The organism is Asaccharospora irregularis DSM 2635, from assembly GCF_900129815.1.
Lineage (GTDB): Bacteria > Bacillota > Clostridia > Peptostreptococcales > Peptostreptococcaceae > Asaccharospora > Asaccharospora irregularis.
Genome location: NZ_FQWX01000006.1, coordinates 1 through 101,658, shown reverse-complemented (window position 1 = coordinate 101,658; position 101,658 = coordinate 1). Strand labels below are relative to the sequence as shown.

Here is a 101,658-nt window from a genome sequence, read left to right as displayed (position 1 = left end):
GCCCATTCTAAAGAATATTTTCTTCCACATTTACTACAAAACTTACTCTTACATGAAAATCCATGTATATATTCCTCATGGCATTCTAAGCATTTATGTTTTATATACCCATACTGTATATTTCCACAATTTAAGGCTTTTTGAACTGTATTCGTTATATGCTCACGCATTTCTTTTCTGACTCTGGGTAGTTTTGATATTTTGAACTCCTCAAAGTGGTTTTTTAAAATTACATTTATAATTTTGTTACTTTCATATTTTCTACAATTATTCATATCACTATTATACACAAGTTTTCCACAGGTTTGAATACAATATAATTTCCTTGTAATTAAAAAAGACTCCTAAACTTAGGAGCCTTTCTCACAACTTTTAATCTTATATATTAATTTTATTATAATACTCTTCTTGCATTTACAAATCTACTAGAGTAGTAACTACTATTTAAATTAGATATTATAACTTTACCAGAACCTGATGAGGCATTTATTACTTCACCATTTCCCATATATATTCCAGCATGAGTAACTACTCCATTGTTGCTTCCATCTGTATCGAAAAATACTAAATCTCCCTTTTGAAGTTCTGATTTACTTACATATTTTCCAAATTTACTTTGTTCTCTAGATACTCTTGGTATACTAACTCCAGCTACTTGTTTGTATACATATTGAGTAAATCCTGAACAATCGAAGCTATTTGGACCTTCTGCACCCCATACATATGGTTTTCCTAATAATTTTTTTGCAAAATCTATAACTCTATCAGATGCTACTCCACCTGTCTCAGCACCTGGAGTATTTGTAGATCCTTTATCACCTATGTAATTGCTAGACATATATCCCACTTTTCCATTATGGCTTATTTTTGACCATCCACCAGATTTTGATATATATCCTACCTCTGTTCCTCTTGTTAAAGTTGCTATTTTTGCATAACTAGTCCCCGGACCTGTTCTAAAATTTACAGATCCTCCTGTTACCATTTTTGTAGATTTTACTGTATTATCTGTATTTGTATTATCTGTATTTGTATTTCCTGTAGGTGGTGTTCCTGCAGTCTTATTTCCTAAATACTTACTAGACATATATCCTACTTTTCCATTGTAGCTTATTTTTGACCATCCACCAGACTCTGATATGCATACTACTTCTGTTCCTTTTAGTAAAGTTGCTATCTTAGAATAACTTGTTCCTGGACCCTTTCTAAAGTTTACACAATTTCCTGTTACTATTTTCTTAGATGTAACTGTAACATCTGTACCTGAATTATCTGTAGATGGTGTACCTGTAGTATTATTTCCTAAATACTGACTAGACATATATCCTATTTTTCCATTGTAGCTTATTTTTGACCATCCACCAGACTCTGATATGTATCCTACTTCTGTTCCTTTTGATAAAGTCGCTATTTTAGAATAACTAGTTCCTGGACCCTTTCTAAAGTTTACAGAACTTCCTGTTACCACCTTCTTAGATGATACTGTAGATCCATTATTTGACTCAGAACCTTGGGATTTTGATACATAATCTCCATGTACATATCCTGTTTTCCCGTTATATTTTATCTGAACCCAAGAACCACTCGTGCTTATGTACTCTACCTTGTCTCCTTTATAGAACTTGCCTATAGATGAATTTCCTGTACTTGGGCCTGTTCTAAAATTCACACCATTTCCTGTTATAGTTCTATATTCTACACTTGCTATCTGTATATTATTTTCATTTGCATACGCAATATTTGCCATCATTGGTAATGCTACTGACGTAGCTAATACACTAACCACCATTTTTTCCTTATTAAAGTTCATAATTTCTCGCTATAGCCAAACTTAACTATAACTTCATCAACTCCTCTCCCTATAGTGAATAAATTTACATAGATTTCTAATAATTATTTTATATTAACATTATTACAAATTTGTAACTTTTTGTCTATAGAAAAAGTTTTTTACCTTTTTTTACCATGTATTAAAATCCAGTAGACCCAAATCCATCTTCTCCTCTATCTGTTTCATTTAAGTTATCAACCTCTACAATATCAATGTCATATATAGGTTTTACTACCATTTGAGCAATTTTCATATGTTTTGTCACTAAAAAATCTTCCTTAGAATGATTTATCAAAATTACACCTATTTCTCCTCTATAACCCTCGTCTATTGTTCCTGGCGTATTTAAAACAGTGATAGAATGTTTTAATGCCATACCGCTTCTAGGTCTAACTTGAGCTTCTGTCATACTTGGAAGTTGTATAGATATACCTGTCTTTATTAACCTAGATTCACCAGATGGAATTAGAACCTTTTCTATTGAATATAAATCCATACCAGCATCACCTTTATGTGCAAAGTTTGGAATTATCGCCTCTTCATTTAATTTTTTTACTTTTAATGTATACAATGTCTTTTTCTCCTCTCAAATTTAGTATGCGTATTAAGTATACCCATTCTAAAAATACCTAATAATATAAAAGTCTTCGTCTATATATATTAAGACAACTTGCAGTCTTCTATTTTTATATTATAATATATTTATTGGTATTTGAAAGGAGATATAGCATGAAACTTTTACTAGCAGAAAAGCCATCTGTCGCAAAAACCATAGCTTCTTTCTTAGGTGCGAAAACCCGAAAGGATGGATATTTCGAGGGAAACGGCTATATAGTAACATATGCTGTAGGTCATTTAGTCGGGCTATATGATATGAAAGATTACGATAAGGAAAAATATTCTGGTTCTTGGAAAATAGATAATTTCCCTTTTATACCTACAGATAAATTTAAATTTAAGGTTGATAGCTCTAAAACCAAACAATTTAATATAGTAAAAAATCTTTTACATAGAGATGATATAGAATACATAATAAACGCTACTGATAACGATAGAGAGGGAGAGCTTATTTCCTTTCTTATCTTCTTGTTGGCAAAAAACAAAAAACCCGTAAAAAGAATATTAGTCAATGAATGGACCCCCGAAGATATAACTCGTGGGATGAACAATCTAAAGGACGATGAGCAAATGAGAAACCTGCAAGCAGCAGGATATACAAGGCTGATTACCGATTGGTTGATTGGAATTAACTTTACATCTGTTGCTACACTAAAGTATGGAAACGGAAAATTACTTAATATCGGCCGTGTAATACTTCCAACAGTAAAACTCGTATACGATAGAGATATGGAAATTTTAAATTTCGTCCCTAAGACCTATTATGAGGTAGAAGGGCATTTTGAGTGTGCAAACGGAAAGTATAAAGGAAAATTGGTAAGTGGTAAGGAAAGTAAATTCGATACTATTGAGGAAGTAAACAGTATAATAGAAAAAATAACTTCTGATATAGCAATAGTTTCTGATAAAAAGGTCACTGCCAGTAAAGAATATGCACCAAAACTTTTTAGTTTGACATCGCTTCAGGGTTATATAACATCTAAGCATTCAAATTTCACTTCAGACAAAGTTTTAAGTGTATGTCAATCACTTTATGAAGGAAAAGGAAAAGGTGGATATATAACATATCCAAGAACTGATTCTATTTATTTAGAAGAAAGTTTGACAACTAAGGTATCTCAAGCCCTAGAAAAGTTAAAAAAAGGACTTCCTTATGAAGATAAGGTCAAATTTTCAAAAACCAAAAGGGTATTTGACTCATCCAAAGTAGATAGCCATAGTGCAATAATACCTACATATATAATTCCTACTAATCTCTCTAAGGATGAGGAAATAGTTTATACAGCCATTAAAGATAGATTTATAGCTAATTTCATGCCTCCAGCAGAGTATGAAAACACTGAGATAAAAACTACTGTGGACTCTAGTATATTTATTACAAAAGGAAAAGCTCTTAAATCAAAAGGCTACCTAGAAGTTTATAACAAAGAAGAAAAAGATGACTTACTTCCTATTATAAGCAAAGGAGAAAATGTAAAGGTTTTAGATATTACACCTCTTACTAAGCAAACTACTCCTCCTAAGCCATATACAGAAGACACCCTACTTAAAGCAATGAAAAACTGCGGTAAGAATGTGTCTGATGATGATACCACTGTTTTATCTGGATATTCTATCGGAACATCTGCTACCCGCGCTGATGTTTTAAAAAAGATTTCTCAAGTAGGATATGTTGGTAAAAAGGGTAAATCATACTTTATAACAGATTTAGGCAAAAATTTGGTCGAGATATTCCCAGTAAAAGACCTATTTGACGTCGATTATACAGGTAAACTTGAAAAAAGTTTATATGATATTCAAAAAGGCAGCTATACCAGAAAGGAATACCTAACTAATATAATGAGTTTTATATACCAAAACGTAAACCTTATAAAACATGATAGACCTAGAAATATCAGTACAGAAAACTACACATATAACCCTAAGACCAAGAAGTTTACAAAAGAATCTCAAAAAAGTAATTCCAAAACTTCTAAATCTAAAAATTCAAAGGATAGTTCTGCTAAGAGTAATTCAAGCAGTGACTCTAAGAATCAGTCTCTAGGAGAGTGCCCTATCTGCCAAAATGATGTCATGGAATTTGACAAGGGATTTGCATGTACTAATCATAGGGAATGTAAATTTGTTATTTTAAAAAATGATAAGTACCTAGCTTACTATAAGAAAAAAGCTACTAAGACAATGGTTAAAAACATACTTAAAAAAGGTGAAGCTAAGGTTAAGTCTTTGACTTCAAAACAAGGAAATAAATTCGATGCTATTCTTAGATACTCCAAAAAAGATAATGGTTATTGGGGTTGGGATATGAAAATCGATAAATAAACTAAATTTTATACTAATAAAGTATCCTACGAAAACTTATACAATTTTCATGGGATACTTTTTTAATCTAAATTATCAATTAGAAAAACAATGTCTAGTTTTATTAGCTATATGAACAAGTGCTAGCATAACTGGAACCTCTACAAGTACTCCAACCACCGTAGCTAAAGCCGCCCCAGAATTAAGACCAAATAAACTAATAGCAACTGCAACCGCTAGTTCAAAAAAGTTACTAGCCCCTATCATGGCTCCTGGAGCTGCTATATTATGAGGCAACTTCCAAATCTTAGCCCAAATATATGCCAAAAAGAATATAAAGAATGTTTGTATCGTAAGTGGTACAGCTATCAATGCTATATGTGTAGGATTATCTATTATCTTTTGTCCTTGGAAAGAAAACAATATTATTAATGTTAATAAAAGACCAATTACCGTTATCCCATTAAACTTTGCTAAAAATACATTTTCAAAATAGTTTAATCCCTTTTTCTTTATTATCATAGTTCTTGAAAAATATCCTGCAACAAAAGGTATTATAACAAACAGCACTACAGATAATACTAATGTATCCATTGGAACTCTGACATCTGTAACACCTAATAATAGTGCAACTATGGGTACAAATCCAATTAAAAGAATCAAATCATTTACTGCTACCTGAACTAATGTATAAGCAGCATTCCCCTTTGTTAAGTGACTCCAAACAAATACCATTGCTGTGCATGGTGCAGCCCCCAAAAGCACAGCTCCTGCCAAATACTCTTTGGCTAATCCCTCTGGTATAAAACTTCTAAATCCTACTACTAAAAACAAGTATGATATTGCATACATTGTAAAGGGCTTTATTAACCAATTAGTCACACAAGTAACAACTAAACCTTTCTTTTGCTTTGTAGCATTTTTTATTGCGGTAAAGTCTATTTTAAGCATCATAGGATAAATCATCAACCATATAAGTATAGCAACAGGTATAGAAACTTGAGCATAAGTAAACTGATCTAAGGTCTCAGGTATTTGAGGTAAATAAACACCTATTAATACACCTATTAGTATACAAAGTGCTACCCAAACCGTTAGGTATTTTTCAAATACACCAAGTCCTCCTGTTTTTTTTGACTCATTTTTTTTAAACATAATAGTTCCTCCTTGTATAAATAAAATCATATTGAAATTATCTTGGGCTACCCTCTCTTATAAGTCTCGCAAAATCATTTGGTAAAATTTCATTTTCTTCTATTTCTTTGGCTATTTTCTCAAAGTCATAAGGCACTTCAACTATCTCAACTTCAATACATTGGCAAACTTTTTCTACTTCGCCTTTATTTTTTATATCTATAATCACGTAATTTGCATTGGGGTTGTTAGTTTTTGGCTTACCAACACTACCTGCATTTATAAGAAGTTTTTCTCCATAATACCTTGAATATGGTATATGAGTATGGCCACAAATCAAAATATCTTCCTCTAAATCAAGCATCACTTCTTCAGCTTCCTCGGAATTCTCCTTTAAATACTCATTTATAAGCCTTGTACTTCCGTGTACTAATCTTATTTTCTTGTTGCTGAAATTTAAAATCAATTCCTTCGGTAAATCTGCTAGATATTTTTTGTTCTTCTCAGTAGTGTTAATAGCTGTAAATTGCATAGAAAGTCCTGCATTTGATGCATCCTTAGGGTCTGGATAATCACAACCACATACTATTCTCTTGTTTCCTATTGCATCATCATAATTTCCCATTATAGTTAGTATTTTATTTTTTCTTATAGTGTCTATAACTTCATTAGGTCTAGTCCCATAACCCACCAAGTCTCCTGTGCATGCAATTAAATCAATATTTCTATTTTCTATATCATTTAAAACTGCATTCAGTGCATATATATTGCTATGTATATCTGATATCACCGCTATTCTCATCTTTCTCTCCTTCTATTTATAAAATTATTTATTTTTTATAGAATCTACTGTATTAGATTCTGCTATAATAGTACAGTTCATCCCTCTATTTTTAAAATCTTTTAAGTTCCGGTAATCATACACTAAGTTTTCTATTTTCAGTAATTCATTCGATATTATTTCATTTATAAATGGATAGCTATTAACAATTTCCCAGTTCATTTTATAATAAACGTACTTAGCTTCTTTATAGTAATCAACTAACTTGGCATTCATCAGCTTATTTAAATGTCTAGATGCATTAGATTGTGTAATTCCTAAAATCGCTTCAATCTCACATACGCACAGCTCACCATGGCTAAGTATATTCACAATTCTTATTCTAGTATCATCACCCAGCGCCTTAAGTACTTGTATTAAATCCAAAGTATCTCCTCCTTTTCATATAATCATATTCATTTATAATCATATGATACTCCATAGGTATACTTTTTGTAAACCATTATCCGAAAAACAAATCAATTTTTTTTGATTATACATATTGAGTGTTATAATAAAACTAAATATACTACATTTTAATCTTGGTTATTTGATATAATATAAAATAATGGAGGTATTAAAATGAATGACATCGATTTAATTTTTAAAGCATTGTCTGATCCTATAAGATTAGCAATCCTAAAAAAACTCTACTCTGCTGAAAGTGTATGTGTATGTAAGCTAGTTGAAATGTTTGATATATCTCAATCTAAACTATCTTATCACTTGAAATTACTACTTTCAGCAAACCTAATTAACAAAACCTCTGAGGGTAAGTGGAATTACTACTCAGTTAACAAAGATGTAGTACATAAAGTCCTAACTTATGAAATAATTCAAGAATTATTTTTATAAATAGTTCACAAATCAAATTTTTTTGATATAATAAAAAGTAGAGGTATACTCAATATAAACTACTTAATATTGAGTATGCATCTATATATTTTTAATTTTAATATCAATTTTTTTTGATATATAAAAGGAGGTCTTTATGAGTATATTTGATTTTTTTACAAAACAAATTTTGGGTATGAAATGGTTATCTGATTTAATTACATCTTTCGTTGAAAACATGCTAAATCTAGATGTAAACTCTAGAATTGGTGGTAGTCTACAGTTTTTCATATATGATACCTTAAAAATATTTTTACTTTTAACTGTTCTTATATTTTTTATATCATATATACAAAGCTATTTCCCACCCGAAAGAGCTAAGAAAATATTGACTAAGTTTAAAGGTTTATCTGGCGCTACAATCTCGGCACTTTTGGGTACTGTTACTCCATTTTGCTCTTGTTCCAGCATTCCAATATTTATAGGCTTTAGTAATGCAGGTTTACCTTTAGGCGTTACCTTCTCTTTCCTTATTTCCTCACCGATGGTAGACATAGCTTCATTGTTATTACTTGCTTCTTTCTTTGGAATGAATATATCTATTCTTTATGTAATTTTAGGACTTATAATAGCTATTGTAGGTGGAACTATAATAAGCAAATTAAATATGGAGGACCAAATAAGAATTTATAATGAAAAAACAAGGGATCTCTACGGTGAGTCAGAAGATTTCAATCAAAAACAGAGATTGAATTATGCTTTTACTGACGCAAAGCTTATAATAAAAAACGTTTATAAGTATGTATTGATTGGTGTTTTTATAGGTTCATTAATACACAACTGGATACCACAAGATATTATACTTTCTATATTAGGTCACAAAAATCCATTTTCAGTGCTTATAGCTGCTATAATTGGTATTCCAATGTACGCTGACATATTTGGTACTATCCCAATTGCCGAAGCTCTATTTATGGCAGGTGTTCCTATAGGTACAATCCTTGCATTTATGATGGGTGTTACTGCATTGTCTCTTCCTTCTATTATAATGTTGAGTAAAGTTGTAAAACCTAAATTATTGGTTATCTTTGTGTCTATTGTAACTGTAGGTATCATTATAACTGGATATTTTTTCAATGCAGTAAGTTTTTTACTGTAGAGTAATTCACTTATTATAAATCATAAAAAATCTATAGATTGGCATAACAGTTTCCTTTGCCTACTATAGATTTTTTCTATTTGATTAGAGTTATTTTACATGTTATAAGTAAATATAACAGATATTTGTTTTTTTCGCTAATAAATAAAGCTTAAAGGGGGAAATTTGTGGAAAGAAGTAGAAAAATCGTACTTATATCTCATTGTTTATTGAATGTAAATGCCAAAGTCGAAGGACTTGCAACTGTTCCAGCCGCATCTATAGATCTAATAACTGGACTAATGAAAATGGGGGTTGGAATTGTCCAACTACCTTGCGTAGAACAAGATATGTGCGGTATACGCCGCTGGGGACAAGTTGAGGAACAGCTAAACCACCCTAATTTTAGAAAACGTTGTCACGAACTACTAACACCAATTATAAATCAAATAAAAGACTTTCTCGATAACGGCTACAAAATATGTGGCATAATTGGCATCGATGGAAGCCCATCTTGTGGTGTAAATATAACTTGTAGTGGCGATTGGTATGGTGAAATAGGAGAAGCCTACAATGTCCTAGAAAAAGCAAAAACAGTTCGTGAAAAAAAATCTCCAGGAGTGATGATTCAGGTCTTAAAAGAAATGTTAGTTGAAGAAAAAATAAATGTCGAGTTTTTTGCTGTAAATGAAGCAGCTCAAGATGAAAACGTGAAAAATATTTTACATGAATTAAAAATATTATCTAATTAGAAAACAGGGGGAAAAATGAAAAAGAGAAGACTTTTATACTTATTAATAGCAGTATTAGGAACTATGTTTTTATTTGGATGTAGCAAAGAAGAAGCAAAAAAAGAGGATTCAACTAAAGAGGAAAAATCTACTATAGCAGAATTAGAAGATGGTGAACTTAAAATAGGTCTATGCCCTGAGTATCCACCATTTGAATCTCTAACTGACTCAGGAGATATGGAAGGATTTGATATAAGCCTTGCAAAAGCAATTGGAGAAGAACTTGGTGTTAAGGTTACTTTTGTAAATACTCCTTGGGAAGGATTAGTTCCAGGTCTTAATAACGGAGATTTTGATATGATTATGTCTGCAATGTCTCCAGAAGAAGCTACTTCTGCAACAGATGCAGTTAACCTAAGTGATGCTTATTATGAATTAGGTGATGCTATTGCAATTAAAAAGGGTGATACTTCTATAAAATCTCAAAAAGATTTAGCTGATAAAATAGTTGGAGTTCAAGCGGCATGTACAGCAGAAGAAGCTGCTAAAGGTCTTGATTCTAAAGGAATAAAAGTTAAAGAATTAAAATCATATAATCGTAATGCGGAAGCTTTCGCAGAACTTGAAAACGGAAGAATTCAAGCAGTTGTAGTGTCTTTCCCATATGCAGTAACTCAATCTAAAGAAGGCGGAAATTTCGATGTAGTAAATGATCCTCTGCAAAAGGCAGACTTAGTTGCAGTTATGAAAAAAGGTTCTGATGACTTCACTGCTAAATTTAATGATGCATTAAAATCTGTTAAAGATAGCGGCAAGTATGCTGATATAGAAAAAGAATGGTTATCAGTAAAATAATAGGTTAGGAATAATAATATAATGACTAATTTAGATTTCTCAGTACTAAAGCCCTATATGCACCTATTCTCAAGTGCAATAGGCATAACAATAAAGGTTGGGATATGTGCGTTTATCCTAGCCACACTTATATCAATTATTGTGGGCTCTCTAAGGACTCGTAAACTGCCTAAACTAGTAAGTATTTTACTTTCGGCATATGTAGAGTTTTTTAGAGGTACACCATTATTAGTTCAAGTATTCCTTGTATACTATGGATTGCCTTCTTTTGGTATTCGTATAGAACCTATACCCGCTGCTATATTTACCATGGGGCTAAACAGTGGTTCATACTTATCTGAAAATGTTAGAGCTTCAATACTTTCTATAGACAAAGGACAGTATGAAGCTTCATCTATCTTGGGGTATACAGGAATTCAAACTACAGTTCACATTGTTTTACCTCAAGCTTTGAGAATAGCAGTGCCCTCTTTTATGAATGGTTTTTCATCAATAATAAAAGAAACTTCTTTGATTTCTGTTTTACCAGTAATAGAACTTACAAAACTAGGAAATCAAATATACGCAAAAACTTACCACCCTTTTGAAATTTATATAACGTTGGCAGTAGTTTACTTTGTAATGACGTATTCGGTAACATTCTTAGCTAAATGGCTAGAAAGGAGACTATCTATATGGCTGAACTAATCAAAGTAAATAACATATCAAAGTCATTTGGTGATAATACTGTTTTGAAAAATTTAGATTTAACTATCTTAAAGGGTGAAGTTATTGCTATTATAGGATCTAGCGGTTCAGGAAAAAGTACGCTAGTACGCTGTATGGCTGGCCTAGAAAATACTGAAAATGGAGAGATTTTATTGAAAGATAAAATCATACAAAATGTTAAGAGTACAAATGGTTTAATAGGTATGGTATTTCAAAATTTTAACCTTTTTCCACATTATACGGTACTTGAAAATTTAACAAAACCATGTCAAACAGTAAAAAAAATGAATTCAAAAGACGCAAAAGAAAAGGCAATGAATTTATTAAAAAAGGTCCATCTACAAGATAAATTCAATCAATATCCTTCTACTTTATCAGGAGGGCAAAAACAAAGGGTTGCTATAGCTAGGGCCCTATCAATGGATCCTGAAATAATTATATTTGATGAGCCTACTTCATCCCTTGATCCTGAACTAGCACATGAGGTTTTTGAAACTATTAGTACCCTAGCGCATGAAGGACAGACAATGGTAATAGTAACTCATCAGATAAATGCAATACGCCATTTTGCAACTAGGGTATTATTTTTAAATAAAGGCCAGATTGAGGAAGAAGGAACTCCTAAATATATTTTTGAAGAATGTACTAATCCAAAACTTAAAAAGTTTTTACAAATTGTTGATTATGTAGATTTAGATTAAAAATACTAAAAAGGCTGTCTTTAATAACTAAGACAGCTTTTTTGATACAACATATTAAAATATTTATTATATTGCCAGAAAGGAAAACCTATGAAAGATAAATATTCGTCAGCAGAAAGAATATCAAGACTTTTTAGCGACCAAAGTATTGATAGAATACCATTTATGCCTGGGTTATCTATGTTTAGTGGTATTTTTTCAAAACTTAAACCTCAAGAGTTTTTTCTAGATGAAAAGAAAATGTATGAATCTCAAAAATTAACAAATCAGCTATTCTCAAGTGATTCTGAACCATCTTTTGATTTGCCTGGATGGATGGGTATGGACTTAGGAGTTTCTGTATCCCTCAGCTAAAATATGCCATCACTAACCTTGATGAAGCAGAAAAATTCACCTTAACTGATTACAAAGAAGGGCTTGGATTTCAAAAACGCAAAAAATTTATTGATATATCTATGTCATATGGAGTTTATGGAAATGGAATTGCTATGGTGACAGGTTCTATTTTAGAAGTACTCAGTATGATATTAGACCCCATTTTATTATTGAAATGGATGAAAAAAGAACCTGCAATGATTCACAGATTAGAAGAATTAATTTTTAAATATCTGCTACAAATAATAGATGATGATATAGAAACATATGGTATAGAAAATTGCTCATCATTTGCATTTTTCCCATTTGAATCCAATAAAATAATATCTCTAGATTTATTCAAGGAATTTAGTTATCCCTATACAGTTAGAATGCATGAAGAATTAAAAAAACGTGGAGTTGAAAATTTTAGTATACATTTATGTGGAAGGCATACAGATGATTTAGAATATTTTAAAGAATTAAATCTGCCTCCTCGTTCATGTATAACAGTAGATGAACAAACAGACATAGTAAGGGTCTCTAAAATTTTTGGAGATGATTATATAATAGGCGGTAATGTTTCATCTACAACTTTACTGACTGGAAACTTCCAAGATGTCTATAATACTTCCAGAGATGTAATTGAAAAGATGAAATACCACAAAGGTGGATATATATTAATGCCTTCTTGTGATATGCCCCCTAGTACTCCTCCTCTAAATGTATATGCTATGTTTTCTGCCATACAAGATTTTGGATACTATGAGTAAAATTAAAAACTATTGTTTATACATACAGTATTGTATATAATTTTCTTATATATATTGATATTATCTGTATATAACAAATAACCGGAGGTGTTTCACTTGCGTAAACTTCTTCTCAACGATCTAAAAGAAATATTAAAGCAAAACCCAAACCGTGACCTTCTTGACTTAACCGAAGTATCACTAGAAGATATGGACTTATCAGGATGGAATCTAAGAAACATAGACTTTTCTTGGTCAACTTTCAAGAATATAAAATTTGATAGTGCAGATATGAGTGGTAGTAGTGTTAATAGTGCACTATTTGAAAATTGTTCTTTACATAATACAATTCTTAAAAATGCAGATTTGTATGCAGCCAACCTACGTTATTGTGACCTGTCAAATGCCAATATTGAAGGCGCTAATATGAACTATGCAAACTTGGAATACGCTAATTTAGACAAAATTATTTATAATGACGATACCAAATTTTTTAAATTACGCTGCCCTGAAAAAGGAGCCTTTATTGCCTGGAAAAAATGTGTAGACTTTAGAATGGTCCAACTCCTAATTCCAGAAGATGCTAAGCGTACATCTGCAACCCTTCATACATGTAGATGTAATAAGGCCAAAGTCCTTTCAATAAAAAGTATTGACTATAAAGAATCATATGACTGGGCAAGATCTTTCGTAGATGAAAACTTTATATATAGAGTTGGCGAAATGATGGAGGTAAAGGATTTCAATGAGGACAGGTGGATGGATTCTACCACAGGTATCCATTTTTTTATGACTCGTGAAGAAGCCATAGAATACTAAACAAACAATAAACGGGACCTTAAATTAGCCCCGTTTATTGTTATTAGTTCAACTATTTTATATTTTTTAGGTATATATCAGCCCCTCCTCTATCTTCATCTCTTTTGTTTACTTTAACTTTAAACTTATCATTCTTTTTTGGAAAAATAGTTGCAACATTATCTTTATAGTAGGATTTATCTAAGTCTATAGTCAAATTCGAGCTTTCTTCATGCCCATATGAATAACATACTACTTTTTTATCTTTCATAAATAAAATTTGTTGCCACTTATTTCGTTCATCCGCATTTATTTTTCTCCATTTATAGCCAACTACTTTATACAGATCTTCTTTAGATGCACCAGGTTCAAATACGTATGCTTTGTCCCAATCAAAAGGTGTCACCTCAGATAAAGTAATCTCTTTTTTCTCAGAATATAGTATATTTACAGGTAACTCCCAACCTCTTTCCTCATCCATTTTTTTGCCGAATTTAGTTAGTTCACTTGATTTGTCTGCTATACTCCACTTCTCCCCATCTTTTTCTAATTGGAAATTTATTTTAGAAATACATTCGCCGTGTTTTCCTGGTTGGGTAACTATTACAGTTTGTCCTGATTTGCTTTTATAATCATGTTGTGAGATTTGTTTATGAGTGTGTCCTGCTACTATAGCATCTATTCCATCAACTTCTTTTGCTATTTCTTGAATTCTATTTCCTGGATTTTTAGGTTTTTTAGGTTTTTCTCCTGAATGGATTGTTGCTACTATTATATCTGCCTTGTCTTCTTTCATCTGTTTTACCCATTTTTTAGCATCTGTTACTAAATCATTCATATATAGCTGTCCATCATATCCATACATATCTTTTAATTCTCTAGATTTTGCTTTTACAAGTCCTACATTCTCTACATAGTCATATTTCTCTCCGACTTCTTTTATAGTTAGCCCTAATATTCCAAGCTTTACAGTTCCTTCTGGTGTTTTTATATCTTTTATTATATAAGGCTTTGTGTAATTTTCTCCATTTTTTTTATATGTATTTGCAGATAGCACATCTATCCCTTGCTTTTCAAAATCAGATATCATATAGTCTAAGGATTTTTTATCATTGCATATAAACTCGTGATTTCCTAGTACAACTGCATCATAACCTACCTCATTTTTCATTTCCTTTGCAATAGGTGCTTCTACATACTCATTAGTGTTATTTTCATAGTTTTCTCTCATCTTATCAAAGTAATTTATCATTTCTAATGATGCCTCTGATTCTGTATCAAAGAAATCTCCTGCATCTACTATGGTTATGTTTTTATCCTTTTTAGATTCCTCTTCTACATAAGAAGATATTTCATATGGTATTGAACCATGTAAATCTGTAGTGGCTATTACATTTACTTCTGCTGTTTTAGTTGAACTACACCCAGATATCAGTGATACTAAAAGCGAAAGCGTAGCCATTGTTGTTATTTTTTTGATTTTCATAAATTCCCCTTTTTCTTTTGATATAAATTATTTTTAATTTGTTAACTCATTTTAAATATATACTAGATTTGAGATGTATTTTTATTAACGAATCCAGTATATACTCAATATGTTTGGAATAACATTAGCAAATGATAGTATTAAAATTAATATCCCTATTAAAATAACTAGGATACTTATTAAATTTACTTTAGAGTAAGAACGTTTTGAAAAAACATATTTACCAACAAAAAAAGCAATTATCCCATAAATAAAATATAGCGTTAAAACTGCATACATACTCAAGGAACCTAGATTATCCCCAGGATTTTCTCCTCCAAGTTCTATAATTGCAGACATATTACCAGATGCCAAATTCATTGCGTTTATAAATAAAACGATGGCTCCAAATGCCATTAGTACTATCCCAATTAATTTAGAATATTTAGCACTACTTTTATTTCTATTAAATTCATTCTTGGCCATAGAAACCCTCCTTTTATATTAGTATAATACTATATTTTAAAATTATATATATATATCCAATTTTTGTATATTTTTTGTTAATTTATACATCTCATTTCTAGTACTTATATATAGTAACAACTAATCACAAAAAATGTGACACATAAAAAGATGCCACTAATATGGCATCTTTTTATAAACAAGTATTACATTATATGTAGAAAATTTCTATTAATAAATGAATCTCATCCCATGAATATTTTATCTAAAAAAACAGATAATTATCTAGAAATTCGGCTTTATTATATAATCTTCTGGTTTTATATTATCTACAACCTCTTCTTTCCAGTTTTCTGGTTCTATATCTTCTACTGAAACTGATACGTGACATGGTTGACATCCGAATTCTTCAACTGTCAAATCTTGTATCTTCTTCGCAAATTCCTCTTTTACCTTATCTGTTCTACCTGGATACATTTTTACTGAAATATGTGGCATATTTTTATCCCCCTTTTTATAATAACTCCTAATATTATTCACTTTTAAGTATATACCCTTATTGCTAGTTGAGTCAATAAATCATATAATAAAGCAATCCATATCAAGATAAGTGCCTACTTGTATTGCCTAAATCATCCCACTTATCTCCAACTCCTTCTTGTTTTGCTCTTACATATACGGCTCTTGCTGTCATCAAATCAAGCAGTCCCATATTAATACTCTCATAAACTATAATTTCATCGTCATTTTCACGCCCAGCTATCTTACCTAATAGTACACTGCCTATCTCTCCTGATATATTAGGCCCTAAATTGAGCCTAGATTTTCTAGGAATAGTTTCTTTTGAGTTAAAATAAATCTTTGACACTTTATCATAAGTAATTGACTCACTTTTATCTATATATCCAGTATGAATTATGGTAGATCCTTTTTTAACTTTATTTATATTAAATCTCCATTTTTGTGGTGAATCCTCAATAACAATAACATCTGCGTCTTTTAAACTTTCATCTACTGTATATACCCGTGTAACTTTAACAGAATATGGCTTTAACCTTTTTTTCATTATATTTTCTAGCTTCTTAGCTTTTCCTAAATCTAAATCATAAATTCTAATTTCCTCTAAATTACATACCTCTATCATAGCTTCTAACTGAAATATACTTTGTTCGTTAGCTCCAACCAAAGCCCCCTTTTTGGAATTTTTTCTTGCCAGTATATCTAAGGCCGCTCCCGTAGATGCACCCATGTATAATTGATGTCAAATACTTACCGTCTAGAATTGCTATTATAAGACCTGTTCTTCCATCAATGAGTAATAACTGAGGTGGATCTGTTGATAATTTAAATGATGAACATTCTAGTCCATCTAAATAATAAGGCATAAAAGAAAAAGTCCCATTACCGCTCTCTGATTGAATAGATGCTCTAACTAAATCATTGCTCTTTCCTTCAGAGAGTATTTTAAAAGTTTCTTTATTAGTACAAATTGCATCTTTCATAGTAAACACCTTTTTAATATCTTTATCTGATAGTATTAACATGTTTACCCTCCTTATAATTTAATATACAATAAACTCTAAATCTGATGCTTATTTTTGTATCTATAATATAGTATTTAGTTAAAAATTATGAAAGTCCTCTTAACATAAAATTCTTTTTATGTAAAAACTTTATTATATAAAATCATATTCTAGTTTAACCTTCAAACTTAGTAAAGTATTAATTTTTTGTAAATAAAAGTTACTTTCAATTAGACTAGAATATGAAAATAAGTAAGCATATAGACGTTTTTCATAATATGCTTACTTATTTGTCTAACGTTTTTTATTTTTCCCTAATTCATAATAATTTGTATCATAATTCTGACCATAATTTAATTCTAAGTCAGGCAATCCTGCCTCTTTAAATTTTGTTTCAATTCGCCTTTTATCCCCATCTCTCTCTAGCGGGTTAATCGTTCTTAATAAACCATCAATCGTATTCTCTAACTTATCATACGATATTGAAACTGCCATTTCACTACGTTCCCACTGATTTAAATATCTAGTCCCAGCACACATCATTGTTGTATTAATTTCACCACTTATAAATGGATATACTGTAGCTTCTGCACAAATTGCTTGTAGTCCCCCCATCTTATAATTAGAGTAAGTACCATTGTAATAATTGTAACCATGTACCAACCTCATAACATTATAGGGAACTGTAACTAAAATTACTACATGAGGGTCTTTTTCCATTTTTTCTACTGGACCTAATTCAATTCCATACGGCTTTTCTGGACAGATAGAGATATTATCGCATACCTTTTTTGATGCATTTCTGTCATGAAACATTCCAAACCCCATATAATCCTCTCCAGACTTATAAGTCTCAGAAACTTCTGTCATACCTAGAACTCTAGCAGCTGCAAAACATCCTATATTCTCTGGTTTTGCTTTAATGTTATTTCCTTTAGATGCTGATTTTACCATCATACAGTACGGTAAATGATGTAAAATTGGTTGTACCTGACAACTTTCAAAGTCATCTTTTGAATAAATAAAACGAACTCCAACCATATTTCTATCTAGTTCCAAAGCACTCTTTAATTTTAACATCAACTCTTCCCTTAACTCTTTCCCCATAATATCCTCCTCTTTCTAGAAATCTAGCTTTATCCAACATATTATATCAGGATAATTCTACCTCCATCATACTGTTTCGTCAAATTCATTATCTCTATATGAGTATAGTTTTTATCTATTAAGTCTTATCTAGATATTTATAAAATTAATAAAAAAATCCCCGAGAATACCTATGTGATGATCTCGGGGATTTTAAATATGGCTAAATATTTATTTATTATTTATTTCTTATAGCTGCTTGAGCTGCTGCAAGTCTTGCAATTGGCACTCTAAATGGTGAACAAGATACGTAGTTAAGTCCTGTTTTGTAGCAGAACTCTACTGAAGATGGTTCTCCACCGTGTTCTCCACAGATTCCTAATTTAAGGTCTGATTTAACTCCTCTACCTAACTCAGCTGCCATTTTAACTAATTTACCTACTCCGTTTTGGTCTAACACTTGGAATGGATCTTTTTCTAATAACTCTTTGTCTACATATTCTCCTAAGAATTTACCTGCATCATCTCTTGAGTATCCGAATGACATTTGAGTTAAGTCGTTAGTTCCGAAACTGAAGAAGTCAGCAACTTCTGCTATTTCATCAGCTGTTAAGCAAGCACGAGGTATTTCTATCATTGTTCCTACTGTGTAATCAAATCTCACACCTTCAGCTTCTATTGTAGCATCTACAGTTTCTTCTATTAATTTTCTTAAAACTTTTAATTCGTTTACTTCACCTACTAATGGAACCATTATTTCAGGAGATACTTCTACTCCTTCTCTAATAGCTTCTATAGCACCTTGAGCTAATGCTTTTGCTTGCATTACACATATTTCTGGATAAGTTATTGCAAGTCTACATCCTCTATGTCCAAGCATTGGGTTTACTTCTTCTAAGTCAACTATTCTCTTGTTAACTTCTTCTACACTGATTCCTAAGTTTTTAGCAAGATCTGCTATAGCCTCACTATCACTTGGTAAGAATTCATGTAGTGGTGGATCTAGCAATCTTACGTTAACTGGTTTTCCAGCCATAACTTTAAATATTTCTCTAAAGTCTTCTCTTTGCATTGGTAATATTTTTTCAAGAGCTTTTTCTCTTTGCTCTACTGTTTTAGATAATATCATTTGTCTAACTGCTGGTATTCTATCTTCATCAAAGAACATATGCTCAGTTCTACATAATCCTATACCTTCAGCACCGAATTTTATAGCAGTAGCTGCATCTCTAGGAGTATCTGCATTTGTTCTAACTAGCATAGTTCTATATTTATCTACCCATACCATTAATTTTTCAAAGTTTCCTGTTAATTCAACTTCTGTTTTCTTAACTTCTCCTAAGTAAACACATCCTGTAGATCCATCTAAAGAAATGTATTCTCCTTCTTTTATTACTATATCATCAACTCTTATTTCTTTATTAGCTTCATCAACTTTTATTTCTCCACATCCTGCAACACAGCATGTACCCATACCTCTTGCTACAACCGCTGCATGTGATGTCATTCCTCCTCTTGCTGTAAGTATTCCTTCAGCACGTACCATACCTTCTATATCTTCTGGAGATGTTTCTAGTCTAACAAGTATAACTTTCTCATCTCTATTAGCAGCTTCTACTATATCATCTGCATTAAAGTACACTCTACCACTACTAGCACCTGGTGATGCTGGTAATCCTTTTGCTATTACCTTAGCTTCTTTTAGAGCAGTTGGTTCAAAGTTTGGATGAAGAAGTTGGTCTAATTGATTTGGTTCAATTCTCATTATAGCTTCTTCTTCTGTTATTATTCCAGACTCAACTAAGTCAACTGCAACATTTATAGCTGCTTTTGCAGTTCTCTTACCATTTCTAGTTTGTAGTATATATAATCTTTCATTTTCTATAGTAAACTCTATATCTTGCATATCTTTGTAGTGAGCTTCAAGTGTAGAAGTTATGTTTACAAATTGTTCATATGCTTCTGGCATTACTTCTTTAAGAGTAGATATATCTTGTGGAGTTCTTATACCTGCAACAACGTCTTCACCTTGTGCATTCATTAAGTACTCTCCGAATAATTTATTTTCACCTGTAGATGGGTTTCTAGTGAAAGCAACCCCTGTACCACTAGTTTCTCCCATGTTACCAAATACCATTGATTGTATATTAACTGCTGTACCTAAATTGTGAGGTATATCATGTAATCTACGGTATACTTGTGCACGTGGGTTATTCCAAGATTTAAATACCGCTTCTATTGCAAGCATTAATTGTGTTTTTGGATCTTCTGGGAAGTCACTTCTAACTTCTTTTTTGTATATTGCTTTAAATTCTTCTACTATTTGTTTTAAATCATCTGTAGTAAGGTCTGTATCAACAGAATATCCTTTTTCTTCTTTTATTCTATCTAATACACCTTCGAATTTGTACTTAGGTACTCCCATAGCAACATCAGAGAACATTTGTATAAATCTTCTGTAACTATCATAAGCAAATCTTTCGTTTTGTGTTCCTTCTGCAAGTGCCTTTACACTAGTATCATTAAGTCCTAAGTTAAGTATTGTATCCATCATTCCTGGCATAGAGAATACTGCACCAGAACGAACTGATATTAAAAGTGGGTTTTGGCTACATCCTAAAGTTTTTCCTAGGTTTTCTTCTAGCCCTTTTAATTGTTCTTCTATTTCTGCTACTATTTCTGGTCTTATTTTTTCACTATTATCATAGTAGTCATTACACGCATCAGTTGTAATAGTAAATCCTGGAGGCACTGGTAGACCTATCTTAGTCATTTCTGCTAAGTTTGCTCCTTTTCCTCCTAGTAAAGATTTCATTTCTTTACATCCTTCACTAAAACTATAAACATATTTAGAATTCATTATTAATCCCCCATTAATTTTATAATTTTTTATTTTAATTTTAATAATTGACTTTATTATTTATCATTTTCTCGGTATATATTTATACCATTTTCTTTTATTATGTCCATAATTATGCCGGCAGTTTCTTCTATTGCCTTGCTAGATACATCTATTACTGGACAACCTAGTCTTTTCATTATACTTTCTGAGTAGTCTAACTCTTGAAGTATTCTCTCTAAATTTGCATAATTAGCACTGCTAGATAGCCCCAATGCTTTTAGCCTTTCCTGTCTTATCATATTTAGTTTTTCAGGAGTATTTGTAAGCCCTATTATTTTCTTGCTATTTATCTCAAATACTTCCTTTGGGATAGGTATTTCTGGAACTAATGGCACATTTGCTACTTTTATATTTTTATTTGCAAGATACATACTAAGAGGTGTTTTTGAAGTTCTAGATATACCAACTAGTATAATATCTGATTTTAGTATACCTCTAGGGTCTTTACCATCATCGTATTTTACTGCAAACTCTATAGCTTCAACTCTCTTAAAGTATGATTCATCTAATTTTCTTATAATACCAGGTTCTCTCTTAGGTCTCTTTCCTGTCTTTATACCTATCTCTCTGAAAAATGGAGTCATTAGATCTATTTTACTTATATTTTCTTTTTCACAGTACTCCCTTGTCATCTCTGATAGTTCTTCATCAACTAGGGTATATACAACTATAGCATCTTCATTTTTTCCACTTTCTAATATCTCAGCTAAAAACTTTTTATCTACAACATAGGGAAATCTTCTTATTTCATAATTGTCTCCCATCCCAAACTGTGACATAGCAGCTTTTGTAACTTGTTGAGCAGTCTCTCCTACTGAATCTGATATTACATATATAATCAGGTTTTCCATTATATATTCCTCCTTAATTGTCCATTATTTCCAAGAATAACTTTGTTATATTGGTCTTAGACAATCTTCCAACTACTTTTGTTCTTGTCTTATCTTTTCCATCATATTCAATCACTGGCACGGAGTCAATTTCATGTTCTATTATTTTCTTCGCTGCTAATAATACACTATCGTCTCTATTTAAAGTTACTACATTTGGTGTTCTAGTCATTATCATTCCTATAGGTATCTTGTTTATGTCTGCCCCTCCTACAGTTGCTTTTAGAAGGTCCTTCCTAGAAACTACACCACATAGGTTTTCTTCATCATCTATAATAACTATGCTACCTACATCTGATAGGAACATAGTAACTATTACATCATATGTACTAGTATCCTTCTTTACAAGTATCGGCATACTCATTATGTCCTCAACTTTTTTATCTTTGACTTTATTTCCAACCAAATTAATTTCATTTATACCTGAATAAAAATATCCAACTTTTGGCCTTGCGTCCAGTATTCCGGTCATCGTTAGTATAGCAAGATCTGACCTTAATGTAGCACGTGTTACATTTAGACTGGCAGCAATATTTTCACTAGTTATAGGTTCATTTGCTTTAACTATATCAATTATCTTTAATTGCCTTTTATTAAGTTGAATAATAATCACCTTCTTTCATTATGCTATACTTTTAACTTGTCTGTATCTTATATAGTATATTATATAACCATATGTACTATTCTGTAAATATATTTTTATTCGAATATGATGTGTTTTTGTATATTTTTTTATAATTTAAATGTATTTATTATGTATTAATGCGGGATATGTGTTTAATAATGTAGATAATTTGCATGTCATATATAATATTATAATGCATAATCATGTATTTTTACACATAAAAATCCACCTCTCGTTAAAGTGAGGTGGATTTTTATTATTTTACTATTTAACTAGGTTTTTAATTTTATCTAATACACTAGATGATATTCCCCCGCCAATTTCAAATAATTTTAATGTCTTCTTTTTATTTAGTGCTTCTTCTTGAGATTTGTTTAAAGTTTTAGTAGCAAGTATTATAGGTATATCTTTTTTTGCAGCCAAAGGTCCTACGCTTAGAGCATCCACTAATTGATCTGATTTTGCCACTGCAACACCGTTTAAATCTGTATTCTTATAAAATTTTTCCATAACTCTAGCATTTGTTTCTTGTCTGTCTTTTCCAGATATTCTATTTTTTGATACATCATTAGGGATTATATCGTTTATTTTACTTATAGAACTATCTGATATTTTATTTTTACCACCTATAAAATAACTATCCTTTATAGCTTTATCCTTTATAAATTCAAGTGTATTTTTATCTGGACCTTCCTTAGGTGTAAGCAGTATAGGTGCCCTTTCCTTACCTGCTACAGGAGATATTGACAGTGAATCCGACTCACCATCACCAGATCCTATATATACTTTAGAAACATCATTAGTTTTATCTAATTCTTTTGCTATATTTAAAGATGTTTCATATCTATTAGAACCAGCTATTCTTTTTACTTCTATATTAGAATTTATATTTTTTATATCTTTGACTACAGATTCTGATATAGAAGATTGACCACCTATAACTATTACCTGAGATGAATTTAATCTTTTTATTTCATTGATTGTATCATTTGCTAAACTATTATTTTTAGTTAGTAATATAGGTGCATCTTTAGAGGATGCTAGAGGTGTAGCTGTAAGGCCATCCACTAAATTTTTATCTTCTCCACTAACTATAAACACAGTATCAGATTTATTCCAGCCTTCTTTTGATATTTCTACAGCTGTTTTGTATCTATCATCCCCTGCTAATTTTGACGGTATTATTTGTGGTGTAGTTGAAGGTATAGTTGGAGGTGTGATTGAAGGTGTTGATGTTCCTAAATCAGAATCCACTACTCTATCCCCTATATAAGCTACATTATTGTCCGGTGTTTTATCTGTTAATACTCCATCTAGTACTTGTGCAAATGTATTGCCTACAACTTGTCCTAAAGTGTTCTCACCTGAAACTTTTTTGTCAAATAGCTTATTCATACTATCCTCATTTACTAAAGTTCCAACTAACCCCAGTTCTTTCTTGTTTTTAACTAATATTTTTACCAAAGAATCTTGAATCATCGGTGTTGTTTGTAATTCTGATTTTAATATTTTCATTGAATCAGAATAGTTTTCATCACCTGCGTATACTTCAATTAAACAGTTTTCTATTATATCCATAAGCTTATAATTTTTAGCTATTGATGTTTCTACTTCTACAGTTTTTAGATCTTCAGAAACTGCTTTTATATAGTTTATTAACTGACTCTTTTTTAATAGTGGTGGTTTACCATCCTCACCCGGTATTATTACTGGGTCATCTATAGATTTAACATCTATACTACTTAGTAGTTCCGGATTTTTATTTATTTCTTCATCTAGCTTATCTTTATTTTCATCTATAACTTGTGTAATATACTCTTTTACTACTTCCTTTATTTTTTCTTCATCCCCATTAGGAGTTGAGGATGATTTATTATCTATCATTCCAATTAATAAATCGGAAGCCAAAGATGAAACCATACCACCTACACCAGATCTCATAGCATCCTCACTATACTTTTTGAAATCTTCTACACCTTTTATTGATTCTACTCTCTCGCTCTTTATATGTATTTTACCTAAGTCATTATCTATTTGAACAAACCTTATTGGAGATGGATAACTAACTGAAGAACCAGTCATTATATCCATAATTGTATTACCTGCTTCAGTTTTTTTGATTGCTACATCTTGTGCATGAAAATGCCCTGTAAACACATATTTCATGCCTGCATCAGCTAGAGTCGTCGATACTTTTTCATAATTCTCTACTAAATAAGGTGCAAACATCTTCCCTTGTCCATTAAAATGTTCTACTATTCCATGATGGCTCATTCCTATTACAGTATCTCCTGCTTTGTTAGCTTCTTTTATTTGATCAAGAATCCACTTTAACCTTGTATCTTCTTGTAATTTTCCTGCTGTACTTTGATCACTTTTATTGTCCCCATATATTCCAGTATCCATAGCTATCAATCTATATCCCGGCTTTAACCTAGCTACATATGATGTAGAATTAGGGTCATTTGCTATTAAATTTTGATCATCAAATCCATATTTTGCATATAGCTTTTCAAACTCACTAGCCTTTATTCCATCTAATTTTTCTACCCTATCAGTTCTATTTGGGTCATTTTCATCCCCCTCTACAGCTATGAATTTTTCTGCATCCGGGGCATTTATATCGTGGTTTCCATTTATAACAAAAACTTCTTTGCCTGCTTTTTCTAATTTTTCTATTTCTCTTGCCAATATTTCATGAGCTTTTACCTCTGAGTCCTTAGTTAAATCCCCTGGTATAAGCACAATCTCTGCATCTGACTTTAATATCCTATTTATACTTGAATCAAGTATTCTCTCACTTTCTTTAAGCATTTTTCTATCTGAACTCACATACTTTAGATAGTTTGGTCCTTCATTTCCTACATATTCCTCTGGAAATATGTGTGTATCTGATATTATAGCTATTTTTAATCCCTTGTTTTTTTCAAAAGTAACACCTGAAACTGATGATTCTTGTTCTGCAAAACTTACAAAAGGTGATACTACTGGAGCTACTCCGGTTGCAATTGTAGTTGTTAGCATACCCCTACTTACTAATCTTCTAGTTTTTTTAGATACTTTTATCATTTAGAATTTCCCCCAATAACTATTTATTTCGTATAAGTTAATAATACAACTTATTTTATATATAATAATTAGAGGTGCGTTAATTATTGGTAATATTTAGGTTAACTTATTTTATCTTTGTTATTGAAATTTCAGATCCTAATATTTTAAAAAGTAATACTATATTAAAAAATCCACCTATCATTAAATGATAAAGTGGACCTTTTAATATAGTAATTCAAAGTATGTTAACTCTTAAGAATATCTAAGTTAACTTATTTTCTACATTAAATTTTTTTATTATGTATCCCCAATATACAGCCATCAATAAAATTCCTATCAAAAATATAAAACTTCCTATTTGAGTTAAAGTAATCAAATAATTTTTTATAATTGCAGCTATAGCTTCTGCTAGATAATCTATATCTATTGCGATATGCTTATAAAAGTTAGATAAATATCCGCTTATACCAATTAACATAACAGTAAGACCACTCGCCATAAACGAATATCCGATCCAAACAACTCTTCTTATCTTTCTTCTTTTCCATATTAAACACATACTAGCTGATAATAGTAATATTATTGCTATTAGTGATACTATTACTTTGTTGCTATTCAATATATATGATAAGCTAGCTAACTTTGTCATATAACTAGACTTAGATAATTCGTTTAAATTTACAACCTCTAAATCACTTTTGATTATATTTAGAGCAGTACCTTTGATTTCATTGACATGCCCCATAAACTCAGCATTTTTAGAAAGGTTATTTTCTTTTATAAACTTGTCCATTTTCTCATCAATTCTTTTAGTATAGACTTCCATGTCAAGTTTTGTAATCTGTGATTCTTCTTTTCTCATATAACTGACAGTATAGTAAATATAATCATTTACAGTATCCCTTACCTCATCTTCAGTAATAACACCACTTAATGTATCAGTAGGAATATTGTTAGTAAGCATTAGATACTTTATATTTTCATTTATATTATCATAAATTTTATTATACGTGTTTTCTCTTTCTAGTACCTTTGTATAAGTACTCTCACTTAGAACCGTGTTTTTAAAAAATACAACTGAACAAGTTGCAATAATACTAAACATTATTAAAAGGCTTATAAAAAATGCCAATATACTTTTATATTTTCTCATATATTTATCCCTCATTTACTTGTTACTTAGCACTTACAAACTCGCCAGTAACAACAAATCTCTTTGGTGCACTTCCAATATAATTGAAAGGATAACAAGTATACAACGTAAGTTTTTCATGGTCAGTAGGCTCCATAACTGTACTATCATCTGGAGCAGTAACCTTTATATCACTAACCCTATACTCGTATTTTCCCCACTCTGTATCTACAAAAATACTATCGCCCTTTTTGATGTTTTTTAAATCTTTTAGAGCTGTATCTCTGTGCCCATCTAATATACAATTTCCACCCTCACCAGGTAGAGTGCTTCCCGCGTAGTGACCTATCCCTTTTCTAAGTTCGTCATCTCCGTCTCCATGAACTACATCTTTTTCTAGGTTTATAGATGGTATTTTTATACTTGCAAATACACTTCCTATATCAGGTCTACTCACTTCTTTGTTGTTTATATAAAAATTTACATCGTCAACGTCCTTGTTAGGCTTTGCAAAAATAGCTGTACTCAAAGAATAAGATTCAAACAGCAAATTCCATCCTGCACTCATAAAAATAAGTGCTCCCGTAATAGCTAAGCAAATAGGGATTACAAAAGTAACCCCTATCTTTTTTAGTAGACGGGTATTGGTATATTTTTCATTATGTAAAAATTTTTTTTCACCCATACTAATCTCCTATTTAAAACAAGTTTTTCTAAGCAGTTCTTCTCTTAGAAACAACAAATATTCCTCCTGCAAAAGCTATCAACATAACCCCAGCAAGCATCGTATTTCCGTATTCAGTTGCAGTTTTAGTCATAGTTCCACCTACTGGAGTGAATTCTCCTTTGTTAGAGCTATTAGAAAACTCAACCATTTCTTGTAATGCTGCTACTACAGATCCCAAATCAAAATTAGCTGCACCATCAGCAGTAGACATTTTTAATACAGTTCCGCCATTAGCATCAGTTGCTACTAAAGTAGTTCTGCCTTGGTTGTCTTTACCAAACTTTACAGTTAAACCTAAAGCATTTCCGCCTTCTCTAGCTAAAGACATAACCTCGCTTTTTTGATCAGAAGATAAACTACTTAAGTCTTTAGTATTTCCTATTATAGCTTTTGCTTGATCTAATTTAGATTTTGCAGTATTATATTGAGACTGAGATATTTTAGTCTTTTGTAAATACTCTGAAACAGTCCCTACATATGAACTTGGTACTCCTGCTGATAATAGTGACTTACTTAAGTCATCTGCTGGATTAGCAAAACAAGTTGATCCCATAGCTAATACTAGCATTGTAGTTAGCACCATTGTTTTTAATGTTTTTTTCATTGCTTCCCCCCCTTTTCTTAGGTTATTTTTATAAATTCAAATTCTATTTTGTTATTCGACTAATATTACAATATCTTTAGGATATTCTATACATTTATGTATGCTCCCCCCTAGAATTAGCCTTTAAAATTTATAATTGCCTTTCATCATTTAATATAATCTTATAATATCTAATTTTCTATTTTTACTTTATAATATCACTTTCATTTTTAAAAAAATCAACGTTTTTCCTTATTTTTTCTATTTCCCAATCCCACCATTTTAGTTCCTGCAATTTTTTAATTTCCTCATCAGAAAACCTATATTTGATATGTTTGGCAGGCACACCACCTACAATTTCATATGGCTTTACATCTTTTGTTACAACTGCACCAGCACCTATAACAGCACCATCACCAATTGTTACGCCCTCTAGTATTACTGCATTTAAACTAATTAATACATCATTGCCTATAGTGACCTTTGGACGAGGAGGTACTGGTTCTCCCCACCTGAGAACTGGGTGAGTAGTCCTAATTTTATAATTGTGTTCAAATGGACAAATATAAACTCCAGAAGAAATAGAACAAAACTTTCCTATCGTACAATTCTCTACATATGATCCACTATTTACATAGCTATAGTCCCCAATTGTGACATCTTCGGCAACTGTAGTCATTTTCGATATCAAAACCCCAACTCCATAATTAGCTTTTGTGCTAGCATGAATACTTTGAATCTTCGTTAAATGATGTTTATTATATCGCCAAATTATTGATCTTTTTATACAATATTTTAAGATATTCATAGTATTTTAGTCTGTCCTTTCATTTATAATCATAATAACTAAACAAATAGGGATTACAAACGTAATCCCTATCTTTCTTGGTATACGAGTATTGGTATATTTTTCACTATGTAGAATTTTTTTCACCAATACTAATTTCTTATTTAAAACAGTTTTTCTAAGCAGTTCTTCTCTTAGAAACAACAAATATTCCTCCTGCAAAAGCCACTAACATAGCCCCAGCAAGCATCATATTTCCGTATTCAGTTGCAGTTTTAGTCATAGTTCCACCTACTGGAGTGAATTCTCCTTTGTTAGAGCTATTAGAAAACTCAACCATTTCTTGTAATGCTGCTACTACAGATCCCAAATCAAAATTAGCTGCACCATCAGCAGTAGACATTTTTAATACAGTTCCGCCATTAGCATCAGTTGCTACTAAAGTAGTTCTGCCTTGGTTGTCTTTACCAAACTTTACAGTTAAACCTAAAGCATTCCCGCCTTCTCTAGCTAAAGACATAACCTCGCTTTTTTGATCAGAAGATAAACTACTTAAGTCTTTAGTATTTCCTATTATAGCTTTTGCTTGATCTAATTTAGATTTTGCAGTATTGTATTGAGACTCAGATATTTTAGTCTTTTGTAAATACTCTGAAACAGTCCCTACATATGAACTTGGTACACCTGCTGATAATAGTGACTTACTTAAGTCATCTGATGGATTAGCAAAACAAGTTGCTCCCATAGCTAATACTAACATTGTAGTTAGTATCATAGTTTTTAATGTTTTTCTCATTAATTTCCCCCCTTTTCTTAAGTTATTTTTGTAAATTTATTTGAATCCCAACTCTAAAAATTTATAAAAGAGTCGGGGAAATTCAAATCCAAATTAATTATTCGGATAATATTACGATATCTTTATGAGATTCTGTATATTTATACCCACCTATTTAGAGGTTATCCTACTTTTAAACATATCTATAATAGTACTAACTTCTTCTATATTGAATTTTATAATTAAAGCTATATAAACTATAGCTCCAATTGCAATAGAACTAAATAGTGCTAACGCTTCTTTTATAAATCCTAATCCTAAAAGACCTACTAGGAATTTATAGAAAATAAATGTAATAACTCCCATAAAAATTGATGCAACTAATGACTTAATAATTGTTTTTGTTATGTAATCTTGTCCAAAATACCCTATCTTTTTCTTTAGACTAATAAATAAAAGTACTATACATACAATAGCTGATATACTGGTAGCTATTGCAAGCCCTGCATGTCCCAAAAATTTTATTAGTATAATACTTAGCAGTATATTTACTCCAACAGCCATAGCCCCGTTTATCATAGGTGTTTTTGTATCTTGCAATGAATAAAACACCTTGTTTAATATTTCCCTTAGACCAAAACCTACCATTCCTATAGAATAACAAGCTAAGGCAATAGCAGTCATTTTTGTAGCCTGTGCATCAAAGGCCCCTCTTTGAAATACTATTTTGACAACAGGCTCTGCAAGTACTATAGCTCCCACTGAAATAGGCATTACCATAAGTATTACAGAATTCACACTCTTAGATACAGATTTAGCAAACTTTTCTTTGTTGTTTTCATTAGATAATTTAGAAAGAGTGGGATATATCACTGTTGAAATTGTCACTATAAAAAGCCCTAATACAAATCCATTTAATCTATTTGCGCTGTTTAATATTGTTATAAATCCATCTCCCAGTGTAGATGCCAAGGTTCTATCTACTATAGCATTTATTTGATTAACACTAGCCCCTATAAATACAGGAACTACAAGAGCTAACATTCTTTTTATGTATTTGTCTTTTATGTTTATATATGGTTTATATTTATATCCTGTTTTTATTGCAAATGGAAATTGAAATAAAAATTGACATAATATAGCTAACAAAGTTAATATTGGCATAATATATAAGTCGCCTTTTGAACTTATGATTATTCCCACTATTATAAGTATATTGTATGGAAATCCTATCATCCCAGGTACTGTGAAGTTGCCTTTTATCTGTAGCCAAGATGTCATTACTTGGCTTAACCCTATAAATACTACTCCGAATATCATTATTCTAGTAAACTTTATAGCTAGTAATAATTTTTCTCCTGTAAAATTGATTGCAAATACTTTAACCAATGGTCCTGCAAATATAAATCCTAGTATAGCCATTATTATGGATAGTATTGTTACAATATTAAAAACGTTGTTGGAAAATTCAAGAGATTTCTTATCTCCATCTAGTTTTTCTACTTCATAAAATAGAGGAATAAATGTTGTACCAAGCGCAGATCCTATTGATGCAAATAAAATTGTAGGAATGCTTAGTGTTGTTATATATATATCTGAAATTGTACCAGCACCATAGGTGTATGTCAGTGCTAGTTCTCTTGTAAACCCTAAGATTTTTGATAACATTGTGACTATCATCAGTCCTAAGGTTGCTTTTGCTACTTTACTCATATTGTTCCTCCATTTTAATGATTTTCCTTATACATAAGTTCATTATTTAGCAATTAAATTTCTTTTTTAGAATAACATGCCAATTTTTTAGACTAGAAATACTAATTTTCTTAGTGTCTATAATCCTACCTAAAATATAAATATTTAATTTTAAAATTGATAGCTTAATCAGAATATATACAATAGAACTTAATATTCAGACTACTTTCCAATATTATTAAATATATAATATATAATAAGTCCTAGTATAGCACCCGTAGAATCTATTATAACATCTCCTAGTTCTCTACTTCTTCCCTATATAAAAAATTATCACAGACAAGATAAAAAAGACTATGATTGATTATCGCATATTTTTTCGTTACAATTATCTGTATCATTACCTATATTGAAATATTTACACAGATTTAAAACAATCTCTCTTGTAAGAATGCTTTCTTTTTAGTATATGACAGGAAATACTGTTTCAATTAATGTTTTCTTATATTAAATAAAATATCAAAAACTTTTCCAGTTTAATTATTAACTAAATTTACCCTCATTGTCGAATCAACTGATTTTAGATACTTAAATTTATCTATTCAAAGTACTCTGTGAATAGATTTTTTACTGCTGAATAATTTTCATCGCTAATTCCTAGAATATTATCCCTAATATTATTTGAATACGTGTTAAACTTTCTTGTTTATTTTGTTGTAGTTACTTAATTATACAGCGAGTTTGACATACATTCTTTATTTTTTATAAAATAATAGCACTGATAGTAATTAGTCCATTTTTGTCTTAGGACAATTATGGACTTTTTATTACCATCAACGCTAAATATTATTATACAACCAAAAGAAACTAACCTAATAGTAGCAATTAATATCCGTAATTCATATATAAATATTCCCTAACAAACTCATAATTATAGATACCTTATAAAAAAATTTAGATTTAACAAAACAAAATATTAATAATCTGAGGTAATTTATAAGGACTTGTTTTTCTTAGAATCTTCCCAGTACAAGTTTTATGAATACCTATCCTTTTTTGCTTAAACAGTACAGGCCCTGGTGAGTCCAATTTTATAACTATAATCAAAACAATAAAAATTGGAGCTAAAACAATTAGTCCAATGAGGGATAATATAAAATCAATCCCTCTTTTTATTTTTAAATACATCTGATTCCCCCCTACAAACTCGCAGCATCACTTAAATTAGCTTCCTCAGGTCTAATATAAGTACTAACAAATGCCTTCATCGCATTATCAATCAAATCTATTTCTTCATTTCTTATAATCATATCCAAAAACATCAGATGTCTTTTTACACAATCTCTATCTATATCCATAGGTCTTGCCACAAATATCTTATTATTTTCCGTATTTGTAAGTCCTTCTTCATTCATAAGTAGCTCTTCATACAACTTTTCCCCAGGTCTTAGGCCTGTGAATTCTATCTTTATATCGACATCCGGCTCAAATCCACTAAGTCTTATTAAGTTTTTGGCAAGGTCAAGTATTTTCATAGGCTCTCCCATATCGAGAACAAATATTTCCCCGCCTCTTGCCATACCTCCAGCCTCTATAACCAGCGCCACTGCTTCTGGTATAGTCATAAAAAACCTAGTTATTTCAGGATGTGTTACAGTTACAGGCCCTCCTTCAAGTATCTGTTTTTTAAACAGGGGTATTACGCTACCGTTGCTTCCAAGCACGTTTCCAAATCTAACTGCTACGTACTCTGTCTGGCTTACTTGATCTATTGCCTGAATTATCATCTCGCAAGCTCTTTTTGTAGCTCCCATTATATTTGTAGGGTTTACTGCTTTGTCTGTAGATATCAAAACAAATCTTTTGGTTTTGTATTTATCTGCAAGTTGTGCTACATTAAGTGTTCCAAATATATTATTTTTTATTGCTTCTCCTGGACTGTCCTCCATAAGTGGTACGTGTTTGTGAGCTGCAGCATGAAAAACTACTTCTGGAAGGTATTCTTGAAATATAGATTCCATCCTTGTTTTTTCTCTTATAGATGCTATTATTGTTTTTATATCTAGACTTTTGTGTTGCCATTTTAGTTCCTGCTGTATTGCATAGGCATTGTTTTCGTAGTTATCTAGTATTATCAGCATCTTGGGGTTGAACTTAGCTATTTGTCTACAAAGTTCACTTCCAATCGATCCTCCTGCTCCTGTTACCATTACTACTTTATTTTCTATATATTTTGCAATATTATCTAGATTTCCATTTAATGTTTCTCTCCCCAATAAGTCCTCTATTTTTACATCCCTTATCTTTTTTATATCTACTGTTCCATCTATTAATTCAAATATTCCAGGTATTGTTCTCAGCTTACATTTAGTATCATTGTAAATATCTATAATTCTTCTTTTGTTTTCTGATGTTACATTTATCATTGCTAAAATTATTTCGTCTATGTCGTAGTTTTCTACTATGTCTTTTATATTTTTTGTACTACCTAGAATCCTAACACCGTGTATGTTTCTTCCTATTTTATTTTTGTCGTCATCTACAAAGCCTATTGCTATTTTTCCTAGTTCAGGGTTTCTATTTAATTCATTTAATACTAGTTCTCCTGCACTCCCAGCCCCTACTATCAGTACTTTTGATAATTTATTTAAAGGCTGACATTTGATCCTTCTTCCTGTTCTATAAGCTAGTCTACTTCCCTCTGTCAATATTATTATAAATAATGTATTTACTATATAAAATAACCTTGAGTACTCATACCCAAACCACTTATTTAAAAAGTAAAGTGGTATTATATATACCACAGAGGCCTTTACCACACTTATAATCTCTTGTTCCCCTGCATATCTCCAAAGGCTTGTATAGCATCCGAAAATATAAAACGAGATTGTGTTTAATGTTATATATACTCCTAAGGGTACAATTATATCTCTTATTCCTATTGGACCACTTATACCTGTTAGGTTTAGACCTATCAAAAAAGCTACTAAAACACTAAAGATGTCTACTAATAATAGTATCCCTTGTCTTATTCTATACTTCTCTAAAAAACTACGTATAAAACTATCTTTTTTAGCCTGTGTAGCTTTTATCTCCATGACTTCCTCCCTGCTTTCTTCTTATCCTTTTTTCTTTCCTTTCTACCTTTTTTAGAAGTCTCATCTTGTTGATAATAGTAGTTGTAATAGTCATATCCTGATTTTTTATTGTCAAATTTATTTAAAACCACCCCTAATATTTTTGCATTTATATTTAGGAGTCTTTCTTTTGCCATTTTTATTTGTTCTATATCTGCCCCATTAGATTCCACTACAAATATAACACCATCCGAGTATCCAGATATTATACCTGCATCTGTTACTACTCCTATAGGTGGGGCATCTATAAATATGTAGTCATAACGTTCTCTGATAATTTCTAAAAACGTTTTCATCTTATTTGATGCTAACATTTCTGATGGGTTTGGGGGTATATCTCCACATGCCAAAATATGAAGATCTGTTATACCGGAAGGCTGTACACATTCCATAAAGTTTAGCTTTTCTAAAAGTATGTCTGTCAATCCATAAATGTTACTTAAACCAAATGTTTTATGTATTGTTGGATTTCTTAGATCTCCATCTATTATTAATACTTTTTTATCTAGATTGGCGAATGTAACTGCCAGATTTGATAGTACTGTACTTTTTCCCTCATTTGCTCTAGAACTTGTAGTTAGTATTACTTTTTTCTCACTATCTATATTTGAAAATTCTATATTAGTTCTTATCTCTCTATAGGCCTCTGCTATAGGTGACTTAGAGTCCTCTATTGATATTATTCTGCTCACTTTCATCCCCCTATTTTCTTATCTTTCCAAAGGTATCACACCTATTAATGGTAATTCTAAATATTTTTCTACATCCTGTGGTGTTTTTACTTTATTGTCTAAATATTCAATCAAAAATACAACAAATAAACCTACCATAACACCTAGTACGGCTGATATAGATACGTTTAAAAGTTTTTTAGGCTTTATTGGATCATCTGGAGTGATTGCTCTATCAATAACTTCTATTCCATTTGCTTTTGTGATTCTCTTTACTTCGCCTTTGAAAACGGTTGGAATTGCATTTGCTATGTCTCTAGCTTGCTTTGGAATTTTGCTATTCACACTTATATTTATTATTTGCGTGTTTTTCACTGGGGCTACTTGGACACATTCATAAAGTTCATCATATGTCATATTAAGTCCTAAGTCCTTTATGATTGGTTCTAATACTGTCCTTGATTTTATTATTTCCCCATATGTTATTGCTAGTTTTTCAGTAACTATTACTTGATCCCCTGTTAAAATATCGTCTTTCTTTTTATCAGTATCTGTGTTTACTATTAATGTGGTATTTGCTTCATAGACAGGTTTTAGTATAAAAAAGCTAAGACCTATACTTACGACTACAAATACAGAAGTTATTATTGCTATTATCCACATTCTTTTTTTAAGTATTGTGAAAATTTCTCTTAAGTCTATAGTTTCTTCCATTACTCCTCCTTTTTAAACATTTATAACCTATAAAAGTGCATTTTTTTATTTATCTTTAATTACAAAATATCACTTTTTTCATCATTTGTACAGATGTTCGACAAAAATAGTACATTTTTTTATTTTACTATTTTCGAAAGCTATGCTACTACTTATTTTTGCTATTTTAAATTTGTTTGTTAATTTATGTAATAATTGATATAATTTTCTAAAAAGACTCTAGGAGGTTGTTATGATTGACATACATTGCCATATTGTTCCAGATATAGATGATGGAGCTAGTGATATGAACGAAGCCTTATCAATGGCTCGCTTGGCCCTTGATAATGGAATTAATACTATTATAAATACATCACATTTTAACCCTGTGTTTAATTACACTAGTTCTACTAAACTAAAAAAAGCTGTTGAAGTTTTTAATAATGTATTATCTACTAATAATATTGATTTACAAGTACTGTTAGGAAATGAGCTGTACTATAACAAAGAACTTATGCACTGTTTAGATAAAAAAGAATTTTTCTGTTTAAATAATAGTGATTATATATTGGTAGAATTTTCTAATGCTAGTTTTCCAAGTAATATTTTAGATGTGGTTTATGAGTTTGTGATAAGAGGTTATATTCCAATACTTGCTCATGTTGAAAGATACCCATCTTTTGCAAAAAATCTAAAATTAGTTCAAAAATGTATAGAATGTGGCGCACTTATTCAAGTCAATTCTTCTTCTGTTTTAGGAAGTTCTAGCTCTAGTTCTCAGGAATCTGTTTTAGATTTAATAGATAATAATATGGTTCACTTTGTAGCTAGCGATGGACATGGAAGCACAAGAAGAAGACCTATTTTAAAAAACTCTTATGATTTTATTAGTGGTTCTTATAGTAAAGAGCTTGCTGATAAATTATTTTTTACTAATCCACAAGCAGTTATAGACAATGAAAAGATCGATTTATCAGAAGTTTATATTCCAAGTAAAAAACTCGGATTTTTTAAGAGATTATTTTCTAGATAGTTTTATAGATTTTTTCCAGATAAAAATATTTTCAAATGAAAAGTATGCTCCCCTTATGATAACAGTTTTAGTATTTTAACTGTATACACAAAGGGAGCATATTTTAATGTTTTTATATACTTTTAAATTATTTATACACTATCTTAGATAAATCACATATCTTAAGCATAGTGTCATATATCTTTTTAAGAAGTCCTAGTCTATTATTCTTTATAGATTCATCTTTATCCATTACCATAACAGAGTCAAACATATTGTCTATAACAGGTCTTAAAGATGCAAACGCATCTAGTGCTTCGCTGTATTTTTTGTCTTTTAGTAGATCTTCTACTTTGGTTTGAGTATCTTTAAATTCACTGTTTAGTTTGATTTCTGCTTCTTCTTTTAATAGTTCTTCTTTTACCTCATCAGAAGGGGCTTTTTGAGCTAATGTAGATACTCTATTAAATGCTGTTAGCATCTCTACTAACTCGTCTTTTTCAAGCCAGTTGTTAAGTTCTATAGCTCTTGCGTGCATATCGCTTATATCACTTATGTCTGCACTTATTACTGCATCTATTACATCATATCTTATTCCTAGTTCTCTAAATAGATTTTTTATTCTTTCATTAAAGAATTCCATTATTTGAGCTTTTACTTCTTGACGATCAAACTCTATATTTGAGTAGTTATTTAGTGCATAATCTATTACTTCACCTAAGTCTAGTTCTAGTTTTTTATCCATTAGTATGCTTAGTACACCTAATGCTTGACGTCTTAGTGCATAAGGGTCCTGAGATCCTGTAGGCTGTATTCCTATAGCAAAGAACCCTACTATTGAGTCTATTTTATCAGCTATAGATAATGCTATACCTATATTTGTTTTTGGAAGTATATCTCCAGAAAATCTAGGTAAGTAGTGTTCAAATATAGCATCACTTACAGCTTCATTTTCTCCGCTAACTTTAGCGTATTCTCTTCCCATGATACCTTGAAGTTCAGTAAATTCAAATACCATCCCTGTAACTAAATCAGCTTTTGATAATTTGGCAGCTCTTTTGGCATCATCACTTTCACTAGATAATCCCAACATGTTGAGTATATCTAGACTTAATTTTTCTATTCTTAAAGTTTTTTCGTATACTGTTCCAAGTTTTGCCTGGAATACAACGCTTTTTAGCTTTTCTATATAACTTTCTAAACTTTTTTTGGTATCTTCTTTGTAGAAGAATAATGCATCTGCTAGTCTAGCTTCTAAAACTTTTTCATTCCCAGCTTTAACGTTGTCTATTTTGTATTTATCTCCGTTTCTAACTGCTATGAAGTTAGGTAGTAACTTACCATTCTTTACTACAGGGAAATATCTTTGATGCTGTTGCATAGGAGTTGTTACAACTTCTTTTGGAAGCTTCACATAGTCAGGATCGAATTCCCCATAAAAAGCAGTTGGGTATTCTACTAAATGAGTTATTTCTTCTAATAAATCATCTTCAAACTCAACTTCTCCACCTAGTGAATTTGCTACTTCTATACATTGATTTTTTATCATATCTTTTCTTTTATTTTGATCTAAGATTACGTAATTTTTTTCTAGTTTTTCTAGGTAATCTTCTAAAGAGTTTACGCTAAATTCTTTTTCTCCTAAGAATCTATGCCCTTTAGTTATATTAGAAGATTTTATTCCTTCTAAGTCAATTTCAAGTACACTATCATTTAATAATGTTAATATCCATCTTATTGGTCTAGCAAATCTGATGTTTTTTCCTCCCCAACGCATAGCTTTTGGGAAAGTAACAGCTTTTACTGTTTCTGGTAATATTTCTTTTAATACTTCGCTAGTCTGTTTTCCTTCTTGTCTTATTGTTCCGAATATGTACTCATCTTTGCCTACAGTTTTGAAACATACATCGTCTTCTTTAAGTCCTTTGCTTTTCATAAATCCTAGTGCTGGTTTAGTGAAGTTTCCATCTGCATCTAGTGCTATCTTTTTTGAAGGACCTTTTACTTCTTCTTCTAAATTTTCTTGTTTTTCGCTTATTTCATTAATTATAAAAGTCAATCTTCTCGGTGTTCCATATGTTTGTATATCATTAAATGTTATTCTATTTTCTTTTAACATTTTGTTTAGATTATTTTTTATCTGTTCTAAAGTGCTATTAACGAATCTTGATGGTAATTCTTCTACACCTATTTCAAATAAAAGGTAGTTTTTCATTATTTCTCACCTTCCTTTAAAAGAGGGAATCCCATTTCTTCCCTTTGTTTTACATATATGTTTGAAACTGTTCTTGCCATGTTTCTTACTCTACCTATAAATGAAGCTCTCTGACTAACTCCTATAGCTCCTCTAGCATCTAGAGTGTTGAATGTATGAGAACACTTTAATACATAGTCATATGAAGGCACTACAAGACCTTTTTCCATAAGCTTTAGTGCTTCTTTTTCATATACATCAAATAAGTTAAATAACATTTGTGCATCACATTCTTCAAATGCATATACTGAGTTTTCGTACTCAGCCATTTTAAATACATCTCCGTAAGTTATTTCATCATTCCATTTTAAATCATAAACGCTATTAACTTCTTGTATATACATGGCTAATCTTTCTAGCCCGTAAGTTATTTCTCCTGTTTCAAGTTCGCACTCTATTCCTCCAACTTGTTGGAAATATGTAAATTGTGTTACTTCCATTCCATCTAACCATACTTCCCATCCAAGACCCCAAGCTCCAACAGTAGTTGATTCCCAGTTGTCTTCAACGAATCTTATGTCATGTTCCATAGGATCAATTCCTATTTCTTTTAAACTTCCTAGGTATAGCTCCTGGATATTTTCTGGTGATGGTTTTAAAATAACTTGGAATTGGTGATGTTGATATAATCTATTTGGGTTTTCACCATATCTACCATCTGCCGGTCTTCTAGATGGCTCTACATAACAAACTTTCCATGGTTCAGGACCTAGTGATCTTAGAAGTGTGTTAGGGTTCATTGTTCCTGCACCCTTTTCAACATCGTAGGGTTGCATCATTATACAACCTTGCTTGGCCCAATAGGCTTGCAATGTTAGTATCATCTCTTGAAAATTCATGATAATTCCTCCTGATTTATTAATTTAATACATATCCTATATTTAATTTAATACTCATAATAAATTATGTTTTGTTAATTATATTTTGACCATATCTTGTATTTAATAGTCAATTAGAAAATAAATATGTATTTAGTAGTTGTTTATATTAATCTATTATATATCAATTTTAGTGTTAATGTAAAAAAAATATTCAAATTAGAGATGTTATAAACCATTTTTTTGATCTCATAAATAAGTTTATATCTCTTTTTATCTAATTTACGTGTTTTAATTTAGGATATATAAAAAGCCCTTCGTAAAAACAAAGGGCTTTTTAAACTATTTTCTAATATTATTTATTTTCATCTTTTTTGTCTTCTGAATCCATCTTATCAAATTCTTTCATAAGTTCATCAGTTATGTCTTTGTCATCTGATTTTTTGTCTACTACTGAATCTTTTACATCTTTTGCTGCATTTGTAAGCATGCTTTTTAATGTGTTAAGTTTTTCTTCGTTTAGTTCTCCTAAGTCAACAACTGAACCATCATCTTCGTTTTGAACTTTTATACGGTATTTACTTAGTACAGCTGCTGATAGACCTACTAATGTAACTATAGGTGTTAGTGCTAGTCCTACCACTCCTACTGTAAGTGGTATATTTATTATTACCTTGTCATTTTTCTCAACTATAACTCTTATCACACTGCTTTTTCTGATAAGTTCTTTTAGTTGATCTTTTACCTTTTCTCCATCTTTTCCAAACACATCTTCCACTGTTTGCTTAGCTTGTTTAGTTTTTGATGTATTTTTCTTAGATTCTAGAAATACAACCGCTTCCACTACATCTCCATCGCATTGTATAAGAGCTTCCTTTGCCTCTGCATAACTAGCACTTGGGATTCTTTCAAATACTGCGTCTACTTTCTCAATAGTTATATTACTCATCCTTTTCAACTCCCTTATCATTTTGTATACTTTTTAGAAAATATAATGCTTTTAAATCAATATTATCAACATAAACTTTCAAATACTTTTGAAGTATATTAGAAAGTTCATATACTAGATATTTTGATACCTTTGCTTTGCTACATGCAAGTATATCATTATTTATTATATATTCCATAAGCTTTATAGTTGTTAAATCAATTTTTAGATTACCTTCAAAATTTTGACTACATTTGCTACATAGTATTCCACCTTCATATATATTAAAAGTAGAGCCATTTAAATCTTTACTGCTACAATTACTACAAACTCTAACTACGGGCCTAAAACCTATATAATCTAAAAATTTCAATTCAAAAGCTGCTGTTATAAACATTTTGTCTGTGCTCTCTTGAGTGTACAAATAAAGTGTCTGTGCAAGTAGTACAAATAATCTGTTGTTGGTTTGATTTTCAAGAGTAGCTCCCTCTACTAGTTTTGTAATATATGTAGCGTATGAAAATGCCTCTATATCATAGGATATATCGTAAAAACTTTTTATGATATCACTTTGAGTAACCCTGTACATATTTCCATTTCTTTTTAGGGTATAGTTGCCATATGCAAAAATTTGTGCCGATGAAAGCAAAGCGCTTTTGTTTCTCTTAGCTCCTTTTGCTATTGCAGCAACCTTTCCTAACTTTCTAGTAAATAGGGTCAAAATAACATCGTTTTCTTTGTACCTTACGCTTTTAAGTACAATCCCCTGGGTGTTCAAAATTATCATCGTGTATATCTATCTCCCTCATATATTCAGTCGTTTCTTCATGTAAGTTTTCACAATCACGTAAATACAGATAGGCTTCTATATTGCCCGTTTTTTTAAAAACTTCCCAACATAAATTGTTCATTTTTAAAAACCCCCTTCTTACGGTTATACTTATATTTTTAGTAAGAAGAGGGTAAATAATACATAAACTTGCTAAGCAATTTTTGACAATAATATAGTAGCGATTAAGAAATACACCGTAACCCCAGTTATATCAAGCAAAGTAGAGATAACTGGTGCTGAAATTATAGACGGATCTACGTCTAATCTTTTAAATAATACCGGCATAAATGAACCTATAGTTGCTCCTACTATCATATTTATTAAAAGAGATATTGAAACTATCAAAACTATATCTATATCTTTTATAAACATAAATATCATAAGACCTACAACTGCGCTACATATAATACCTGTAACTATTCCAACTATACCCTCTCTTATAACATTATTATAATCCAAGTCCTTATTGGAAAGTGCCATTACTGTAAGTGCTGATGATTGAGTTCCTATATTTCCTCCCATTCCTATAACCACCGGTATAAAAAATACTAGCGATACATAGGCATGGTTCATTATATAGTCTAGGTTAGAAAGTATTATCGTCGATAATAACCCTCCAACTAAAGTTATTATAAGCCATGGAAGTCTTCCCCTTAATGAGGACAGCAACTGTTCTTTTAGGGTAGGATTTACCTTTTCTACAACTTCTCTTTCGTGTTCAGAACTCCCAGCGAATTTGTACATATCTTCTGTGGCTTCTTCTTCCATTACATCTATTATGTCATCTACTGTTATTATTCCTTTTAATTTGTCTTGTCTATCTATTACTGGTATTGCTATTAAATTATACTTAGAAACTAGTCTAACTGCTTCTTCTCTATCTTCATCTACATAGACAGAAATTATATTTTCGCTCATTAAATCTCCAACAATATTTGAATCTCTAGAAACTATTAATTCTCTTAGAGACAAAACTCCTACTAATCTTTCTTCATTATCTACTACGTATATATAGTAGATTGTTTCAGCTTCTTCTGCCTCAGATCTCATATGTTCTATAGCTTCTTTTGCTGTCATATCTTTGTTTATGGATATGTACCCAGTAGTCATTATACCTCCAGAAGATTCTTCTTCGTAAACCAACAGCTCTTTTACAGAATCAGCATCTTCTTGACTAAGAAGGTCCATTACCTTTTCTCTTTCTTCATCTTCTAGTTGACTCAATATGTCCGCCATATCATCCAGAGACATTAGCTCTAATATGTTTTTTCTGTGTTCTATATCTATGTTTGATAATATGCTACTGAAAAATTCCGGTCCGCTCTCTTCTAATATAGAGGCCGCCATATCCAATGGAAGAACCTCAAACAATTGTATTTTCATATCTTCATCCAAGTTTTCCATTATATCAAATATATCTATTATATGATATTCCTCTATTAATTCTCTTAACTCCAATACTCTATTGTTATCAATTAATACCTTGACTTCACATAATAAATCTTTCGAAGCATCCTGTTTCCTATCCATATAATCCACCTTTATTTATCATTATATCCAAAATTATTTATATAATTTTGTAAATTTCTCCAGTTCTCTTTGACTTTAACCCACAACTGAAGATTTATTTGAGAGCCTAAAAGTAATTCTATATCTTCTCTCGCTGATTTTCCTATACCTTTTAGCTTTCTTCCATTTTTTCCTATTATTATTCCTTTATGAGAACTTCTCTCGCAATATATTACGGCAGAAACATCGACAATTTCTTTGTCTTTTCTAGATTTCATCTTTTCTATTTCTACTGCAACACCGTGAGGAACTTCATCGTGAACATAGTGAAGAACCTTTTCTCTGATTAGTTCTGATATTAACACTCTTTCTGGTTGATCAGTAATCATATAATCAGGGAAGTATTTTGGTCCTTCTTCTAAATAGCCTCTTATTGCCTTCATTAAGCTATTTGTATTTTTTCCTTTTAGCGCTGATATTGGTACTATCTCTTTAAATAATCCTTCAGCATCGTACATTTTTATTATATCAAATAATTCATCTTTTTGCTCTAATTGATCTATTTTATTTATAACTAATATTACAGGAGTTTTTATTGTTTTTAGATCTTCTATGATTTTTTTGTCTCCTGGTCCGATTTTTTTTGAATCATCAACTACAAATAACACTAAATCAACATTTTTAAATGCATCTGTAGCCGCCTTTACCATAAACTCTCCCAGCTTATTTTTAGGTTTATGGATTCCCGGTGTATCTAAAAACACTATCTGTGTTTCATCATCTGTATAAACTGCCTGTATTGTATTTCTTGTAGTTTGTGGCTTATCGCTCATTATAGCAATTTTTTCTCCAACTACATTATTCATAAGTGTAGATTTACCTACATTTGGTCTACCTACTATGCTAACAAATCCTGATTTGAACATTCATTTTCTCCTAATCTATTCTTTTGTAATTATTTTTTCTATCAAATATTATTTATTTTCTATGAAATCACATCCAGAAAAATAGTTTGGCAATAAATCTTTCATTGTTGTCTCGTATATTTTTCCTTGTGACCATCCTGTTATTATCCTTATATCTTTACCAAATTCTATTATAACCTGTCTGCATATTCCACATGGATATGTAGGTTCGTCTTTTTCTGAATTATCACTTGATATAGCTATTGCATCGATTTCCTTTTCACCTTCAGATATAGCCTTAAAAAGTGCAGTTCTCTCACCGCAGTTGGTTCCTCCAATAGAAGCACATTCTATGTTGCATCCACTATAAACTTTTCCGCTTTTTGTTAAAAGAGCTGCACCAACTCTAAATTTTGAATAGGGTACATATGCATTTTTTCTCGCTTCTTCTGCTATCTTTAATAATTCTATATTATTCATATTTTCCTCCTACTGTTTTGCCATTTAAAAATATATTATAAATATTTGACCAGAAATATTCTTGTTTTATACTTTTTTTATTAGTATTTTAATCTAGTACCTTTCATTATAACACAAAATTCTTAATATAATATTTTAATACTTTATTTTTTTATATGCAAGTGTTTTTCTAAATTTACTCTGTATTAAGGGTAAAAAAAAGAAGTCAGTACGACTTCTTTTTAGCTGTAAAATGCTCCTACTTGGAAAACCAATATAGCTATCAATGCACCGAGTAGTGCCCCTGCCACAGTTTCCCAAAACGTATGTATTTTCCCCTCTATCCTACTTTGAGCCACCAAAACTGCCATTATGTATGCTAGTGTAGATGCCACTACCCTTTCTGTCATAAGTGTTATAGATGTTGCTATTGCAAATGCTAGTGCCGCATGACCGCTTGGCATACCACCCTTTAGTGGTGTACCTGTAGAAGTAAGCGCCTTTACCACAACTACTGCTATCAATACTAACACTATGCATATTAAAGTTATATGTAGTTCTGATTGTCTGATTGTATAAATCAACTTCACTGATAGCTCTGTTAGTTTATCATAAAATAATATATATCCAACCACAACTGAATTTAAGGCAGCAACTAAAACACCACCCGCGGCAACATCCTTTGCTATCTTCGCTAATACATGGTATTCGTCAGTTATCATATCTACAGTTTTTTCTATAGCAGTATTAAACATCTCTGAAATCACTACCAAACTTATGGACATCAATAACATTATCATTTCCGATTTTGATAAATCAAAAAACAAACTTACTATAAGAACCACTACTGATAACAAATAGTGTATCTTCATATTTCGTTCAAACTTAAACGTATATAAAATACCTTCAATGGCTGCATTAAATGCCTGAATTATACCTTGGCGAGTTTTTCCTGGTTTCATAAAACTTACTCCCTTGTTATGTTTAACTTATTTAGTATATATTCCTCTTTCTCTCTCATCTCTTTTGTATTTTCATCTGTATCATGATCATACCCCAAAAGATGGAACATACTATGGCATACTAAAAAACATACTTCTCTCTCAAAGCTATGGTCATACTCTAAACTTTGTTCTAAAGCCCTTTCAAGAGATATTACTATATCTCCAAGAGATTCTTCTTCTAGTTCTATATCAAATTCATCAGTTAAAAGAGGAAATGATAAAACATCAGTTGCCCTATCTATACCTCTAAACTCTCTATTTAATTCTTGGATTTCTTTGTTGTCTACAAAAGACAAACTTACCTCGTAGCTATAGTCATATCCCTCGTAGTCTAAACATTCAAGTATTATGTCCTTTATTTTATCTATTAGTTCCTCACTTACACTTATTTTGTCTTGTCTATCGTCTAATATAATTTCCATATCTATTACACCTACTTTTTATATTGTTGATATTTTCTATCTTGTTTTTTCTCTTGTTTTTGTACTTTTTTAAATTCTTCTTTTTTATCAAATTTTTCGTAAGCTCTTATTATTCTTTGGACTAGCTCGTGTCTAACAACATCTCTTTCAGTTAGTATCATTGTTCCTATTCCTTCTACTGACTTAAGAATCTCTGTAGCTTGAACAAGACCGCTTTTTCTTTTGTCTGGCAGGTCTGTTTGTGTTATATCTCCAGTTACTACAGCTTTGGATCCAAATCCTAGTCTAGTCAAGAACATCTTCATTTGTTCTGGAGTTGTATTTTGAGCTTCATCCAGTATTATAAATGCATTATCTAGAGTTCTCCCTCTCATAAATGCAAGAGGTGCTACTTCTATTGTACCTCTTTCTAAATATTTATTAAACTTATCTGGACCTAGCATTTCAAATAAGGCATCGTATAGAGGTCTTAAATATGGGTCTACTTTATCTTTTAAATCACCTGGTAAGAACCCTAGACTCTCTCCCGCTTCTACTGCTGGTCTAGTAAGTATTATTCTACTTACCTCATCCCTTTTAAATGCTTTGACTGCCATTGCAACTGCTAGATATGTCTTTCCTGTACCTGCAGGACCAATTCCAAATGTTATATCATTATTTTTTATAAGGTTTATATATTCTTTTTGACCTAGAGTTTTAGGTTGAACAGCCTTTCCTTTTTGGGTGATTACAATCGTATCCTCCAACTCTTTTATCTTTTGCTCGCTTCCCTCAAGAAGTAAAGATAGGGAATAAGATATACTTTGTTTGTCTAAACTCTTTCCATTTAAAACTGTTTGATGTAACTCATTCATCAGCTTAAGTGCAGAGTCAACGTTTTTTTCTTCTCCCATCAAAACAATATTACCTTCTCTTAGTATTACATCTATATTTAATGTTTCTTCTATTAACTTGACATTTTCATCAAAATTTCCAAATAACTCTCTTTCAAACTTAGGTTCTGATATTATAAATTTTTTTTGAATTATCAACTTTAATTTTCCTCCTTAGGTTTTACAACTCTAATTTTGAGACTTATCATCTTTTTTGTCTTCTTTGTCCTTATCTTTATTTTTATCCTCAAAATCGTTTCTTATGTCATTTATAGGTCTTTTTTCAGGATTAGATGGCATTTCTTCCTCTTCTGATTTTTTTTGTTGTTCAATTATTATTTGTTCTGCCTCTGATTTACTTAATGGATAAACCTTGGCTATATTTTCGCTAGTTTGTACTGTTATTAAATATTCTAACATATTTTTATTAACTTTGTAGTCATGTTTTACATCTATTATTCTTGCAGAAGGAGGTATAGTATATTCTAATTCTTTTAAAACCTTTTTTGATAGTTCTTTTTTGAGTTGTTCTCTATCCTTTTTTATTTTTATATTTTTTGTCTCATAAAAAGTGCTCTCCTTCACCTGAACCGGGAAAGTATAATTACCAAATGAGACTTTGCGATTTTTATTTTCAATAATATAGTCTTTATACTTTATGTTTCTCCTTATTGTAAAGTTTTTATCGTAGAAACTTATGGTATATATTTTTTTACTTTCTCCTGTTTTCTCTTTTTTAGTGTCTATGTAATTTGCACTTTTTTTGCACTCATAAAAGGTACTTGCCCATACCTCTGGTATTGCCTTTGTATTGGACCCATTTAGAAGAACATCTCCCTTTTGAATTATATCTCCTTTTTCCACAACTTGATTTCCACTTCTTGGAATTACCTTTTCTATTATACCATTTTTTGTAGCTATTATATTACAATAATTAGATTCTTCGCTAGATTTTAGGGTTTCTGCTTTCTTGGTTATAGTAACAAAAATATTAGTCCCTTTTACGTTTATGGATACATATGCTACCTCATCAAATTTTGACATTATATAGTCTCTAATTTCTTTTCTGTCTATATCCTTTTTATAAACCCCTGGCTTTAGTCCTACTGAGTATAACTCTTTTCTAAGTTCTTCTTTTTTTATTCCTTCTGGAGATTGTATGTATATATCTGTCACAAATTGTGACATTGTCATAAGTAACATTAAGGAAATAACTGCGCATATCCACATTCCCTTATGCTTGTATATTCTTTTTAAGACAAACGGTATTCCAGTTTTTTGCTTGACTGTGATTTCAAATTTATTTCCTCTATAGACACTCTTTAGTCTCTTAAGATCCTTTCTGTCTATACAAAATTGCATCTTAGAATTGTTTATTTTAGTTACATTATAAACATCTATCCCGTTTTTTATAAGGTGATTTATAAATTGTTCTATGCCAATACCTTCTACAAGGATAACGTAGTAACCCCTTATATAACTTATCAAATGTACCTCCTCCTAATCTATATATTCCACACTATGTATAATTCCTTTTATCCCTATATCGCTATCAGTTATATATTTTATTGAAAGTTTATCTCCACATATTTTTACTGTATTTAGTTTTGTTTTCACTTTTATCAAAACAACATCATATGCTAATACAGACAAATAATTTTCTATGCTAATAAACTCATTCCCTATAAGTGTGACAGTAGGCTGGTTTACCTGTAAATCTGCTGATATATCTAACATATACATACCTCCTTGTTATATTTTATGTTCTTATTTTTCTTAAATTACTGTTTTAGTGATTTAGCTTGTATAAACGGAAACTTATTTATGCATTTAGAATAAAATGCTTATATAATATTTCGTAAAACTCTATTTGAAAGGATGATCTCACTTGAAAAATACTTTTGTGAATTTGGTTCAAAAATGTATATGTATAGACTTTCTACTTAATGCATTAATGAAATCAAATTCCTATAATCATTTTAAGTTCCTGCCTAAAATAAGGTCTGAGAATTTAAAAAATATTAAAATTATCTGTTATTTATATGAAAATTTGAACAAAGATGTGCTAGTACTTAGTAATACAAAATCAATAAAAATTGATAAAAATCATGATAGGCAGATAAATTTATTGCTTAAATATATTTCTGATGTACTGGATTACCTCTATGATTTGAGAAATTTTTCATTTTATTTTTCTTATTCTCAAGTAATAAATAGACTAATCGATAGTTATTTTGGATTTTTTTCTTCAATTTATTGTTTATTATACGGGCATTCATTTAGAACTCCTATTTCTCAGCAATTTAAATTTCACGATATTTTAACCAAATCATTACCCGAGGAATCATTTCAACCAATAGACAGTACTCATACCAGGTACTATAGACAAGTGTGTATAGAGAGTATTGGATTTATTTTCGATTTTAATTTAATAGAAAAAATTATATCTGATGAATCATATGAGGTGTTTTTCGATAAAAATCCTGCCAATAAATTTTATCAGTACTATTTCAGATCTAACGACAGAATATTTAAGGTTAGGATATATGATTTTAATGCAAAAATATTTAATATTTACCAGTATATAGAGTCAGAATCCCTAAACCCTACACCTCTATCAAAAGAGGAGGCGGTTGATTTCTGTAACTCTTACTTAAAATCAAAGTTTGAACATATTTTTAATTTTCTTTCTATGGATAAAAATTATTTAATAACATCAACATATAAAGATTCTACCGAAAGCTATAAGTTTAAATATAATTTTTTAGATAATTTCGGAAAGCCTAGCCCAGGCAAAAGTCTTTTTATAACTATAAATACAGTGCTATCTTATATAGAGGAATTGTCTATATTGTTCTAATAAAAAATTTCTATGCATTATAAAAAGGGAATGTATACCTCTGAGTGAGGATACATTCCCTTTTTAGTTATATTTTATTTTCAAATTATTTTAATGTAGTATCTATTCTTGTTCTATCAGTCCGTATCCGCCTGATCTTCTCTTATATACTAAGTTTATTTCATCTGTGTCTTGATTTCTAAACATATAGAACCCGTGTCCAATCAGTTCCATTTGAAGAATTGCTTCTTCTTCACTCATTGGTTTTACGTTAAATTTCTTTCTTCTCTCTATAACTATATCTGTTTCTTCATTTACTTCTTCGTTGTCTTGTTCTATACCTTCAAATCTTATACTCTTTCCACCTTGGGATCTATCTTTTACTCTATCTTTATATCTAACTATTTGTCTGTTCAATTTATCATACACCATATCTATAGCTGTATATAAGTCATCTTGAACTTCCTCTGCTCTTATGATAGGACCACTTATAGGTATTATAGTTACCTCTACTTTTTGTCTATCTTTTCTTGCGCTCACTGTAACTTTAACTTCTGAATCAGGATTAAGGTATTTTTCTAACCTACTCAACTTTTCATCTATGTATCCTTTTATTCCTTCAGTTAGTCTAATCTGCTTCCCAGATAATATTAATTGCATAATAACCTCTCCCTTCAAGCCTATTAACCACAATATATAAATATATGAAATTAATAGTATTGATATTAATTTAAATACAGCTTGTAACTTATATTTAAATTAATATAATTATATAGGAAAATAATAGCATTTAACAGTCTATTTATTTTAACATTATTATGATATTATTAAAGGTAGAGGGTTATTTATTGATAATCCAGATTAGGTAGTTTAAAACTAATGCATAAAACAGCCAAATTAGATATGGTATGTTCATATAGGCTGCTTTCTTATCTATTTTCGCAAATCTTACAATCATAATTATAACAAATATTATTATTAAAATTAAGTCAATCAATGCTGTAAATTTCAAATCAAATCCAAAGAACAGTATACTCCATATGAAATTTAAAATCAATTGTAACCAATAATAAAACATAGCATCTCTAACTTTAGGTCGTTCATACCCTTTGCTCATAATTTTATAGGCAGAAATACCCATTAGTATGTATAATATCGTCCAGACTATACCAAAAACCGCACTAGGTGGTGCAAAGCTCGGCTTTATTAGCTGAGAATAATATGTAGAAATATCTCCGCCCGATATTGCCCCAGCTAGAAAACTACTAGAAAAACCCAGCGCCAACGGTATAAATATCGATATAATAAATTTCTTGACTTCTTTTATGGATATAATCAAAATTTTTCCCCCTTTAACTTATTGTTTAATTCATAAATATGTACAAGGGTGAATTTTTATGAATACATTTTTTTATATTATAAAAAGCCTAGAGAATTCTCTCTAGGCTGTATTAATCTATTGTAAGTTTTTCTTAACTAACTCATTTACAAGTTTTCCATCAGCTCTTCCTTTTATCTTAGGTTTTATAGCTGACATAATTTTTCCCATATCCTTCATTGAAGTAGCTTCTACTTCAGATATAGTATCTTTTACAATTTGATTTAATTCTTCTTCGCTTAATTGCTGAGGTAGGTACTCTTTTAAAACTTCGATTTCAGCTTCTGTTTCACTCACTAAGTCTTCTCTATCAGCTTTTTTGAACTCGTCTAAAGCATCTCTACGTTGCTTTAGTTGCTTAGATATAATATCTATAATAGCATCATCATCAAGTTCAACTCTGTTATCTACCTCATGCTGCTTGATTGAAGCTCTTATCAAAGTTACTACAGATTTTTTGACTGTATCTTTGTTTTTCATAGAAGATTTTAGATCTTCTTGTAACTTTGCTTTAAGGGACATTCCCCTCACCTCTTTATTATTTTTTACTATTTTTTAGCGTTTTTTCTTCTTGCTGCTTCAGCTTTTTTCTTACGCTTAACGCTTGGCTTATCATAGTGCTCTCTTTTTCTAACCTCTGACATGATGCCAGACATAGCACATTGACGCTTAAATCTTCTTAAAGCGCTGTCTAATGTTTCATTCTCTCTTACTCTTACTTCTGACATTTCTTTTTCCCTCCCTCCGATAGCGCAATTATGCTGGGACTGTAACTATGTTCTTTTGCATAATATGCATTACAACCTAACACTTTGTTTATTATAAACTAAATTTTTACTTTTATCAAGTATTTTTATCAATATGCAACTTAACTTTTAATTAAAAATTATTTTTGTTGTGCTTCATATATTTGTTGTGCTTCATATAATGGAAGCTTCTTTCCTGCTAAAACATGGTAGTGAATATGTTTTACTTCTTGTCCACCATCTTCTCCACAGTTATTGATAATTCTAAACCCAGCCTTATCAAATCCTTGTTCTTTAGCTATTTTATTTATGACATTATGCATATAGCCTATGATCTCCATATCTTCTTCTGGAACATCTATTATGCTGTCATAGTGTTTTTTTGGTATAACTAGTATATGGTATGGAGCAACTGGATTTATGTCATTAAATGCCAATACCTTGTCATCTTCATATACTTTATTAGATGGTATCTCACCATTTATTATTTTACAGAATATACAATTCATTTAATACACCCCCTCTATCATAGAAGTATTTATTTCTACATATTACACCAAAATTCCTTCTACATATTCATCTTTTATTCCATTTATTTTTACTTTTTTTATTTCTCCTCTTATATCTTTGTCGCTTTCTACAACAACTCTTATATAATTCGGTGTTAGTCCCTCGTATCTATTATTTCCTATATTTTGTTCAAATAATACTTCTAAATCTTGGCCTATAAATTTATTTGTAAATTTATTAAAGTTTTCCTTGGCTAGATTTATAAGTTTTTCACTTCTAAAATGTTTCATTTGAGGGTCTACTTGATTTTCCATAGTAGCAGCTGGAGTACCTTTTCTTGGAGAATATTTAAATATATGCATTTGCGAAAGCTCTATCTCCTTTAAGAATTCATATGTTTTTTGGAATTCTTCATTAGTTTCCCCAGGAAAACCTACTATTACATCTGTAGTTATTGCCACATTAGGTATATTTTCTCTTAGCCTATCAACTATTTGCTTGTACTCCTGTGTTGTGTATCTTCTATTCATTCTCTTTAGTGTTTCATCACAACCACTTTGTAAAGATAAATGGTAGTGAGGACAAACTTTTTTCATTTTTGATACTTCACTTACAAATTCGTCTGTAAATAAAATTGGCTCTACTGAACTAAGTCTTATTCTTTCTATTCCTTCTACCTTGTTTATTTCTTTTATTATATCTAGTAATTTAATTTCACTATCTCTTAAATCTTTTCCATATGATGCTATGTGTATACCTGTTAATACGACTTCCTTGTATCCATTATCAACTAATTTTTCAACTTCTGAAATTATACTATCTAAATCTCTACTTCTAACTCTTCCTCTAGCATATGGAATTATGCAGTATGTGCAATATCTATCGCACCCATCCTGAATTTTCATAAATGCTCTTGTTTTTCCATTGGTTTGACTTATTTCTATTTCTTCAAATGCTTTGACTTTCATTATATCGTCAACTGTACTAGCTTTTTTTGTTGCATCTATTTTTTTTACTTCTTCTACTATCTTTCTTCTATCGTTAGTTCCCATTACTAGATTTACTTCTTCTATTTCTAGTATTTCTTCTGGTGATACTTGTGAATAGCATCCTACAACTGCTATTACTGCATCTGGGTTTTTTCTCTTAACCCTTCTTATATATTGACGTGATTTTCTATCACTCATATGTGTTACTGTACATGTATTTATAACATAGACATCTGCGTATTCTTCACTATCTACTTGCTCGTATCCATCTTTTTCGAATAATTCAAGCATCGCTTCTGTTTCATATTGATTTACTTTACATCCTAGAGTGTAAAAGGCTACCTTTTTCACTTTATTCATCTCCTCCTAAGTCACTTAGTTCATACAATACTATAGATGTAGAGATAACTGATGCTGTCTCTGTTCTTAGGATTCTATGACCTAATGAAACTATATTAGCTCCAATTTGCTGAACTTTTTCTATTTCTTCTTCTGCAAAGCCACCCTCTGGTCCTATGAATATACCTATATTATTTATACTTACATTCTTTATTGATTTTTTAATTGAGGTCGTTTTTTCGTTTTCATAAGGGCATATATTCATATCATTATGTCTCATATCCTCTAAAGCTTCATCGAAACTCAAAACCCCTCTTAATTTTGGAATTTTTCCTCTTTTACTTTGTTTTGCCGCCTCGTATATTATTCTTTCCCAGCGTTCAAATTTTTTGTCTTCCTTTTTGTCATCTACTTTTGCTACACTTCTTTTGGTTTGTACTAATATTATTTCGTCTACTCCTACTTCTGTAAGTTTTTGAAGTATCATTTCCATTTTAGGGCCTTTAGGAAGTCCCTGATATAATTTTACTTTTAAATTGGATTCTCTATTTATATTTACTTTTTCCAATATATTTAAATTCACTGTGTTTTTGTCTATACCGATAATTTCAGCTATATATTCACCGTTTTCTTTATCACATATTTCAAGCTTTTCTCCAATTTTGCATCTTAATACTTTTGAGATATGTTTTACATCTTCTCCTTCTATAATACATGTATTATTTTCTAGATTTATATTATTTTTTTCAACGAAAAATCTATCCATATCATCACCTACTTAAGCTTAGAAACTATTGCTGACCATTCACCAAGTTTTTTGATATCTATTATTTCAAATCCGTTTTCTATTAAGCTTTCTTTTACTTCCTCTACTTTATCAAGTATTATTCCTGATGATATAAATACAGCATCTTTTTTCATAAAATTATGAACGTCTTTTGCAAGTATTTTTATTATGTCAGCTATTATATTAGCTACAACAACGTCCGCTCTGTCTTTTACTACATCCATTAAGTTTCCATGACGAACTTCAACTGAGTCCGATACATTGTTTTCTTCTACATTTTCTTTTGATACTTTTACGGCTACTTCGTCTAAATCTACCGCCAATACTTCTTTTGCCCCTAATTTAGCTGCTGCTATTGCAAGTATTCCACTACCACAACCTATATCAAATACTTTAGAATCCGCATTTACATATTTTTCTAGCTCTCTTATACACATAGATGTAGTTTCATGAGTTCCCGTACCAAATGCCATCCCTGGGTCAAGCTCTATTATTAATTCTCCGTTTTCACGCTTATAATCTTCCCAAGTAGGTTTTACTACTATTCTTTGTCCTATTTTTGTAGGTTTGTAGTATTTTTTCCATTCATTAGCCCAATCTGACTCGTTTACTTGGCCTAAAGATACACTACCTTCCCCTATATCTATACCAAAGTCTCTTAATGATAAAACTCTGTGTTTTATATTTTCTACAACTTCTACTACATTTCTTTCTTCTGATATATACGTTTTTATAAGAACTCCGTCTTGTCCACTCTTGTTAAAAACTTCTTCTTCTACGTAATCCCAATCTAATTCATTCTTTTTTTGAAATAGAAAATCTTTAGGGTCTTCTATCATTACTCCTCCAGTTCTTAATTCATCTAATATATTTGTTATAGCTTCTACAGCTTCTGTTGTAGTCTTTATAGTTACTTCAATCCATTTCATATGTAATCTTCCTTTCTTTGGTTTTGATATTTTCCATAACCTCTATTATATCATAAGTAATATTATGTTTTATAGTAAATTAAATCAGAGCTTCGGGTCGGTTCGATATAAGTCTTCCTCCAGACAGTCAAGCTGCAATGTCGGTAAGACTTATATCTTCACCTACCCTTCTCTAGGATTAATTTTATCAATAAAAAAATACTTTTTCTTAATTATAATCGATTAGTTATAGGTTACAAAAAAATATTACTGGAGTATAGCCCCCAGTAATATTTTTTAAAGTATATTTATTAAATCTAATGTTATATTTACTTCTTATAATTTATTTTTTAAATAAGTTTATTATTTTTTGAAAAAATTTTCTAGTTTTTGCCCAAAGCTCTTTTTTCTTTCATGCACATCCGTTCCGCACTCTTTTGCGAATTCTCTTAGTAAATCTTTTTGTTTGTCGTTTAATTTTTTAGGTATTTCTACTGTTACTTTTACGTATTGATCTCCTCTAGAGTTTCCTCTTAGACGAGGTATTCCTTTTTCTTTTAATCTAAATACTGTTCCTGTTTGTGTTCCTTCTGGAATTTTGTATTGAACTTTTCCATCCAAAGTAGGAACTTCTATTTCGTCCCCTAGTGCTGCTTGAACAAATGTTATAGGCATTTCAAAGTGAATATCATTTCCTTCTCTAGTAAATAGAGTATGTGGCTTTACATTTACTATTATATATAAATCTCCTCTTGGGGCACCTTTTTCTCCTACTTCACCTTGACCAGAAAGTTTTATCATTTGTCCATCGTCTATACCTGCTGGTATATCGACTTCTATTGTTTTTACTTTTCTATTATTTCCTCTTCCATGACACTTGCTACATGGAGTCTCTATTACTTCACCTGTTCCATCACATTCGCCACATGTTCTTGAGCTTGCTATATTACCAAAAGGAGTTCTTTGAACTGATCTAACCTCTCCTGTTCCGTTACAAGTAGGGCAAGTTTTTTTAGATGTTCTAGGCTTTGCTCCTGTTCCATTACATGCTTCACATTCTTCACTTCTATTGACCTTTATAGATGCCTTTTTACCAAAGGCTGCTTCTTCAAAAGTTATAGTTATGCTCTGTCTTATATCTGCTCCACGTTGTGGTCCTCTTCTTCTCACTCTTGAGCTTCCAAAGCCTCCCCCAAACATATCGCCAAATATATCTCCAAACATATCTTCAAATCCACCGAAACCTTGGCCCTGTCCTCCGAAACCGCCAAAGCCTTGACCATTTACTCCATCGTGGCCAAATTGGTCGTAGTTTCTTCTTTTAGTTTCATCTGATAATACTTCATATGCTTCACTTATCTCTTTGAACTTTTCTTCTGCTTCCTTGTCTCCAGGGTTTCTGTCTGGATGGTACTTCATGGCTAGTTTTCTATATGCCTTTTTTATTTCTGAAGCATCTGCCTCTTTACTTACACCTAAAGATTCATAATAATCTCTTTTTGTACTCAATGCTTGTCACCTGCCTTCACTTTACTTTACAAAACAATAGCTTGTAGAATACCAAACTACAAGCTATTATTTATTATTTCATATTCTAAATCGGTTGAAATTTATTTATCTTCTTTTACTTCTGTAAAATCTGCATCTACTACATTATCATCTTTAGGTTGTTCTTGTTGTGGTTCCCCTTGAGCTCCTGCTTGTTGATACATTTGCTCAGATATCTTATGGAATTTGTTCATTAACTCATCCATAGCTTTTTTGATTTCTTCTGCTGTAGAATCTTCTTTATCTTTTATAGCTTTTAGATCTGCTATAGCAGCTTCTATTGCTGATTTATCATCTGCACTAACTTTGTCTCCAAGTTCATTTAAAGTTTTTTCAGTTTGGTATATAGTTGATTCAGCTTGGTTTAAAGCTTCTATCTTTTCTTTCTTTTTCTTGTCAGCTTCTGCATTCATTTCAGCTTCTTTTACTTTTTTCTCTATTTCTTCTTCAGAAAGGTTTGTTCCTGAAGTTATAGTTACCTTTTGTTCTTTTCCTGTTCCTAAGTCCTTAGCAGTAACGTGAACTATACCATTAGCATCTATATCAAAAGTAACTTCTATTTGAGGTACTCCTCTTGGTGCTGGTGGTATATCTGTTAATTGGAATCTTCCTAAAGTTGTATTGTCATAAGACATACTTCTTTCACCTTGAAGAACGTGTATATCAACAGCTGTTTGGTTGTCTGCAGCTGTAGAGAATACTTGAGATTTTTTAGTTGGTATTGTAGTATTTCTTTCTATTATTTTTGTCATTACATTACCCATAGTTTCTATTCCTAAAGATAATGGAGTAACGTCAAGTAATAATAAGTCGTTTACTTCACCTGTTAATACACCAGCTTGTATACAAGCACCTGCTGCAACACATTCATCTGGATTTATACCTTTGTGAGGATCTTTACCTATGAATTTTTTAACTGCTTCTTGAACTGCTGGTATTCTTGTAGAACCACCTACTAATAAAACATCATCTATTTCTGATGTAGAAAGTCCTGCATCTTGTAGGGCTCTCTTAGTTGGTTCCATAGTTTTTTCTACTAAACCTTCTGTTAATTCTTCAAATTTAGCTCTTGATAAATCTATGTTTAAGTGTTTTGGTCCTTCAGCTGTAGCCGTTATGAAAGGTAAGTTTATGTTTGAACTCATTGTTGATGATAATTCTTTTTTAGCCTTTTCAGCAGCTTCTTTTAATCTTTGAAGAGCCATTTTATCATTTCTTAAGTCAACACCTTCAGTTTTTTTGAATTCGTCTGCTAAGTAATCTATTACTATTTGGTCAAAATCATCTCCACCTAATCTATTGTTACCTGCAGTAGCTAAAACTTCGAAAGTTCCATCTCCTATTTCAAGAATAGATACGTCGAAAGTTCCTCCACCTAAGTCAAATACTAATATTTTCTTTTCTTGGTCTAGTTTATCCATACCATAAGCAAGAGCAGCTGCAGTTGGCTCATTTATTATTCTCTTAACATCAAGTCCTGCTATTCTACCTGCATCTTTAGTAGCTTGTCTTTGAGCATCTGTAAAGTAAGCTGGAACTGTTATAACAGCTTCTGTAACAGATTGACCTAAGTAACTTTCAGCATCTGATTTTAATTTTTGTAAAATTATTGCTGATATTTCTTGTGGTGTATATGATTTTCCATCTATATCTACTTTATAATCTGTACCCATATGAGTCTTTATAGAAGTTATTGTTCTATCCGCATTTGTAACAGCTTGTCTCTTAGCTGGTTCACCTACTATTCTTTCTCCATCCTTTGTAAATGCTACTACTGATGGAGTAGTTCTCATACCTTCTGTGTTTGCTATTATTTGTGGTTCTCCACCTTCTAAAACAGCAACACATGAGTTAGTTGTTCCTAAATCTATTCCTATTACTTTTCCCATGATAAATATCCTCCTTAAGTAATTATATATTTATTTTCTAAATTTGATTTTATATTAATTAATATATACTTTTTTTAATTAATATATACTTTAAAATTTATCTTAATTCTAAAATATACATTACTATTGACTTAATTAAATTTTATTCTTGTATTTATTAACAAGAAACTTTAACCATTGTAGCTCTAATCACTTTATTTCCTAATTTGTATCCTTTTTGAAGAACCATTGTAACTTTGTTTGGCTCTACCCCTTCTACGCTCTCTTGCATTACTGCTAGATGTAGGTTAGGATCAAACTCTTGATTTTCAGCTTCTATTTCCTCTAGTCCATTTTTCTCAAGAGTGTCTTTTAGTTGCTTGTAAACAAGGTCCACACCTTTGTACATAGCATCTTCTTTATCTTCAAAAGATTCCAATGCTCTCTCCATGTTGTCTATAACCAATATTAATTCTTGCATTATTTTTTCATTTGCATACATACCTATAGTTTCTTTTTCTTGTTGTGTTCTTCTTCTATAGTTTGTATATTCTGCTTGAAGTCTAAGGTATTGATCATTCATCTGATCTAATTCCTCTTTTATTTTTTTTTCCTCTAATCTAGAATTAATATCTTCTACATTATCTTGTTTAGTGTTTTCCTTAGTATTTTCTTCTAACTCTTCTTTTTCTAATTCTTCTTTTCCCATATCTTCGTTAATTAAATCTTCCTTTTCTTCCTGATGTATATTTTTTTCATCCAAGATATTACACCCCTTGTCTATTTTTTATTTATCAATAAGCTCATATAATTAACAACTGAATAAACCTTAGAGTAATCCATTCTTGTTGGCCCTATAAAACTTATACGACCGACAAGTTCTTTGTCAATATTATATGTTGCTGTAACTATACTGCAATCTTGAGCTATTTCACAATCATTGTCACTTCCAATTGTTATATTTATGTTTTCCTTTTGGATTCCCTTAGACTTAATCATGTTGGCTACTACTTCTTTTTCTTCTAACATAGTTAAAAACGATCTAGCCTTTAGGACATCATTAAATTCGGGATAACTAAATATATTGGTAGCTCCACTTAAAGATAGTGATAATTCTTCCTGTGCCATATTCAGATTCAATGCATCGAGAAGTTGGTCTATAAATGTCGAATATTCACTTATCTCATATTTTATAAATGCAATTAATTTATCATCTAAGTCTGTTATAGCCTTTCCCGAAAGTTTTCTTGTAAGATTATCAGAAATTAAATTCAGCTTAGATTGATCTAAATAAACATTAGTACAAAGGTCTGCATTCTTTATATCACCTTTGTCGCTTACTACTATTAGCAAAACCTTATTATCACCAATACCAACTAATTGTATATGTCTTATGATGATTTGATTCGCTACGCTTTTTGTAACTGCTACTGTTGTGTAGTTAGTAAGTTGAGATAACAGCTTAGAAGTTTCGTGAATTAAGTCTTTTATATGAGTTACATTGTTGTTTATACATTGTTCAATAAGACTTTTTTCATTGTCTGTTAATTCACTCTTACTCATAAGTAAATCTACATATAGCTTATAACCTTTTTCAGATGGAACCCTACCAGCAGATGTATGCGGTTGTATAAGATATCCTAACTCTTCAAGATCCGCCATTTCATTTCTTATAGTAGCAGCACTAACTCCTAAATTATGTTTTTTAGATATTGTTCTAGAGCCTATAGCCTCAGCGGTTTCTATATAATCTTTAACTATAGCTTCGAGGATACTTAGTTTTCTATCATTCAACTCCATAGGTAATACCTCCTAGCTGTTATCACTCACTATATCCGAGTGCTAAAAAAGATTATATATATTATATATCATTATAAATATATTTTGTCAACAGTTTTATGTTAATCTATAAATTCAATAAATACACTATTTGATATTTCTCTTCCTCTTTGAGTTAGCTCTATACCTAATTCGCTTTCTTTTATTAGCTCTCTTAGTACTAATTCTTCTATTTTTTTATTATATTTACTTTTAAAGTCTATATTGAATTCTTTTTTAAAGTCATCGAATTTTATCCCTTCATTCATTCTAAGTCCCATAAATATTTTTTCTTCTATCTTATCTTTTGTATCAAGATTTTCGTTAGTTTTTATGGGAAGTTCATTTTTGGATAGTTTATCGTGATAACTTTGTAATGTTTCTTCATTGTTATATCTTTCATTGTATATATAACCAGAAGCTCCTGGACCAACTCCTATATAATGCTTGCACTTCCAATATAATATGTTGTGTTTACATTCATACCCCTTTTTTGAGTAGTTGGATATCTCATATTGATTATAACCCTTTGATTTTAGATAATTAATTGTGTAATTGTACATTTCAATATCTTTATCTTCATCTATAAGTTCAAATTCATTTCTTTCGTACATATTATAGAGTTCTGTTCCCTCTTCTAGTATAAGAGAGTACGCAGATATATGTGTAGGATTTAAACCAATAACTTTTTGTAGTGTTTCTTTCCATTCCTCTTCTCTTTGATTTGGAAGGCAATACATTAAATCTATATTTATATTTTTAAATCCAACATCAATTGCCTCTTTGTAGTTTTTTTCAAATTCACTATAAGTATGTATTCTTCCTATATATTTTAAATGGTAATCTTGAACAGCTTGAAGTCCAATGCTTAATCTATTTACTCCAACTGATTTCATAGTTTTTAATTTTTCTATGTTCAAAGTTCCTGGGTTACATTCCATTGTTATCTCCGCATCCTTGTCTATATTAAAACACTCTCTTATAGATTTAAATATCTCTACTATTTCATCACTACTAAGTATACTTGGCGTACCTCCACCCAAAAACACACTTGTTATAGTATTTTCCTGTCCGACTTTTTCTTTGTCCACTTCTCTTAATTTTTCTTTATAAAGCTTCATCTCTTTTTTTAGATTTTCTATGTATGTTTTCTTTGAAGCTTTATCCATCTTATACGAATTAAAATCACAGTAGTTACATTTTTTTACACAAAACGGAACATGTATATAAAGTCCTAGCATAAAATCACCTCCTATAGATATTTACCTTTAATTTATCATCTCTAACACAATTTTATTTAACTCATCCTTATTATTTAGTTCTGGATTTTCTATAACAATTTCCAATAATTTATCTAGTGTTTCTCCTATCTCTCTTCCTCTATTTACTCCAATCGAAATCAAATCTTTTCCATTTAGAGCCAAATCCTTTATCAGGAAACATTCTTTTTGTTGTATTATAATGTTTGCCCTTTTTTGGATATTTAATAAGTTTAGTGTTTCTGGATCTTCGTTTGATAAATTAGCCATCTTTAGCTTAATTAAATCTTCAAATAAAGTTAAATCTCCCAGCTTATTTAAGATTCTTTTTATAGATATTCTATCTAGTTCTATATTATAGTCTCTGTATTTTGATAATATTAAAACTCTATTTATTGTCTTGTTATCATATCTTAATCTTCTTAGAACATAGTGAGTACTATCTAATGACATATTTCTAAATAACATAGTAAGTTTTAGATGGAGATTGCTTTCAATATTATTTGTAAAAATAAGTATCTCGCTTAAATCATCACATATCTCTGGAATTATATACTCTAATAATCCAACTTTTTTTAGTAGATATAACTTTGATGAGTCAAATAATAATATTTTGTTTATTTCCGATTGTATCCTTTCTATAGATACTTCTTTTATTAAGGGACTCTTTTCTTTTATACTATTTATTGTAGTTTCTTCAATAGTAAAGTTTAATTGAGCTGAAAATCTAATAGCCCTTAACATTCTCAGGGCGTCTTCTTCAAACCTAATAGATGGATTTCCTACACACCTTATTAGTTTTTTATCTAGATCTTTGCACCCATCAAAAATATCTACAACCCCTTTTTTGGGGTTATAGGCCATAGCATTTATCGTGAAATCTCTTCTAGACAAGTCTTTATTTATACTCTCTGTGAACTTTACCGAATCAGGGTGCCTTCCATCGCTATATTCACCGTCTATTCTATATGTTGTGACCTCAAATGGGATATTATCCACCAATACAGTTACTGTTCCGTGCTTTATTCCTGTTGGAATAGTCTTTTCAAATATATTAATTATTTCATTAGGTGTTGCGTTAGTTGTTATATCCCAGTCGTTTGGTATTTTTCCAAGCAAACTATCTCTTACGCATCCTCCGACTATATACGCCTCATATCCGTTTAATTCCAAACATTCAATTATAGTTTCTACCTTTGTAGGTATATTTATATTAAACAATTATTATCATCTTCCTTTTATTTTATTGCTAAATTAACCTGTTGTAAGTTATAAATAGCCATAAGATGTATTTTTAATACCTCCTATGGCTACTTTAAATTATTATTCGTCTAATTTTAAAACAGACATAAATGCCTTTTGAGGAACTTCTACTGAACCTATTTGTCTCATACGTTTCTTTCCTTCTTTTTGTTTTTCAAGAAGTTTCTTCTTACGAGATATATCTCCTCCATAACACTTAGCAAGAACGTCTTTTCTTAGTGCGCTAATAGTCTCTCTAGCAACTATCTTATTTCCAACAGCAGCTTGTATTGGAACTGCGAATTGGTGTCTAGGTATCTCACCTTTTAATTTCTCACACATAGCTTTTCCTCTTGGGAATGCACGGCTTTCGTGTACTATGAAACTAAGTGCATCTACCTGTTCTTTGTTTATTAATACATCAAGTTTTACTAGCTTAGATGGAACATATCCTTTTACTTCATAATCTAGTGAACCATATCCTCTAGTTCTTGATTTTAATGCATCGAAAAAGTCATACACAACTTCATTAAGTGGAAGATCATAGTGTAGCATAACCCTTCTATCATCTATATACTCCATATTTAACATGTTTCCACGTCTTTCCTGACAAAGTTCCATTACAACTCCTACATAGTCCTTAGGAACGATTATATCACCTTTTACAATAGGTTCTTCTATCATATTTATCTCTGTTGTTTCTGGTAGATTTGCAGGGTTCTGTATCATTAATACTTCACCATCATTTTTAGTTACTCTATATATAACAGATGGTGCAGTTGTTATAATATCTAGATTAAATTCTCTTTCTAGTCGCTCTTGGATAATTTCCATATGTAAAAGCCCTAAAAATCCACATCTAAATCCAAATCCTAGTGCTGCTGAAGTCTCAGCTTCAAACTCAAGAGAAGCATCATTTACTTGTAATTTTTCAAGAGCATCCCTTACGTTCTCATACTTTTCTCCTTCTCCTGGATATATTCCACAATAAACCATAGGAGTGGCTTTTTTATACCCTGGCATTGCATCTTTTGTTGGATTATCAGCATCAGTGATTGTATCTCCAACCTGACAACTTCTTATATCTTTTATACTTGCTGCTATATATCCGACATCTCCTGCTGCTAATTCACTAAGTTCTAGTTGCCCTGGTGCCATAACACCAACTTCAGTTACTTCAAATTTTTTGTTGGTATTCATCATCTTTATTGTCATACCCTTTTTTACTGTTCCTTCGAACACTCTAACATATGCTACAACACCCTTGTAAGCATCATAATAAGAGTCAAATATAAGTGCTTTTAGAGGAGCCTCACTATCTCCCGTTGGAGCAGGTACATTTTTAACTATATCCTCTAATACATCTTCTATATTTATCCCGCTTTTTGCAGATATAAGTGGAGCTTCACTTGCGTCAAGACCTATTATATCTTCAATTTCACTTTTAATTTCATCCGGTCTTGCACTTGGAAGGTCTATCTTGTTTATAACCGGTAAAATCTCTAAGTCCTGATCTATTGCTAAATACACATTCGCTAGTGTTTGAGCTTCAACACCTTGGGCAGCATCTACAACTAGTAAAGCTCCCTCACATGCCGCCAAACTTCTAGAAACTTCATAGTTGAAATCCACATGTCCCGGTGTATCTATTAAATTTAAATAATATTCTTCTCCATCCTTAGCCTTGTATACTAGTCTTATATTTTGAAGTTTTATAGTTATTCCTCTTTCTCTTTCCAAATCCATATTATCTAATAACTGTTCCTTCATTTCTCTTTCACTGACAAGTCCTGTCTTTTGTATTAATCTATCGGCCAAGGTAGACTTTCCGTGGTCTATATGTGCTATTATACTAAAATTTCTGGTTCTGCTTTGTTTATTGCCCACCTGTTTTCCTCCTTTTTATTATTATCATAGCTATTATTTTATAATATATAGCCATTTATGTAAACAATAGTTATTTTAATAGGTAGACTTTTTTTACTAGTTTTGTATTTTATCTATAAGTTTTGTGTTTTACCTATAATATGTTTTGCCTATAAAACGAAGCAAGTATTTTGTCTAACCTTAAAATAGGGGTTTCTATTACAATATTACTTGTAATAGATAACCCCTATTATTTTTTATGTTATTTTGTAAAGCTCTCTTTTATCTTTTTAATATTATCTTCAATCTTTTCAATATTATCTTTGTTTAATATTTTACTTGTAGCTTTTCCTACTTCATCTAATCCCTTTTTCATAGATGGCTCTACACTTTTAAAAACCTCTTCTATTTTGTACTGATTCTTTCCAAGCATAGAGTTAGCCCTTCTATCTACTACAAACGCACATAACATTGTGTTTATTATCATAACAAATATAAAGATTACTCTTAATATATATTTGTATTTTCTTTTTTTAGAATTTCTCTTCTCTAGCTTATCTAGTCGACTCATTGTAGTCACCTATTGATAGTCTATTCATTTTGCATGAAGTACTCATCTAATATTTCTGCTATATACTTTGTAGTAGCTTTTGACTCTTCAATACTTGTAGCATTGTTACCTACTTCTATAAGCATATGATTCTTGGCAACAAACTGATTAAACTTTGCATAATCTTTTTCTATAACCTCACAAACTAAACCTGGGTATTTCTTTTGTCCAAATTTAGTTATATCATGTGCTAATTTTCTTATTTGATCTGCATTTTCATTTTTACCACCAACCACAAGGAAAAATTTAGCTACTCTTTCTCCATTTATAGTAGTAGTATATTTTTTATGATCTATTTCTTTTATTTTAGGATCTGATACATCCCTAGCATCTCTGTGAAGGTCTATAGCTATATCAATGCTGTTGTTTTGACTAACTATATTTTGTATCGTCTTTAGACTACTTGCATATGAGTTATTGTATGATGGGTAATCATGGTATTTAGTTGTATGTATTACGCCCCATCCTTTGTTAGTTAGCTGATCTGTTAGTAGTCTACCTACCTCCATAACAGAGTTCTTCTTATCTCTAGAGTGATAGTTCCCTTCTGGTGAATTAGAGTATGTTTCACAACCATGAGTATGGTATATAAGCAGTCTAGGTTTTTCCCTAGTCACTCTTATGTCATCTTTGTACTCTGATTTAGATTGTTCGACACTGTAATTTGAGGCTATATTAGGAATATTTTCTTCTCCTACATGAACCTTTATATATTCATTTTTATTTTTTTCATTTTTATTCGACTTTAAAACTTCAGTATTTTCGTTAGCATCTTTGTTTTTGTTAGGATCTTTATCATTATCTTGATTGTTGTCTTTTTTATCATTATCTACCTCTGGATAAGATGAATTTATCAAAAACTTAATAAAATTATCCTTGTCCATAGAGTAAGATTTACTTGGTAAAATACAAACTAACATACATACAATAGTCACTATACTAATGTATTTTTTTAACATATTTCTCCTCCTTATTCACTGTCCCTACCCGGATGTAAAGATCTATTTAAACCTTCACTTATTATTATTGATAAATTTTCAATAGTATCATCGATATCTTTCGGTGTTACTATTAAGTTTTTATCATATGGATCTAGCGAATCCTTTATTAATAAATATTTTTCTTCTTCTTTAAGTTGTTTTAAAACATTATAAAAACTTTCCGTTTCTTCTGATTGGGAAATTAGGTTGTCAATTGCTAAGTCTAAAACGTCATTTGCTAAAGTAGCTGCATCTACAACAGTCGGTACCCCTATAGCTACAACATCCACTCCTAAGTAATCTTTATTTAAAGCTTTTCTTTTGTTTCCTACTCCACCTCCTGGAGATATCCCTGCAGTAGAGATTTGTATAGTCGCATTTACCCTTTCCATTTTTCTAGAGGCCAATGCATCTATTGCTACAACCCTATCTGGTTTTATCTTGTCTACAATAGATTTGACAATTTCACTTGTTTCTATACCTGTAATCCCCATAACCCCTGGACTTAAACCTGCAACCTCTGTAAAGTCATCGTCATAGTCTTTGTTATAATTTTTGAATATATGTCTAGTCACCAGAGTTTTTGATACTGATTTTGGTCCTAAGGCATCAGATGTTATATTCCAATTCCCAAGGCCTATAACTAGTGTCTTTTTGGTCTTATCTGTTCCAAATATCTCGACCAGCTCATCTTTTAGATATTTTATTATCTGTTCTCTAGACTCATCATCGTCGAATTTCATTAAGTTGCTTTCTAGTGTCACATACTTGCCTATTCCTTTGCCCATTATTTCTGATCCTTTTTCATCTATAATCTCAACTTTTGTTACTATGCAATTTTCTAATTCCTTAGTTTCCATCTCAACACCCGGAATATTACTATTCTTTTCACTTTCCTCGTATATCTCTCTTGCTTCTAATGCTAAATCTGTTCTTATATTATTGTTCATATTAACCTCCAAACATAAACTAAATGGTATCTATAAGTTTTAACAGATTTTAGTATTTTATAACAAAAAAATATAATTTTACGAGTTTTTGAATATTTAACTTTAATCTTGTAAATTATTTTTATATAGGTTATAATCTTAAAAGTCAAAAAGAATAAGATATTATAAAGTTATAAAAAATCTTCCTTAAATTTTTATTAAGGATGAATTTTTTTAAAATGCATGTACATAAATTATATTTATTGATGAAATTATAGAGAATATAATTTCATATGCATTATAAATAATTATCCTTGATTTTTAGATTTATTTCTGATAAAATCTAATATGTTGACGATGAATATAATAAAAAATACACAAGGGGGTGAACACGGTGGCAAACATAAAATCAGCTAAGAAAAGAATAAGCGTTATTGAGAAAAAAACTGCTTTAAACAGAGCTAGAAAATCTCAAATAAAAACTGCTATAAGAAGATTCGAAGAAGCTGTTGTAGCTGGAAATAAAGAAGAGGCCGTTGCTAAATTCCAATACGCTCAGAAGAGAATATACCAAGTAGCTTCTAAAGGAACTATACACAAGAACGCTGCAGCTAGAAAAGTAGCTAAATTAGCTCAAAAATTAAACGGAATGAACGCTTAATTAACCGTTTATTTTACTTAAAAGAGATAATAACCCTTGTTTTCAAGGGTTTTTTATTGTTTCAAAATAACCAAAAAATCTTAGTATAGAATTATCTCTACTAAGATTTTTTATTAAAAACTTTTATTAATTTTTATTGAAATTTATTTAATTTTATTAATTTTTATTGAAATTCATCATTTTTTATTGTTTTTATAACTTCTCTACTATCTTTTGCAGTACTTACTCACCAATATTTCTACAGCTAAGTTCTCTTTTATCAATCCATTTTTTATTTTATAGTCACTCTCTATTATAAAATTTAGTATATCTATTATAATTTCATCCGAAAAATTATTAGCCTGATTAAGTGCCTTGCCTACTACATATGCATTCATTTTTAATTTTTCTGCTATAGATTGCCTCGAGTACCCTTGTAGTTGTAGTTGTCTAACCTGCATAATAATTCTAAACTGTCTAGCAATCATTGAAAATATCCCAAAAACAGATTCTCCTTCTTGCAACATATCGTTTAGTATTTTCATTGCACCTGATACTTGTCTCTGTCCTATATAATCTATAAGCTTAAAAATATCATTTTCTACTTTGTTTTGTGATAATTTATCTATAAAATATTTAGTGACTTTATTTTGTTTTCCAACAAAATCGCTTATTTTCTTTATTTCATTTTCTAAATCAACTAAAGTCTTTTCACTACTTTTGTCTTTATATCCTTGTACTTCTATAAAGTGCATTATCTCTGAATTTTCTATAAAAACTTCATTTAGAGCAAATCTTTTTTTTACCCATTTAAATAAATCCATATCAGACAACTTAGCACAATTAAATACTAGTCCATTTTTTTGGATTTTCTTGACTAAAGACTTTCTCTTGTCTATTTCTCCATACACAACAAATACTAATACAGTAGTATCTGGAGTATTATCCAAATGACTTATAAGATATTTTTCATCGCTATCACTAAAATTCTTTTTCTTGCCTTTTAGAAGTTCAAAGTCCTTTATTATTACTATTTTCTTTTCATCCATAAATGGAAGTGTCTCTATAGAGCTTATAACCTTATCCAGTACTGTTTCCTGCCCATCTATAACCTCTAGGTTGAAATCTATCATAGTGTCGTTTAAACTCTCTTTAAACAGGTTTATCGCATTATCAATAAGATAGAATTCTTGTCCATAGAAAAGATACATCTTTTCTAGTTTTTTTTCCTTAATATTCTTTATAATATCCCTGTAATCCATTTTCTTGCTCCTTAATAACACTCAATTCTTTGTAGATCATATATAAAAATATTAATATGTAGTATATAAATACATAATACTTACATGGTTCTTCTATCTCAACATAAGCAAAGTTCAAATCACTTGTTTTGTTTAACAAAAAATATATACTATTAATTATTGTCTTGTTTAAATAAGCTACAAATTTTGATATTTCTATATTTATTTTAAATAACATTACACTTACTATACTTAAATAGATTATAATTCCTATAAATGGAACTACTATCATATTACTAATAATTGATATCAAAGATATCCCTTTAAAATTATAATACATTATTGGTAATGTTAATATATTTGCTGACAAAGTTACTGAAATTAATTTTACTTTTATTATATTATTTATGTATGTATAAAAATATATTATAGACATCGTTGAAAGAAAAGATAATTGAAAGCTTATACTGTATATAATGTAGGGATTGTCTAGAACCAAAAATGTACCTATTAGTGATAAGGTCGACATACCATCCCTTTTTTTGTCAAAAAATACTGACAAGTAGAGAACTGTTATAAAAGCTATAGATCTAACAATCGATGGTGATCCACCCACCATTATACAATACAAAAATATAAAAATAAACAAAACTACAAGCTTATAGAATCTATTAATTCCACCTATTACAAATGTTATCAACACACAGAGTATCCCCGTATGAAGCCCAGATATAGCAATAATATGGCTAGTTCCAGTTCTTTGAAACATATCTTTTTCTTCATCCGTTAAGTTTTCTTTTTCTCCTAATAGTATCGAATTAATAAAATCAGAATTATTTTTATATAAATATCTATACGTCTCTCTTAAATATACTTTTATATTTCCAAGGTATCTATATATAAAATTACTTCCTATTATATCATACTTCTGTATATATATTATACCATTATATCCCCTACTTTTTATATATCTTCCATAGTCAAAATCTTCATACTTCATTTTATCTAAGCTTTTAAATTTCCCCTGAATGCTGAGTTTATCTCCTATTTCTAACTTTTTCCTTCTCGTATAGTCTCTCACTAAAAATTTGTCTACTTCATACTCATCATACACTTTCTTTTCAATTTTATTTTTGACAATTCCCTCTATCATTACTACTTCATTATCAAACGAGCCTTCTAATGGCTTCTTTTCTGTATATATAAATGTAAGAAATATTAAAATAACAAATACTCCTAGCAGTGGTCTTCTCATTTTTCCTCCTATTTTTAAGATATCCTTTATATACATTATTTTCAAATGATGATTTTTTAATCAAATCATAAAAAAGCATAAAAAAACATGGAGAATAATTTCAAAAAAATTATTCTCCATGTTTAAAGTGTATTTTATTTTAGACGTTTATACGTATTCATTTATATAGTTAACCTTTTTTGTAAATATAGACTTTAGTAAATCAATAACATCTTGTTTTATATCATCTATACATATATTGTTTAAAAACAAAGCTTCTTCGATATCTATATAAGAAAATGCCAGCTGAGTAAATGTATTTATATTAAAAGAAATATCACTTTTCCCCTCAACTTTGTTAACTAATACCTTACCATCTCGAATTTCAATTTTAAATACACCGTCATTTTCATTTATAAAATTATCTTCTATACATATGTTGATAGATGCATTTAACTCTTTCGGAACATCTAAGCTTTCAAGGTATCCTTTTAAATTTATTATTCTGCCCATCATAAAAGGTTTTATTTTTACATCAGTAGTCTTAGGATTTTCTAGTGTAAATCTTATCTTATCATCTAATGGAGATGTTATTGTAACTGTTTTTAATTGAGTGTTGTGATTGTATATAAACTTCATCATAGACTTTAGAGAATTCATGTTTTTGTAATACAACTCTCTTACAAACATATTATCCCCATTTAAAAAGTATATAATATATCCTTCGTATCCTTTATCTTCGTGAATATAAATATGTCCACCTTCACTTTTTATCTCTTCAAACAAAACTTTATAATACTCTTCATCTCTAAGCACATTTCCATTTACATTTTTTAGAAACTCATTGTGTATATCTATCAAACTACCTATATGAGAATCATTTACCTTGTGCATTCTCCCACTTATCTTTAATTTTCCTAAATCATTTATATCAATATTGTATTCAAGTTGGTCGTAACAATGCTCATAACCATACCTTCTATAAAGCCTATAATCTATAGGCATTAATATAGACACCAACTGACCTTTTTTATACAATTCTTCTAGGGTAAATTCCATTATATGTTTCATATATCCTCTTCCTCTTACCTCAGGAAAAGTTGATACCCCAACTACATAGGATGTATCATAAACTTTATTGTTCAAGTTTATTTTGTACTGATTTAGCTGTAGGGATGAAACAATTTCATCGTCTTCATTTACCACAACAGTGTTTCCTCTACTGTACTTATGCTTAAAATAATAGTCCATAAATACAGGCGTATCATTAAAACAGTATTTCCATATTTCCTTTATAGTCTTCGTATCTTTTTCTTTAGCATATCTTATCTTCACCCTATAACCCCCTAACAGTATATTTTTCAACGAATCTACATGGATGATAAGAAAGTTTTGCCTTTCTAAGACCTTCTATTCCTAAGTCTTCCTCTCTATTTACAAATTCAACATCTGCAAATTCTTTTACTAAAAACTGTTGATTTATAAGAGGATAAAGCCCTCTTATTTCTGGATTTGCCTTTTCTATATGAATTAGTGCCATATTTTCATTTAAAAATTCACCTATGGAAAATGCTTCTAATTTTCCATCTATATATATCCCAAATACTTTTACTCTATCTTTTAATATATCATAATTATTGAATATTTTTTTTATAGCAACAAGTTCATCATCCATTCCTTCATCGAAACTATCGTGTTCTTCCTTGTTAATTGTCCAATCCTTCATCAATTTTAAACATTCATCAAAGTTTTCCTTATCTAATAGCTTGTATTCAAATCTTCCATCATACTCTTTTAGAAAATAGTTTATATGGTTTCTTTTTTTCTGGTTTTTCCTACCGGCTAAAGTTCTCAAACTTTCTGCATCATATATATAATCAAATAAATCTCTTTCCTCTATATACTCAAATTTACCTGGATGTGTTTCATTTAGAACATCTATGATTTCCTTAGTAATACCTCTTAAGTATACCTTTTTGTTGATGTTTTTAAAATAATCTATAACAAAATCAATTACCTCTGGCAATCTTTCCTTAGTAGCAAGCGGTAGTATAGAGAAACTATTTCCCTCATACTCACCAACTAAAACAGCAAAGTCATCCCCTATATAATATCCTGTTTTGTAAACATGTTGCCACATATATAAGGTGGTAAAGCAGTACTCACAGGCCTCATAATCTACCATATCAAAATATGGATCTAGCTCCTTTTTTGAATTTATGTCAATATTTTTGAAAAGCATAATATCCTCCTATCATTAATTACCGTCATATGTTTTGATAAATCAGTAATACCTTATCGATTACATACCAAAATCAAACCTTCTACCCAATATTATATTTAAGTATTAAATATTTATTTAAAATCTATTTTTATTGATTAAATATTTATTTGTTGTTTAAAATACTAATGTAGTATAATCCAATTTTATAATTATACTCCACTTATTTTATATTACCCATATTTTCCTTAGGTAAACATATTTTATATTCCCCATATTTTCCTTATATAAACATATAAATGAACGGAGAGATTTTTAAGTTGAAAAAAAAAGTTTTTTTATCAATAATAATTATAATATCATTTTTAACTGGTTGTAACAAAGATCACCTATTATCTATACATATAATAGATGTAGGACAAGGCGATAGCATTTTGATACAAACTCCCAACAAAAAAAATATATTAGTAGATGGCGGTGATGAAGATGCACAGCATATAGTCAAAAACTACTTGAAAAGAAAAAAGGTCAAATCATTAGATATCATAATAGCAACCCACCCAGACACTGATCATATAGGTAGTCTTGATTATATCGTTGAAAACTTCAGTGTAAAATCAATATATATGCCAGAACAATCTGTAGATAGCGAGTCTTACATAAACCTTGTAAATTCATGCAATTCAAAAAAACTTACACCAGAGTATCTATATAAAGGAGACAATATTAATATTGAAAAAAATATAGATATTAATGTACTCAGCCCATCATATATACAAGGAGATAATAATTTAAATTCTATAGTATTCACATTAGATTTCAATCAAAATTCATTTTTGTTTACTGGAGATGCAGAAGAAGAAAACGAGTCAGATATCATAAATTCATTTGATTTAGATTATGTGGACTTTTTAAAAGTAGGGCACCACGGTAGTAATTCATCAACTACAGATGAATTTATAAAAGAAACTTCTCCCGATGTAGCAGCTATATCCTGCGGCTATAAAAACTCATACGGACATCCTCACAAACAAACTTTAGAAAATCTATCTAAACACTCTGTGTTGACTTATAGAACCGATCAGATAGGTGATATAGTTTTTTTTAGCGATGGACAAACTATCTTTACCAAAAAGAACTATAAGCATCAATAATCATAAAAATAGAGTAAAATATACTGTAAATGTATAATTTTACTCTATTTTTATGATTTCACTCTGTTTTTCTAATCTTGTTCACCTATCAGATCTCTAACTACCTCAGATGCTATTATAAGCCCACCAACAGACGGTACAAAAGATATACTTCCTGGAGTAACCTTTTTACCACTTAAAATCTTTTCTTTTAATTCCACTGGTTGCTCAGTAGAATAAACTACTTTTAATTTTTTTATCTTTCTATCTCTTAGCTCTTTTCTCATAACCTTAGCAAGAGGGCAGGTGTTAGTCTTGTGTATATCTGTAACTACAATTTTTGTTGGATCTAACTTGTTTCCCATACCCATAGAGCTTATTATTCTTAGCCCTTTAGACTTACAAGTCTCTATCAAATGTATTTTTGATGTAACCATATCTATAGCATCTATAACATAGTCGTAATTCTCAATTAGTATACTCTCACTTGTATCCTTATTGTATAAATTTTTTACCTTCTTTATATTTATATCTGGGTTTATATCCAAGATTCTTTCTTCCATAACATCAACTTTATACTTACCTACTGTCGAGTGTAATGCAGGAATCTGCCTGTTTATATTGGTTATATCTACAGTGTCAAAGTCTACTATAGTAATATTGCCAATTCCAGCCCTAGCCAATGCTTCAGCTGCAAAACTACCTACACCACCGACTCCAAATATTATGACATTAGAGCTGTTTAATTTATCTAAGGCTTCTTGTCCTATTATAAGTCCTGTTCTCGTCGTAAAATTTTTTCCCATTATATTCTCCTTTAAATATCTTCTTAATTAATATAAGACACTTAACCCACTATTTATCTATAGGGTAAGTTTATTTTATACGAAATTATAACTATTATAACTTAAAAATAATTTTGGCTCTATTATCTGTTTACCGTAAAAAAAAAGAACTTATAAAAGTTCATTTTTTACGTATTGGCGGGAGTGCGTGGGAATCGAACCCACCTAAGAAGCTCCTAACCCCTCATACTAGTTTTGAAGACTAGAGGGCACACCAGCACCCATCCACCCCCATATAATTTTCTTTATATAGTACTTTTTTATAATATCACATCATTTAACAATTTGCAACAACTTTATAGATAGATTTAATATTACCTTAAATTTCAAATAGTTTTTTTCTATACACAATCGTATAGAAAAAAACTATTTTTATTTTAATCTTATATATTTTTTATGGTTTAATAGAATACTACGAAACTATATATATATCTATAGTTCTTCTTCCCCAACCAGGTACTTTTGATGAGTCTTCCATGAATATATCTATTTTATTTCCTTTTATGGCTCCTCCACAGTCTTCTGCTATAAAAGTTTTATTAAACTGTGGTATATAAACCTTTGTTCCATACGGTATAACACTAGGGTCAACCGCTATAACTCCCCATCTTGGTTTAGTACCTGTAGATGTTATAGAGTCTCCACTATACGCAGTAGCTACAACACTCATATGTCTTCCTCTTTTATCAGTTGAAGATTGAGATGTAGTTGATTTGCTTCTTGTACTTGTTCCCCTTGAAACACTAGCTACTAACTCTACTTTAGTTCCCTTTTTTACAACTTTCCCAACAGGATTTTCTAGTACAACTTCTTTTACAAACTTTTCATCTACTTTTTTCCCATTATGATAAGTTCTCTTATAAGTTAATTCCTTCGTTCCTTTTTTTCCTTCTTTTTCTACTTCAGTAGTTCCCTTTAATAGACTACTATCTTCTTCAACACTTACCTCAAATGGAATCTCTTCAGATTTTTTTACCGTCTCTTCTCTCACTTCTATTACTTCTATCTTCATTCCATCTGATAATTTATCATTTAAACCTACATTAATTATATCGTTTCCATCATAACTAACACCTTGTTCCTCTAAAAAGTCCTCTACATTTAACTTGTGTGTAGATACAACTTCTTCTTTACCCTTATTTATTAACGTAACATCTTTGTCTAATACAAAGTATCCACATGATAAAAATCCAACTGATAATAGGCCAACCAGGGCCGAGACCTTTTTTATGTTTTTGTCTTTTAAATTCATATTCTTTTTTTCCTCCTAATATTATTCAAAACTATATCTAAACTTTAGAGTGATGTTTTCCCCATTTTTCCGTAACAATATTGTAACTATTTCAAAACCATCTGTCAAATTGACAAAAAACAAAAAATGTGCATATCTAGTATTTTCAACTAGTTAAGCACATTTTATTATTGTTACAATTCTGTTATATTTGGTATTTGCCAATCAATAGTTTTTTTATCTAAATCTAGGAGGATCTCGTTTATTTTTGAAAAGTGCTTACAACCAAAAAATCCTCTGGATGCTGATAGGGGACTTGGGTGTGGAGCATACAATATATAGTGTCTATTTTTATCTATAAGTTCCATCTTTTTCTTAGCATTATTGCCCCATAGTACAAATATAACAGGGTCTTCTCTATCATTTAATATTGATATAATTTTATCTGTAAATGTTTCCCATCCTTTATTTCTATGTGAGTTAGCTTCGTGGGCCCTGACAGTTAAAGCAGTATTTAATAAAAGCACCCCTTGTTCTGCCCAAGGTACAAGGTATCCGTTATTTGGTATAAAACATCCAATATCCTGTTTTAATTCTTTGTAAATATTAAGAAGTGATGGTGGTATTTTGACATTTGGCTTAACTGAAAATGCTAAGCCATGTGCCTGTCCATCTCCATGATATGGATCTTGACCCAAAATAAGAATTTTAGTATCCTTATAAGATGTATATTTTAATGCCGAAAATATATTGTACATGTCCGGAAAAACAGTGCTAGATTTATATTCATCTATAAGAAACTTTCTGAGATTTATATAGTATTTCTTCTCAAACTCACCTTTTAGCAACTCATCCCAATCATTTCCTAAACTAACCATATTATCACCTACTCTAATTTATTTTTATAATCTTTACTGAGATATTATATCTTCATGACTATCTTTTTTATCAGTTTTTATTTTTATAGTTACTTTATTTGGTATACAAACTATACTTTGACTCGGTTTGTTTATAAAACCCGTATGAACACAGACTTTATCTGGGCAAGATGCTTCTACCATTTCAACCCCTTTGTCATGTACCCTAACTATATTATACCCATTTTTACCTTTTATCTTAAATTCTACTTCATCATTAATATCAATAGCCTTATATAATTTATTATTTACATAAACCTCTACACTGGTACCTTTTTTAGAGTTTACGATTAAATTTACTAAATAAAAACCCAAGATAGCGACTAATACTACTATAATAAGTTTTAAGTCTTTTTTCTGCATTTTATAACCTCCATTAATCCGACCTATATTAAATTATGTTATAATTAAATATAACATAGTTTAGCGGAGGAAGCATTATGAACAAGAAAAAACCAATATTAGTTTTTACTATAATTATTTTGTGCCTAATTTTCTTAGGTTTTTTCAGAACTTATAGCAAAGTTCCTGAGCAATCTAAAACTTTCTATTCTTTAGGGACTGTAAGCGAGATTACATTACTTGATTTCAAAAAATCTGCTGGAGAGAAAGTCTTAGATAACTGCGATAAAATTCTAAGAGATATTGATAATAAAATGAGTGTACATATCCCTGGGAGCGATGTTTCAAAAATAAATGAAAATGCTGGTAAAAATTTTGTCAAAGTCTCAAAAGATACTTTTACAGTAATTGAAGCATCTATTAAGTATTCAAAACTTTCAAAAGGTAATTTTGATGTGACAATAGGACCTATGTCTAATTTATGGGGCATTGGAACGGATAGTGCAAAAGTTCCTTCAAAAAGTGAAATAGATAATATTTTAAATCTAATCGATTATAAAGATATTGTCTTAGATAAAAATAATTGTTCTGTCAAACTAGCTAGGGCTGGTATGAAAATAGATTTAGGAGCAATTGCAAAAGGGTACGCGGCTGATAAGCTTGCAATATACCTTAAATCAAACGGTGTAGATAGTGCTATTCTAAGCCTAGGTGGTAATATATATACACTTGGATTTAAAAATAATAACGAACCTTTTAGGGTTGGAATTCAAGATCCCCAACTTTCTAGAGGAAATTCTATAGGTAACATAGAGGTATCCAATAAATCAATAGTTACATCTGGTGTGTATGAAAGATATATAAAGAAAAATAATAAAATATATCATCATATGATCAACCCTTTTAATGGTTATCCTTTTGAAAACGAACTAAATAGCGTGACAATTATTTCTGATAAATCTATAAACTGTGACGCCCTATCAACTTCCGCATTTGGACTTGGACTTGATGAGGGACTAAAAATGATTGAGGGTATAGAAAATGTAGATGCCATATTTATAACAAAGGACAACAAAATATATCTTACTAATAATATTAAAAATAGCTTCGATCTTACTGATGATAATTTTTATATAGCCAATTAAAAAAACTAGGAATTGCATGAATTCATACAATTCCTAGTTTTTCTAATCTATATCGATAATAAGTTTTTCTATTTTTGGCATAATATCATTTTCATCTATATATTTAGACTTCTTAGGGGTTTTAATGTCAAGAGTTATAGTAAATTTAGTTCCATATCCAACCTCACTTTCAACCCTTATATCGGCCCCTATAAGATTTGCCATAGATTTTACCATAGATAAACCTATTCCACTTCCCTGCATATTTCCTGCGAAATCTTTATTTACATCATTGAATCTATCAAATATAAAACCTATCTTATTCTCTGGGATACCAATTCCTGTGTCTCTTATTATTATATTTACTTTACTATTGATATACATTAAATCCACATATATGTGACCGTTCGTATTTGTAAACTTAATCGAGTTAGATAGGATATTTAGAATTATTATTTCTATAGCATTTACATCTACCATCATAAATAGTTCTTCTATATCAGTATCAAATATTAATTTTATCCCTTTATTGTCAGCATAACTAACTAAAGACATGACCATATCTTCTATAAGAGATACAATATCTTTTTCCTCAAGCTTAACTTTATAAAAACCCGACTCCATCTTAGTGAGTTCTATTAGGTTTTCTATTATTTTTATCAGCCTAAATGTATTTGATTTTACTAAGGCTACATGCTTATGTATACACTTGGATTTATCAGTTATTTTTCCCTTTTTGATTAATGTCTCTAATAACTGAGCACTTGTAAATATAAGATTTAAAGGAGTTTTAAGTTCATGAGACATACTAATAAAAAACTCCATTTTTAGGTTGTCTTTTTGTTCCCGTTCATATATCTTCTTTCTCAACATTTCTAATTTTTTTATGTCTTTCATGTCTTTTATTATAGTGAGTTTAAGCGTTTTATTTTTAAATTTAAAAGGTATACTAGCTGCTCTAGTGTTTATTATGTTGTTGTTCTTATCTATATATTTGATATTGGCATAATTAAACACTTTATTTTTCCTAACTATGGAGATTTCCTTATCTATCAACTCCTGAGAGTCTGGATGAGCTTTCATTAAATCCTTCCTACATATCCCAAGATCATCTACGTTTATATCAGGGTCTATACTAAACATATCCTTAAACTTTTTATTAATAAATATATACTTATTAGTATCTAAATCCTCCATGTATATTCCCTCTGGTATACTATCCAAAAGTGCTATATACATACTCTCTGTCTTTTTCAGGTAATCTATGGCCTCTATATATTTAGTTATATCGCTATAACTCATTATATTATATTTTCTGCCTTCATCATAATAGACAGTAGTATTTGATTCCAACCAAATTGTCTGGCCGTCCCCATTTACTATGGCATACCTAAAAAATCCTTCATTATATAACTCATCATTTGACTTTGCTCTTTTATTTATCTCGGAAACTTGTCTGTATTTGTCTCTATAGTCAATATGTACTACTTCATTTATAAATTTTTCTTCATCCACATCACAATACTCCGAGTCAAATATGCTTTCATAAGATTTACTGCTCTTTATTATGTTATTGTTTTCATCAGCTATAAATACAGGACTCTTTATATTAATTATTAAATCTTCGTACTCTTCATTTAGTGCTATTAAATTGTTTAATATCTCTTTTTCTTTGGTAATATCATCAAAAATACATACACATTCTTTTTCTTGAATCTGTGGTATATATGTACACCTGTAAATTCCATTATCCCTAGTCAATATTTCTTTTTCCGATACAACCTTTTCATTGTATGAATCTATTAAACAGTTTAAGAAATCGTCTTTATCTACAATATTTTTATTTATAGCTTCTAGGATATCTTCTATGGCATCTCCCTTTGATCCTACTATCTTTTTAAAAGCGCTATTTACATATACTATTTCTTTTTTTTCTCCAAATATTATGCATCCATTGACACTGCATGAAAATATTGAATTTAGATATCCTTCTTTATATTTAACTTCTTCTTTTATTTCATACTGTACATCTTTTATATTTTTTAATATAATATTTTTATCTTGTTCAATATTTTCTTGGTCCTTTATCACTTCATTTATTTGTTTTATGCGTATATAAGGATTGATCATTCTTGCATATATTATTATTTTGTATATTAAATATATTTGTAGCAAGGATAACCATTCTATAAGTATATGCATATACTTACCGTCATGTCCGATCTTAGGAAAGACTAATATAGTTATAAAACTTAAAATTTTTATCTTCATAATTCTCTTTATAACCAGAAATTTAGAGTTTCCTATATCATCATTTTTTTTAAATGCTTTTAAGTTGTAAATTAAATAAGCTAAGACTAAAACCAAAACTAAATCTGCTATATGAATAGTTATTTTGTTAATACTTATTAACTCCGCCTTAAAGTCTAATGCAAACAATATAATACATAGCAAAAATATTTTTATAAAGTATTTAGTTATTTCTCTAGAACTATACTTTTTCCCTTTGTTCAGGTAATTTATATTTATACCAAAGGATAATACCTCTACAATTCCCGAAACCATAAGCATCTTATGAAAACTTATAAAATCTTTTCCTATAAACAAACTACCAGTTATCAACAAACTCGATATAATACACCCAAGTTCTATGTAGCATGTAGATTCATATTCCTGTTTTTCTGTACTTACAATAGAAAATATTATAATGATACTTAATATAAAATTTACACTATTTAGGGTCCACTTATAAATTCCTTTATTTTCATACATTAAAATTAAAAAAAACAAAGAAACTAGTGTATAGAAAGTATAGACTACTCTAGATTTTACACATTTTCTAAAATCCAAATCACTCATCATTATCTCCCATTTTAATAGTATATGTCAGAAAATTCAATTTTAACCTTTTCTTCAATGTTGTATATACCCTTATTTTGTTGGCAATCCTCATAGTTTAAGTTTTTGATAGGAATACTTATTATAAACTCTGTCCCTACATTAACCTTACTTATTACTTTTATATTTCCACCATGCAATTCCACTAGATTTTTCACTATCGTAAGACCTATACCACTTCCTTCTGTATTTCTAGAAAGGGTTTTATCTACTTGGGCAAATTCTTCAAATATTAACTCTAGTTTATTCTTAGGAATCCCAACGCCATTGTCCTTTACACTTATACATACTTCTTGATCTTTTGTATATATATTCAAGTATATATTACCACCATTTTCAGTGAACTTGATACAATTTGATAGTAAGTTTAACATTACTCTTTCAATTTCCTGTTTATCTATATATACATATATTTCTTCTAGTTCTGTATCAAATATTAAGTCTATATCCTTTCTTGCTGTATAATCAGTTACATATCCAATTAAATCCTCTATTACTTCAACAATATTATGTTTGTCCAGTTTTAAGTTATAAAATCCAGACTCCATTTTTGTTAAGTCTATAATATTATTTATTAGCCTTTGTAATCTATATGAACTTTGTCTAACTAGTTCTATATGAGATTTAACGTTGCTGTTGAAGTCTTCAATTTTTCCGCTTTTATAAAATGAGTCCACCAGCTGATTTGAACTTGATATAACATTAAGCGGTGTTTTTAATTCATGAGACATATTAGCAAAAAATTCGGTCTTTATCTTATCTGTCTTGAGTCTCTCTAGTAGTTCTTTTTCAGCCATCTCAGATGTCTTTTTATGCGTTAAGTCTTTGGTAATAAGCATTATATACTTGTTATTTTCAATACTAAAAGGCAAAGCGTTGACTTCTACTTGTACTTTTTTATTTGTCGTCGCTACAAACTCATGTTCAAGAAGATATATATACCTGTTTTTTTCTAAAACCTCCATCATATTTTTATCAAATACGTCCTTTTCTTCAAGCGTTAGATTTATTATGTTTTTTACATTTGTATTTTTTATATCCTTTATAGAACTTATCTCTAACATATCCAAAAGAGATTTATTTGCATAATATATATTTAGTTCTTTATCTATTAAGCATATACCATCTGGAAGAATATCTATAAATCTCGCATATGATTTTTGGCTGTCTTTTAGCTTCATCTGTGCTTTTTTTCTACTAGTTATATCCCTTATTACAATTATTGTTTTATTTTTACCATTTTTAGTGTATCTAGAAAATCTCTTTTCTACATATATTTTTTCTCCATTTACGATATACTCACTCTCGACATTATTTTTGTCGCAATTTTCACTAAAATTTATGCTGTCAATATCCTGTTTAAATATATCCTTGCATGCTTTATTTACATACACCCTTTTTTCACCTTCAAGAACTACTATACCATCTCCAATACTTTCTAGAAAACTTTCGTACCTTTGATTTGCTTCAATTATCTTTTCTTCGAATTCTTTTTTCTTAGCTTTGTCTATTAATATACATAATGCCCCTTGTATATCCTGATTTATGACTAATGGTGCAAATATAGCTTGGTATATCCTTCCATCATTTGTATATATAAATTCATTGCTGTTTGCTTTAGTTTCAAATACCTTTTCTATGTTTACTATTAAGTCCTCATAATTTTTAAGATTTGGTTTTAAATCATCATCAATATTGTAACTTAACTTATGCTCATCACCACTAAAGCAGTATTTAAATGCATTATTTACATAAGTAATTTCCTTTTTATTATTGAAAACAACAATGCTATTGACCGAAGCATTTAGTGTAGACTGTAACTTTTTCTCTTTTATAGTTAGTACTTCCTTGAGTTCACCAATCTTATTAGTTTCGTGAAGTAACTTTTTATTTTTTTCCTTTAAACCTTCTGTCTTTATTAGCAACTCTTCATTTGTTTCATTAAGCATTTTATAAGTTTTTCTAACATTTGTTTGGATTATATATTGATATAAATAATATATTGCTAGGTTTGTTATTATTTGACTTATTAGATCCTCTAGGTAAAAGTTACCTATCACAAAATGTAATAATTTTGGAAAACTCGCTATGATTGTTATAACTAATATTTTTGTAAGTAATTTTTTTTCACATGCATCTAAGTCATAATTATTTTTTTTAATGCTTGTATAGATGGTAAGCGAAATTATTATTACAGACAGACTTATTATAAATACTATTCCCTCAAAAGATAAAGCCCATCTAAAGTTTGTAATGCTAGTCTTTGATAGTAAAGTTGCAGACAATACTATAGAACTTACAACTGCTACTACCCCCAACAAAACTCTAAATACTACAAAAAAGACATTAGTGTCTTTTTTACTCAATCTAAATGCTAGATAAATCCCAATTATAGGGAAAATATCAACCACACCTGAAATTATTATAGTCAAATTATTCAACATATATGAATAATGACCATATGTTATTAATCTAAATATATAAGCTACTTCCATTATCCCTGTAATACCAAATATAAGACCTATAATCTCCGATGTTCTATCTTTGTTTAGGTTTGTTATATTGAATACTATTATTCCCATAGCTATTAAAAAAGTAGAATATGTAGAATGTATAAACACCCCGCATTTTACCTGGTCCTTTACTAAAAGTAATAAAATTATAGAAAAACCAAGAATGCACAAGACACTAACCTTTTCATCCCATAATTCTTTTTTTTCAACATCTTTCATCATATCCTTCAATACTACACTCTCCCCCTATTGACCTTTAAAATAATTATACTATAAATAAACTGGCTAAAGTGAAAAAAATACCAATATAATATATAATGTATATGCTATATTGGTATTTAAAATTTTTTTATTATACTATTATGTTTAAAATAAAACTCTTTTGTTTTCTATGTTTAAAATAAAACTCTTTTGTTTTCAACTCTCTTTGTTATCTTGTTTCTATCAAAATTCTCTAGTATAATCATACAATTTTTTCTACTAGAATTTATTAAATCCCTATATTCGCCTAGTGTTATTTCATTATTTTTGTTTATATAATCTATCAGGTCTTGCTTTACCTTTATATATATCTCTTTATGCATTACATATGTGTCATCTAAATTTACTACTGACTCACCTATCATAGATTCTAAGACTTCTTGATAGTTTTTATTGTTATCGCAAACCTCTCCCATTGTTAGTATCGTCTCAGATTTGCAATCCTTTAACCTTTTTTCTATAATTTTGTATATTTCTTTTTGTTTGTCATTTAATACGACCTCAAAATCATATAACGATACAAAATTATCGACTATTTTAATTAGATTCTCACTGCATATTCTATCCAATAAAATATCCATGTCTCTAGTTTTAAACTTACTTTCTATTTTTGATCTTACTTCTTCTTTTAGTACACCTTTTCTCAATCTATGCTTCTTGTGGTATTCTTGTAAAAGGTTTATTATTTTCTCTTTTAGTTTTTCATATTGACTTATATGCAGATACATATTATTTATTATGATTACCTTGTTGTTTTCTAAGAGTTCGCCTAGAGATTTTTTTACTAAATCATCACTTTCACCAGCGTATGTCATTATATCCTTTATATTAGGGTAATTATTTGAGCTTCTCTTTAGATACTCTTCTATAATATCCCTTAATTCACCCTTTTCTTTTATCTTTAGGGTTTCTATTACTTTATCATCAAAGCGCTTATGCTTTCTAGGAGATGTATCTATTATTACACCTCCACCTATAGTATCCATAGGAGAATAACATCTTAAAACAAATACATCTCCTTTTTTGGACACTATACTTTCCTCTAGCCTAAGTTGTACATAACCGCTTTCTCCACTTTCGATCATTTCTTTATCTAAAGGAACTGCTCTACACAGTATTTCTCTAGTTCCATGGTATAATCTTAATCTATCCCAATGTTTTAATGTTTTTTCTGAATGATTTACTAGAGAAATCTTTGTGTCTAACATCATAGCCTCCTCCAAAGAATCTGGTGCAGCCAATACATTTCCTCTCTCTATTTCATCAACCTTGACATTAGAAATATTGATTGCTGTTCTTTGACCCGCATAAGCTGTATCTACACTTTCTCCATGAACTTGAATACTTCTTATTTTTGTTTTTATATTTTGAGGATAAACAACTAAATCATCATCTACACTAATTTTTCCCTCTATTAAAGTTCCCGTAACTACTGTTCCAAATCCTTTTACAGAAAATACTCTGTCTATGTTAAGTCTAGAAGGCGAGTTTTCATTTTTTCCCTCAATCTCATCACTAATTTGGTCTATTTTTTGTATTAGTGTATCTATACCTTTTTTAGATACAGAATCAACCTCTATAATATCTGCATTTTCTAGAAAAGTTCCATTTAATTTTTCTCGTATATCCTCTTTTACTAACTCTCTAAAGTCATCATCAACAGTGTCTGATTTAGTTAATACTATCATTCCATTTTTTATGTTTAAAAAAGTTAGTATATCTATATGTTCAATAGTCTGTGGCATAACTCCTTCATCAGCTGCTATTACAAGTAATACTATATCAATACCCGATGCTCCAGCTAACATGTTTTTTATAAATTTTTCATGACCTGGTACATCCACTATACCTACTCTTTTCTTATCAGATAAATCAAAGTATGTAAACCCTAAGTTTATTGATATTCCCCTTGATTTTTCTTCAGCTAGTGTGTCTGTATTTCTACCTGTAAGTGCTTTTATAAGAGTTGTTTTACCATGATCTATATGACCTGCTGTACCTATTACTATGTTCTTCATTTTTTTCTCCCTATTAAAGCTTTATATTTTTTAACTCATTTGCTATTATATCAAATTCATCTTCAAATATAGTTCTAACATCCAGTATATATTTGTTATCGTATACTCTAGCTATTATATGAGATTTACTTAGTCTCAACTTCTTCTCTAATAACGATACATTTATATTACTTGGTGTTATAGATATTACTTTAGATTTTATGGTTTCAAGTGGCATCGATCCCCCACCTACTTGAGAAAAACCATCTTCTATTTTTATAGTGGCATCTAAATTTAACTCTTCTATTTTTTTGTATAACTTATCCGCCTTATCTTCTAGTTCTTCTATAGAGTATGTCAACATCTTCAAAGAAGGGATTTCCTCAATTGCCTTATCCTCGTCTAAATACATTCTAAGTGTAGCCTCAAGTGCACATATTGTTAGCTTGTCTACTCTTAAGGCTCTAGTTAACTGGTTCTTTTTCATTTTTTCTATATATTTTTTCTTACCTACTATTATTCCAGCTTGAGGTCCTCCTAGCATCTTATCTCCACTAAAAGTCACTATATCTGCACCTTGTTTTATGGAGTCAAGTACTGTAGGCTCATATGATAATCCATATTTAGATAAGTCTATAAATACTCCACTTCCCAGATCCTCTATTACCGGTATATCATATTTTTTGCCTAATTTTGATAGTTCTTCTATTTCAATACTTTGAGTAAAGCCTAATATTCTATAGTTACTTGTGTGCACCTTCATTAAAACTTTTGTTTCTTCTGTAATAGCGTGTTCATAGTCCTTTAGATGAGTTTTATTCGTTGCTCCGACTTCAACTAAATTAGCTCCACTAAGAGACATTATACTAGGTATTCTAAAAGATCCCCCTACCTCAACAAGCTCTCCACGAGAAACTATAGCCTCTCCACCTTTTGCCATAGTACTCAGTACAAGAAGCACTGCCGCTGCATTGTTGTTTACCACTAAAACATCCTCTGCACCTGTTAATCTCTTTATTGTTTCTGTTAGGTGAGAATATCTAGAACCTCTTTCACCTTTTTCTAAATCGTACTCTAAATTAGAATATCTAGATGCAGCATGCCACAGATCATCTTTGATTTTTTCACTAAGAAGTGATCTTCCTAGATTTGTATGAATTACCGTTCCGGTTGCATTTACAACCGTTTTTAGAGATAGAGAGTATTTTATTTTTACGCTTTCAAGTGAACTTTCTACTATTTCATCAAATTCTATCGTAAACTTTTCTAGTTTTTCATCATCTAATCCCACTATTAACTTTCTTTTTGAATCTATAACTTCTCTGATGGATTCTAGTACTAAGCTCCTTGGATAATCTTTTAATATATCTTCTATCCTTGTATCTGATAACATCTCATCAACTGAAGGTAACATCGCAAATAATTTCTTTTTGTTCAAAATAATCACTCTTTCCTCATAATATATGTCTTAAGTTCTTTTGTATTATTCTTATACAACTGTAATATATTTTTCGCCTTTTTCCTTTACAGTACCTATTATTTTAGCTTCTATCGATCCATTTAATTTCATATCTTTGACAAGATCTGCTGCAAATTCTTCTTTTACAGATACAAGCAACCCTCCTGATGTTTGAGGATCATATAAAATATCTTCTACTGCAGTTTCTATATCTCCTAGCACTTCTACATCTTTTGATATATAGTGCATATTTTTATACATTCCACCAGGTATTATTCCCATTTCAGCCATCTCAATAGCTCCTTCTAAAATAGGAACTTCTTTTGCCTCTATTTCTATACTAACCTCTGATGCCTTCGCCATCTCCAAGGTATGTCCTAAAAGTCCAAATCCTGTTATATCTGTTACTGAGTTTACTTCTATTTTGTCAAAACTTTTTGCTGCGTATTTATTTAAGTGAATCATTACTTCGATTACCGTATCTCCAATACGTTTTTCTACTAATCCTTCTTTCATAGCAGTATTTAATACTCCTACACCTATAGGCTTAGTAATTACTAATTTATCGCCTGGTTTTGCTGTTGCATTTGATAAAACTTTATCTGGATGAACTATTCCAGATACTGATAGACCGTATTTTGGTTCTTTATCATCAACAGTATGACCCCCTACTAAAAGAGCCCCACTTTCTTTTACCTTATCAAATCCACCCTTTAGAATTTCAGCTAGCACATCCATATCATGGCATGAAGGAAAACATACTATATTCATTGCTACTGTAGGGTGTCCTCCCATTGCATATACATCTGATAGTGCGTTTGACGCTGCTATCTGTCCAAATATAAAAGGATCATCTACCATCGGTGTAAAAAAGTCTAGAGTCTGAATAAGCGCCATTTCTTCATTTAATTTATAAATAGCTGCATCATCTGCAGTGTCTAATCCTACTAAAAGATTTTCTGTGTTTTCATTTTTTGGAAGCTGAGATAAAACTGATGCCAGAACCTCTGGTCCTATTTTGGCTGCTCATCCTCCAGCTGTTGTCATCTCTGTAAGTTTTTTAAAAGTCTTCATTATAGATACCTCCTACCGTAACTTATACATATTTATAATAACATATTTGAGGCTCTATATTAAACATATATATTTTATGATTACTAAATCAGTCTACAGATATAAGTTCTCTTAAATCTTCGTATTTTTTGTCTCCTATACCGTTTACATTTTTTATTTCTTCTATTGACTTAAATTTACCACTTTCGTCTCTATATTTTAGTATTTTATCTGCAGTAACCTCTCCTATACCAGGTAATTCATCTAATTCCTTTGCTGTTGCTGTGTTTATATTCACCTTTTGGTTTGATTCACTTTTCCCTGACTCTTGACTGTCTCCCTGATTATTATCGCTTATGCATAGTTCCTCACCTATTTTCGGTATTATGTAATGTTGTTCATCCTCTAATCTTAAAGCTAAATTTACTCTATTTAAATCAGCGTCTTTAGTAACTCCTCCTAAAGAATTGACTGCATCCGATAATCTTTTTTCAACATCTAATGTTACAACTCCAGGATTGATAACTTCGCCACTTACATATACAGTTATTTCCTTTAAATTTTTATTATTTTTTAAGTTTTTATTATCTTTATTAGTGTCCTTAACATCTTCTTTGTCTTGTTTTTGTGAAATTGACTGTTTTTCTTTTGTGTCGCTTTCACTCACTACATAGACATTTTCACTTAAATTATCCATTCCTTTATATGCTATTAATATTATCGATAGAATGCTTATTAAGGAAAATATAATTATTTTTTTCATATTTCTCATCTTAAAATCACTCCTCTTCTTCATTATTGACAAAAATATGATATACTAAAATATAAGTTTAAATTTTGGAGGTCCACAATGAGAAGAAATTTATCACTCTTATTAGTACTTACTATTGTATTTACTAATTTACTAGGAATAGCAAACTCCTCATTTGCATATAAGAATGAGCCTAATATACTAGCTCAATATGCGGTTTTAATGGATTATGAAACTGGAAAAGTCCTATACAATAAAAACGGTAACCAAAAACTTTATCCAGCCTCAACGACTAAAGCATGGACGGCTTATTTAGTTATAAAGCATGTTGATGATTTAAATGAAGTCATAACAATAAAAGACTTGCCACATATTACAGGTTCTAGTATGTATCTAAGAAACGGAGAATCCTTTACTGTAAAGGAATTGTTAGATGCCCTATTGGTTCATTCTTGTAATGATGTAGCGTATGTATTAGCCAAGCATGTATCGGGATCAATCGATAAATTCGCTGAACTTATGAACTCTGAGGCAAAAAAAGTAGGTGCTCAAAATACCCACTTCAATAATCCTCATGGTTTACCAGATGATAATCATTACACTACAGCTTATGATATGGCACTTATGTCTAGAAAAGCCATGAGTAACCCTACATTTAGGTCGATAGTTAAAATGAAATATGTTAAATATCCCCCTACTGAGGCGTATCCATTTGAAAGACATTTTAAAAATACTAATAAGTTTTTAACTTCTAACGAAAAAATAAATTATAAAGGTAAACAAACAGATATAAGATATGATATAGTTGATGGTCTAAAGACTGGTTTTACTGATAAGGCCGGTAAGTGCTTATTGTCTAGTGCAACAAAGAACGATATGAGAGTAATAGCTGCTGTTTTTAAATCCAATGGCAATGATTTGTATACGGATTCACGTACTTTACTGGACTACGGATTTGACAATTTCTATTCTAGTACTGTAGTCAAAAAAGAAAGTTATCGAGATGAAAAAAATGTTTTATTTACCAAGCAAAAGACTTTGATATATCAACCAAAACACAGCTATAGTGTAGTACTACCAAACGGTACATCTCAATCAGAATATACTACAAAAGTAAAGCTTGATAAAATTAAACTTCCTATAAAAACTGGTGACAAAGTTGGTACACTAAAAGTATATGCCGATAATAAACTTGAATCTAGCATAGATTTAATCGCTCAAAACAATCTTAACAGTAGTTTTAGTTTTATAACAGAAAATGTACTGTTGATAAACCTAATCAAACTTATACTGATTATTGGGCTTGTATTTGTACTACTAGTTGTTTATGTATTTATAAAAAAAGCTAGAAGAAGAAAATCTATATCCAAAAATGTTATAGATATTAATAGAAAGAAAATAAAAAGAAATAAAAGAAGATAAAAACAAATAAAAGGGAGATGTATCCGATTACATATCCCTTTTATCATTATATAAATTTATTATTTAACTATCTTATTATCCAAATATTTTATTAGTTAAAGAACAACCTCTACAAGTAGCAGCTATTCCACCTAAAGCAGTTTCTCTTAACTCTTCTGGAAGAGTTTTCCCTACTTTGTACATAGCTTCAACTGTTTCATCAAAAGGTACTATATTTAGGATTCCAGCAAGACATAATTCTGCTGATATCAATGCATTTGCAACACCTATAGCATTTCTACCTTGGCAAGGAACTTCAACAAGTCCTGCTATTGGGTCACATACAAGTCCCATAACGTTTTGTAAACAGTGTGATGCAGCGTGTACTGATTGTTCTGGAGTACCACCCATCATAGCTACTACACCAGCGGCAGCCATAGCAGCAGCAGAACCAGTTTCAGCTTGACATCCACCTTCAGCACCAGCAACTGTTGCATTTCTAGTTATTATAGCTCCTATTGCAGAAGCTGTAAATAAAGCATCTATCATCTCTTCATCAGTTAACTCATATTCTTTTCCTACTGTTACTACAGCAGCTGGAAGAATACCACAGGAGCCAGCTGTAGGAGCTGCAACTATTAGTCCCATTGAAGCGTTTACCTCCATTGTACCCATAGCCGCTGCTAAGGCTTTATTCATAAAACTACCACAAACTGTTTTACCGTTATTTCTATGTGAAGTTAATTTTTTAGCTTCCCCACCTATAAGTCCACCAACTGACTTTATATCTTCTTCAACAGCTTTTTCAGTAGCTGACTTCATTATATTTAAACTAGTTCTCATTTTTTCTCTGATTTCAGCTTTAGATAAGCCTGAAAGTTCAACTTCTCTTTCTATACATAATTCATGTATAGGAAGATTTAATTCTCTACATTTTTGTAATAATTCTTCTCCACTTGTAAAATTAAATTTCATCTGTCTATTTCTCCTTAACTCTTAGAATTTGTCTAACACTACAACCTTAGCTACAACCTCAAATTTCTTTAGTTGATCTATTATGTCTTTTTCTAGTTTTTCATCTGTTTCTATAGTAACAAATGTGTACTCTGATCCTGCAGGTTTACTGTTTGACATTGTCGCTATACTCTTATTGTTATGAGCAAGAAGTCCAGTAACAAACGATACTGCTCCAGGTATATCTTTTATTTCTAATACTACAGCTGGTTTTGAACCATTGAAGTTTAATTGTAAACCATCCATTTCTGTAAGTATTATATTTCCTCCACCTATAGATGCTCCTTTGACAGTTGACTTTGATCCATCCTCTAAAATCATTTCTATTTTTACTGTGTTAGGATGTTCGTTTTCTCCCAAGTTAGCCTTTATGAATTCAAACGTAAGACCGCTTTCATCCGCTATATTAAAAGAATTTCTTATTCTAGAATCATCTGGATTAAATCCTAGAATACCACCAACTAGTGCTTTATCTGTTCCATGTCCTTTGTAAGTTTCTGCAAAAGAACCATGAAGCAAGAATTTAACTTCTTTTATAGGTTTTCCTGCTATTTTAGATGCAGTTTTTCCTAATCTTGCAGCTCCTGCTGTATGCGAGCTAGATGGTCCTATCATATTAGGTCCTACGATATCAAATACACTATAATCTTTAGCCATTAGATTCCCTCTCTTTTCTTAAGTGTCTCTTCTTAATTGTTTTTTTGATGACAAATTATTATTTATATACCCAGAAGATATAAAAAAATAACTCTTTTTATGTCGATTTATATATAAAAAAAATCATTTAAAATCAACATATATATCTTATTATCTCATATATTTAATATTATATATAAAAAATTCGTTTTTTGAAAGTAGTTTTTATTATTTTACAAAATCTAACCATTTTATTAAAGTATTTACTCTATTTATTCGTATAGTTTAACTATCTATATAATCTTTTTTATAATTATAAATAAAAACTAATTTTATATATTTATTAATATTACTTCTAAGTCTTCACAAAAATAAAAATTGACCAACTGTAGTTGGCCAATTTTTGCTAAACCTTCTATATAAAGTTTATGAATTAAAGCATATTATAATACAGCTATTAATTCTATCTCAACTTTAACATCTTTTGGTAATCTTGCAACTTCTACACATGCTCTTGCTGGTTTATTTTCACCGAAGAATTCAGCATACACTTCATTTATAGCTCCGAATTCATTCATATCTTTTATGAAAACTGTAGTTTTTACTACATTTGAAAAATCTGCTCCTGCTTCAGCTAATATAGCTTTAAGGTTTGTTAGAGATTGAGCTGTTTGTGCCTTAACATCTCCTTCTACTATTTCCATAGTTTCTGGTACAAATGGAACTTGCCCAGATATAAAAAGCATATTTCCAGCTTTTACCGCTTGTGAGTATGGTCCTATAGCCTTAGGTGCATTTTCTGTATGTATTACTTGATGTTTCATATTGAACCCTCCTTGTAAAAAATTAATTTCCATTATTTATTATAACTCTATACAATAAGTTTTGTACACATTTTTTATTATTAACATTAAAATAGTATTTATTATTTTTTTATAATGCATATGAAATTATATTCATTTTCAAACTGTTGATAAATATAATTTCCGTATATGCACTTCAAAAAAATTATCCTTTAAAGATTTTAGATAGAAATTTTTTTATAAATTACACTTCAGGTTAAATCTCAACATTTTGGTATTACTACATCTCTACTATTTTAAATCCTTTTTCTTCTATAGCAGTTCTTATCTCATCTATATGATTATGATCTACTGTTTCTAATACTAATTCAGCTTGCTATTTTATTACATGCTCCTCTTATTTTAAAAGAACCTGTTTTTTGTAGGTTCTCACATTTATAAAAAACCTTTGCCCCAGTCAAAGCACTAAGCTTATTACTTTCTAATATATCAGTCGTTCTAACTATATCTTTTATAGTTTCTCTAGCATCTTTTATATCCTGTAGTGTAACTTTCGCCATTTTTCATCCACTCCTATAAAACGTTTTTTTCATATCAACAACTTTATTCTATATTTTTTCTAAATAAAAATCAATAAGGAAAGCCTTTTTCGCAATTTTAAAATTAATTATAAAATATAAAAAAGATGTTTTACAGTATTTTTTTAATTAGTTAGTATTATTCACCTGATTTATTTAGGTTTTTTCGTTTTAAATGGGCTACAACAAAATTTAGCATAAACTTGATTTCGTGTAGCCCTTATGTTTATATTTTATATTAATTAAATATTATAAGATTTACTTAACAACTATATTAACTAATTTTTTAGGAACTGCTACTACTTTAACTATAGTTTTTCCATCTACTAAAGCTTTTATTTTTTCATCCTCTATAGCTAGTCTTTCCATTTCATCTTTATTTATGTTAGAAGCAATACTTAATTTTCCTCTAACCTTACCATTTATTTGAACTACTATTTCAACTTCATCTTTAACTAATGCAGTTTCATCATAATTAGGCCATTTTATATCAAATACGCTTCCATCTTTTCCTATCATATCCCATAGTTCTTCACCTATATGAGGTGTAAATGGAGCAAGTATAGTTACTATTGTTTCTATACCTTCTTTTATAACACCTTCATTTCTATTTTCTAATTCTTTGTATTTGTACATTTCATTTATTAATTCCATAAGAGCTGATATAGCTGTGTTAAATCCAAACTTATTACTTAAATCTTCTGTTACTTTTTTAAGTGTAGTGTGTATAGTATATCTCATAGCCTTGTCTTCTTTAGATAGTTCGCCTATTTCATAGTTAGACTTAACTATATCTGACAATTCATCAACCAATCTATATACTCTGTTTAAGAATCTAAAACATCCTTCAACACCTTGTTCTGACCAGTCTAAATCTCTTTCTGGTGGTGCTGCGAACAATACGAATAATCTAGCAGTGTCTGCTCCATACTCATCTATTATCTCAAGAGGAGAAACTACATTTCCTTTGGATTTACTCATTTTTGTTCCTTCTTTAAGAACCATACCCTGAGTAAGTAAGTTCTTGAATGGCTCTTTGAAGTCTAACATTCCCATATCATTAAATGCTTTTACAAAGAATCTAGAGTAAAGTAAGTGCATTATAGCATGTTCTACCCCACCAATATACTGATCTACAGGCATCCACTTATTAACTAATTCTTTTTTAAATGGTTCACTTTCATTTTTATTGTCTATATATCTTAGGAAATACCAAGAAGAATCTACAAATGTATCCATAGTATCGACTTCTCTTCTAGCTTCTTTTCCACACTTAGGGCAAGAAGTTGTCATAAATTTCTTTGAAGTCGTAAGTGGAGATTCGCCTTTTCCTGTAAACTCAACATCTGTTGGTAAAAGTACAGGTAAATCTTCTTGTTTAACTGGAACTATACCACAATCATCACAGTAAACTACAGGTATCGGGCATCCCCAATATCTTTGTCTTGAAAGCAACCAGTCTCTCAATCTATAATTAACTGTTCTCTTTCCTATTTTCATTTCTTCTATTTTGCTTACTATTCCCTCAAACCCTTTTTCAACTTCTAATCCATTAAACTCTTCTGAGTTTATCATCTTATTGTCTTCATCGATAACCTTAATTACATCTAAGTTGTACTTACCAGCAAACTCTTCGTCTCTTTCATCATGTGCTGGAACTGCCATAACTGCACCAGTACCATAATCAGCTAATACATAATTCGCTATCCATAGAGGAACTTTTTTACCACTTAGAGGATTTATAACATACTTTCCGATAAACATACCCTCTTTTTCTGTTTCTGTAGAAGTTCTTTCTATTTCAGTCATAGTATGCATTTTGCTAATAAATGCATCTACATCTGCCTCATATTCAGTACCTTTTACCAATTCCTTAACTAGTTCATGTTCTGGGGCCAACACCATATAACTAACACCATAAACAGTATCCGGTCTAGTTGTAAATACAGTTACAGACTTATCCATTCCTTCTATATCAAAAGTTATTTCTGCTCCTACACTTTTTCCTATCCAATTTTTTTGCATAGTTTTAACTTTATCTGGCCAACCATCTAATTCATCTAGGTCATTAAGTAACTCTTCTGCATAGTGTGTAGTTTTGAAGTACCACTGCTCTAAGTCTTTTTTTATAACTACAGAGTCACATCTGTCACATTGTCCTTGGACAACCTGCTCATTTGCCAAAACTGTTTCACAAGAAGGGCACCAGTTAACAAAAGATTTCTTCTTGTATGCAAGTCCATGCTCTAGGAACTTTAAGAATATTTCTTGAGTCATTTTATAGTACTCTGGAGTTGAAGTAGCTATTTCTCTATCCCAATCATAGCTAAGTCCTAGTAACTTTAATTGACCTTTCATATCTTCTATATTTTCCATAGTCCATTTATGAGGGTGTATGCCGTGTTTTATAGCAGCATTTTCAGCTGGAAGACCGAATGAATCCCACCCCATTGGATGAAGTACATTGTATCCCTCCATCTTTTTAAATCTGGCAACAACATCACCTATAGAATAGTTTCTAACATGACCCATGTGTATTTTACCTGATGGGTATGGAAACATTTCTAACACATAATAATTTTCTTTTGATGAATCTTTAGTTTCAGTTCTGTACTGATTATTTTCAGCCCAGGCTTGTTGCCATTTGGACTCAACCTTATTTGGATTGTAAGTATTCATTTATTTTCCTCCTTTGATGTATTTTAGTATATATAATTTCATTAAAAAATCCCCGCCCACTAAACTTACGTTTAGGGACGAGGATAATCTTCGCGGTACCACCCTAATTAGCCTAAAATAGGCTCTCTTAGATAGTTTTTATGCCAACTACGGCTAAATAGATTTAAATCTAGCAAGTTCAAAGTTAAATTTTGCTAGTTCTCACCACCCACTAGCTCTCTGGTAAAACTCAATCTTTTACTACTCTAGTCTATTTAATATTTTAATTTTTAGATTATATTTAACTATACTATCATTTCTATGCTAAAGTGTCAACATCTACATAAGGTGCATCTTTCCATAATTTTTCTAGGTTATAAAAACCTCTATTTTCTTCGTTAAATATATGAACCATAACATCTCCATAATCAAGAAGTACCCATGTTTGAGTTCCATGCCCTTCTTTACTTTTTGGCTCTATTCCAAGTTTAGTTAACTCATCTTCAACATTATCAGCTATAGCCTTTACCTGTCTTTGGGAAGATCCTGTAGCTATAACAAAATAATCACATAGACTTGAAACCTTTCCTATGTTAAGTATTGCTATATCCTCACCTAACTTATCATCTATTGCATCATATATTACTTTTGTCATGTTTTCTATAGTCATAATAATTCCTCTCTTTCCTATTTTTTAAGGTTTAATAATTATACCATAAACAAAAGAGTTTAAGCTATTTTATTTGTCAATATTATTATGCCACTATAGAGACATTTCTTGCATCATATAATTTCTTGCACTAACTGTTCTTGTATGTATTAATTCATCATTCTCAATAACGTACTTTAATGTATTGTTAAATGAAGTTAGTATAGCCTTGTCAAGCTCACCCGCATATGCTAATTTTCTTAGTTCATCTGCTGCAGGGAATTTTCTTTCTTCTTCTATTAAATCAGCTATGTATATTATTTTTTCTAATATACTCATTTCTTCTCTTCCAGTGGTGTGATACTTTATTGAGTTTATTATATCCTCATCCTTTATTCCTAATTCATACTCAGCTATATATGACCCTATTGCACTATGTGATAATGCTAGATTATTTTCTTCTAGTGGATCTAGATATATTTCATATTTTTCTACATAATCCTCTACTTGCTTTTCATTTAAGCATTTTGCACAATCATGAACCATTCCCGCTAGGTAAGCCTTTTCCTTGTCACAATCATATATATCACATAATTTTTCTGCACATTTAGCAACATTTAGCGAGTGTTCAAATCTCCCCTCTGTCAGCATTTCCTTTAGTTTTTTATTGATATTGTCTAGATTCATTTACTCATCTCCTTGTTCATATAATTTGTTTTTATATAAATAATTTTCCACTGTTTCAGGAACTAAGTATCTAACTGATCTTCCATCCTTTAATTGCTCTCTTATATATGTAGATGATATATCTAGGGATGGAACATAAACACTTATTATATTTGCTTTATATTTTTTTATTAGCTGTTCTATTTTTTCTTGGGCCACAAGTTGGTTTATTCCAGGTCTTGCAGCAGCTATAAATGTTGCTAAGTCAAAAATACTTTCTACATCTTTCCACTTTTCAATATCACATATGGCGTCTGCACCAGTTATAAAATATATTTCTGCATTTTTGTATGTTTTTTTTAAATACTTTAATGTATCTATTGTATAAGTCCTTTCATTTCTTTCTATTTCTACATTTGATACCAGAAAATTTTTATTGCTCGAGGTTGCAAGTAGTACCATATTATACCTATCGTATTTGTCTGTTTTTATTCCCAGTTTATGAGGAGGATTACCTGTTGGTATAAAAAATATTTTATCAAGACTATACTTGTCTCTAATAAACTCCGCTGTTGCTAGGTGAGCATAGTGTATAGGGTCAAATGTCCCTCCCAATATACCTATTTTCATTTTACTGTTATTATTTTTAAATTCATCTAGTTTTTTATTATTTTCCTTTTCTTCCATAATTACTAGATTATCGATTTTCATATTGCGTCTCCTTTTACAAGTTATATTATTATTGTACCATTATTTTTTATTTATTAAAGCTTATAAATTGTTTTTTTAGTATATAATTATATTTATAATATACGAAAACTCTTTAAAAAATAATTTTTTAACATACTTTCACTTAATTTTTTAATTAAAGTAATTTTTTTATAATTTATCTTAATTTACTTAAAATATAATTCAATAAAACTAATTTTTTTATAATTTTCACTAATATCCTCTATTAATATCGTTAATATAATTACAGATAAAATTTTTATATAAAAACAATTTTTTACTATAAAAATTTTCTATCTAAAATCTTTAAAGATTTTTTGAAATGTATGTATTTGAAATGTATATACTAGATTATAAAATATATTTAAAACTAAAATGAAATGGAGATATAATAAAATGAGTATAATAACTAAAATAGAAGCACAAAAAAGAAATTGTGATAGGGTTAATATCTATGTAGATGATGAGTTTTTTATGGCAATATTTAAAGAACTTGTGTTTACTTTCAACTTAAAAAAAGGTTCTATTATAGATAAAAAAGATTTAGAGGAAATTCTTAAAAATGAAATGTTTATAAAGGCAAAAAATAAAGCTTTAAATATATTATCTAAAGCAGATCAATCTGAGTCCAAGATTAGAAAAAAACTTTCAGATGATTTTGAAGAAGATACAATTGAAGATGTGTTAGAATTTCTAAGAAAATATAATTTTGTAAATGATGAATTGCTAGCTCAAAAAATAGTAAACACCAACCTCAATCTAAATAAATGCGGTAGAAATAAAATAAAACAAAATCTTTATAATAAAGGGATTGATAGAGAAACTATATCAGAGGCTATTTCTGAGATAGATACTGATGAAGAATTTGAAAATGCTATGTATTTGGCAAAAAAAAGATATGAAAGAGTTAAAAATGATGATAAAAGAAAGATATATCAAAAAATTTCACAGCACTTAGCTTATAAAGGATTTAATTACGATATAATAAAAAGAGTTTTAAGTAGAATTTTAGATGTTGATGAGTATAATTTGTAGTTTATTATGTTATAATTAATTTAGTATATTTTAAGATTTTATGGCTAAAATTAGGAGGTTATTCTGATGAAAATACTCATCGGTGTATTGGGGTTAATACTAGGTATCTACAATACCTTTCAGCTATACAAATACGACAGCATGCAGTAAAATTTAAAAAGTACTCTATTAAGTCCACAAAAATGTACATAGTAGAGTACTTTTATTTTTTTCTATTATATATGCTATAGTTTAACAGCCACCTATTTTTATGTATCTTTTAAGAATTTTTGCTAATGGAACCCCTAATATAAGCCCTATTAATATTTGAACTATATTTCCTGGGATAGACGTCAAAGGTGAAACTATGTTGCCATATAACAAAACTTCCGTTACATAGTAACCTACCAACATCCATATACCCGCTAGAATTATAGCTATTATATTTGTAATTGTATTATCCCCATTTTTATTGTTTGCCCAAGCTATCTTGCCTATTATATATCCCATTATACCTCTCACTACTAGCGTAAAAGGCGCCCATAGTGTCCAACCTGATACTAAATCGAATAATGCCATTCCTATTCCACCGGCCAAAGCCCCTTTTCTCTTTCCAAATACTATAGCTGATGTAAATAACATCACATTTCCTAAATGTATAAGGCCACCGTTTATTGATATAGGTAGTCTTATATTGATAAATTTAGTTGCTATAAAAACTAAAGCTATAAGCAGTGAGCTCTCAACTAAATCCTTTGTTGTAAATTTTTGCTTTGTCGTTGCCTGCATTTCTACCCCCCCATAATCCATTTATATCTCTTGTAGTATATTTACATTTTCATACGAAAACTGCTACAAAATTTCAATTAATATTCTAATCTATGTATTAATAAATACAATATTTGTTAAATACAACATTTGTTAAATATAGTATTTATTAAATAATTCTACTAAATTCCCTTTTCCCTCAAATCCCAAAGTTCTTAATCCATTATCCACTACATTTAATATATATAATATTTTGCTTAAAACAGCGTTTTCTCCCATATGACCTATTCTCAGTATTTTATCTTCATATTCAGCTAGAGATGTTGCTATAAGCGTATTATAATCATTTAATATTTGATTTCTTAGGTTTAGTGCACCTATGCTTTCAGGTATTTTTAATGCTGTGACTGTATTAGAGTAGTCTTTTTCTAAAAATAGTTCTAATCCGTATTCCTCAACAGATTTTCTAACTGCTGATGCAATTTTTTCGTGCCTATCTAAAACATTTTCTATACCCTCATCTAATATATTATCTAAGGCTCTATCAAGTCCAATTATGTCACTTATAGGCATTGTATAAGGGAAATATTTCTTTTCATAATATCCTTCCCATATTAGTAGATTACAATAAAAACCAGTAACATTTGTTTTTCTGTTTTTTATAACTTTCTTAGCATCATCACTTACACTCACTATTGTGAGTCCTGCAGGAGCAGATATTGCCTTTTGAGATCCACCAAGGGCTATGTCGATACTCCAATCATCTACTTTTAGCTTTTCTCCAACCATTCCAGCAACAGAATCTACAACCGTAATTATCCCATATTCTTTTAGTATAGGACATAAGCTACCTACATCATTTAAAACTCCAGTAGGAGTGTCACAATGCACTAAAGTAGCATATTTAAAGTTGCTATCTTTCTGTAAAAATTTTCTTAATTCATCAATATCTATACCTTTTGAATACTCTTTAGAATAAAGTACTACTTCTCCACCATACATACTAACAAAATCCGCAAATCCATCACCATAAATTCCATTTCCTATTACAAGAACCCTATCTCCCGGTTCTGTAAGTGATGCACAAGCTGCCTCAAGCCCCAATATACCTTCTCCACTCAATATGTATATATCATTTTTGGTATCTATTATTTTTCCCATTTTATCACAAGTATTTTTATAAAATTCTACAAATTCAACATCAATATCTGGATTTGTAGTCTTCTGAGATCTAGCTAATCTAACGTTTTCCCTCACCTCTGATGGCCCTGGCGCATAATTAAGTTTATTGTTCATCCAAATCCCCCCTTGTATAATGTAGTTGTAACATTTGATAGAAAACTTTCTAATAATCTAACGAACATTAACAACTTTTCTTAATTTTTAAATTTGTATAAAATCCTATCGGATCTTAATTCATTTCTTTAATTGTTTTCTATTAAAATTCTCCCTAATGGATGATTCAACTTTGA

The 101,658-nt window shown here is 30.2% G+C and carries 98 protein-coding genes, 1 tRNA gene, 1 pseudogene and 1 other annotated feature; of the genes and pseudogenes, 17 read left to right on the top strand and 83 right to left on the bottom strand.

The genetic code is table 11. The features are described from left to right. The 3 genes from BUB34_RS04555 to dut form a co-directional block, all read right to left on the bottom strand. Positions 1–290: transposase zinc-binding domain-containing protein (locus BUB34_RS04555; protein WP_200787855.1), on the bottom strand; the 290-nt coding region annotated here is incomplete at its 3' end. A 104-nt stretch (positions 291–394) separates the two neighbouring features. Continuing rightward, on the bottom strand, positions 395–1,810 hold the full coding sequence (locus tag BUB34_RS04550) for a C40 family peptidase (RefSeq protein WP_073124709.1): 1,416 nt from the start codon (positions 1,808–1,810) through the stop codon (positions 395–397). Between the two features lie 160 nt (positions 1,811–1,970). Next, positions 1,971–2,402 (bottom strand): dUTP diphosphatase, encoded by a 432-nt coding sequence (dut, locus tag BUB34_RS04545; RefSeq protein ID WP_073124707.1) that lies wholly within the window; start codon positions 2,400–2,402, stop codon positions 1,971–1,973. A 158-nt stretch (positions 2,403–2,560) separates the two neighbouring features. Between dut and BUB34_RS04540 the strand changes: the two genes are divergently transcribed. After that, a complete protein-coding gene (locus BUB34_RS04540; RefSeq protein ID WP_073124704.1) occupies positions 2,561–4,771 on the top strand; it encodes a DNA topoisomerase in 2,211 nt (736 codons plus the stop codon). Between the two features lie 75 nt (positions 4,772–4,846). On the opposite strand, the gene arsB is transcribed toward BUB34_RS04540, so the two are convergent. The 3 genes from arsB to BUB34_RS04525 are packed head-to-tail and all read right to left on the bottom strand — an operon-like array spanning position 4,847 to position 7,091. Further along, positions 4,847–5,905 carry an ACR3 family arsenite efflux transporter gene (gene arsB, locus BUB34_RS04535; protein ID WP_073124701.1) on the bottom strand — a complete coding sequence of 353 codons (1,059 nt, stop codon included), beginning with the start codon at positions 5,903–5,905 and terminating at the stop codon, positions 4,847–4,849. 37 nt (positions 5,906–5,942) lie between these two features. Further along, on the bottom strand, positions 5,943–6,686 hold the full coding sequence (locus BUB34_RS04530) for a metallophosphoesterase family protein (RefSeq protein WP_073124699.1): 744 nt from the start codon (positions 6,684–6,686) through the stop codon (positions 5,943–5,945). A gap of 24 nt (positions 6,687–6,710) precedes the next feature. Next, positions 6,711–7,091 carry an ArsR/SmtB family transcription factor gene (locus tag BUB34_RS04525; RefSeq protein WP_073124696.1) on the bottom strand — a complete coding sequence of 127 codons (381 nt, stop codon included), beginning with the start codon at positions 7,089–7,091 and terminating at the stop codon, positions 6,711–6,713. A gap of 195 nt (positions 7,092–7,286) precedes the next feature. On the opposite strand from BUB34_RS04525, the gene BUB34_RS04520 reads away from it, so the two are divergent. The 9 genes from BUB34_RS04520 (at position 7,287) to BUB34_RS04480 (ending at position 13,596) form a co-directional block, all read left to right on the top strand. Continuing rightward, positions 7,287–7,559, top strand: coding sequence for an ArsR/SmtB family transcription factor (locus tag BUB34_RS04520; RefSeq protein WP_073124694.1), 273 nt, complete (start codon positions 7,287–7,289; stop codon positions 7,557–7,559). 136 nt (positions 7,560–7,695) lie between these two features. Further along, positions 7,696–8,697: a permease gene (locus BUB34_RS04515; protein WP_073124691.1), complete on the top strand. Its 1,002-nt coding sequence runs from the start codon at positions 7,696–7,698 to the stop codon at positions 8,695–8,697. A 167-nt stretch (positions 8,698–8,864) separates the two neighbouring features. Then, the gene (locus BUB34_RS04510; RefSeq protein ID WP_073124689.1) at positions 8,865–9,428 is read left to right on the top strand and encodes a CD3072 family TudS-related putative desulfidase; all 564 of its coding nucleotides are present in this window, start codon (positions 8,865–8,867) and stop codon (positions 9,426–9,428) included. Positions 9,429–9,443: 15 nt separating this feature from the next. Continuing rightward, entirely contained in the window at positions 9,444–10,262 is an 819-nt protein-coding gene (locus BUB34_RS04505; protein ID WP_073124687.1) for a transporter substrate-binding domain-containing protein, read from the top strand. A gap of 21 nt (positions 10,263–10,283) precedes the next feature. Beyond that, positions 10,284–10,949 (top strand): amino acid ABC transporter permease, encoded by a 666-nt coding sequence (locus tag BUB34_RS04500; protein WP_084120178.1) that lies wholly within the window; start codon positions 10,284–10,286, stop codon positions 10,947–10,949. Beyond that, positions 10,937–11,671: an amino acid ABC transporter ATP-binding protein gene (locus BUB34_RS04495; protein WP_073124684.1), complete on the top strand. Its 735-nt coding sequence runs from the start codon at positions 10,937–10,939 to the stop codon at positions 11,669–11,671. The genes BUB34_RS04500 and BUB34_RS04495 overlap by 13 nt, the downstream gene beginning before the upstream one ends. A gap of 90 nt (positions 11,672–11,761) precedes the next feature. Continuing rightward, complete coding sequence (locus BUB34_RS04490) at positions 11,762–12,025, top strand: hypothetical protein (protein WP_073124682.1); 264 nt, start codon at positions 11,762–11,764, stop codon at positions 12,023–12,025. After that, positions 11,983–12,798: a uroporphyrinogen decarboxylase family protein gene (locus BUB34_RS04485; RefSeq protein ID WP_073124679.1), complete on the top strand. Its 816-nt coding sequence runs from the start codon at positions 11,983–11,985 to the stop codon at positions 12,796–12,798. The genes BUB34_RS04490 and BUB34_RS04485 overlap by 43 nt, the downstream gene beginning before the upstream one ends. Before the next feature lie 96 nt (positions 12,799–12,894). Further along, on the top strand, positions 12,895–13,596 hold the full coding sequence (locus tag BUB34_RS04480) for a pentapeptide repeat-containing protein (protein WP_073124677.1): 702 nt from the start codon (positions 12,895–12,897) through the stop codon (positions 13,594–13,596). Between the two features lie 52 nt (positions 13,597–13,648). Here the strand turns inward: BUB34_RS04480 and BUB34_RS04475 are convergent, their stop codons facing one another. The 21 genes from BUB34_RS04475 to BUB34_RS04385 form a co-directional block, all read right to left on the bottom strand. Continuing rightward, positions 13,649–15,061 carry a metallophosphoesterase gene (locus BUB34_RS04475; protein ID WP_073124675.1) on the bottom strand — a complete coding sequence of 471 codons (1,413 nt, stop codon included), beginning with the start codon at positions 15,059–15,061 and terminating at the stop codon, positions 13,649–13,651. Positions 15,062–15,145: 84 nt separating this feature from the next. Beyond that, positions 15,146–15,526 carry a hypothetical protein gene (locus BUB34_RS04470; RefSeq protein ID WP_073124673.1) on the bottom strand — a complete coding sequence of 127 codons (381 nt, stop codon included), beginning with the start codon at positions 15,524–15,526 and terminating at the stop codon, positions 15,146–15,148. 264 nt (positions 15,527–15,790) lie between these two features. Continuing rightward, positions 15,791–16,003 carry a tautomerase family protein gene (locus BUB34_RS04465; RefSeq protein ID WP_073124670.1) on the bottom strand — a complete coding sequence of 71 codons (213 nt, stop codon included), beginning with the start codon at positions 16,001–16,003 and terminating at the stop codon, positions 15,791–15,793. Between the two features lie 103 nt (positions 16,004–16,106). Next, positions 16,107–16,691, bottom strand: coding sequence for a hypothetical protein (locus BUB34_RS13750; protein WP_278276698.1), 585 nt, complete (start codon positions 16,689–16,691; stop codon positions 16,107–16,109). Further along, positions 16,678–17,049, bottom strand: coding sequence for a hypothetical protein (locus BUB34_RS13745; RefSeq protein ID WP_084120174.1), 372 nt, complete (start codon positions 17,047–17,049; stop codon positions 16,678–16,680). The genes BUB34_RS13750 and BUB34_RS13745 overlap by 14 nt, the downstream gene beginning before the upstream one ends. A 273-nt stretch (positions 17,050–17,322) precedes the next feature. Continuing rightward, positions 17,323–18,135, bottom strand: coding sequence for a DUF169 domain-containing protein (locus tag BUB34_RS04455; protein ID WP_073124668.1), 813 nt, complete (start codon positions 18,133–18,135; stop codon positions 17,323–17,325). 217 nt (positions 18,136–18,352) lie between these two features. Further along, positions 18,353–20,974, bottom strand: a complete 2,622-nt coding sequence (gene ppdK / locus BUB34_RS04450; protein WP_073124665.1) for a pyruvate, phosphate dikinase — start codon at positions 20,972–20,974, stop codon at positions 18,353–18,355. Between the two features lie 56 nt (positions 20,975–21,030). Further along, positions 21,031–21,867 (bottom strand): pyruvate, water dikinase regulatory protein, encoded by an 837-nt coding sequence (locus BUB34_RS04445; RefSeq protein WP_073124662.1) that lies wholly within the window; start codon positions 21,865–21,867, stop codon positions 21,031–21,033. A gap of 13 nt (positions 21,868–21,880) precedes the next feature. Beyond that, the gene (locus tag BUB34_RS04440) at positions 21,881–22,519 is read right to left on the bottom strand and encodes a helix-turn-helix transcriptional regulator (RefSeq protein WP_073124660.1); all 639 of its coding nucleotides are present in this window, start codon (positions 22,517–22,519) and stop codon (positions 21,881–21,883) included. A gap of 276 nt (positions 22,520–22,795) precedes the next feature. Continuing rightward, complete coding sequence (locus BUB34_RS04435) at positions 22,796–25,600, bottom strand: cell wall-binding repeat-containing protein (RefSeq protein WP_073124658.1); 2,805 nt, start codon at positions 25,598–25,600, stop codon at positions 22,796–22,798. 244 nt (positions 25,601–25,844) lie between these two features. After that, positions 25,845–26,735: a hypothetical protein gene (locus tag BUB34_RS04430; protein ID WP_073124656.1), complete on the bottom strand. Its 891-nt coding sequence runs from the start codon at positions 26,733–26,735 to the stop codon at positions 25,845–25,847. A 22-nt stretch (positions 26,736–26,757) separates the two neighbouring features. Further along, the gene (locus BUB34_RS04425; RefSeq protein WP_073124654.1) at positions 26,758–27,399 is read right to left on the bottom strand and encodes a class D sortase; all 642 of its coding nucleotides are present in this window, start codon (positions 27,397–27,399) and stop codon (positions 26,758–26,760) included. Positions 27,400–27,427: 28 nt separating this feature from the next. Beyond that, the gene (locus tag BUB34_RS04420; RefSeq protein ID WP_073124652.1) at positions 27,428–28,045 is read right to left on the bottom strand and encodes a hypothetical protein; all 618 of its coding nucleotides are present in this window, start codon (positions 28,043–28,045) and stop codon (positions 27,428–27,430) included. Positions 28,046–28,229: 184 nt separating this feature from the next. Further along, positions 28,230–28,715 carry a CatB-related O-acetyltransferase gene (locus BUB34_RS13950; RefSeq protein ID WP_278276693.1) on the bottom strand — a complete coding sequence of 162 codons (486 nt, stop codon included), beginning with the start codon at positions 28,713–28,715 and terminating at the stop codon, positions 28,230–28,232. Positions 28,716–28,838: 123 nt separating this feature from the next. Continuing rightward, complete coding sequence (locus BUB34_RS13215) at positions 28,839–29,015, bottom strand: hypothetical protein (protein WP_159430051.1); 177 nt, start codon at positions 29,013–29,015, stop codon at positions 28,839–28,841. Next, complete coding sequence (locus BUB34_RS04410; RefSeq protein WP_073124648.1) at positions 28,990–29,607, bottom strand: hypothetical protein; 618 nt, start codon at positions 29,605–29,607, stop codon at positions 28,990–28,992. The genes BUB34_RS13215 and BUB34_RS04410 overlap by 26 nt, the downstream gene beginning before the upstream one ends. Before the next feature lie 150 nt (positions 29,608–29,757). Further along, positions 29,758–31,299 (bottom strand): murein biosynthesis integral membrane protein MurJ, encoded by a 1,542-nt coding sequence (murJ, locus tag BUB34_RS04405; protein ID WP_073124646.1) that lies wholly within the window; start codon positions 31,297–31,299, stop codon positions 29,758–29,760. Positions 31,300–32,238: 939 nt separating this feature from the next. Beyond that, positions 32,239–32,466, bottom strand: coding sequence for a sugar transferase (locus BUB34_RS04400; protein ID WP_073124644.1), 228 nt, complete (start codon positions 32,464–32,466; stop codon positions 32,239–32,241). 11 nt (positions 32,467–32,477) lie between these two features. Beyond that, complete coding sequence (locus tag BUB34_RS04395; protein ID WP_073124641.1) at positions 32,478–34,376, bottom strand: polysaccharide biosynthesis protein; 1,899 nt, start codon at positions 34,374–34,376, stop codon at positions 32,478–32,480. Beyond that, entirely contained in the window at positions 34,367–35,107 is a 741-nt protein-coding gene (locus tag BUB34_RS04390) for a CpsD/CapB family tyrosine-protein kinase (protein WP_330392741.1), read from the bottom strand. The genes BUB34_RS04395 and BUB34_RS04390 overlap by 10 nt, the downstream gene beginning before the upstream one ends. A gap of 18 nt (positions 35,108–35,125) precedes the next feature. Next, entirely contained in the window at positions 35,126–35,800 is a 675-nt protein-coding gene (locus tag BUB34_RS04385) for a YveK family protein (protein WP_073124637.1), read from the bottom strand. Positions 35,801–36,032: 232 nt separating this feature from the next. Here BUB34_RS04385 and BUB34_RS04380 point away from each other — a divergent pair, with 232 nt between their 5' ends. Continuing rightward, entirely contained in the window at positions 36,033–36,812 is a 780-nt protein-coding gene (locus BUB34_RS04380; protein ID WP_073124634.1) for a tyrosine-protein phosphatase, read from the top strand. Positions 36,813–36,939: 127 nt separating this feature from the next. On the opposite strand, the gene glyS is transcribed toward BUB34_RS04380, so the two are convergent. The 13 genes from glyS to BUB34_RS04315 form a co-directional block, all read right to left on the bottom strand. Beyond that, complete coding sequence (gene glyS, locus BUB34_RS04375) at positions 36,940–39,006, bottom strand: glycine--tRNA ligase subunit beta (protein ID WP_073124632.1); 2,067 nt, start codon at positions 39,004–39,006, stop codon at positions 36,940–36,942. After that, positions 39,006–39,884 (bottom strand): glycine--tRNA ligase subunit alpha, encoded by an 879-nt coding sequence (glyQ, locus tag BUB34_RS04370; RefSeq protein ID WP_073124630.1) that lies wholly within the window; start codon positions 39,882–39,884, stop codon positions 39,006–39,008. Before glyQ ends, glyS begins: the two co-directional genes overlap by 1 nt. Positions 39,885–40,218: 334 nt before the next feature. Next, complete coding sequence (locus tag BUB34_RS04365; RefSeq protein WP_073124627.1) at positions 40,219–40,812, bottom strand: DUF4342 domain-containing protein; 594 nt, start codon at positions 40,810–40,812, stop codon at positions 40,219–40,221. Next, on the bottom strand, positions 40,805–41,578 hold the full coding sequence (recO, locus tag BUB34_RS04360; RefSeq protein WP_073124625.1) for a DNA repair protein RecO: 774 nt from the start codon (positions 41,576–41,578) through the stop codon (positions 40,805–40,807). Before recO ends, BUB34_RS04365 begins: the two co-directional genes overlap by 8 nt. Continuing rightward, on the bottom strand, positions 41,544–41,702 hold the full coding sequence (locus BUB34_RS04355) for a YqzL family protein (protein WP_073124623.1): 159 nt from the start codon (positions 41,700–41,702) through the stop codon (positions 41,544–41,546). The genes recO and BUB34_RS04355 overlap by 35 nt, the downstream gene beginning before the upstream one ends. Before the next feature lie 71 nt (positions 41,703–41,773). Next, complete coding sequence (mgtE, locus tag BUB34_RS04350) at positions 41,774–43,153, bottom strand: magnesium transporter (RefSeq protein ID WP_073124621.1); 1,380 nt, start codon at positions 43,151–43,153, stop codon at positions 41,774–41,776. Between the two features lie 11 nt (positions 43,154–43,164). Next, positions 43,165–44,058 (bottom strand): GTPase Era, encoded by an 894-nt coding sequence (gene era, locus BUB34_RS04345; RefSeq protein WP_073124619.1) that lies wholly within the window; start codon positions 44,056–44,058, stop codon positions 43,165–43,167. Between the two features lie 48 nt (positions 44,059–44,106). Further along, entirely contained in the window at positions 44,107–44,517 is a 411-nt protein-coding gene (locus tag BUB34_RS04340; protein ID WP_073124617.1) for a cytidine deaminase, read from the bottom strand. Positions 44,518–44,738: 221 nt separating this feature from the next. Continuing rightward, positions 44,739–45,458 carry a diacylglycerol kinase gene (locus BUB34_RS04335; protein ID WP_073124615.1) on the bottom strand — a complete coding sequence of 240 codons (720 nt, stop codon included), beginning with the start codon at positions 45,456–45,458 and terminating at the stop codon, positions 44,739–44,741. Between the two features lie 5 nt (positions 45,459–45,463). Then, positions 45,464–45,922, bottom strand: coding sequence for an rRNA maturation RNase YbeY (gene ybeY, locus BUB34_RS04330; RefSeq protein ID WP_073124613.1), 459 nt, complete (start codon positions 45,920–45,922; stop codon positions 45,464–45,466). 11 nt (positions 45,923–45,933) lie between these two features. Continuing rightward, positions 45,934–46,953 (bottom strand): PhoH family protein, encoded by a 1,020-nt coding sequence (locus BUB34_RS04325; protein WP_073124611.1) that lies wholly within the window; start codon positions 46,951–46,953, stop codon positions 45,934–45,936. 30 nt (positions 46,954–46,983) lie between these two features. Next, complete coding sequence (yqfD, locus tag BUB34_RS04320; protein ID WP_073124609.1) at positions 46,984–48,282, bottom strand: sporulation protein YqfD; 1,299 nt, start codon at positions 48,280–48,282, stop codon at positions 46,984–46,986. Positions 48,283–48,294: 12 nt separating this feature from the next. Next, positions 48,295–48,531 (bottom strand): YabP/YqfC family sporulation protein, encoded by a 237-nt coding sequence (locus tag BUB34_RS04315; protein WP_073124607.1) that lies wholly within the window; start codon positions 48,529–48,531, stop codon positions 48,295–48,297. Between the two features lie 151 nt (positions 48,532–48,682). On the opposite strand from BUB34_RS04315, the gene BUB34_RS04310 reads away from it, so the two are divergent. Beyond that, entirely contained in the window at positions 48,683–49,654 is a 972-nt protein-coding gene (locus BUB34_RS04310; protein WP_073124605.1) for a hypothetical protein, read from the top strand. A 102-nt stretch (positions 49,655–49,756) separates the two neighbouring features. On the opposite strand, the gene hpf is transcribed toward BUB34_RS04310, so the two are convergent. From hpf to gpr, 18 genes are all read right to left on the bottom strand, one after another. Next, positions 49,757–50,293, bottom strand: coding sequence for a ribosome hibernation-promoting factor, HPF/YfiA family (hpf, locus tag BUB34_RS04305; RefSeq protein WP_073124603.1), 537 nt, complete (start codon positions 50,291–50,293; stop codon positions 49,757–49,759). 181 nt (positions 50,294–50,474) lie between these two features. After that, positions 50,475–50,972: a TspO/MBR family protein gene (locus BUB34_RS04300; RefSeq protein WP_073124601.1), complete on the bottom strand. Its 498-nt coding sequence runs from the start codon at positions 50,970–50,972 to the stop codon at positions 50,475–50,477. 117 nt (positions 50,973–51,089) lie between these two features. After that, positions 51,090–51,533, bottom strand: a complete 444-nt coding sequence (locus BUB34_RS04295; protein ID WP_073124599.1) for a GatB/YqeY domain-containing protein — start codon at positions 51,531–51,533, stop codon at positions 51,090–51,092. A 26-nt stretch (positions 51,534–51,559) separates the two neighbouring features. Continuing rightward, positions 51,560–51,739, bottom strand: coding sequence for a 30S ribosomal protein S21 (rpsU, locus tag BUB34_RS04290; RefSeq protein ID WP_003416618.1), 180 nt, complete (start codon positions 51,737–51,739; stop codon positions 51,560–51,562). 158 nt (positions 51,740–51,897) lie between these two features. Further along, entirely contained in the window at positions 51,898–52,266 is a 369-nt protein-coding gene (locus BUB34_RS04285) for a histidine triad nucleotide-binding protein (RefSeq protein ID WP_073124597.1), read from the bottom strand. A gap of 42 nt (positions 52,267–52,308) precedes the next feature. Next, positions 52,309–53,607, bottom strand: a complete 1,299-nt coding sequence (gene mtaB, locus BUB34_RS04280; protein WP_073124716.1) for a tRNA (N(6)-L-threonylcarbamoyladenosine(37)-C(2))-methylthiotransferase MtaB — start codon at positions 53,605–53,607, stop codon at positions 52,309–52,311. A 1-nt stretch (position 53,608) separates the two neighbouring features. Next, complete coding sequence (locus tag BUB34_RS04275; RefSeq protein WP_073124594.1) at positions 53,609–54,361, bottom strand: 16S rRNA (uracil(1498)-N(3))-methyltransferase; 753 nt, start codon at positions 54,359–54,361, stop codon at positions 53,609–53,611. Positions 54,362–54,369: 8 nt separating this feature from the next. Next, positions 54,370–55,311, bottom strand: a complete 942-nt coding sequence (gene prmA / locus BUB34_RS04270; protein ID WP_073124592.1) for a 50S ribosomal protein L11 methyltransferase — start codon at positions 55,309–55,311, stop codon at positions 54,370–54,372. A gap of 342 nt (positions 55,312–55,653) precedes the next feature. Continuing rightward, complete coding sequence (dnaJ, locus tag BUB34_RS04265) at positions 55,654–56,799, bottom strand: molecular chaperone DnaJ (protein ID WP_073124590.1); 1,146 nt, start codon at positions 56,797–56,799, stop codon at positions 55,654–55,656. Between the two features lie 101 nt (positions 56,800–56,900). Beyond that, complete coding sequence (gene dnaK, locus BUB34_RS04260; RefSeq protein WP_073124588.1) at positions 56,901–58,727, bottom strand: molecular chaperone DnaK; 1,827 nt, start codon at positions 58,725–58,727, stop codon at positions 56,901–56,903. Positions 58,728–58,884: 157 nt separating this feature from the next. Further along, entirely contained in the window at positions 58,885–59,469 is a 585-nt protein-coding gene (grpE, locus tag BUB34_RS04255) for a nucleotide exchange factor GrpE (RefSeq protein ID WP_073124585.1), read from the bottom strand. Positions 59,470–59,486: 17 nt separating this feature from the next. Further along, positions 59,487–60,506, bottom strand: a complete 1,020-nt coding sequence (hrcA, locus tag BUB34_RS04250) for a heat-inducible transcriptional repressor HrcA (protein ID WP_073124583.1) — start codon at positions 60,504–60,506, stop codon at positions 59,487–59,489. A gap of 101 nt (positions 60,507–60,607) precedes the next feature. Beyond that, on the bottom strand, positions 60,608–61,765 hold the full coding sequence (gene hemW, locus BUB34_RS04245) for a radical SAM family heme chaperone HemW (RefSeq protein WP_073124581.1): 1,158 nt from the start codon (positions 61,763–61,765) through the stop codon (positions 60,608–60,610). A gap of 27 nt (positions 61,766–61,792) precedes the next feature. Next, positions 61,793–63,004, bottom strand: a complete 1,212-nt coding sequence (locus tag BUB34_RS04240; RefSeq protein WP_073124579.1) for a CCA tRNA nucleotidyltransferase — start codon at positions 63,002–63,004, stop codon at positions 61,793–61,795. A gap of 102 nt (positions 63,005–63,106) precedes the next feature. Beyond that, a complete protein-coding gene (gene lepA / locus BUB34_RS04235) occupies positions 63,107–64,912 on the bottom strand; it encodes a translation elongation factor 4 (RefSeq protein WP_073124576.1) in 1,806 nt (601 codons plus the stop codon). A gap of 241 nt (positions 64,913–65,153) precedes the next feature. Further along, positions 65,154–65,462 carry a hypothetical protein gene (locus tag BUB34_RS04230; RefSeq protein ID WP_073124573.1) on the bottom strand — a complete coding sequence of 103 codons (309 nt, stop codon included), beginning with the start codon at positions 65,460–65,462 and terminating at the stop codon, positions 65,154–65,156. A 20-nt stretch (positions 65,463–65,482) separates the two neighbouring features. Then, the gene (spoIIP, locus tag BUB34_RS04225) at positions 65,483–66,460 is read right to left on the bottom strand and encodes a stage II sporulation protein P (protein ID WP_073124571.1); all 978 of its coding nucleotides are present in this window, start codon (positions 66,458–66,460) and stop codon (positions 65,483–65,485) included. 11 nt (positions 66,461–66,471) lie between these two features. Continuing rightward, a complete protein-coding gene (gene gpr, locus BUB34_RS04220; RefSeq protein ID WP_073124568.1) occupies positions 66,472–67,431 on the bottom strand; it encodes a GPR endopeptidase in 960 nt (319 codons plus the stop codon). A 373-nt stretch (positions 67,432–67,804) separates the two neighbouring features. Here gpr and rpsT point away from each other — a divergent pair, with 373 nt between their 5' ends. Further along, the gene (gene rpsT / locus BUB34_RS04215) at positions 67,805–68,071 is read left to right on the top strand and encodes a 30S ribosomal protein S20 (protein WP_073124566.1); all 267 of its coding nucleotides are present in this window, start codon (positions 67,805–67,807) and stop codon (positions 68,069–68,071) included. Positions 68,072–68,277: 206 nt separating this feature from the next. Here rpsT and holA read toward each other — a convergent pair whose 3' ends face one another. From holA to BUB34_RS04195, 4 genes are all read right to left on the bottom strand, one after another. Next, positions 68,278–69,312: a DNA polymerase III subunit delta gene (holA, locus tag BUB34_RS04210; RefSeq protein WP_073124564.1), complete on the bottom strand. Its 1,035-nt coding sequence runs from the start codon at positions 69,310–69,312 to the stop codon at positions 68,278–68,280. Then, positions 69,281–70,546 carry a ComEC/Rec2 family competence protein gene (locus BUB34_RS04205; RefSeq protein ID WP_073124561.1) on the bottom strand — a complete coding sequence of 422 codons (1,266 nt, stop codon included), beginning with the start codon at positions 70,544–70,546 and terminating at the stop codon, positions 69,281–69,283. The genes holA and BUB34_RS04205 overlap by 32 nt, the downstream gene beginning before the upstream one ends. 147 nt (positions 70,547–70,693) lie before the next feature. Further along, complete coding sequence (locus tag BUB34_RS04200) at positions 70,694–71,860, bottom strand: GNAT family N-acetyltransferase (protein WP_073124558.1); 1,167 nt, start codon at positions 71,858–71,860, stop codon at positions 70,694–70,696. Between the two features lies 1 nt (position 71,861). Continuing rightward, positions 71,862–72,767, bottom strand: coding sequence for a DUF2156 domain-containing protein (locus BUB34_RS04195; RefSeq protein ID WP_073124555.1), 906 nt, complete (start codon positions 72,765–72,767; stop codon positions 71,862–71,864). Between the two features lie 299 nt (positions 72,768–73,066). Between BUB34_RS04195 and BUB34_RS04190 the strand changes: the two genes are divergently transcribed. Then, positions 73,067–73,900, top strand: a complete 834-nt coding sequence (locus BUB34_RS04190; RefSeq protein WP_073124552.1) for a ComEC/Rec2 family competence protein — start codon at positions 73,067–73,069, stop codon at positions 73,898–73,900. Positions 73,901–73,971: 71 nt separating this feature from the next. Here BUB34_RS04190 and BUB34_RS04185 read toward each other — a convergent pair whose 3' ends face one another. The 5 genes from BUB34_RS04185 to BUB34_RS04170 all read right to left on the bottom strand — a co-directional run bounded on the left by BUB34_RS04185 (position 73,972) and on the right by BUB34_RS04170 (position 77,235). Next, a complete protein-coding gene (locus BUB34_RS04185; RefSeq protein WP_073124550.1) occupies positions 73,972–74,685 on the bottom strand; it encodes a tRNA threonylcarbamoyladenosine dehydratase in 714 nt (237 codons plus the stop codon). A 175-nt stretch (positions 74,686–74,860) separates the two neighbouring features. Beyond that, positions 74,861–74,957, bottom strand: a tRNA-Sec gene (locus tag BUB34_RS13210). Between the two features lie 179 nt (positions 74,958–75,136). Beyond that, complete coding sequence (locus BUB34_RS04180) at positions 75,137–75,976, bottom strand: 3D domain-containing protein (protein ID WP_073124548.1); 840 nt, start codon at positions 75,974–75,976, stop codon at positions 75,137–75,139. A 173-nt stretch (positions 75,977–76,149) separates the two neighbouring features. Next, entirely contained in the window at positions 76,150–76,833 is a 684-nt protein-coding gene (locus BUB34_RS04175) for a uracil-DNA glycosylase (protein WP_073124546.1), read from the bottom strand. A 33-nt stretch (positions 76,834–76,866) separates the two neighbouring features. Then, a complete protein-coding gene (locus BUB34_RS04170) occupies positions 76,867–77,235 on the bottom strand; it encodes a NusG domain II-containing protein (protein ID WP_073124544.1) in 369 nt (122 codons plus the stop codon). Positions 77,236–77,312: 77 nt separating this feature from the next. Between BUB34_RS04170 and BUB34_RS04165 the strand changes: the two genes are divergently transcribed. Further along, positions 77,313–78,359 (top strand): FAD:protein FMN transferase, encoded by a 1,047-nt coding sequence (locus tag BUB34_RS04165; RefSeq protein WP_073124542.1) that lies wholly within the window; start codon positions 77,313–77,315, stop codon positions 78,357–78,359. A gap of 42 nt (positions 78,360–78,401) precedes the next feature. Here the strand turns inward: BUB34_RS04165 and BUB34_RS04160 are convergent, their stop codons facing one another. The 6 genes from BUB34_RS04160 to BUB34_RS04135 form a co-directional block, all read right to left on the bottom strand. After that, positions 78,402–81,197, bottom strand: a complete 2,796-nt coding sequence (locus tag BUB34_RS04160; RefSeq protein ID WP_073124540.1) for a sensor histidine kinase — start codon at positions 81,195–81,197, stop codon at positions 78,402–78,404. Positions 81,198–81,211: 14 nt separating this feature from the next. Beyond that, a complete protein-coding gene (locus BUB34_RS04155; protein ID WP_242948823.1) occupies positions 81,212–83,971 on the bottom strand; it encodes a sensor histidine kinase in 2,760 nt (919 codons plus the stop codon). A 173-nt stretch (positions 83,972–84,144) separates the two neighbouring features. Continuing rightward, positions 84,145–86,028: a selenocysteine-specific translation elongation factor gene (selB, locus tag BUB34_RS04150; RefSeq protein WP_073124534.1), complete on the bottom strand. Its 1,884-nt coding sequence runs from the start codon at positions 86,026–86,028 to the stop codon at positions 84,145–84,147. Between the two features lie 13 nt (positions 86,029–86,041). Beyond that, positions 86,042–87,421, bottom strand: a complete 1,380-nt coding sequence (gene selA, locus BUB34_RS04145; RefSeq protein WP_242948822.1) for an L-seryl-tRNA(Sec) selenium transferase — start codon at positions 87,419–87,421, stop codon at positions 86,042–86,044. 75 nt (positions 87,422–87,496) lie between these two features. After that, complete coding sequence (gene selD, locus BUB34_RS04140; protein ID WP_084120168.1) at positions 87,497–88,540, bottom strand: selenide, water dikinase SelD; 1,044 nt, start codon at positions 88,538–88,540, stop codon at positions 87,497–87,499. Positions 88,541–88,628: 88 nt separating this feature from the next. After that, positions 88,629–89,291, bottom strand: coding sequence for a helix-hairpin-helix domain-containing protein (locus tag BUB34_RS04135; RefSeq protein ID WP_073124528.1), 663 nt, complete (start codon positions 89,289–89,291; stop codon positions 88,629–88,631). Between the two features lie 78 nt (positions 89,292–89,369). Between BUB34_RS04135 and BUB34_RS04130 the strand changes: the two genes are divergently transcribed. Beyond that, positions 89,370–90,692, top strand: coding sequence for a D-alanyl-D-alanine carboxypeptidase family protein (locus tag BUB34_RS04130; RefSeq protein WP_073124526.1), 1,323 nt, complete (start codon positions 89,370–89,372; stop codon positions 90,690–90,692). A 75-nt stretch (positions 90,693–90,767) separates the two neighbouring features. Here the strand turns inward: BUB34_RS04130 and sdaAA are convergent, their stop codons facing one another. The 8 genes and pseudogenes from sdaAA to nadD form a co-directional block, all read right to left on the bottom strand. Continuing rightward, complete coding sequence (sdaAA, locus tag BUB34_RS04125; RefSeq protein WP_073124524.1) at positions 90,768–91,646, bottom strand: L-serine ammonia-lyase, iron-sulfur-dependent, subunit alpha; 879 nt, start codon at positions 91,644–91,646, stop codon at positions 90,768–90,770. A 21-nt stretch (positions 91,647–91,667) separates the two neighbouring features. Beyond that, entirely contained in the window at positions 91,668–92,342 is a 675-nt protein-coding gene (sdaAB, locus tag BUB34_RS04120) for an L-serine ammonia-lyase, iron-sulfur-dependent subunit beta (RefSeq protein ID WP_073124522.1), read from the bottom strand. 422 nt (positions 92,343–92,764) lie between these two features. Continuing rightward, positions 92,765–93,145 carry a RidA family protein gene (locus tag BUB34_RS04115; protein WP_073124520.1) on the bottom strand — a complete coding sequence of 127 codons (381 nt, stop codon included), beginning with the start codon at positions 93,143–93,145 and terminating at the stop codon, positions 92,765–92,767. A 350-nt stretch (positions 93,146–93,495) separates the two neighbouring features. Continuing rightward, positions 93,496–93,684 (bottom strand): annotated as a pseudogene (locus BUB34_RS04110) (pyridoxal-phosphate dependent enzyme); the annotation flags it as partial. Positions 93,685–93,960: 276 nt separating this feature from the next. Beyond that, on the bottom strand, positions 93,961–96,381 hold the full coding sequence (leuS, locus tag BUB34_RS04105; protein ID WP_073124518.1) for a leucine--tRNA ligase: 2,421 nt from the start codon (positions 96,379–96,381) through the stop codon (positions 93,961–93,963). Positions 96,382–96,451: 70 nt separating this feature from the next. Next, positions 96,452–96,644 (bottom strand) — a binding site (T-box leader). Between the two features lie 35 nt (positions 96,645–96,679). Continuing rightward, positions 96,680–97,030, bottom strand: a complete 351-nt coding sequence (gene rsfS, locus BUB34_RS04100) for a ribosome silencing factor (RefSeq protein WP_073124516.1) — start codon at positions 97,028–97,030, stop codon at positions 96,680–96,682. Positions 97,031–97,123: 93 nt separating this feature from the next. Further along, complete coding sequence (gene yqeK, locus BUB34_RS04095) at positions 97,124–97,696, bottom strand: bis(5'-nucleosyl)-tetraphosphatase (symmetrical) YqeK (protein WP_073124514.1); 573 nt, start codon at positions 97,694–97,696, stop codon at positions 97,124–97,126. Then, entirely contained in the window at positions 97,697–98,386 is a 690-nt protein-coding gene (gene nadD / locus BUB34_RS04090; protein WP_084120164.1) for a nicotinate-nucleotide adenylyltransferase, read from the bottom strand. A gap of 414 nt (positions 98,387–98,800) precedes the next feature. Between nadD and recX the strand changes: the two genes are divergently transcribed. Continuing rightward, on the top strand, positions 98,801–99,439 hold the full coding sequence (gene recX / locus BUB34_RS04085; protein WP_073124511.1) for a recombination regulator RecX: 639 nt from the start codon (positions 98,801–98,803) through the stop codon (positions 99,437–99,439). A gap of 231 nt (positions 99,440–99,670) precedes the next feature. Here recX and BUB34_RS04080 read toward each other — a convergent pair whose 3' ends face one another. Both BUB34_RS04080 and BUB34_RS04075 read right to left on the bottom strand, forming a co-directional pair. After that, complete coding sequence (locus BUB34_RS04080) at positions 99,671–100,207, bottom strand: ECF transporter S component (protein WP_073124711.1); 537 nt, start codon at positions 100,205–100,207, stop codon at positions 99,671–99,673. 132 nt (positions 100,208–100,339) lie between these two features. Continuing rightward, positions 100,340–101,482 carry a pyridoxal-phosphate-dependent aminotransferase family protein gene (locus tag BUB34_RS04075; RefSeq protein ID WP_073124509.1) on the bottom strand — a complete coding sequence of 381 codons (1,143 nt, stop codon included), beginning with the start codon at positions 101,480–101,482 and terminating at the stop codon, positions 100,340–100,342. Between the last annotated feature and the right edge of the window lie 176 nt (positions 101,483–101,658).

Bases quoted from the DNA above. Each gene is read 5' to 3' on its own strand.
- BUB34_RS04465 (WP_073124670.1), bottom strand. From the start codon at position 16,003: ATGCCACATATTTCAGTAAAAATGTATCCAGGTAGAACAGATAAGGTA.
- BUB34_RS04445 (WP_073124662.1), bottom strand. From the start codon at position 21,867: ATGGAAAACCTGATTATATATGTAATATCAGATTCAGTAGGAGAGACT.
- sdaAB (WP_073124522.1), bottom strand. From the start codon at position 92,342: ATGGCTAAAGATTATAGTGTATTTGATATCGTAGGACCTAATATGATA.
- ppdK (WP_073124665.1), bottom strand. From the start codon at position 20,974: ATGAATTCTAAATATGTTTATAGTTTTAGTGAAGGATGTAAAGAAATG.
- hpf (WP_073124603.1), bottom strand. From the start codon at position 50,293: ATGCAATTAATATTATCTGGGAAGCAGATTAGACTAACTGAAGGAATA.
- BUB34_RS04180 (WP_073124548.1), bottom strand. From the start codon at position 75,976: ATGAATTTAAAAGACAAAAACATAAAAAAGGTCTCGGCCCTGGTTGGC.
- BUB34_RS04115 (WP_073124520.1), bottom strand. From the start codon at position 93,145: ATGAAACATCAAGTAATACATACAGAAAATGCACCTAAGGCTATAGGA.
- BUB34_RS04520 (WP_073124694.1), top strand. From the start codon at position 7,287: ATGAATGACATCGATTTAATTTTTAAAGCATTGTCTGATCCTATAAGA.
- BUB34_RS04285 (WP_073124597.1), bottom strand. From the start codon at position 52,266: ATGAATTGTATATTCTGTAAAATAATAAATGGTGAGATACCATCTAAT.
- mgtE (WP_073124621.1), bottom strand. From the start codon at position 43,153: ATGGATAGGAAACAGGATGCTTCGAAAGATTTATTATGTGAAGTCAAG.
- BUB34_RS04165 (WP_073124542.1), top strand. From the start codon at position 77,313: ATGAACAAGAAAAAACCAATATTAGTTTTTACTATAATTATTTTGTGC.
- BUB34_RS04495 (WP_073124684.1), top strand. From the start codon at position 10,937: ATGGCTGAACTAATCAAAGTAAATAACATATCAAAGTCATTTGGTGAT.
- selA (WP_242948822.1), bottom strand. From the start codon at position 87,421: ATGTTACCTTCAGTTGATGAGATGTTATCAGATACAAGGATAGAAGAT.
- BUB34_RS04170 (WP_073124544.1), bottom strand. From the start codon at position 77,235: ATGCAGAAAAAAGACTTAAAACTTATTATAGTAGTATTAGTCGCTATC.
- BUB34_RS04080 (WP_073124711.1), bottom strand. From the start codon at position 100,207: ATGCAGGCAACGACAAAGCAAAAATTTACAACAAAGGATTTAGTTGAG.
- recX (WP_073124511.1), top strand. From the start codon at position 98,801: ATGAGTATAATAACTAAAATAGAAGCACAAAAAAGAAATTGTGATAGG.
- BUB34_RS04385 (WP_073124637.1), bottom strand. From the start codon at position 35,800: ATGGAAGAAACTATAGACTTAAGAGAAATTTTCACAATACTTAAAAAA.
- BUB34_RS04175 (WP_073124546.1), bottom strand. From the start codon at position 76,833: ATGGTTAGTTTAGGAAATGATTGGGATGAGTTGCTAAAAGGTGAGTTT.
- hrcA (WP_073124583.1), bottom strand. From the start codon at position 60,506: ATGGAGTTGAATGATAGAAAACTAAGTATCCTCGAAGCTATAGTTAAA.
- yqeK (WP_073124514.1), bottom strand. From the start codon at position 97,696: ATGAATCTAGACAATATCAATAAAAAACTAAAGGAAATGCTGACAGAG.
- BUB34_RS04155 (WP_242948823.1), bottom strand. From the start codon at position 83,971: ATGATGAAAGATGTTGAAAAAAAAGAATTATGGGATGAAAAGGTTAGT.
- BUB34_RS04475 (WP_073124675.1), bottom strand. From the start codon at position 15,061: ATGAAAATCAAAAAAATAACAACAATGGCTACGCTTTCGCTTTTAGTA.
- BUB34_RS04230 (WP_073124573.1), bottom strand. From the start codon at position 65,462: ATGAGTCGACTAGATAAGCTAGAGAAGAGAAATTCTAAAAAAAGAAAA.
- BUB34_RS04135 (WP_073124528.1), bottom strand. From the start codon at position 89,291: ATGAGAAATATGAAAAAAATAATTATATTTTCCTTAATAAGCATTCTA.
- sdaAA (WP_073124524.1), bottom strand. From the start codon at position 91,646: ATGAAATTTAATTTTACAAGTGGAGAAGAATTATTACAAAAATGTAGA.
- rpsU (WP_003416618.1), bottom strand. From the start codon at position 51,739: ATGTCAGAAGTAAGAGTAAGAGAGAATGAAACATTAGACAGCGCTTTA.
- BUB34_RS04435 (WP_073124658.1), bottom strand. From the start codon at position 25,600: ATGATAAAAGTATCTAAAAAAACTAGAAGATTAGTAAGTAGGGGTATG.
- BUB34_RS04500 (WP_084120178.1), top strand. From the start codon at position 10,284: ATGACTAATTTAGATTTCTCAGTACTAAAGCCCTATATGCACCTATTC.
- era (WP_073124619.1), bottom strand. From the start codon at position 44,058: ATGTTCAAATCAGGATTTGTTAGCATAGTAGGTAGACCAAATGTAGGT.
- BUB34_RS04380 (WP_073124634.1), top strand. From the start codon at position 36,033: ATGATTGACATACATTGCCATATTGTTCCAGATATAGATGATGGAGCT.
- ybeY (WP_073124613.1), bottom strand. From the start codon at position 45,922: ATGGAAATTATATTAGACGATAGACAAGACAAAATAAGTGTAAGTGAG.
- BUB34_RS13745 (WP_084120174.1), bottom strand. From the start codon at position 17,049: ATGTTAATACTATCAGATAAAGATATTAAAAAGGTGTTTACTATGAAA.
- murJ (WP_073124646.1), bottom strand. From the start codon at position 31,299: ATGAGTAAAGTAGCAAAAGCAACCTTAGGACTGATGATAGTCACAATG.
- BUB34_RS04430 (WP_073124656.1), bottom strand. From the start codon at position 26,735: ATGAGAAAATATAAAAGTATATTGGCATTTTTTATAAGCCTTTTAATA.
- BUB34_RS04470 (WP_073124673.1), bottom strand. From the start codon at position 15,526: ATGGCCAAGAATGAATTTAATAGAAATAAAAGTAGTGCTAAATATTCT.
- BUB34_RS04425 (WP_073124654.1), bottom strand. From the start codon at position 27,399: ATGGGTGAAAAAAAATTTTTACATAATGAAAAATATACCAATACCCGT.
- BUB34_RS04550 (WP_073124709.1), bottom strand. From the start codon at position 1,810: ATGAACTTTAATAAGGAAAAAATGGTGGTTAGTGTATTAGCTACGTCA.
- BUB34_RS04340 (WP_073124617.1), bottom strand. From the start codon at position 44,517: ATGAATAATATAGAATTATTAAAGATAGCAGAAGAAGCGAGAAAAAAT.
- BUB34_RS04540 (WP_073124704.1), top strand. From the start codon at position 2,561: ATGAAACTTTTACTAGCAGAAAAGCCATCTGTCGCAAAAACCATAGCT.
- rsfS (WP_073124516.1), bottom strand. From the start codon at position 97,030: ATGACTATAGAAAACATGACAAAAGTAATATATGATGCAATAGATGAT.
- BUB34_RS04485 (WP_073124679.1), top strand. From the start codon at position 11,983: ATGGATGGGTATGGACTTAGGAGTTTCTGTATCCCTCAGCTAAAATAT.
- holA (WP_073124564.1), bottom strand. From the start codon at position 69,312: ATGGATTACAGGGATATTATAAAGAATATTAAGGAAAAAAAACTAGAA.
- BUB34_RS04275 (WP_073124594.1), bottom strand. From the start codon at position 54,361: ATGGATAGATTTTTCGTTGAAAAAAATAATATAAATCTAGAAAATAAT.
- BUB34_RS04205 (WP_073124561.1), bottom strand. From the start codon at position 70,546: ATGAGAAGACCACTGCTAGGAGTATTTGTTATTTTAATATTTCTTACA.
- BUB34_RS04160 (WP_073124540.1), bottom strand. From the start codon at position 81,197: ATGAGTGATTTGGATTTTAGAAAATGTGTAAAATCTAGAGTAGTCTAT.
- BUB34_RS04395 (WP_073124641.1), bottom strand. From the start codon at position 34,376: ATGGAGATAAAAGCTACACAGGCTAAAAAAGATAGTTTTATACGTAGT.
- BUB34_RS04195 (WP_073124555.1), bottom strand. From the start codon at position 72,767: ATGCTTTTCAAAAATATTGACATAAATTCAAAAAAGGAGCTAGATCCA.
- BUB34_RS04505 (WP_073124687.1), top strand. From the start codon at position 9,444: ATGAAAAAGAGAAGACTTTTATACTTATTAATAGCAGTATTAGGAACT.
- BUB34_RS04515 (WP_073124691.1), top strand. From the start codon at position 7,696: ATGAGTATATTTGATTTTTTTACAAAACAAATTTTGGGTATGAAATGG.
- gpr (WP_073124568.1), bottom strand. From the start codon at position 67,431: ATGAACAATAATATAAGAACAGATTTAGCATTAGAAGCAAGAGAGATA.
- hemW (WP_073124581.1), bottom strand. From the start codon at position 61,765: ATGCTAGGACTTTATATACATGTTCCGTTTTGTGTAAAAAAATGTAAC.
- BUB34_RS04295 (WP_073124599.1), bottom strand. From the start codon at position 51,533: ATGTCCCTTAAAGCAAAGTTACAAGAAGATCTAAAATCTTCTATGAAA.
- dnaK (WP_073124588.1), bottom strand. From the start codon at position 58,727: ATGGGAAAAGTAATAGGAATAGATTTAGGAACAACTAACTCATGTGTT.
- BUB34_RS04455 (WP_073124668.1), bottom strand. From the start codon at position 18,135: ATGGGGAAAGAGTTAAGGGAAGAGTTGATGTTAAAATTAAAGAGTGCT.
- glyQ (WP_073124630.1), bottom strand. From the start codon at position 39,884: ATGAATTTTCAAGAGATGATACTAACATTGCAAGCCTATTGGGCCAAG.
- BUB34_RS04315 (WP_073124607.1), bottom strand. From the start codon at position 48,531: ATGTTAGATATATCAGCAGATTTACAGGTAAACCAGCCTACTGTCACA.
- BUB34_RS04130 (WP_073124526.1), top strand. From the start codon at position 89,370: ATGAGAAGAAATTTATCACTCTTATTAGTACTTACTATTGTATTTACT.
- BUB34_RS04420 (WP_073124652.1), bottom strand. From the start codon at position 28,045: ATGAAAAAAACATTAAAAACAATGGTGCTAACTACAATGCTAGTATTA.
- BUB34_RS04400 (WP_073124644.1), bottom strand. From the start codon at position 32,466: ATGTATTTAAAAATAAAAAGAGGGATTGATTTTATATTATCCCTCATT.
- BUB34_RS04490 (WP_073124682.1), top strand. From the start codon at position 11,762: ATGAAAGATAAATATTCGTCAGCAGAAAGAATATCAAGACTTTTTAGC.
- selB (WP_073124534.1), bottom strand. From the start codon at position 86,028: ATGAAGAACATAGTAATAGGTACAGCAGGTCATATAGATCATGGTAAA.
- BUB34_RS04335 (WP_073124615.1), bottom strand. From the start codon at position 45,458: ATGAAACCAGGAAAAACTCGCCAAGGTATAATTCAGGCATTTAATGCA.
- BUB34_RS04185 (WP_073124550.1), bottom strand. From the start codon at position 74,685: ATGGGAAAAAATTTTACGACGAGAACAGGACTTATAATAGGACAAGAA.
- BUB34_RS04365 (WP_073124627.1), bottom strand. From the start codon at position 40,812: ATGAGTAATATAACTATTGAGAAAGTAGACGCAGTATTTGAAAGAATC.
- arsB (WP_073124701.1), bottom strand. From the start codon at position 5,905: ATGTTTAAAAAAAATGAGTCAAAAAAAACAGGAGGACTTGGTGTATTT.
- BUB34_RS04355 (WP_073124623.1), bottom strand. From the start codon at position 41,702: ATGAACAATTTATGTTGGGAAGTTTTTAAAAAAACGGGCAATATAGAA.
- prmA (WP_073124592.1), bottom strand. From the start codon at position 55,311: ATGAAATGGATTGAAGTAACTATAAAGACTACAACAGAAGCTGTAGAA.
- nadD (WP_084120164.1), bottom strand. From the start codon at position 98,386: ATGAAAATCGATAATCTAGTAATTATGGAAGAAAAGGAAAATAATAAA.
- BUB34_RS04410 (WP_073124648.1), bottom strand. From the start codon at position 29,607: ATGAGAAAAACATTAAAAACTATGATACTAACTACAATGTTAGTATTA.
- BUB34_RS04075 (WP_073124509.1), bottom strand. From the start codon at position 101,482: ATGAACAATAAACTTAATTATGCGCCAGGGCCATCAGAGGTGAGGGAA.
- recO (WP_073124625.1), bottom strand. From the start codon at position 41,578: ATGATAATTTTGAACACCCAGGGGATTGTACTTAAAAGCGTAAGGTAC.
- spoIIP (WP_073124571.1), bottom strand. From the start codon at position 66,460: ATGTTAAAAAAATACATTAGTATAGTGACTATTGTATGTATGTTAGTT.
- leuS (WP_073124518.1), bottom strand. From the start codon at position 96,381: ATGAATACTTACAATCCAAATAAGGTTGAGTCCAAATGGCAACAAGCC.
- glyS (WP_073124632.1), bottom strand. From the start codon at position 39,006: ATGAAAAACTACCTTTTATTTGAAATAGGTGTAGAAGAATTACCATCA.
- BUB34_RS04530 (WP_073124699.1), bottom strand. From the start codon at position 6,686: ATGAGAATAGCGGTGATATCAGATATACATAGCAATATATATGCACTG.